General features: G+C 70.8%; 104 protein-coding genes, 1 tRNA gene and 1 riboswitch (2 of these 106 only partly in view). Of the genes, 43 read left to right on the forward strand and 62 right to left on the reverse strand.

Annotation, left to right across the window (positions count from 1 at the left end):
- From J3486_RS31185 to J3486_RS31205, 5 genes are all read left to right on the forward strand, one after another.
- On the forward strand, positions 1-2,137 hold the 3' portion of the coding sequence (locus tag J3486_RS31185; protein WP_207826370.1) for an FAD-binding and (Fe-S)-binding domain-containing protein. The gene continues 905 nt to the left of window position 1, outside the view; only the last 2,137 of its 3,042 coding nucleotides appear in the window; its start codon lies off the left edge, out of view; it ends in the stop codon at positions 2,135-2,137.
- 41 nt (positions 2,138-2,178) lie between these two features.
- Positions 2,179-3,984, forward strand: a complete 1,806-nt coding sequence (locus J3486_RS31190) for a thiamine pyrophosphate-requiring protein (RefSeq protein WP_207826371.1) — start codon at positions 2,179-2,181, stop codon at positions 3,982-3,984.
- Positions 3,981-4,484 (forward strand): hypothetical protein, encoded by a 504-nt coding sequence (locus J3486_RS31195; protein ID WP_207826372.1) that lies wholly within the window; start codon positions 3,981-3,983, stop codon positions 4,482-4,484. The genes J3486_RS31190 and J3486_RS31195 overlap by 4 nt, the downstream gene beginning before the upstream one ends.
- A 160-nt stretch (positions 4,485-4,644) precedes the next feature.
- A complete protein-coding gene (locus J3486_RS31200; RefSeq protein WP_207826373.1) occupies positions 4,645-6,111 on the forward strand; it encodes an aminotransferase class I/II-fold pyridoxal phosphate-dependent enzyme in 1,467 nt (488 codons plus the stop codon).
- A gap of 52 nt (positions 6,112-6,163) precedes the next feature.
- Positions 6,164-6,679 carry a DUF6328 family protein gene (locus tag J3486_RS31205; RefSeq protein ID WP_207826375.1) on the forward strand — a complete coding sequence of 172 codons (516 nt, stop codon included), beginning with the start codon at positions 6,164-6,166 and terminating at the stop codon, positions 6,677-6,679.
- Between the two features lie 26 nt (positions 6,680-6,705).
- Here J3486_RS31205 and J3486_RS31210 read toward each other — a convergent pair whose 3' ends face one another.
- From J3486_RS31210 to J3486_RS31240, 7 genes are read right to left on the reverse strand one after another with little or no spacing between them, the layout of a single operon-like run.
- Positions 6,706-7,422: a hypothetical protein gene (locus tag J3486_RS31210; protein WP_307805005.1), complete on the reverse strand. Its 717-nt coding sequence runs from the start codon at positions 7,420-7,422 to the stop codon at positions 6,706-6,708.
- Positions 7,423-7,466: 44 nt separating this feature from the next.
- On the reverse strand, positions 7,467-8,033 hold the full coding sequence (locus tag J3486_RS31215; RefSeq protein ID WP_207826377.1) for a type 1 glutamine amidotransferase domain-containing protein: 567 nt from the start codon (positions 8,031-8,033) through the stop codon (positions 7,467-7,469).
- A gap of 56 nt (positions 8,034-8,089) precedes the next feature.
- Positions 8,090-8,689: a flavodoxin family protein gene (locus J3486_RS31220; RefSeq protein ID WP_207826379.1), complete on the reverse strand. Its 600-nt coding sequence runs from the start codon at positions 8,687-8,689 to the stop codon at positions 8,090-8,092.
- A 50-nt stretch (positions 8,690-8,739) separates the two neighbouring features.
- The gene (locus J3486_RS31225; RefSeq protein WP_207826380.1) at positions 8,740-9,771 is read right to left on the reverse strand and encodes an iron-containing redox enzyme family protein; all 1,032 of its coding nucleotides are present in this window, start codon (positions 9,769-9,771) and stop codon (positions 8,740-8,742) included.
- Positions 9,768-9,989, reverse strand: coding sequence for a CDGSH iron-sulfur domain-containing protein (locus J3486_RS31230; protein WP_207826382.1), 222 nt, complete (start codon positions 9,987-9,989; stop codon positions 9,768-9,770). Before J3486_RS31230 ends, J3486_RS31225 begins: the two co-directional genes overlap by 4 nt.
- A gap of 13 nt (positions 9,990-10,002) precedes the next feature.
- A complete protein-coding gene (locus tag J3486_RS31235; RefSeq protein ID WP_207826383.1) occupies positions 10,003-10,710 on the reverse strand; it encodes a HemK2/MTQ2 family protein methyltransferase in 708 nt (235 codons plus the stop codon).
- Between the two features lie 55 nt (positions 10,711-10,765).
- Positions 10,766-11,725 carry a TIGR03557 family F420-dependent LLM class oxidoreductase gene (locus J3486_RS31240; RefSeq protein WP_207826384.1) on the reverse strand — a complete coding sequence of 320 codons (960 nt, stop codon included), beginning with the start codon at positions 11,723-11,725 and terminating at the stop codon, positions 10,766-10,768.
- Positions 11,726-12,113: 388 nt separating this feature from the next.
- On the opposite strand from J3486_RS31240, the gene J3486_RS44785 reads away from it, so the two are divergent.
- From J3486_RS44785 to J3486_RS31295, 12 genes are all read left to right on the forward strand, one after another.
- Entirely contained in the window at positions 12,114-12,242 is a 129-nt protein-coding gene (locus tag J3486_RS44785) for an LPFR motif small protein (RefSeq protein WP_267878252.1), read from the forward strand.
- Positions 12,243-12,379: 137 nt separating this feature from the next.
- Entirely contained in the window at positions 12,380-12,706 is a 327-nt protein-coding gene (locus J3486_RS31245) for a plasmid stabilization protein (protein ID WP_207826385.1), read from the forward strand.
- A 326-nt stretch (positions 12,707-13,032) separates the two neighbouring features.
- On the forward strand, positions 13,033-13,860 hold the full coding sequence (locus J3486_RS31250; RefSeq protein WP_207826386.1) for an alpha/beta fold hydrolase: 828 nt from the start codon (positions 13,033-13,035) through the stop codon (positions 13,858-13,860).
- Between the two features lie 183 nt (positions 13,861-14,043).
- Positions 14,044-14,532: a CrcB family protein gene (locus J3486_RS31255; RefSeq protein ID WP_207826387.1), complete on the forward strand. Its 489-nt coding sequence runs from the start codon at positions 14,044-14,046 to the stop codon at positions 14,530-14,532.
- On the forward strand, positions 14,529-14,900 hold the full coding sequence (locus J3486_RS31260) for a CrcB family protein (RefSeq protein ID WP_207826388.1): 372 nt from the start codon (positions 14,529-14,531) through the stop codon (positions 14,898-14,900). Before J3486_RS31255 ends, J3486_RS31260 begins: the two co-directional genes overlap by 4 nt.
- Before the next feature lie 150 nt (positions 14,901-15,050).
- A complete protein-coding gene (gene katG, locus J3486_RS31265) occupies positions 15,051-17,303 on the forward strand; it encodes a catalase/peroxidase HPI (protein ID WP_207826390.1) in 2,253 nt (750 codons plus the stop codon).
- A gap of 126 nt (positions 17,304-17,429) precedes the next feature.
- A complete protein-coding gene (locus J3486_RS31270) occupies positions 17,430-18,407 on the forward strand; it encodes an alpha/beta hydrolase (RefSeq protein ID WP_207826391.1) in 978 nt (325 codons plus the stop codon).
- Positions 18,408-18,492: 85 nt separating this feature from the next.
- Positions 18,493-18,654, forward strand: coding sequence for a hypothetical protein (locus J3486_RS31275; protein ID WP_207826393.1), 162 nt, complete (start codon positions 18,493-18,495; stop codon positions 18,652-18,654).
- A 5-nt stretch (positions 18,655-18,659) separates the two neighbouring features.
- Positions 18,660-19,265, forward strand: a complete 606-nt coding sequence (locus J3486_RS31280; RefSeq protein WP_207826394.1) for a sulfite oxidase-like oxidoreductase — start codon at positions 18,660-18,662, stop codon at positions 19,263-19,265.
- Positions 19,262-19,996 (forward strand): FAD-binding oxidoreductase, encoded by a 735-nt coding sequence (locus tag J3486_RS31285; protein ID WP_207826395.1) that lies wholly within the window; start codon positions 19,262-19,264, stop codon positions 19,994-19,996. The genes J3486_RS31280 and J3486_RS31285 overlap by 4 nt, the downstream gene beginning before the upstream one ends.
- Positions 19,997-20,051: 55 nt before the next feature.
- On the forward strand, positions 20,052-20,339 hold the full coding sequence (locus tag J3486_RS31290) for a DUF6510 family protein (protein ID WP_207826396.1): 288 nt from the start codon (positions 20,052-20,054) through the stop codon (positions 20,337-20,339).
- A 34-nt stretch (positions 20,340-20,373) separates the two neighbouring features.
- Positions 20,374-21,669 (forward strand): amidohydrolase family protein, encoded by a 1,296-nt coding sequence (locus J3486_RS31295; protein WP_207826398.1) that lies wholly within the window; start codon positions 20,374-20,376, stop codon positions 21,667-21,669.
- 120 nt (positions 21,670-21,789) lie between these two features.
- On the opposite strand, the gene J3486_RS31300 is transcribed toward J3486_RS31295, so the two are convergent.
- The 3 genes from J3486_RS31300 to tatA form a co-directional block, all read right to left on the reverse strand.
- Complete coding sequence (locus tag J3486_RS31300) at positions 21,790-23,118, reverse strand: class I SAM-dependent RNA methyltransferase (protein WP_207826399.1); 1,329 nt, start codon at positions 23,116-23,118, stop codon at positions 21,790-21,792.
- A gap of 111 nt (positions 23,119-23,229) precedes the next feature.
- Entirely contained in the window at positions 23,230-25,275 is a 2,046-nt protein-coding gene (locus tag J3486_RS31305; RefSeq protein WP_207826401.1) for an APC family permease, read from the reverse strand.
- Positions 25,276-25,332: 57 nt separating this feature from the next.
- On the reverse strand, positions 25,333-25,539 hold the full coding sequence (gene tatA, locus J3486_RS31310) for a Sec-independent protein translocase subunit TatA (RefSeq protein ID WP_207826402.1): 207 nt from the start codon (positions 25,537-25,539) through the stop codon (positions 25,333-25,335).
- 97 nt (positions 25,540-25,636) lie between these two features.
- On the opposite strand from tatA, the gene J3486_RS31315 reads away from it, so the two are divergent.
- On the forward strand, positions 25,637-27,112 hold the full coding sequence (locus J3486_RS31315) for an LCP family protein (protein WP_229378900.1): 1,476 nt from the start codon (positions 25,637-25,639) through the stop codon (positions 27,110-27,112).
- Here the strand turns inward: J3486_RS31315 and J3486_RS31320 are convergent.
- Positions 27,101-27,844 carry a lytic transglycosylase domain-containing protein gene (locus J3486_RS31320; RefSeq protein ID WP_207826406.1) on the reverse strand — a complete coding sequence of 248 codons (744 nt, stop codon included), beginning with the start codon at positions 27,842-27,844 and terminating at the stop codon, positions 27,101-27,103. The two genes, J3486_RS31315 and J3486_RS31320, sit on opposite strands and share 12 nt — an antisense overlap.
- A gap of 246 nt (positions 27,845-28,090) precedes the next feature.
- Here J3486_RS31320 and J3486_RS31325 point away from each other — a divergent pair, with 246 nt between their 5' ends.
- Positions 28,091-28,762, forward strand: coding sequence for a TrkA family potassium uptake protein (locus tag J3486_RS31325; protein ID WP_207826407.1), 672 nt, complete (start codon positions 28,091-28,093; stop codon positions 28,760-28,762).
- On the forward strand, positions 28,762-29,433 hold the full coding sequence (locus J3486_RS31330; RefSeq protein ID WP_207826409.1) for a TrkA family potassium uptake protein: 672 nt from the start codon (positions 28,762-28,764) through the stop codon (positions 29,431-29,433). Before J3486_RS31325 ends, J3486_RS31330 begins: the two co-directional genes overlap by 1 nt.
- A 76-nt stretch (positions 29,434-29,509) precedes the next feature.
- On the opposite strand, the gene J3486_RS31335 is transcribed toward J3486_RS31330, so the two are convergent.
- The 8 genes from J3486_RS31335 to J3486_RS31370 form a co-directional block, all read right to left on the reverse strand.
- On the reverse strand, positions 29,510-30,271 hold the full coding sequence (locus J3486_RS31335; protein WP_207826410.1) for a DUF3159 domain-containing protein: 762 nt from the start codon (positions 30,269-30,271) through the stop codon (positions 29,510-29,512).
- 3 nt (positions 30,272-30,274) lie between these two features.
- Positions 30,275-30,655 (reverse strand): OB-fold nucleic acid binding domain-containing protein, encoded by a 381-nt coding sequence (locus J3486_RS31340; RefSeq protein ID WP_307805007.1) that lies wholly within the window; start codon positions 30,653-30,655, stop codon positions 30,275-30,277.
- Between the two features lie 52 nt (positions 30,656-30,707).
- Positions 30,708-31,391 (reverse strand): response regulator, encoded by a 684-nt coding sequence (locus tag J3486_RS31345; RefSeq protein ID WP_207826411.1) that lies wholly within the window; start codon positions 31,389-31,391, stop codon positions 30,708-30,710.
- Positions 31,388-33,964, reverse strand: coding sequence for a sensor histidine kinase KdpD (locus tag J3486_RS31350; protein WP_207826412.1), 2,577 nt, complete (start codon positions 33,962-33,964; stop codon positions 31,388-31,390). The genes J3486_RS31345 and J3486_RS31350 overlap by 4 nt, the downstream gene beginning before the upstream one ends.
- A gap of 137 nt (positions 33,965-34,101) precedes the next feature.
- Positions 34,102-35,322: an alginate lyase family protein gene (locus J3486_RS31355; RefSeq protein WP_207826413.1), complete on the reverse strand. Its 1,221-nt coding sequence runs from the start codon at positions 35,320-35,322 to the stop codon at positions 34,102-34,104.
- Between the two features lie 265 nt (positions 35,323-35,587).
- Positions 35,588-36,355: a DUF3710 domain-containing protein gene (locus J3486_RS31360; RefSeq protein ID WP_207826414.1), complete on the reverse strand. Its 768-nt coding sequence runs from the start codon at positions 36,353-36,355 to the stop codon at positions 35,588-35,590.
- A 1-nt stretch (position 36,356) separates the two neighbouring features.
- Positions 36,357-36,881, reverse strand: coding sequence for a dUTP diphosphatase (gene dut, locus J3486_RS31365; protein WP_207826415.1), 525 nt, complete (start codon positions 36,879-36,881; stop codon positions 36,357-36,359).
- Positions 36,878-37,462, reverse strand: coding sequence for a PaaI family thioesterase (locus J3486_RS31370; RefSeq protein ID WP_207826416.1), 585 nt, complete (start codon positions 37,460-37,462; stop codon positions 36,878-36,880). Before J3486_RS31370 ends, dut begins: the two co-directional genes overlap by 4 nt.
- 58 nt (positions 37,463-37,520) lie before the next feature.
- On the opposite strand from J3486_RS31370, the gene J3486_RS31375 reads away from it, so the two are divergent.
- Positions 37,521-37,973 carry a DUF3093 domain-containing protein gene (locus J3486_RS31375; RefSeq protein WP_207826418.1) on the forward strand — a complete coding sequence of 151 codons (453 nt, stop codon included), beginning with the start codon at positions 37,521-37,523 and terminating at the stop codon, positions 37,971-37,973.
- Positions 37,974-38,013: 40 nt separating this feature from the next.
- On the opposite strand, the gene J3486_RS31380 is transcribed toward J3486_RS31375, so the two are convergent.
- The 4 genes from J3486_RS31380 to J3486_RS31395 all read right to left on the reverse strand — a co-directional run bounded on the left by J3486_RS31380 (position 38,014) and on the right by J3486_RS31395 (position 41,691).
- Positions 38,014-39,039, reverse strand: a complete 1,026-nt coding sequence (locus J3486_RS31380) for a hypothetical protein (protein ID WP_207826420.1) — start codon at positions 39,037-39,039, stop codon at positions 38,014-38,016.
- 13 nt (positions 39,040-39,052) lie between these two features.
- Positions 39,053-39,349, reverse strand: coding sequence for a DUF4193 domain-containing protein (locus J3486_RS31385; protein ID WP_018535993.1), 297 nt, complete (start codon positions 39,347-39,349; stop codon positions 39,053-39,055).
- 427 nt (positions 39,350-39,776) lie between these two features.
- The gene (locus tag J3486_RS31390; RefSeq protein WP_207826422.1) at positions 39,777-41,030 is read right to left on the reverse strand and encodes a HAMP domain-containing sensor histidine kinase; all 1,254 of its coding nucleotides are present in this window, start codon (positions 41,028-41,030) and stop codon (positions 39,777-39,779) included.
- A gap of 7 nt (positions 41,031-41,037) precedes the next feature.
- Entirely contained in the window at positions 41,038-41,691 is a 654-nt protein-coding gene (locus tag J3486_RS31395; RefSeq protein WP_207826424.1) for a response regulator transcription factor, read from the reverse strand.
- 366 nt (positions 41,692-42,057) lie between these two features.
- Between J3486_RS31395 and J3486_RS31400 the strand changes: the two genes are divergently transcribed.
- Entirely contained in the window at positions 42,058-42,231 is a 174-nt protein-coding gene (locus tag J3486_RS31400; RefSeq protein WP_181512503.1) for a hypothetical protein, read from the forward strand.
- An 81-nt stretch (positions 42,232-42,312) separates the two neighbouring features.
- Here J3486_RS31400 and J3486_RS31405 read toward each other — a convergent pair whose 3' ends face one another.
- Complete coding sequence (locus tag J3486_RS31405) at positions 42,313-43,110, reverse strand: inositol monophosphatase family protein (protein ID WP_207826426.1); 798 nt, start codon at positions 43,108-43,110, stop codon at positions 42,313-42,315.
- A 30-nt stretch (positions 43,111-43,140) separates the two neighbouring features.
- Positions 43,141-44,280, reverse strand: coding sequence for a ferrochelatase (locus J3486_RS31410; RefSeq protein WP_207826428.1), 1,140 nt, complete (start codon positions 44,278-44,280; stop codon positions 43,141-43,143).
- Between the two features lie 116 nt (positions 44,281-44,396).
- Between J3486_RS31410 and J3486_RS31415 the strand changes: the two genes are divergently transcribed.
- Complete coding sequence (locus J3486_RS31415; RefSeq protein WP_207826650.1) at positions 44,397-45,650, forward strand: MFS transporter; 1,254 nt, start codon at positions 44,397-44,399, stop codon at positions 45,648-45,650.
- Positions 45,601-46,938: a D-arabinono-1,4-lactone oxidase gene (locus tag J3486_RS31420; protein WP_207826430.1), complete on the forward strand. Its 1,338-nt coding sequence runs from the start codon at positions 45,601-45,603 to the stop codon at positions 46,936-46,938. Before J3486_RS31415 ends, J3486_RS31420 begins: the two co-directional genes overlap by 50 nt.
- A 14-nt stretch (positions 46,939-46,952) precedes the next feature.
- Here the strand turns inward: J3486_RS31420 and J3486_RS31425 are convergent, their stop codons facing one another.
- Complete coding sequence (locus J3486_RS31425) at positions 46,953-48,248, reverse strand: hypothetical protein (protein ID WP_207826432.1); 1,296 nt, start codon at positions 48,246-48,248, stop codon at positions 46,953-46,955.
- Positions 48,249-48,769: 521 nt separating this feature from the next.
- On the opposite strand from J3486_RS31425, the gene sepH reads away from it, so the two are divergent.
- The gene (sepH, locus tag J3486_RS31430; protein WP_207826433.1) at positions 48,770-49,840 is read left to right on the forward strand and encodes a septation protein SepH; all 1,071 of its coding nucleotides are present in this window, start codon (positions 48,770-48,772) and stop codon (positions 49,838-49,840) included.
- 85 nt (positions 49,841-49,925) lie between these two features.
- On the opposite strand, the gene J3486_RS31435 is transcribed toward sepH, so the two are convergent.
- Entirely contained in the window at positions 49,926-50,783 is an 858-nt protein-coding gene (locus tag J3486_RS31435; RefSeq protein ID WP_207826435.1) for a sulfurtransferase, read from the reverse strand.
- 282 nt (positions 50,784-51,065) lie between these two features.
- Between J3486_RS31435 and J3486_RS31440 the strand changes: the two genes are divergently transcribed.
- Complete coding sequence (locus tag J3486_RS31440) at positions 51,066-51,842, forward strand: VOC family protein (protein ID WP_207826437.1); 777 nt, start codon at positions 51,066-51,068, stop codon at positions 51,840-51,842.
- Between the two features lie 91 nt (positions 51,843-51,933).
- On the opposite strand, the gene J3486_RS31445 is transcribed toward J3486_RS31440, so the two are convergent.
- The 4 genes from J3486_RS31445 to J3486_RS31460 all read right to left on the reverse strand — a co-directional run bounded on the left by J3486_RS31445 (position 51,934) and on the right by J3486_RS31460 (position 57,326).
- Positions 51,934-52,584, reverse strand: a complete 651-nt coding sequence (locus J3486_RS31445) for a thymidine kinase (RefSeq protein ID WP_207826438.1) — start codon at positions 52,582-52,584, stop codon at positions 51,934-51,936.
- Positions 52,585-52,641: 57 nt separating this feature from the next.
- On the reverse strand, positions 52,642-53,829 hold the full coding sequence (locus tag J3486_RS31450; protein ID WP_207826439.1) for an alkaline phosphatase family protein: 1,188 nt from the start codon (positions 53,827-53,829) through the stop codon (positions 52,642-52,644).
- Positions 53,829-54,425 (reverse strand): DUF5998 family protein, encoded by a 597-nt coding sequence (locus J3486_RS31455; RefSeq protein ID WP_207826440.1) that lies wholly within the window; start codon positions 54,423-54,425, stop codon positions 53,829-53,831. Before J3486_RS31455 ends, J3486_RS31450 begins: the two co-directional genes overlap by 1 nt.
- Before the next feature lie 93 nt (positions 54,426-54,518).
- Positions 54,519-57,326 carry a bifunctional GNAT family N-acetyltransferase/acetate--CoA ligase family protein gene (locus J3486_RS31460; RefSeq protein ID WP_207826441.1) on the reverse strand — a complete coding sequence of 936 codons (2,808 nt, stop codon included), beginning with the start codon at positions 57,324-57,326 and terminating at the stop codon, positions 54,519-54,521.
- Positions 57,327-57,513: 187 nt separating this feature from the next.
- Here J3486_RS31460 and J3486_RS31465 point away from each other — a divergent pair, with 187 nt between their 5' ends.
- On the forward strand, positions 57,514-57,795 hold the full coding sequence (locus J3486_RS31465) for an HPr family phosphocarrier protein (RefSeq protein WP_207826442.1): 282 nt from the start codon (positions 57,514-57,516) through the stop codon (positions 57,793-57,795).
- Positions 57,796-58,022: 227 nt separating this feature from the next.
- Here J3486_RS31465 and J3486_RS31470 read toward each other — a convergent pair whose 3' ends face one another.
- From J3486_RS31470 to J3486_RS31485, 4 genes are all read right to left on the reverse strand, one after another.
- Positions 58,023-58,709 carry a GntR family transcriptional regulator gene (locus J3486_RS31470; RefSeq protein ID WP_207826444.1) on the reverse strand — a complete coding sequence of 229 codons (687 nt, stop codon included), beginning with the start codon at positions 58,707-58,709 and terminating at the stop codon, positions 58,023-58,025.
- A gap of 223 nt (positions 58,710-58,932) precedes the next feature.
- On the reverse strand, positions 58,933-59,721 hold the full coding sequence (locus J3486_RS31475) for a M23 family metallopeptidase (RefSeq protein WP_207826446.1): 789 nt from the start codon (positions 59,719-59,721) through the stop codon (positions 58,933-58,935).
- A 12-nt stretch (positions 59,722-59,733) separates the two neighbouring features.
- A riboswitch (cyclic di-AMP (ydaO/yuaA leader) is annotated at positions 59,734-59,893 on the reverse strand.
- A gap of 252 nt (positions 59,894-60,145) precedes the next feature.
- A complete protein-coding gene (locus J3486_RS31480) occupies positions 60,146-61,513 on the reverse strand; it encodes a pitrilysin family protein (RefSeq protein WP_207826652.1) in 1,368 nt (455 codons plus the stop codon).
- Between the two features lie 17 nt (positions 61,514-61,530).
- A complete protein-coding gene (locus tag J3486_RS31485) occupies positions 61,531-62,910 on the reverse strand; it encodes a pitrilysin family protein (protein WP_207826449.1) in 1,380 nt (459 codons plus the stop codon).
- Positions 62,911-63,167: 257 nt separating this feature from the next.
- On the opposite strand from J3486_RS31485, the gene J3486_RS31490 reads away from it, so the two are divergent.
- A complete protein-coding gene (locus J3486_RS31490; RefSeq protein WP_207826451.1) occupies positions 63,168-65,639 on the forward strand; it encodes a DNA topoisomerase (ATP-hydrolyzing) subunit A in 2,472 nt (823 codons plus the stop codon).
- 22 nt (positions 65,640-65,661) lie between these two features.
- Here the strand turns inward: J3486_RS31490 and J3486_RS31495 are convergent, their stop codons facing one another.
- Positions 65,662-66,852 carry a GTP-binding protein gene (locus tag J3486_RS31495; RefSeq protein WP_207826452.1) on the reverse strand — a complete coding sequence of 397 codons (1,191 nt, stop codon included), beginning with the start codon at positions 66,850-66,852 and terminating at the stop codon, positions 65,662-65,664.
- A gap of 309 nt (positions 66,853-67,161) precedes the next feature.
- Between J3486_RS31495 and J3486_RS31500 the strand changes: the two genes are divergently transcribed.
- The 3 genes from J3486_RS31500 to J3486_RS31510 all read left to right on the forward strand — a co-directional run bounded on the left by J3486_RS31500 (position 67,162) and on the right by J3486_RS31510 (position 68,299).
- Positions 67,162-67,659, forward strand: coding sequence for a DUF6082 family protein (locus J3486_RS31500; RefSeq protein ID WP_207826455.1), 498 nt, complete (start codon positions 67,162-67,164; stop codon positions 67,657-67,659).
- Between the two features lie 170 nt (positions 67,660-67,829).
- Positions 67,830-68,066: a hypothetical protein gene (locus J3486_RS31505; protein WP_207826456.1), complete on the forward strand. Its 237-nt coding sequence runs from the start codon at positions 67,830-67,832 to the stop codon at positions 68,064-68,066.
- The gene (locus tag J3486_RS31510) at positions 68,066-68,299 is read left to right on the forward strand and encodes a hypothetical protein (RefSeq protein ID WP_207826458.1); all 234 of its coding nucleotides are present in this window, start codon (positions 68,066-68,068) and stop codon (positions 68,297-68,299) included. The genes J3486_RS31505 and J3486_RS31510 overlap by 1 nt, the downstream gene beginning before the upstream one ends.
- Positions 68,300-68,366: 67 nt before the next feature.
- On the opposite strand, the gene J3486_RS31515 is transcribed toward J3486_RS31510, so the two are convergent.
- The gene (locus J3486_RS31515) at positions 68,367-69,584 is read right to left on the reverse strand and encodes a citrate synthase/methylcitrate synthase (RefSeq protein ID WP_207826461.1); all 1,218 of its coding nucleotides are present in this window, start codon (positions 69,582-69,584) and stop codon (positions 68,367-68,369) included.
- Between the two features lie 97 nt (positions 69,585-69,681).
- Between J3486_RS31515 and J3486_RS31520 the strand changes: the two genes are divergently transcribed.
- From J3486_RS31520 to J3486_RS31535, 4 genes are all read left to right on the forward strand, one after another.
- The gene (locus J3486_RS31520; protein ID WP_207826462.1) at positions 69,682-70,953 is read left to right on the forward strand and encodes a citrate synthase; all 1,272 of its coding nucleotides are present in this window, start codon (positions 69,682-69,684) and stop codon (positions 70,951-70,953) included.
- A 40-nt stretch (positions 70,954-70,993) separates the two neighbouring features.
- Positions 70,994-71,920 (forward strand): sucrase ferredoxin, encoded by a 927-nt coding sequence (locus J3486_RS31525; RefSeq protein ID WP_207826464.1) that lies wholly within the window; start codon positions 70,994-70,996, stop codon positions 71,918-71,920.
- A gap of 145 nt (positions 71,921-72,065) precedes the next feature.
- A complete protein-coding gene (locus tag J3486_RS31530) occupies positions 72,066-73,775 on the forward strand; it encodes a sensor histidine kinase (RefSeq protein WP_207826466.1) in 1,710 nt (569 codons plus the stop codon).
- Positions 73,772-74,476, forward strand: a complete 705-nt coding sequence (locus tag J3486_RS31535; protein ID WP_207826469.1) for a response regulator — start codon at positions 73,772-73,774, stop codon at positions 74,474-74,476. The genes J3486_RS31530 and J3486_RS31535 overlap by 4 nt, the downstream gene beginning before the upstream one ends.
- 88 nt (positions 74,477-74,564) lie before the next feature.
- On the opposite strand, the gene J3486_RS31540 is transcribed toward J3486_RS31535, so the two are convergent.
- The 3 genes from J3486_RS31540 to J3486_RS31550 form a co-directional block, all read right to left on the reverse strand.
- Positions 74,565-75,629, reverse strand: a complete 1,065-nt coding sequence (locus J3486_RS31540) for an ABC transporter substrate-binding protein (RefSeq protein WP_207826470.1) — start codon at positions 75,627-75,629, stop codon at positions 74,565-74,567.
- A gap of 96 nt (positions 75,630-75,725) precedes the next feature.
- Positions 75,726-76,595 carry an ABC transporter permease gene (locus J3486_RS31545; RefSeq protein WP_207826472.1) on the reverse strand — a complete coding sequence of 290 codons (870 nt, stop codon included), beginning with the start codon at positions 76,593-76,595 and terminating at the stop codon, positions 75,726-75,728.
- Positions 76,585-77,400, reverse strand: a complete 816-nt coding sequence (locus J3486_RS31550) for an ABC transporter ATP-binding protein (protein WP_207826474.1) — start codon at positions 77,398-77,400, stop codon at positions 76,585-76,587. The genes J3486_RS31545 and J3486_RS31550 overlap by 11 nt, the downstream gene beginning before the upstream one ends.
- A gap of 166 nt (positions 77,401-77,566) precedes the next feature.
- Here J3486_RS31550 and J3486_RS31555 point away from each other — a divergent pair, with 166 nt between their 5' ends.
- Entirely contained in the window at positions 77,567-78,259 is a 693-nt protein-coding gene (locus J3486_RS31555) for a response regulator (protein WP_207826475.1), read from the forward strand.
- A 93-nt stretch (positions 78,260-78,352) separates the two neighbouring features.
- Here the strand turns inward: J3486_RS31555 and J3486_RS31560 are convergent, their stop codons facing one another.
- From J3486_RS31560 to J3486_RS31585, 6 genes are all read right to left on the reverse strand, one after another.
- The gene (locus tag J3486_RS31560; protein WP_207826476.1) at positions 78,353-79,963 is read right to left on the reverse strand and encodes a cation acetate symporter; all 1,611 of its coding nucleotides are present in this window, start codon (positions 79,961-79,963) and stop codon (positions 78,353-78,355) included.
- Complete coding sequence (locus J3486_RS31565) at positions 79,960-80,493, reverse strand: DUF485 domain-containing protein (RefSeq protein ID WP_207826477.1); 534 nt, start codon at positions 80,491-80,493, stop codon at positions 79,960-79,962. The genes J3486_RS31560 and J3486_RS31565 overlap by 4 nt, the downstream gene beginning before the upstream one ends.
- A gap of 218 nt (positions 80,494-80,711) precedes the next feature.
- Positions 80,712-81,422, reverse strand: coding sequence for a response regulator transcription factor (locus J3486_RS31570; protein ID WP_207826489.1), 711 nt, complete (start codon positions 81,420-81,422; stop codon positions 80,712-80,714).
- Positions 81,419-82,576: a sensor histidine kinase gene (locus J3486_RS31575; RefSeq protein WP_207826490.1), complete on the reverse strand. Its 1,158-nt coding sequence runs from the start codon at positions 82,574-82,576 to the stop codon at positions 81,419-81,421. The genes J3486_RS31570 and J3486_RS31575 overlap by 4 nt, the downstream gene beginning before the upstream one ends.
- Complete coding sequence (locus J3486_RS31580; protein ID WP_207826491.1) at positions 82,573-83,079, reverse strand: DUF1453 domain-containing protein; 507 nt, start codon at positions 83,077-83,079, stop codon at positions 82,573-82,575. Before J3486_RS31580 ends, J3486_RS31575 begins: the two co-directional genes overlap by 4 nt.
- 170 nt (positions 83,080-83,249) lie before the next feature.
- Positions 83,250-85,373 carry a type IIA DNA topoisomerase subunit B gene (locus tag J3486_RS31585; RefSeq protein WP_207826493.1) on the reverse strand — a complete coding sequence of 708 codons (2,124 nt, stop codon included), beginning with the start codon at positions 85,371-85,373 and terminating at the stop codon, positions 83,250-83,252.
- Between the two features lie 440 nt (positions 85,374-85,813).
- On the opposite strand from J3486_RS31585, the gene J3486_RS31590 reads away from it, so the two are divergent.
- Entirely contained in the window at positions 85,814-86,044 is a 231-nt protein-coding gene (locus tag J3486_RS31590; protein ID WP_207826496.1) for a hypothetical protein, read from the forward strand.
- Positions 86,045-86,145: 101 nt separating this feature from the next.
- Here J3486_RS31590 and J3486_RS31595 read toward each other — a convergent pair whose 3' ends face one another.
- From J3486_RS31595 to J3486_RS31625, 7 genes are all read right to left on the reverse strand, one after another.
- Complete coding sequence (locus tag J3486_RS31595; RefSeq protein ID WP_207826497.1) at positions 86,146-86,976, reverse strand: trypsin-like serine protease; 831 nt, start codon at positions 86,974-86,976, stop codon at positions 86,146-86,148.
- 162 nt (positions 86,977-87,138) lie between these two features.
- Positions 87,139-88,674, reverse strand: a complete 1,536-nt coding sequence (locus tag J3486_RS44445; protein WP_307805014.1) for an RNA polymerase sigma factor — start codon at positions 88,672-88,674, stop codon at positions 87,139-87,141.
- A 431-nt stretch (positions 88,675-89,105) separates the two neighbouring features.
- Positions 89,106-89,990 (reverse strand): FadR/GntR family transcriptional regulator, encoded by an 885-nt coding sequence (locus J3486_RS31605; protein ID WP_207826499.1) that lies wholly within the window; start codon positions 89,988-89,990, stop codon positions 89,106-89,108.
- 163 nt (positions 89,991-90,153) lie between these two features.
- Positions 90,154-92,085, reverse strand: a complete 1,932-nt coding sequence (locus tag J3486_RS31610; RefSeq protein WP_207826506.1) for an ATP-binding cassette domain-containing protein — start codon at positions 92,083-92,085, stop codon at positions 90,154-90,156.
- A gap of 192 nt (positions 92,086-92,277) precedes the next feature.
- Positions 92,278-93,039, reverse strand: coding sequence for an NUDIX domain-containing protein (locus J3486_RS31615; RefSeq protein ID WP_207826508.1), 762 nt, complete (start codon positions 93,037-93,039; stop codon positions 92,278-92,280).
- A gap of 94 nt (positions 93,040-93,133) precedes the next feature.
- The gene (locus tag J3486_RS31620) at positions 93,134-95,275 is read right to left on the reverse strand and encodes a glycogen debranching N-terminal domain-containing protein (RefSeq protein ID WP_229378906.1); all 2,142 of its coding nucleotides are present in this window, start codon (positions 95,273-95,275) and stop codon (positions 93,134-93,136) included.
- A gap of 320 nt (positions 95,276-95,595) precedes the next feature.
- Positions 95,596-97,014 (reverse strand): DUF4192 domain-containing protein, encoded by a 1,419-nt coding sequence (locus tag J3486_RS31625; protein WP_207826510.1) that lies wholly within the window; start codon positions 97,012-97,014, stop codon positions 95,596-95,598.
- Between the two features lie 133 nt (positions 97,015-97,147).
- On the opposite strand from J3486_RS31625, the gene J3486_RS31630 reads away from it, so the two are divergent.
- Together J3486_RS31630 and J3486_RS31635 are read left to right on the forward strand one after the other, a co-directional pair.
- Entirely contained in the window at positions 97,148-99,310 is a 2,163-nt protein-coding gene (locus J3486_RS31630) for a RecQ family ATP-dependent DNA helicase (RefSeq protein ID WP_207826512.1), read from the forward strand.
- Positions 99,311-99,534: 224 nt separating this feature from the next.
- Entirely contained in the window at positions 99,535-100,173 is a 639-nt protein-coding gene (locus J3486_RS31635; protein WP_207826514.1) for a hypothetical protein, read from the forward strand.
- 84 nt (positions 100,174-100,257) lie between these two features.
- Here J3486_RS31635 and J3486_RS31640 read toward each other — a convergent pair whose 3' ends face one another.
- From J3486_RS31640 to J3486_RS31650, 3 genes are all read right to left on the reverse strand, one after another.
- On the reverse strand, positions 100,258-100,893 hold the full coding sequence (locus J3486_RS31640; RefSeq protein ID WP_207826516.1) for a hypothetical protein: 636 nt from the start codon (positions 100,891-100,893) through the stop codon (positions 100,258-100,260).
- A gap of 68 nt (positions 100,894-100,961) precedes the next feature.
- A complete protein-coding gene (locus J3486_RS31645; protein ID WP_207826517.1) occupies positions 100,962-101,663 on the reverse strand; it encodes a ribonuclease HII in 702 nt (233 codons plus the stop codon).
- A gap of 51 nt (positions 101,664-101,714) precedes the next feature.
- Positions 101,715-102,341, reverse strand: coding sequence for a TetR/AcrR family transcriptional regulator (locus tag J3486_RS31650; RefSeq protein WP_207826518.1), 627 nt, complete (start codon positions 102,339-102,341; stop codon positions 101,715-101,717).
- Between the two features lie 426 nt (positions 102,342-102,767).
- On the opposite strand from J3486_RS31650, the gene J3486_RS31655 reads away from it, so the two are divergent.
- Positions 102,768-104,312, forward strand: a complete 1,545-nt coding sequence (locus J3486_RS31655) for an MFS transporter (RefSeq protein WP_207826656.1) — start codon at positions 102,768-102,770, stop codon at positions 104,310-104,312.
- Between the two features lie 180 nt (positions 104,313-104,492).
- Here the strand turns inward: J3486_RS31655 and J3486_RS31660 are convergent, their stop codons facing one another.
- The 4 genes from J3486_RS31660 to J3486_RS31675 all read right to left on the reverse strand — a co-directional run bounded on the left by J3486_RS31660 (position 104,493) and on the right by J3486_RS31675 (position 107,648).
- The gene (locus J3486_RS31660; RefSeq protein WP_207826519.1) at positions 104,493-105,404 is read right to left on the reverse strand and encodes an ADP-ribosylglycohydrolase family protein; all 912 of its coding nucleotides are present in this window, start codon (positions 105,402-105,404) and stop codon (positions 104,493-104,495) included.
- Between the two features lie 12 nt (positions 105,405-105,416).
- On the reverse strand, positions 105,417-106,076 hold the full coding sequence (locus tag J3486_RS31665) for a histidine phosphatase family protein (RefSeq protein WP_207826520.1): 660 nt from the start codon (positions 106,074-106,076) through the stop codon (positions 105,417-105,419).
- A 107-nt stretch (positions 106,077-106,183) separates the two neighbouring features.
- Positions 106,184-106,789, reverse strand: coding sequence for a YdbC family protein (locus J3486_RS31670; protein WP_207826521.1), 606 nt, complete (start codon positions 106,787-106,789; stop codon positions 106,184-106,186).
- Positions 106,790-106,823: 34 nt separating this feature from the next.
- On the reverse strand, positions 106,824-107,648 hold the full coding sequence (locus J3486_RS31675) for an arylamine N-acetyltransferase (protein WP_207826522.1): 825 nt from the start codon (positions 107,646-107,648) through the stop codon (positions 106,824-106,826).
- 171 nt (positions 107,649-107,819) lie between these two features.
- On the opposite strand from J3486_RS31675, the gene J3486_RS31680 reads away from it, so the two are divergent.
- The 3 genes from J3486_RS31680 to J3486_RS31690 all read left to right on the forward strand — a co-directional run bounded on the left by J3486_RS31680 (position 107,820) and on the right by J3486_RS31690 (position 110,031).
- Positions 107,820-108,356, forward strand: a complete 537-nt coding sequence (locus J3486_RS31680; RefSeq protein WP_207826523.1) for a TerD family protein — start codon at positions 107,820-107,822, stop codon at positions 108,354-108,356.
- Between the two features lie 166 nt (positions 108,357-108,522).
- Positions 108,523-109,896, forward strand: coding sequence for a hypothetical protein (locus J3486_RS31685; protein ID WP_207826532.1), 1,374 nt, complete (start codon positions 108,523-108,525; stop codon positions 109,894-109,896).
- Between the two features lie 62 nt (positions 109,897-109,958).
- Positions 109,959-110,031, forward strand: a tRNA-Gln gene (locus tag J3486_RS31690).
- Between the two features lie 131 nt (positions 110,032-110,162).
- On the opposite strand, the gene J3486_RS31695 is transcribed toward J3486_RS31690, so the two are convergent.
- Positions 110,163-113,063 carry a vitamin B12-dependent ribonucleotide reductase gene (locus tag J3486_RS31695; RefSeq protein ID WP_207826533.1) on the reverse strand — a complete coding sequence of 967 codons (2,901 nt, stop codon included), beginning with the start codon at positions 113,061-113,063 and terminating at the stop codon, positions 110,163-110,165.
- A 136-nt stretch (positions 113,064-113,199) separates the two neighbouring features.
- Positions 113,200-113,365, reverse strand: the 3' end of a protein-coding gene (gene nrdR / locus J3486_RS31700) for a transcriptional regulator NrdR (protein WP_207826658.1). Its footprint extends 380 nt past the window's final position; only the last 166 of its 546 coding nucleotides appear in the window; its start codon lies beyond the right edge, outside the window; the stop codon is at positions 113,200-113,202.

Consider the following 113,365-nt stretch of genomic DNA (forward strand, 5'->3'; position numbering starts at 1 on the left):
GGCGCTGGACGGGCGGATGGCGCAGCTGATGCGGGAGGAGGGCGCCTACCTCGACTCGCTGGACCGCTTCCCCGCCGGGGAGAGCTGGCTGCTCCTGCAGTTCGACGGCGACAGCCAGGACGACGTCGACGAGCAGGCCAGGGCGCTGCTGGACGCGCTGGGGCGCAGTGAGAAGGACGATGCTGTCGCGTTCTCGGACGATCCCGCCCGGGAGCAGAACCTGCTCAAGGCCCGGGAGGCAGGTCTCGGGGTCACGGCGCGCCCGCCCGACGACCGCGAGACCTGGGAGGGCTGGGAGGACTCGGCGGTGCCACCCGACCGGTTGGGCGACTATCTGCGGGATCTCAAGGCGCTGTTCGAGGAGTTCGGCTACGACTGTCCCTCGCTGTACGGGCACTTCGGCCAGGGGTGCGTCCACACCAGGATCCCCTTCGACCTGACCTCGGTCGGCGGCGTCGCGGACTTCCGGGCGTTCCTGCTGCGTGCCGCCGATCTCGTGTCGTCCTACGGCGGTTCGCTGTCGGGGGAGCACGGCGACGGGCAGGCCCGCGGGGAGCTGTTGCCGCGGATGTTCGGCCCGCGCATCGTGGACGCGTTCGGCCGGTTGAAGGCGCTCTTCGACCCCGAGAACCGGATGAACCCCGGGAAAGTCGTCGCGCCCTACCGGGTGGACGAGAATCTCAGGCTCGGTACGCACTGGCGCCCGGCCGGCCTGGACACGCACTTCACGTATCCCGACGACGGCCGTTCCTTCACCCAGGCGGTCAAACGGTGCGTGGGGATCGGCAACTGCCGCTCCCACGAGGGCGGAGTCATGTGTCCGTCCTACCGGGCGACCGGTGAGGAGGAGCACTCCACGCGCGGCCGGGCGCGGCTGCTGTTCGAGATGCTGGGCGGCCACCGTGACTCGCCGGTCACCGACGGCTGGCGCTCGACCGAGGTCCGGGACGCACTGGATCTGTGCCTGTCCTGCAAGGGCTGCAGGTCGGACTGTCCGACGGGCGTCGACATGGCCACCTACAAGGCGGAGTTCCTCTCCCACCACTATGCGGGGCGGCTGCGCCCCCGAGCGCATTACTCGATGGGCTGGCTGCCGGTGTGGGCGCGCCTCGCGCGTCTGTCTCCGTCGCTGGTGAACGCAGGTCTCGCCGCTCCGGGTGTGGCCCGGATCGGCAAGTGGGCGGCCGGCGTGGCCGGTGAGCGGCCCGCGCCCCTCTTCGCGGAGCAGTCCTTCGTCGCGTGGTGGCGGGACCGTGGCGGCGACGAGCCGGACCCGGCCGACCCCACGACCGTCGTTCTGTGGCCGGACACGTTCACCACGTCCTTCCATCCGTCGATCGGCCGGGCGGCGGTGCGGGTCCTGGAGGATGCCGGGTTCCGGGTGGCGGTGCCCACGCGGGCCGTGTGCTGCGGGCTCACGTGGATCTCCACGGGCCAGTTGTCGGTCGCGAAGAAGGTGCTGCGTCGCACGCTCGACGTCCTGCGTCCCTACCTCGAGGCGGGGACCCCCGTGATCGGCCTGGAACCCTCGTGCACGGCCGTGTTCCGTTCCGACGCACCGGAGTTGCTGCCCGAGGACGAGGACGTGCGGCGCCTGGCGGGCCGGTTCCGTACCTTCGCCGAGCAGCTGGTGCACCATGCCCCGCACTGGCAGCCGCCCGCCCTGAACCGGCCGGCCACCGTGCAGACCCACTGCCACCAGCACGCGATCATGAAGGACGGCGCGGACCGTGAACTGATGCGCCGCGCCCACCTGGTGGCCGAGGTGCTCGACGAAGGATGCTGCGGCCTGGCCGGCAACTTCGGGTTCGAGCGCGGCCATCACGACGTCTCCATGACCGTAGCCGAGCAGGGCGTGCTGCCCGCGGTCCGCGCCGCCGCTCCGGGCGGTGTGCTGCTCGCGGACGGTTTCAGCTGCCGTACACAGATCGAGCAGGGCGACACCGGCCGTGGCGCACTGCATCTGGCGGAGGTGCTTGCCCTCGGCCTCGACGGGAACCTGCCCAGCGAGCATCCCGAGCGCCTGACGGACCGGCCACCCGGCCCCTCCCCCACGCTCCGCCGGACCGTGACGGCTACGGCGACAGCCGCCGCCCTCGGCGCCGCCCTCGCGGGAACGCGGCCCCTGCGCCGGTGACGGTGACGGCCCCGAGCACCCTTCCTGAAAGGACAGTTGCGATGGCACCGAAGGTCTCCGACCACATCCTCGAACGACTGCGGGCCTGGGAGGTCGAGCACGTCTTCGCCTATCCGGGCGACGGCATCAACGGCCTGCTCGCCGCCTGGGGGCGGGCCGACAACAAACCGGAGTTCATCCAGTCCCGGCACGAGGAGATGTCGGCCTTCGAGGCCGTCGGCTACGCGAAGTTCTCCGGCCGCGTCGGCGTGTGCGCCGCCACCTCCGGCCCCGGCGCCATCCACCTCCTCAACGGTCTGTACGACGCCAAGCTGGACCACGTTCCCGTCGTCGCGATCGTCGGGCAGACCAACCGGAGCGCGATGGGCGGCTCCTACCAGCAGGAGGTCGACCTGCTCAGCCTGTACAAGGACGTGGCCTCCGACTTCTGCGAGATGGTCACGGTCCCCGAGCAGTTGCCGAACGTCCTCGACCGGGCGATCCGCACCGCTTACGCGCGACGCTCGGTGACCGCCGTCATCGTCCCCGCCGACGTACAAGAACTCGACTACGCGGCGCCCGAACACGCTTTCAAGATGGTGCCGTCCAGCCTCGGCCTCTCCTCCTACGCCCCGGTGCCCGCCACCGCCGACATCGAACGGGCGGCGCGGTTGCTCAACGAGGGCGAGAAGGTGGCGATCCTCGTCGGCCAGGGCGCGCGCGGCGCCCGCCAGGAGGTCATGCAGGTCGCCGACCGGCTCGGCGCCGGCGTGGCGAAGGCGCTGCTCGGCAAAGACGCGCTCGACGACGACCTGCCCTATGTCACCGGCGCCATCGGCCTGTTGGGCACCCGGCCCTCGTACGAGCTGATGCAGGACTGCGACACCCTGCTGGTCATCGGATCGAGCTTCCCCTACACGCAGTTCCTGCCCGACTTCGGCCAGGCACGGGCCGTGCAGATCGACATCGACCCGCACATGGTCGGCCTGCGCTACCCCTTCGAGATCAACCTGGTCGGCGACGCGCGCGTGACGCTGCAGGCGCTGCTGCCCCTGCTCGAGCAGAACATGAACACGAGCTGGCGCAAGAAGATCGAGAAGAACACGGCCCGTTGGTGGCAGGTGATGGAACGGCGGGCCGCCGTGGGCGCGGACCCGATCAACCCCGAACACGTCGCGCACACCCTGAACGAACTGCTGCCCGACAACGTGGTCCTGGCCGCCGACTCCGGTTCCGCCGCCAACTGGTACGCCCGTCACCTGCGGCTGCGCGCCGGGATGCGCGGCTCCCTGTCCGGCACCCTCGCCACTATGGGGCCCGGTGTCCCGTACGTGATCGGGGCGAAGTTCGCCCACGGCGACCGCCCGGCGATCGCGCTCGTCGGCGACGGCGCGATGCAGATGAACGGCCTGGCCGAGCTGATCACCATCGCCAAGTACTGGCAGCAGTGGGCCGATCCGCGCCTGGTCGTCGCCGTCCTGAACAACCAGGACCTCAATCAGGTCACGTGGGAGATGAGGGCCATGTCCGGCGCCCCGCAGTTCCTGCCCTCGCAGGCGCTGCCCGACGTCGCCTACGGCGATTTCGCACGCTCGCTGGGCCTGGGTGGGCTGCGCGTGGAGAAGCCGCAGGACGTCGCGAGCGCGTGGGAGGCGGCGCTCGCCGCCGACCGGCCCTACGTGCTCGACTTCCGCACCGACCCGGCCGTGCCGCCGATCCCGCCGCACGCGACGCTCGACCAGATCGAGGCGGCCGCCGCCTCCGTCCTCAAGGGCGACAGCGATCGCACCGGCATGATCCGTCAGGGCTTCAAGGCCAAGGTCCAGGAGATGCTGCCCGGCCACCGGCACACCGAGGACGACGCGTGAGCGACGAACCGTCGGTGGGCGCGCTGCACACGTCCGTGTACCGCGTGCCCACCTGCGTCGCGGGCCTGCGCGCCGTCACCGGCGCGGCGCCACGCCCTCCGCTCGCGGCCCGCTGCGCCCGCCTGGCCGACACCCTGGTCACCGCCGCCTCCGCCGCCTCTCTGCACCCCGACGGCCATGGGCAGCGGGCGCCGGGCCTTCCGCCGGTGGACGCCGCGCTGCTGCTGCCCGCGGTACGCGGAGCCCTGCGCCCGGACGATGCCCGCACCCGCGCCGCCTGCCGTCACGACCTGGCCCGCGAGCTCTTCTTCTCCCGCTTCCGGCACGACGGGCGCCCGCTGGAAGCCGCCGAGGGCGCGTTCCTGCTGTGCGGCTTCATCATGGCGCCCGCCGAGGCGCAACAGGGCAACACGACCGCCGCGCTGTCCGCGGCCGGGGCGGCGGGCGTGGCCCTGGCACGCAGGCAGAAGAGTTCCGTGCCGCACGGCCCTCGTACCTGACCGAGACGGAACGAGCCGTCTCCAGAGCGCGATCCGGCGCTTGCTGCCGCACAGATCCAAACGGTTGAACCGGTGCACCAACCGGCGAGCCGCCTCGGGGTTTCACCGCTCGTACGAACTGTGGTGAGGGTGTCAGCTCTCGCCGGGAAAGGCAGGCAGCATGTCACTGGATCATTCGCGGGCCCCTGTGCTGGAAGCCGTGGATGCCTATCGGCGTCAAGAAATGGTGTCGTTCACACCGCCGGGCCACAAGCAGGGCGCAGGGGTGGATCCGCAGGTGCTACGCCTCTTGGGGCAGGAGGTGTTCCAGCACGACCTCCTGGCGTCCGGTGGCCTGGACGACAGGCGGATGCGGGGCGGTTTTCTCCGGGATGCGGAGCAACTGATGGCAGACGCGGTCCACGCGGACCACACGTTCTTCACCACGTGCGGCAGCTCCCTGTCGGTCAAGGCGGCGATGCTGTCCGTGGCCGGCCCCGGCCAGCGACTGCTGATCAGCCGGGACGCCCACAAGTCCGTGGCCGCCGCCCTGGTCCTGTCCGGGATCGAGCCCGTATGGGTCGAACCGCGCTGGGACGACGAACGGCATCTGGCGCACCCGCCGTCGGCCGACGACTACGCCGCCGCCTTCGAGCGCAATCCACAGGCAGAGGGAGCCCTGGTCACCAGCCCCACCCCCTACGGCAGCTGTGCGGACCTGCGCACGATCGCCGAGGTCTGCCACCGGTACGGCAGGCCGTTGATCGTGGACGAGGCGTGGGGCGCCCATCTGCCCTTTCATCCGGACCTGCCGACCTGGGCGATGGACGCGGGCGCGGACGTCTGCGTGACCAGCATCCACAAGATGGGCAGCGGCCTGGAGCAAGGCTCGGTCTTCCACCTTCAAGGGGATCTGGTCGAGCCTTCGGTGCTCAAGAACCGGGCGGACCTGCTGGGTACGACCAGCCCGTCGGTCCTCATCTATGCGGCCCTGGACGGCTGGCGCCGCCAGATGGCGCTGCACGGGCACGCGTTGATGAGCCACGCGCGCACGACCGCGGATGAGCTGCGCCACGCCATCGAAAAGATCGACGGCCTGCATGTGAACGACGCACAGGACTTCTGCGGCCCCGGACGGGCGCACGACCTCGACCCGCTCCCCGTGGTCGTCGACCTGACCGGCACCACCCTCTCCGGCTATCGGGCTGCCGACTGGCTGCGGGAACACCGCCGTATCAACGTCCACCTCGCCGACCATCGCCGCATCAACGTGCAGATCACGCACGCCGACAGCCGCCGCACCACCGAGCCCCTGCTGGACGCCCTGCGTGACCTCACGGACGCCGCGCAGGGCTGGGACGAGGCGCCTCGCGTGGAGGTGCCGGCCGCCGACGCTCTGCGGATGGAGCAGGCGTGTCCGCCCCGCGACGCCTACTTCGCGCCGACCCAGGACCTTCCCCTGGAGAAGGCGGCGGGCCGCGTGGCCGCGGAGATGGTGACGCCCTACCCGCCCGGGATCCCCGCGATCCTGCCCGGCGAGCGCCTGAGCGAACCCGTGCTGACCTATCTGCGCACCGGAGTGCAGGCCGGAATGAACCTCCCCGACGCGGCCGACCCGACCTTCACCACCGTGCGCGTCGTCAAGTGACCCCGACCCGCCGGACACCGTCCTGTACCCCCGAAAACGCGAGGAGGATGCCGTGCCTCACCACCACCCGGTCAGCGGGCGCGAGGAGACCGCCGACCAGCGGGCGGACCGACGATGGGCGGACCTGGTACAGGAGATGCGCGTCGCACTCACCGGCGTCCAGATCCTCTTCGGGTTCCTTCTCACCGTGGTGTTCACGCCCCGCTTTCCTCAGCTTTCCACCACTGACCGGAACATCTACGTCGTGACCGTGCTGCTCGGCTCGGCGTCGACGGGCGCCCTGATCGGGCCGGTCGCCTTCCACCGCCTGGTCAGCGGGCGCCGCATCAAACCCCAGGCGGTGCTCTGGGCATCCCGGCTCACCGTGGTCGGACTGATCCTGCTGCTGTGCACGCTGACCTCGGCGCTGCTGCTGATCCTGCGGGTCGCGATGCACGACGCGCTCGCACCGCTCCTCGTCGCGGCCGTCCTCGTGTGGTACCTGGTGTGCTGGTTCGCCCTGCCCTTGTGGGCACGGACCCGCTACACCGAGTCCGACCCGCCCTCAGCGGACAACGACACCGACTGACACCTCGCGTGCGGAGCCTGGCTGCGTCAATGCAGGACGCTCACCGCGCGGGCGATGACCAGGACCGACGTCACGAGCGCGGCCACGCTCTGCACGCTCATCAGGATTTTGGCGCGCGTCGACAGGGGCATGGTGTCGGTCGGGCTGAAGGCCGTGGAGTTGGTGACGGAGACGTACAGGTAATCCGTCAGGGTGGGCACCCAGTCGGATGTCACGCTGGCGCCGTCGGCGACCTCCTGGACCGCGTCGTCGTTCTCGTCCTGGGAGAAACGGAAGTCGGCCAACGGCAGCTCCTCGCGGGCCACTTGGGTTCTGCTGACGGGGCCGCCACGGTCGAGTTCCCAGTAGGCGAGCCCGAAGACGATGATGTTGGTCAGCCACACCTGGAGGGCAGCCGTCAGCAGCGCGGGGCCGTCCTTCACGCCGGCCTGGACCAGCTGCTGGATCAAGGTGCCGAGCGCGATCAGGTTGCTGACGGCGATGACGGCCACGAGGGCGAGCGACAGGACGCGGAACGTTTTGGTCTGCCGGGTGAGACGGCGTGGGTTGATGGCTACCAGCGGGACCAGCAGGGCGACTTCCAGGGCGGGCAGGACGTAGCGCGGAGCGATGAGGAGCTGCTCCGGCAGCAGGAGGTAGAGCCCGACCGCCGTCAGCGTCACGACGACGGCGGGCAGGCGGGCCTCGCCGCGTCGTTGGTGACGGGGGTGTCGATGCTGGGCATCGGCTCGGGTACGGGGCACGCGTGATCCTCCGGTCCGCCGGCGCTCGTCTCGTCCCCTCCCGGTCAGCTGCCGGTGAGATGTTCGCGGATGGCGGCGACGAAGTCGTCCAGATCCTTCGGGGTGCGCGAGGTGATCAGCGGATAGCCGCCCGCTCGGTCCACCACGACCGGTTCGTCCACCCACGCCGCGGCGCCCGCGTTGGTGATGTCGGTGCGCAGGGACGGGTAGGAGGTGAGGGTCTTGCCGCGCAGCACGTCGGCCTCGACCAGCGCCCAGGGGCCGTGGCAGATGGCGGCGACGGGCCGGCCGTCGGCCGCGAACGCCTTCACGGTGTCCACGGCGGCCGTCTGCAGGCGCAGGTGGTCAGCGTTGAGCGTGCCGCCGGGGATGAGCAGCAGATCGTGGGAGGCCGCGCCCAGAGCCTCGAAGGTGACGTCCGGATCCACGCTCTCGCCCGGGTCCTTGTCGCCCTGCAGCGTCTGCACGGGATCCGTGCTGACCGCGGCGACGGTGACGTCGGCGCCCTCGCCGCGCAACTGCCGTAGGGGCACGAGGAGTTCGTCCTGCTCGACGCCGTAGTTGGTGACCAGGGCCAGAACGGTGCGGCCCTCGAGTCGTCGGTCGGTCATGAGCTCGGCCTTTCTGTACGGGTGGTGCGGGGCTGTGCCTGAGGATTTCGGTCCGATCATTCGGCCGGGTAGGGGTGTTCTTTGAGGAGCTTGGCGAGGTGGACCGTGTTGGCGGCGAGCGTGTGCGTGGTGTCCGCCACGGCTTCAGGTGTCTCGCCGAGGTCTTGGTAGTCGGTGCCGTGCTGGGCCTCGCCCACCCAGTAGGTGACCGCTCCGGGGGCGAGGGAGAAGCCGACGTCGTTCAGGGCCTGGAAGACGTCCGCGCTGACCTTGTGCGCGCCGTCTTCGTTGCCGACCACGGCGACCGCGGCGGCCTTTCCGTACATCAGGGGGCGGCCCTGGTCGTCCGTCTGCGAGGAGTCGGCATTGAGCCGTTCCAGGACGCGCTGGCAGATGCTGGAGGGGTGACCCAACCAGATCGGCGTGGCGATCACGAGGATGTCGGAGTGCAGCACCTTGTCGCGCAGCAGCGGCCAGGCGTCCCCCTCCCCCATGTCCGTCTCGATGCCGGGCCGGACATCGTGGTCGACGACGCGGACCGTCTCGGTCGCCACGCCGAGCTTGTCCAGTTCGGCGCAGACCTGGTCCGACAGCAGCCGGCTGCTGGACGGGGCCGGGGAAGCGTTGAGGGTACAGACCAGGGACAGGGCGCGCATGGTCATTTCCTTCCTGTACGGGATGGGGCGTCCGGCGGGGGGCCGCCCGATCAGGTGGCTGCCGGATCAGGCAGCGGGCAGCGCAGGGCGCTGCGGTCCGCGCGCCACGCACTCAAGAGCGTGGCGGAGAGGCGGCCTTCGAGGAGGCCGGTGGCCCGCACGCCGAAGGCGACGTCGGCGTCGAGTCCGGGTTCGCACTTCAGGAGCCCTCCTACGACCTCGCGGCGCACGACCTGTTCGTGTACGGCGTCGGCCTCGACGTGTTCGTCGTAGAAGCGTTGGGCCGCCGGCCCTGCCTTCATGCGGCGCAGGGCCTCGGCCAGGCGCCGGGAGCCGGGTGAGGAGGTGGTCTCGACGGCGGCGAAATGGCCCACGAGAGCACCGCGCAGGGACCGGTGCAGCCCGAACAGCGACATCAGGTTGACCGTGGCGAGCGCCTCGGCGGGCGCGTTGTCGAGATAGGAGCCGTACGTGGTGTCCAGGGACAGGTCGTGCATCAGGTCGGCGAAGAGGCGGGCGTGGATGTCCTCGGCCCGGCCGGCACCGAACTCGTCGTACTCGACCGCGACCATCGCGGCCTTCGCCGTCCCGTGCAGGCGAGGGATGACCCAGGCGTGCGGGTCGGCTTCCTTGAGGTGGTACAGCGAGCGCAGGGCCGCGTACTCGCGGAACTGCCACAGTCGGCCGTCGCGGTGCAGATGGTGGCTGACACTCTCGGGATCGTGGCCGGCCGGTTCGATCAGGAGCGCGTCCAGAGCGCTCTCGGCATCGCTGTCCGGGGCCGTCGCATCGGCCCGCAGCGCGGTGAGGAAGTGCTCTTCGAGACTCCGGCGCAGGGCGAGAAGGTCTGGGTCCCATTCCCGGTCGTCGTCCACACCGTCGAAGCCCTGGTAGTGCAGTTCGTAGAGCACGTACAGCGCGAGGTGCAGATCGTCGCCGTACGGGTCCGGCGCCGGGTTCATGGCCGAGGCGGGAGCGGGGGCGGCCGCGTGCCGCAATGCTGCTGTCAGGCCCTGCGACACCGGGCCGCGAGCGTCGGGCAGCGGCGGCCTGTGGCAGCGGGACTCGGACGTGGCCGTCATGGTGATCCCTCCGGCGCGGCGGGGCGGTTCTTCGGCGACGATTCCGCGTCCTTGGAACGTGCGCGGTGGCTGGTGTCGCACCAGGGGAAGGTCCGGCTGCGGCGGCAGGTGCACAGCGCGACGCGGAACCGGTGCGACGTGTGCACGGTCCCCGCCTCATCGACAACGTCCACGGGCCCCTCGACCAGGAACGGGCCCATTTCGCGGCTCACCGTCATGCGGGGCGTACGGTCATGAGCGCTCGGCACGGACGACCACCAGTCCTTCCTTCTCAGCGTCGTCGTCCAGGTACCCCTGGGCACACAGCCAGTCCCGCCGGCCTCGCGTCACCGGGCCGAACGGCACCTGGGCCCGGTCCACGACCCGCGCCGCCATCCCCAGCGTGCCCAGCGTCTCGATCGTCTGGGTGACGCCACACAGTTGGGAGTGCACCAGCAAGAGGGTGCCGCCCGGCCGCAGGACACGAGCGGCGGTGGCACAGACCCGGTCCAGCACACCGCGGCCGCCCGCTCCGCCTTCCCAGGCCCGCGCCGCGCCGCGCGGTGCCCGTCGCCCGGGCGCACTCGGAACGTAGGGCGGATTGCTGACCACCAGATCGAACGAGGCGTCCTCGAGGCGCGTGCCGACCGCCGCCAGATCGCCCCGGCGCACTGTCAGCGAGACGCCGTTGAGCCAGGCGTTCAGGCGAGCCGTCCACACGGCCCGCCAGGCGACGTCGAGGGCGGTCACCCGGGCCCCGCGCAGTGCGGCGGCCACGGCCACCGCTCCCGAGCCCGTGCCCAGGTCCACAGCCGTGGTCCGTTCGCCGATGTCTTCGCCATCCAGGGCGCGCAGCAGGAGCCACGTGTCGGCCTGCGGCGCATATACGCCGTGCGGGGACAGGACACGGGGACCGGACCGGGCTGCCGCCCGGTCGCGAGGGCGCGCGGTCGTCGTCATCTCTGCCGCCTCACCTGGCACCTCGTACCCGCCGGGGCACGAGGGACCCAGGGGCTCATCGGCCGTCCAGCCGCGGGAGGATCTCGCTCCGGTAGAAGTCGAAGAAGCCCTGCTGGTCAGGGCCGATCTGTCCGACGTACACCTCGTCGAAGCCCGCGTCGACATATGCGGTCGCGGCCTGGACGTGTTCGGCCACGGAGTTGCCGCAGACCATGCCGTCGGCGACGGTCTGCTCGGTCACGAGCGTGGCGGCCTGCTCGAAGTGTGCGGGATCGGGCAGCACCTGACCGAGTTCACCGGGCAGGAACTGGGTCGGCCACAACCGGTGGGCTGTCTTGACCGCTTGGTCGCGGTCGGTGCCCCAACACACCTTCACCCCGCCGAGCACCGGTTTCTGCCCGCCACCGGCCCGACGGAACTGGCCCACCAGATCGGCGTCCGGGGTCATCGTGACGAACCCGTCCCCGATCCGCCCGGCCACCGCGGCGGCCTTGGGCCCGAACCCGGAAACGTAGATCGGCACCGGTTCGTCGGGCACCGTGTACAGGCGGGCGTTCTCGACGGTGTAGTGCCTGCCACGGTGCGTGATCTCCTCCCCGCTCTGCAGGCTCCTGATGACCTGCACGGCTTCCTCCAGCATCTCCAGGCGTACGTCCACGGCCGGCCAGTGGTCACCCAGGACGTGCTCGTTGAGGGCCTCCCCGCTGCCCACCCCGAACCGGAAACGGCCACCGGTCAGGACTCCCGAGGTGGCAACGGCCTGAGCGGAGACGGCCGGGTGCATACGCACGGTGGGGCAGGTGACGAACGTCGTCACGGGCAGTGACGTCACCTGGGCGAGCGCCCCGATCATCGACCAGACGAACGGACTCTGCCCCTGCTCCCCCGTCCATGGGTGGTAGTGGTCCGAGATGGCCAAAGCGGTGAACCCTGCCTGTTCCGCCGCTCGGGCCTGCTCCAGCAGCTGGGCCGGTGTGAACTCCTCACTCGCCAGGAAATATCCGAAACGCGTCATGACCTGCTCCTCACCCTCGCGCACGACACCGAAGTCCGCTCGTCACATGAGCCTCGTGGGAATGCGGCTCGGCCCGCGCACGGATTGCGCTGAGCTCCCGGCCGCCACTGTGGGGCGCCACCCTCGTCAGCTTGCGCGCCCCTGGCCGGGAACACCACAAGAGTCACTTCGAGGGCCCCGAGTACCCGAAGGAGGCACTCCGATGCCCGGCCGCTTTGATGCACGCAGCGTGACACGCACCGAGCCATCCCGCCGCCGGGGCGCGGCACCTGCATGCATCCGACAAGCAGTGTGCTCGGGTTCGTCGCGTCCCCGCGTTTCTTGTGGTGATCGACGGGCACCCGCCGATGCGAACGCCCCGTACGCAATGACGAGGAAGGTGACGTACATGTTCAAGGCCGTCGCGGACGTGATCCGGTCGATCGGCGGCGCCGTCGCCACGGTCGTGACCCTGCCGTTCCGTGCGGTGGCCCGTCTGTTCGGCGGAGCGTCCGACACCGCCCGCGGCCACCACTGACTCCTCCCGCTCGGCTCATGCCGCCGCCCCCGCCCCGGCCGGACCCTGGACTTGATGCGGGCCCACCCCGGCGTGGCGCGTCGGCGGACTGTACGAGCAACCTGACAGGGACCGCACGCCTACGGAAGGGGCACGCCATGCCCGCAGGATCGAACCAGAAGCGAGAACGCCAGTACGAGCATGTCAAGGAGAGCGCGAAGCAGCGCGGGGAGCCCACGAAGCGGGCCGAGGAGATCGCCGCTCGCACGGTGAACAAGCAGCGCGCCCGCTCCGGCGAGTCCCGCACCGCGAGCAGGAGTTCCGTGCGGGACCCCAAGTCGGCCTCGCAGCGCGGTGGTTCGCGCTCGCACGAAGGCGCCCAGGGCCCCACCAAGGACCAGCTGTACAACGAAGCCCGGCAGAAGAACATCAAGGGCCGCTCGACGATGACCAAGGCCCAGCTGGCCCGTGCCGTGGGCCGCTGACGGGCTCAAGGATCGCGACGCACTCGACATGATGGATGCGCCTGCCCGCATCCCGCTCCGAGCGTCAAACGAACGTCGACTCCACAGACCGTCACGAGGGGCACCTTCAAACCTCTCGAGCGACAAGTCACTCGGCCGGAGCAGGGTTCGCATGCCTTGACTGGCGAGCTGTCGCAGTTGGCGGTTGCCTCGTACGCGACGGCACATGTCCGCGCCTTCCCACTGCCGGTGGGCGCCGACCCGCCTCCCGGCCACGGGCCGCGCCCTGTTCCGCCCGGCGCGCGCTCTCGTGACCTGCCCCCCCCCCGCGACGAACGGAGACGTCGATGCCCATATGCGAGACCCGCGACGGAGTGGAGATCTTCTACAAGGACTGGGGAAGCGGCCGACCGGTCGTCTTCATCCATGGCTGGCCGCTGAACGGCGACGCGTGGCAGGACCAGCTCAAGGCGGTCGCGGATGCCGGGTTCCGGGGCATCGCGCACGACCGCCGCGGTCATGGACGCTCGACCCCGGTCTTCGACGGCTACGACTTCGACACCTTCGCCGACGACCTGAACGACCTGCTCACCGGTCTGGATCTGCGGGATGTCACCCTCGTCGCGCACTCCATGGGCGGGGGCGAGCTCGCCCGGTACATCGGCAGGCACGGCACCTCGCGCATCAAGTCCGCCGTGCTGCTCTCCGCGATCCCGCCCCTGATGATCCAGGGACCGGACAACCCCGAAGGCGTCCCCGGATCGGTGTTCGACTCGATCAAGGAGGGGATCCTCAAGGAGCGCTCGCAGTTCTGGAAGGACACCGCGGAAGGGTTCTTCTCCGCGAACCGGTCGGGCAACAAGGTCACCCAGGGCAACAAGGACGCCTTCTGGTACATGGCGATGGCGCAGACCATCGAGGGCGGTGTGGACTGCGTCGACGCGTTCGCCTACACCGACTTCCACGAGGACCTCAAGAAGTTCGACATCCCGCTGCTGGTCGTGCACGGCGACGACGACCAGGTCGTGCCGATCGACGCGACCGGCCGCAAGACCGCGAAGCTCGTCCCCGGCGCCGAACTCAAGGTGTACGAGGGCGGTTCGCACGGCATCGCGATGGTGCCCGGCGACAAGGAACGCTTCAATCAGGACCTGATCGAGTTCCTCAAGTCCTGACACATCCCTCTTTGGGGCCGCTCCCGCGCCGTAAGCGGGCGAGCGGCCCCGCGAGCGGACCCGCGGGGCGTACGCCGTGCCACAAGGATCGGCGCGCGGCGGCTCGGCAGAGGTCCCCTTCCGCGACCGGCGGTCCCGTACGGCTGGATCCTCCGGCACCCTCATCCCTCCTGTGGAGACGCCGTGTCCCCCGCCGCCCGTCGCCCGGACGTGATCGCGTCGCTGTTCCGGCACCTGTTCCCGCATCCGCCCCGGGACCCGTCCCATCGGGCCCGGCTGACGGTTCTGGTCGCTGTGGGCGGGGCGGCGGGGGCCGCGGCCCGGGCGGGCGCGGATCTGGCGTGGCACGCCTCGCCCGCTGGTTTCCCCTGGCCGACCTTCACCATCAACGTCGTGGGATGCGCGGCGATGGGGGTGCTGATGACACTCCTGCACGATCGCCCCTCGGCACCGACGTGGGCCGGTCCGGTGCTGGGCAGCGGTTTCCTCGGCGGGTTCACCACCTTCTCGGCCTTCGCCACCGACGTCAGACGCCTGCTGGCGGACGGTCACACGCTCACCGGGATGCTGTACGCGGTGGCAGGCGTCGCGTGCTGCCTGGCCGCTGCCGCGTGCGCGGCCTGGCTGACCGCAGGTTCCCTGCCCTCGCCCGATGTCCGGGAGACGGCGTGAGGGGCGCCGAGTGGGCGTGGCTCGCCCTGGGCGCGGCCATCGCCTCACCGGTGCGCTACTGGGTGGGCGTGTGGGGCAGGCCCACCGACCGGCGCCCCTTCCCCCTCGGGACGTTCACCGTCAACGCGGCGGCCTGCCTGCTGCTGGGCGTCGCCCTGGAGATGCGCACGCCGCAGCCCTGGATCCAGGCCCTGGTCTCCGTCGGGGTGTGCGGCGCCCTGTCCACGTGGTCCACGCTCGCCTGGGAGACCACGGGGCTGGTCCGCGCCCGCCGGATCCGCCTCGCGGCGGCCTATCTGGGGAGCACCGTCACGGCCGGGGTGCTGCTCGCCTGGGCCGGCAACGCGGTGGGGCGGCTCCTGTGGTGAACGACGGGCAGCCCCGCTCGGCCCAGCCGGAAGCCTCTCGCCCGTTCCGCACCGGCCCCCTGGCCGGCGAATCCGACCCCGCACCGCGCCCCCGGACCTGCCCGGACGCGGGTGCCCCGCATCTTTTCCCTGACACCGAAAGGCTCGGCCATGCCGGAAGACCACGCGAACCTCGACACCAACGCCCTGCCCGCGAACACGGACCCCGCCGCTGACGGCTGCCCCATGCGGGAAGCCGCGGCCGACCCGATGAAGGGCGACGGCATCCGCCAGTGGTGGCCGAACCGCCTCAACCTCGACGTGCTGCGGCGGCACGCCGCGAACGGCACCCCCGACGGCGACGGCTTCGACTACGCGGCCGCCTTCAGCGGGCTCGACCTGCCGGCCGTCAAGCGGGACATCACCGAGGTGCTGACCACGTCCCAGGACTGGTGGCCCGCCGACTACGGCCACTACGGCCCGTTCATCATCCGCATGGCCTGGCACCTGTCCGGCACCTACCGCGTGTGCGACGGCCGAGGGGGCAACGGCGCGGGCCTCCAGCGCTTCGCCCCGGTCAACAGCTGGCCGGACAACGTGAACCTCGACAAGGCCCGCCGGCTGCTGTGGCCGGTGAAGCAGAAGTACGGGCGGGCGCTGTCCTGGGCCGACCTGATGGTCCTCGCGGGAAACGTGGCCCTGGAGTCCATGGGCTTCAAGACCTTCGGATTCGGCGGCGGCCGTGAGGAGGTCTGGGGGCCCGACGAGGCGGTCTACTGGGGCCCGGAGACCGTCTGGCTGACCGACGAACGGCACAAGGACGACGGCGAACTCCAGGTCCCGCTCGCCGCCGACACCATGGGCCTCATCTACGTCAACCCCGAGGGCCCCAAGGGCAATCCGGACCCGATGGCGTCCGCCACCGACATCCGCGAGACCTTCGCCCGCATGGCGATGAACGACGAGGAGACCGTCGCGCTGTGCGCCGGCGGGCACACCTTCGGCAAGACCCACGGCGCCGCCGGTTCGGACCGTCTCGGCCCCGAGCCCGAGGCCGCGCCGCTCGAACAGCAGGGTCTGGGCTGGAAGAACTCGTTCGGGACGGGCAAGGGCAACGACACCGTCACCAGCGGCCTGGAGGTGATCTGGACCGACACCCCCACCACCTGGGACAGCCGGTACTTCGAGATCCTCCTCGGCTACGAGTGGGAGCTGACGCGCAGCCCCGGCGGGGCGCACCAATGGCGGCCCAAGGACGGCGCCGGTGAAGGCACCGCGCCCGATCCGCACGACCCGGACAGGCGCCGGACCCCGGCCATGCTGACCACCGACGTCGCTCTGCGGGTCGACCCCGACTACGCCCGGATCTGCCGTCGCTTCCTGAAGAACCCCGACGAGTTCGCCGACGCCTTCGCAAGGGCGTGGTACAAGCTCACGCACCGCGACATGGGTCCGATCGCCCGCTACCTCGGTCCGGAGGTGCCGGACGAGCAGCTGATCTGGCAGGACCCGCTGCCGGAGCCGGAGCACGCCCCGCTCGACCCGGGCTCCGTGGACCAGTTGAAGTCGCGTGTCCTCGACTCCGGTCTCACCGTCGCCGACCTGGTGTGGGTCGCCTGGGCGTCGGCCTCCACCTTCCGCGGGAGCGACAAGCGCGGCGGTGCCAACGGCGCCCGCATCCGTCTGGAGCCCCAGAACGGCTGGAGCGTCAACGAGCCCTTCCGGCTGAGCACCGTCCTCACCCGGCTGGAGGACGTACGTACGGCGTTCAACGCCGCGCGGCCCGAAGGGCAGGGCGTCTCGATGGCCGACCTCATCGTGCTGGCCGGCACCGCGGCCGTCGAGAAGGCCGCCACCGACGCCGGCCACCAGGTCGAGGTCGCCTTCACGCCGGGCCGTGTCGACGCGACGCAGGAACACACCGACGTGGACGGCTTCGCTCCGTTGGAGCCCGTCGCCGAGGGGTTCCGCAACTACGTCGGCAAGGACGACAGCCTTCCCGCCGAGTACCGTCTCGTCGACCAGGCCGACCTGCTGGGCCTGAGCCCGCAGGAGGTGACCGTCCTCCTCGGCGGGCTGCGCGTTCTCGGCGTCACGTACCAGAACACCGCGCTCGGCGTCCTCACCCGGACACCCGGCCGGCTGACCAACGACTACTTCGTCAACCTCCTTGATCAGAGGACGAGTTGGACGCCTACCGCCCACGACGAGGACGTCTTCGAAGGGCGCGACAGCGCCACCGGCGCACCGCGCTGGACCGCCGGCCGTACCGACCTCGTCTTCGGCTCCCAGGCCGAACTGCGCGCGCTCGCCGAGCTCTACGCCAGTGAGGACGGACAGGACAAGTTCGTCCAGGACTTCGCCGCCGCCTGGACGAAGGTGATGGATCTGGACCGCTTCGACCTGGACCGGGCGCGGAGCTGACGGCAACGCGAAGCCGACGGCCGAGGAGCCCGTTTGCGCGGTCGCCCGCAGCATGGAACATGGAGAGGGGCCCAGGGGGGCGTGCCTCGTCCGGAGGCACCTACGCACCTACACGCTGGAGTGCACATGACACAGCTTCCCCCGCCCGTCACGCCCTACCTCGAACCCGCCGCGAAGGAACTCGCCGAGGCGACCGACCCCCACCCGCGGATCTACGAGGTCCCGCCGGAGCAGGGACGGGACATCCTCGCCGGGCTGCAGAGCGGCGAAGGCGTGCCCCGGCCGGAGGTCGACGAGGAGTGGGTGGACGTCGACGCGGGCGAGTGGGGCACGGTCCGCACCCGCGTCATCCGTCCGAAGGGCTCCACCGGACCGCTGCCCGTGGTCGTCTACATCCATGGCGCGGGGTGGGTCTTCGGCGACGACAAGACCCACGACCGCCTCTTCCGCGAGCTCGTCGTCGGAGCCGGCGCGGTGGGCGTCTTCCCCGTCTACGACCGCGCGCCGGAGGCGAAGTACCCCACGCAGGTCGAGCAGAACTACGCGGTGGGCCAGTGGGTGCGCAAGAACGGCGCCGACCACGGCATGGATACCTCCCGCGTCGCGGTCACCGGCGAGTCCGTCGGCGGCTGCATGTCCGCCGTCTTCGCCCTGATGAACAAGGAACGCGAGGACGGACTCGACCTGAAGGCCCAGGTCCTGCTCTACCCGGTGACCGACGCGGACTTCGACACACCGTCGTACCTGCAGTTCGCCGAGGGGTACTACCTCACCCGCGACGGGATGAAGTGGTTCTGGGACGCCTACACCGCCGACCCCGACGAGCGGAAACAGCACTACGCCTCCCCGCTCCGGTCGACCCTCGACCAGCTCAAGGGACTGCCCACCACCCTGGTCATCACCGACGAGGCCGACGTGCTGCGCGACGAGGGCGAGAAGTACGCCAACAAGCTGCGCGAGGCCGGGGTCGACGTGACCTCCGTCCGGGTCGCCGGCATGGTCCACGACTTCCTGCTCCTGGACAGCCTCCGCGACACCCGCGCGGCCAACGTCGCCCGCAAGCTCGCCGTCGACGCCCTACGGACGGCCCTGCACGACAGCTGACCACGTCACACCCCAGCCGGCCGGGGCCGCGGACCGTACGGCCCCGGCCGGGAAGTCCGTACGGCCCGGCCGCCCAGGAGACGCCATGACCGACGACCCCTACGACGCGTGGACCCGACGGCTGCTGTCGCTCAGCCCCGATCTCTCCCGGGACAGCGCCCGCCAGTTCGTCCACGATCTCTATGCCCACGCCCAGTCCGACCTCGACGACCAGCGGGCAGAGGCCGACTTCGAACGGGAGGAGTAGTTCCCATGGCCAGTCTGTCGCCCGGCTTCCACGGACGCAGCAGCCGCAGCCTCGTGGACCGCCTGCCTCCGGGCCAGTACCCCACGGAGTCCTTTCCGGTGCTCTCCGCCGGTCCGACGCCGCACGTGCCCACGGAACGCTGGTCCTTCACCGTGACCAGTGAGACCGGCGCGAGCCGGAGCTGGACGTGGGAGGAGATGACGGCGCTGCCGCAGGAGCAGCCGGTGGTCGACATCCACTGCGTGACGCGCTGGTCCAAGTTCGACACCCGGTGGCAGGGTGTCTCCCTCGACGTCCTGACCGACGCGGTGCGGACCTCCGCCGACTTCGTCGTCGCGGAGTCCTTCGACGGCTACACCACCAATCTGCCCCGGGCGGACATCACCGGGGGCCGGGCCTGGCTCGTCCACTCCTTCGACGGCTATCCGCTGTCGCCTGACCACGGTGGCCCGGCCCGGCTGCTGATCCCGCACCTGTACTTCTGGAAGTCGGCCAAGTGGGTCAGGGGCCTGCGCTTCACGACCGACAACGAGCCGGGGTTCTGGGAGCGGGCCGGCTACCACGACTACGGCGACCCCTGGCGTGAGCAGCGCTACCGGGGTGACCTGTGACCACGCCCGCGGACCGACCGGACGCGGCCGGGGGCTGGCGCCGGGCCCGGCTGACCGCGCGGGAGGACCAGACGGCGACCGGCCGCACACTCCGCTTCGAGGTGCCCGGCTGGCCCGGTCACCGGCCGGGCCAGCACCTCGATGTGCGCCTCACCGCCGACGACGGCTACCAGGCCGTCCGCAGCTACTCTCTGGCGGCGCCCGCCGCCGGGGACAGCGTCGAACTCGGCGTGCAGACCGCGCCCGACGGAGAGGTGTCCCCGTACCTGAACGAGGTTCTGCCCGTCGGAGCCGAGGTCGAGGTCAAGGGGCCGCTGGGCGGATGGTTCGTCTGGACGCCGCAGGACCGCGGGCCGCTGCTCCTCATCGCCGGCGGTTGCGGCGTCGTCCCCCTCATGGCCATGCTCCGCGCCCGGCGCGCCGCCGGGACGCCGGACGCCCCGTGCGCACTGCTGTGTTCCGTACGCGCCGCGGACGAACTCTGGTACGCGAAGGAGCTCGCCGACCCGAACGGTGCCGAGGACATCCGCGTCCTCTACACCCGCCAGGCGCCCCCGGGCGAGAGCCGCCCGGCGCACCGGATCACGCCGGACGATCTCGTGGGGCTGCCCACGACGCCGGACACCCGCTGCTACGTCTGCGGGCCGACCGGTTTCGTCGAACACGCCGCTGACCTGCTCCAGCGCCTCGGACTCCGGCCGGACGCGATCCGGACCGAGCGGTTCGGCTGACCCGAGGCCGCCCCGCGCCCGTCTCCTCCCCATCCGCGACACGAGGGAACGCACCGTGAACCAGCCACCTCCGCTCCACCTCGACGGCAACTGTCTGGCGGGGCCGCTCTCCCAGGTCTTCGCGCTCGACCCGACCACGGCCCGGTGGATGTGCCCGACGTGCCGCACCCCGTCCTCGGTCGGCGAACTGCACGTCTACGGGCCCGAACCGGGCCTCACCGGCCGCTGTCCGGGCTGTGCCCAGCTGGCCCTCCGCGTCGTCACCCAGCCCGGCCGTCTCTGGCTCCAGCTCGGCACCGACCAGGGCGCCTTCCGGTTCGCGCTGCCCCCGTCCGCGTCGTAGCACGAGGACGGCACACCCCCGCCGAAGGAGAGCCGTGGCCCCGCCACTCGTCGTCCTCGAGCACATCCGGCTGATCGACGGCACCGGCGCCGCACCGGTCCCGGACGCCGCCCTCGTCATCGAGGGCACCCGGATCCGCTGGTGCGGTCCTGCCGCGCAGCTCCCCGACGCCCCGGACCTGCGGTCCGCTCCCCGGGTCGACCTGCGCGGTCGCACGGTGTGCCCTGGATTCATCGACGCGCATGTGCACTTCGCACTGCCCGGCCCCGCGGGTCACCCCGTCCTCGGTGCCGCCGAACCGGTGACGTACCGCGCTCTGAAGGTCATCGAACGCCTCCGGACCACCTTGCACAACGGGGTCACCACAGCACGCGACCTCATGGGACTCGACGCCGGTTTCCGTCGTGCCGTCGCCGAACGCCGTATCGCGGGACCGCGGCTCCTGGTGGCCATCGCGATGCTGAGCCAGACCGCCGGCCACGCGGATTTCCGCCTGCCCAGCGGCATCGACGGGCTGGCGACCGCCGTCGCCTTCCCGGGCAGCCCGTCCGGGATCGTCGACACCGTCGACGACATGCGCACCCGCGTCCGGGCCCTGGTGGCCGCGGGCGCCGACTGCATCAAGCTCGCGACCAGCGGAGGCGTCACGTCTCCGCACGACCGTCCCGAATGGCTGGGCCTGCGCCCCGAGATGGTGCGCGCCGCCGTCGAGGAGGCCCAGGCGTACGGGGGGCTGCGGGTGGCCGTGCACGCCATCGGAGAGCCCGGCATCGCCGCCGCGGTCCGGGCGGGCGTCCACAGCATCGAGCACGGCTACGCCCTGACCGACGACCTGCGCGCGGAGATGGCCGAACGCGGCCAGTTCCTCGTGCCCACCCTGCTGGAGACCCTGGCGGAGCCCGACCCGGCCCAGGTCGGACCGCACATCCACGCCAAGGCAGTGCGCTGGCACCGCGTCGCCCAGGAATCCTTCGCTCGCTCGGTGGACGCGGGCGTGTCCGTCGTCATGGGCACCGACGCCGGACTGACCGCGCCCCACGGCCAGAACCTCAAAGAGCTCGGCCTGATGGTCCGCTTCGGCGGCATGACACCGCTCGATGCCATCCGCGCGGCGACCGCGGACGCGGCCCGCCTGTGCGGGGTGGACGACTTCACCGGCACGCTGGCGGCGGGCAAGACGGCGGATCTCGTCGTCTGCGGTACCGACCCGCTCGCCGACATCGACGCACTCGGCGACCCGGCGCACGTCCACGCCGTCGTCAAGGACGGACACATCGCCATCGACCGTGCGGGGGCACTGTCCTCGTCAGGCCTTCCCGACCTCCCCTGAACGAGCGCGGAGGACCGGCCCACCCGGAATAGGAAGCGGCAGGCCAGGCCGCATTCTCAGGCACAGCGCCTGCCCGTGAACTCCGGTGAGCGTCAGACGAACACCGGACGATTCCGCAGGTCAGGCCCCCTTGCTCGCCGGCTCCAGAATCGCCACGCACTCCACGTGATGCGTCATCGGAAACAGATCGAACACCCGAAGCGTCCGCACCCGGTACCCGCCCTCACGGAAGTACCCGAGGTCCCGGGCGAGCGCGGCCGGGTCGCACGCCACGTACGCGATGCGGCGCGCGCCGAGAGTGGCCAGCTGGGCGACCGTCTTCTTGCCCGCGCCGGCCCGCGGCGGGTCGAGGACGATCAGGTCGACCTCGGTGATGCCGGTGCGCGGCAGGACCGCCTCGACCTTGCCCTGCTCGATGCGGACGCGGTCGAAGGAGGCCAGGTTGTGGCGGGCGTCCTCGACGGCGCGCTTGCCGGACTCGATGCCGAGCACGGCGCCCTTCTCGCCGACACGGTCCGCGAGCGCGCCCGCGAAGAGGCCGACGCCGCAGTACAGGTCCAGGGCCATGTCGCCCTTACGGGGCAGCAGGCCCTGCATGACGGTGCGCATGAGCGTGTTGGCCGCCTGCTGGTGGACCTGCCAGAAGCCGCCGTTGCCGACACGGTAGGTGCGGTCGTCGGCGCGCTCGCGCACGAAGGCGCGGCCGTGGACGCGGTGGACGCCGCCGTCGTGCTCATCGACGCGCAGCACGGAGACGGGCTTGTCCAGCTCCACCAGCGGAAGGCGGGCGCCGGGGCGGGGGGCGAGGATCACCTGGCGGTCGTTCGAGCCGGTGGCCGCGATCGCCTCGACCGACTCCATGCCGGACCAGTCGCGCTTCTCGATGCCCAGCTCGGAGACGCCCTCCGCGGCGATCATGCAGTGCTCGACCGGCTCGACCTCGTGGGAGCGGTGGCGGCGCAGGCCGGCGCGGCCGTCCTCGGTGACCGCGTACTGGACGCGCGTACGCCACTGCGGGACCTCGCCCGCGGGAAGCTTGTCGCCCTCGGCCGGCATGACGGTGCCGTCCCAGCCGGCCTCCTGCGGGGTCAGGCCCGCGAGCCGCTGGAGCTGCTCGGCGACGACCTCGCCCTTCAGGCGGCGCTGGGCGCCCGGCTTGGCGTGCTGCCAGTCGCAGCCGCCGCAGCGGCCGGGTCCTGCGTACGGGCAGGGCGCCTCGACGCGGTCCTTGGACGCGTCCAGGATCTGCACGGCGTCGGCGCGCAGGAAGCGTGCGCCCTCCTCGCCCTCGGTCACCCGGGCCACGACCCGCTCGCCGGGCAGCGTGTGCCGTACGAAGAGGACCTGGCCCTCGGCGGTGCGGGCGATGCAGTGGCCGCCGTGCGCGACGGGCCCGACCTCGACCTCGTACTCCTCGCCCACCAGCGACTTCTTCGGTTCTGCCTGCATGGCGGGAGCTCCAGTACTCAAGACGACGGGCCGTAAACGGAAGCGGCCGGACAACAGCCCACCAGTCTACGTGGCTGTCACCCGGCCGCTCGCCACAGGCGAACCGTGCCGCTACTTGCTGCTCGGCTCCTTTGCGCGCTTCTCCACCGGGCCGCGGCGCACCGCACCCGGCGCGCTCCACTCGGAGCGCCGGCGGGCCCGCTTCTTGGCGGCCTCGGAGGACTCCAGCTGGTAGGGCACGGAGGTGACCATGATGCCGGGGGTGAACAGGAGCCGCCCCTTCAGCCTGAGCGCACTCTGGTTGTGCAGCAGGTGCTCGTACCAGTGGCCGACCACGTACTCGGGGATGATCACGCTGACCGCGTCGCGCGGCGACTCCCGGCGCAGGCTCTTCACGTACTCGATGATCGGCCGGGTGATCTCGCGGTAGGGCGAGTCGAGGACCTTGAGCGGTACGTCGATGCCGCGCCGCTCCCACTCCTCGCGCAGCGCCTTCGTCTCGGCCGGGTCGACGTTGACGCTGAGCGCTTCGAGGGTGTCCGTGCGCATCAGCTTGGCGTAGGCGAGCGCGCGCAGCGTCGGGCGGTGGATCTTGGAGACGAGGACGATCGAGTGGACCCGGGACGGGCGCACGCTGTCGTCGCTCGGGGTCTCCGGCGCGGCGATCTCCTCGGCGACGCGGTCGTAGTGCTTACGGATCGCGGTCATCGTCGCGTAGAAGATGCACATGCCGAGCAGCGCGACCCAGGCGCCGTGCGTGAACTTCGTGCACAGCACGACCACCAGGACCAGGCCGGTGAAGAACGCGCCGAACGTGTTGATCGCGCGGGAGCGGATCATGTGGCGGCGCTTCTCGGCGTCCTTCTCGGTGCGCAGGTGGCGGTTCCAGTGCCGCACCATGCCGGTCTGGCTCAGCGTGAACGAGACGAACACGCCCACGATGTAGAGCTGGATCAGACGGGTCGAGTCGGCGCCGTAGATGAAGACGAGCAGCATCGCGGCGCCGGCCAGCAGCACGATGCCGTTGGAGAACGCGAGACGGTCGCCGCGGGTGTGCAGCTGGCGCGGCAGGTAGCGGTCCTGCGCGAGGATCGAGCCGAGCAGCGGGAAGCCGTTGTACGCGGTGTTGGCCGCGAGGAACAGGACGAGCGCCGTGGCCGCGGCGAGCACGATGAACAGGAAGCTGCCGCTGCCGAAGACGGCCTCGGCGACCTGCGAGATCACCGGGTTCTGGACATAGCCGGAGCCGACCGCCGCCCCGTTGTGGATCAGGTCCGTCGCCGGGTTCTCGGCCATCCGTACGTCGGTCACGAGGGCGAGGACGATGATGCCGCAGAACATCGTGACGGCGAGGCCGCCCATGAGCGCGAGCGTGGTCGCCGCGTTCTTCGACTTGGGCTTGCGGAACGCGGGGACGCCGTTGGAGATCGCCTCGACACCGGTGAGCGCCGCACAGCCGGAGGAGAAGGCACGCAGCAGCAGGAAGACGAGGGCGAAGCCCGCCAGGCCCTGGTGCTCGGCCTTGATGTGGAAGTCGGCCGTGGGGGCCTTCATGGTGTCGCCGAGGACGACCCCGCGGAAGGCGCCCCAGACGATCATGATGAAGACGCCCGCCACGAAGACGTACGTCGGAATGGCGAAGAGCTTGCCGGACTCCTTCACGCCGCGCAGGTTCATCAGCGTCAGCAGGATGATCACCGCGACCGCGCAGAGCACCTTGTGCTCGACGACGAACGGGATGGCGGAGCCGAGGTTCTCGATACCGGAGGAGATGGAGACGGCGACGGTCAGGACGTAGTCGACGAGCAGGGCGCTGGCGACGGTGAGCCCGGCCTTCGGGCCGAGGTTGACGTTGGCCACCTCGTAGTCGCCGCCACCGCTCGGGTAGGCGTGCACGTTCTGCCGGTACGAGGCGACGACCGTGAACATCAGCACGACGACCGCGACCGCGATCCAGGGGCTGAAGTGGTACGCCGACACGCCCGCGATGGACAGGACCAGCAACACCTCACCGGGCGCGTACGCGACGGAGGACAGCGGGTCGGAGGCGAAAACGGGGAGTGCGATGCGCTTCGGCAGGAGCGTTTCTCCGAGCCGATCACTGCGCAGTGCGCGCCCGATCAAGATCCGTTTGGGCACGTCGGTCAGTTTGGACACGCAGAGGATCGTAAGCGTTCGAACGGGGGGCCGCCCACCCGCCACCCCCATTCGTCCTCAGGCCTCCCCCGACCCCTCCTTCGGACCTCCCTGAACCCCGTCCGTTCCCCCGTCCTTCTTCATGGCCGTGGCCTCGCTCTTGAGGATCCGCAGCGACTTGCCGACGGAGCGCGCCGTGTCGGGCAGTCGCTTCGCCCCGAACAGCATGATGAAGATGACGGCCACCACGAGCAGGTGCCAGGGCTCAAGGCCATTGCGGAGCATTCCGCCTCCTAGCGGGACCCGGTCTTCTTACGGAAAACCGATCGATGGTTGCTACATTGCGCAACTGTACAACCAAGCCACTACCCGGGAGGCACCCATGCCCGGCCGACGGCGCAGGCATCGCCCGCTCCGGCTCGCACTCGCCCTGACCGCCTCCCTGGCGGTCCTCGTCGCGGCGGGGGCGGGCTGGCTCTACCTGCATCTCAGCGGCAGCATCCACACGTTCAGCGCCGACGGCATCTCCGGCGACCGCCCCGCCGCGGGCTCGTCCGGCGGACAGAACGTCCTGGTCATCGGCTCCGACGCGCGCACCGGCGGCAACAGCTCGCTCGGCGGCGGCAACAAGAACGACATCGGCCGCTCCGACACCACGCTCCTGCTGCACATATACGCCGACCAGAAGCACGCGGTCGCGGTCTCGATCCCGCGCGACAGCCTCGTCACCGTCCCGCCGTGCAAGCTCCCGGACGGCACCTGGACGACGACGCGGCAGAACACCATGTTCAACGCCGCGTACTCGGTGGGCTCCACCGCCAAGGGCAACCCGGCCTGCACCCAGAACACCGTCGAGACGCTGACCGGCCTGCGCGTCGACCACACCGTCGTCGTCGACTTCAAGGGCTTCTCGTCCCTGACGGACGTGGTGGGCGGGGTGCGGGTCTGCCTGCCGCAGGACGTCTACGAGGGCGACCTGAACCCGCACCGGACCACGCGCGGCAAAATTCTGTTCAAGAAAGGGGAGCAGACGGTCTCGGGGGAACGCGCGCTCGATTACGTCCGCATCCGGCACGGTATCGGCGACGGCTCCGACATCGGCCGGATCAAGCGCCAGCAGGCGTTCATGGCGAGCCTGCTGAAGAAGATCCGCGAGGACGGCCTGACCCCGACGAAGCTGCTGCCGCTGGCCGATGCGGCGACCAAGTCGATGACGGTCGACCCCGGTCTCGGCTCCGCCGACAAACTGATCTCGTTCGCGATGTCCCTCAAGGGCATCGACCTGCACAACCTCCAGTTCGTGACGGTGCCCTGGCGGTACGAGGGTGCGCGCGTCGCCCTCGTCCAGCCGGACGCCGACCAGCTCTGGGCGGCCCTCAAGGCCGACCGCACCCTGGACGGCAAGGACGCGAGCGGCGGCAGAACCTCCGCCGCCGCGTCCCCCTCCCCCGCCGCCTCGTCGTCGCCGTCGTCCGGGAGCGGCATCGCGGTCGCCGTCTACAACGGCACCACCACGACCGGCCTCGCCGACACCGCCGCCACCGCCCTGAAGGAGGACGGCTTCACGGTCACCGGCACGGCGAACGCCGCCTCCCAGGACCGCACCGCGACGGTCGTCGAGTACGGCCCCGGCGAACGCGCGCAGGCCGAGACCGTGGCCGCCCGCTTCCCCGGCGCCGCGCTCACGTCCACGACCACCGCGGGCATCGACGTGGTCCTCGGCACGGACTACGCGCCCTCGGCCGGCCAGGGCTCCACGGCGAGCCCCTCGCCGACGGCCCCCGCGGACCTCGCCAAGGACGCCCGCTCGGGCGCCGCGAGCCCCTGCGAGGACCTCTCGTACGGCTCAGGCGCCTAGGGCGCGCCCGGCCTTGTCCCAGTTGGCGTGCAGCCGGTCGAGGTACGAGCGGGCCTGGCTGCCGGGGCTCGCGCCGCGGGCGAAGGCGAGCATGTTGCCCGCCCCGGTGTTGTAGCCGAGGGCGAGCAGCTCGTCGCGGGTGTACGGGCCGCTCCAGTGCGCGGGCAACTGGGCGGCCAGGTCGTGCAGGTGCCAGGCCTCGGCCTCGATCGCCAGGTCCGGGTCGTCGGGCAGCTCGTCCCAGCTCCGGCCGGCGAAGTCGCGGCCGCGCCTGGTCTCGTCGTACGTGGCCCGGTGCATGTTCGCGACACCGAAGGCGGCGTCGGGCTTGTAGCGTTGCCAGGCCCGTTCGAGCGACGGGTCGTGCGGTTTGTACGCCTCGTTGTAGAGGATCGCCATCACCAGCCGGGCGCTGACACCGGCCTGCCCGGCCCGGGTGCGGACCCAGGGGGCGTAGTCGGCGGGGTCGTAGCTGCCCGACGGCGGGGACGGTTTCGACGTCGGGCGCTGTGACGTTGACGACGTCGCGGGCGCGGAAGAAGCGGAAGAAGGGGAGGCCGGGGCGGACGACGCCGGTGACGGCGCGCCCCCGGACGGCGAACCGGACGCCGAGCCCGGCGGCGTCGCCCCCGCTCCCGACGACGCGTGCCCGCCCCGCACCACCACACCCCACACCACAACGGCGGCCACGACGAGCGCGAGCCACCCCCACCGCGTACGACGCCCGGCCATGCCCGCCTCCTGCCTCCGGTGCCCGCCAGTCTAGGAACCGGCCCGGCGCACGCGGACGATCTAGCCCCCGACGCGAAGGTCGAGTTCGAGCACATTGCCGATACGGTGGTCTAGAGCGCGAGCCGCATTTCAAGCCCGCACCGTGCCCGAGATCGAGCCGCACCGGCTGGACCGAGCCGCGAGAGAGAGACATGAGCAGGACGTTTACGCAGGTCAGAAGGCCTATGAGGAGTGCGGGGTAGGTCCGTGCATATCGTGATCATGGGCTGTGGCCGAGTAGGGTCCCAACTTGCCCAGACCCTGGAACAGCAGGGCCACACGGTCGCCGTGGTGGACCAGGACCCCACGGCCTTCCGCCGCCTGGGTTCCGGCTTCGGCGGGCGCCGTGTCACCGGTGTCGGTTTCGACCAGGACACCCTGCGCGAGGCCGGCATCGAGGAGGCGGGCGCCTTCGCCGCCGTCTCCAGCGGCGACAACTCCAACATCATCGCGGCCCGGGTGGCCCGCGAGATGTTCGGGATCGAGAACGTCGCGGCGCGCATCTACGACCCGCGCCGCGCCGAGGTCTACCAGCGCCTGGGCATCCCGACGGTCGCCACGGTCCGCTGGACCGCCGACCAGATGCTGCGCCGCCTGCTGCCGTCCGGCGCGGAGCCGCTGTGGCGCGACCCCACCGGCGGCGTCCAGCTCGCCGAGGTGCACGCCTCGCCGGCCTGGGTCGGCCACAAGATCAGCCGTCTCCAGGAGGAGACGGGCGTGCGCGTCGCGTTCCTGACCCGGCTCGGCGAGGCGATCCTGCCCACGTCGCAGACGGTGCTGCAGGAGGGCGACCTCGTCCACGTGATGATGCGCACGGACGACGTCGAGAAGGTCGAGGCGTCGTTCGCCGAGGGCCCTGAAGAGGAGGGCGGTCACTGATGAGGGTCGCCATTGCCGGAGCCGGAGCCGTCGGCCGCTCGATCGCGGGCGAACTGCTGGAGAACGGCCACGAGGTCCTCCTCGTCGACAAGGCGCCGACCGCCATCTCGGTCGAGCGCGTCCCGCAGGCGGAGTGGCTGCTCGCCGACGCCTGCGAGATCACGTCCCTGGACGAGGCGGCGCTGCAGCGCTGCAACGTGGTCATCGCGGCCACGGGTGACGACAAGGTGAACCTGGTCGTCTCCCTGCTCGCGAAGACCGAGTACGGGGTCCCGCGGGTCGTCGCCCGCGTCAACAACCCGAAGAACGAGTGGCTGTTCAACGAGTCGTGGGGCGTCGACGTCGCCGTCTCCACCCCGCGCCTCATGTCGGCCCTCGTCGAGGAGGCGGTCAGCGTCGGCGACCTGGTCCGTCTGCTCCGCTTCAGCCACGGCGACGCCAACCTGGTCGAGCTGACGCTCCCGCCGGAGTCGGCCCTGGCCGGCACGCGCGTGGGCGACGTCCAGTGGCCGGAGGACACGTCCCTGGTGACGATCATCCGCGGCACGCGCGTCCTGGCCCCCAGCCAGGAGGACTCCCTGGAGGCGGGCGACGAGCTCCTGTTCGTCGCGGCGCAGGCACGGGAGGAACAGCTGGAGGACCTGCTGTCGGTGCGGCGCGAGGACGCGTAGGCAGGCAGAAGACGGAAAGGGTGGCGCCCCGAGCACAGGCTCGGGGCGCCACCCTTTCGTCCGTCCGGGCCGGAGGTCAGGCCTCGCGGCGGTGCCGCGCGCCCCCACCGCTCTCGGCTCGGGCCGCCTTGGCCTCCTGCTCGGCCTTCTCGGCGGCTTCCATCTCCGCGAACACATCGATGGGCGCGGGCGCCTTCGCCAGGAACACCCACGTCAGCCACACGGCGAGCAGGAACGGCGGAATCTTCAGCGCGACGAGCACCCAGCCGAACTTCGCCGTGTCCGCCCACCAGTACATCGGGAACAGCACCGCGCACTTGGCGAGCAGAATGAGCCCCCAGGCCCAACTCGCCTTCGCGTAGGCCTTCTTGCGGCCGGGGTTACGCGTGCGCCACGACAGGTTCTCCTTGAACACCGGCCCGAGGATCAGACCGATCAGGGGAACACCGCAGAGCGTCGTCACGATGTACGCGAGCGCCAGCCCCAGTGTGTAGAGCATGCCCGGCAGGTAGAAGTCCTTGGCGTTGCCGGTCATCATCGCGAAGACGACGCCGAAGGCGACGCCGAAGACACCGCTGAAGGCGTGCTTGACGGTGTCCTTCATGACCAGGCGTACGACGACCAGGACCAGGGACACCGCGAGGGCCGCGATGGCCGACATGTGCAGGTCCTTGTTGATCGTGAAGATGGTCACGAAGAGGAGACCGGGCACGACGGTCTCCACCATGCCCCGCACGCCACCGAAGGCCTCGAAGAGCGCGGCCTCGGTCACCGCCCTGTCCGCGGCGGTGTCCTGGTCTGCTGATTCGCGGTCGGTCGGCTTGTCGAGGGACGTCACCGGCTACTCCCGTCCGAGCGGTCTGAGTTCGTACTTCGGGTTGAAGAGCACCCTACGGCCCCTGCTCATCGAGATCCGCCCCGATGCGATGAGCTTGCGGCCCGGCTCGATGCCCACGATCGAGCGCCGGCCGAGCCAGACCACGTCGAGGGCGGCCGAGCCGTCGAACAACTCCGCTTCCAGGGCGGGGACTCCGGCGCGTGGCCGTAGGGTCACCGTGCGCAACGTACCAGTAACCGTGACGACCTGTCGGTCGTGGCAGTCACCGATGCGCGTACAGCCCGTGGTCTCCGCGTCCTCGCGCAGCTCCTCCGACTCCAGGTCCTCCTGCGAGGTGGACAGTCGGTCGAGCATGCGCCGGAAACGGCCCGCAACAGCACTCATGCAAGAAGCGTACCCGGGCCCACGGACACGGACTCAGGGGCTGTGACGGGGGCTACTTCTCGAACCTGTATCCCATCCCGGGCTCGGTGATGAAGTGCCGCGGGTGCGAGGGATCCGTCTCCAGCTTGCGGCGCAACTGCGCCATGTACACACGGAGATAGTTCGTCTCCGTACCGTAAGAAGGCCCCCACACCTCTTGCAGCAGCTGCTTTTGGCTCACCAGGCGTCCCGTGTTGCGCACCAGCACCTCCAGGAGGTGCCACTCGGTGGGTGTGAGCCGGACGTCGCGCCCGTTCCGGTTGACCTTCTTGGCGGCCATGTCGACGGTGAAGTCGGAGGTCTCGACGATGCCCTCGTCCTCGCCGCCGCCGGTCGGCTCGGCCCGCCGCACGGCCGCGCGCAGGCGCGCGAGCAGCTCGTCCATGCCGAAGGGCTTGGTGACGTAGTCGTCGGCGCCCGCGTCGAGCGCCTCGACCTTCTCGTCCGAGGAGTGCCGGGCGGAGAGCACCAGGATCGGTACCCGGGTCCAGCCGCGCAGCCCCCTGATCACCTCGACGCCGTCCATGTCGGGCAGGCCCAGGTCGAGAACGACCACGTCGGGGTGGCGGGCGGCGGCCAGCTGGAGCGCCTGCGCGCCGTCGGCGGCGGCGTCCACCTCGTACTTGCGCGCCTTCAGGTTGATGACGAGGGCGCGGACGATCTGCGGTTCGTCGTCGACCACGAGCACCCGGGTCATGCGGGCCTGCCTCTCTGAGATGTCGTACGGATCAATGGTTGATCAAGTGCTGCCGACGGCTCCGGGGCCATGCCGGCCACCCGAAGCGTCAGCACCATGGTGAGGCCGCCGCCGGGGGTGTCCTCTGCCGTGAGGGTGCCGCCCATCGCCTCGACGAAGCCCCGCGCGACCGCGAGCCCGAGACCGACGCCCGCGCCCCGGGGAGCGTCACCGTAGCGCTGGAAGGGCGCGAAGATACGGTGCTTCGCCTCGTCGGGGACGCCGGGGCCGCGGTCCACGACGCGTAGCTCGACGCGGTCGCCGAGCGCGCTGGCGGCCACCAGGACGGGCTCGTCGGAAGGGCTGTACTTCACGGCGTTCTCGACGATGTTGGCGACGGCCCGCTCCAGAAGCCCCTTGTCGACGCTGACCATCGGCAGTGTCTCGGGGATGTCGAGGTCGACGCTGAGGTCCGGGTCGGGGACGCCGACGAGCGCCATCGGCACCACCTCGTCGAGGTCGATCTCCCTGATGAGCGGTGTGACCGTACCGGTCTGGAGGCGCGACATGTCGAGCAGGTTGCCCACCAGGTGATCGAGACGGTCGGCGCCCTCCTCGATCCCGGCGAGCAGCTCCGCCTGGTCCTCCGCCGACCACTCGATGTCCTCGGAGCGCAGCGAGGACACGGACGCCTTGATGCCGGCGAGCGGGGTGCGCAGATCGTGCGAGACGGCGGCCAGCAGGGCCGTGCGGATGCGGTTGCCTTCGGCGAGGGTGCGGGCCTGGTCGGCTTCGGACTGCAGCCGCTGCCGGTCGAGCACGACGGCGGCCTGGGCGGCGAAGGCGGCGAGTACGCGCCGGTCCTCCGCGGGCAGCACGCGGCCGGACAGGGCGAGCGCCATGTGGTCCCCGACCGGCATGTCGACGTCGGCGTCCTCGGGCCGCCCCAGCGGCCGGGGCCCGACACTGCCCGCACACGTCCACGGCTCGGTGTCGCCCTCCCGCTCCAGGAGGGCGACGGACTCCATGGCGAACGTCTCCCGTACGCGCTCCAGGAGCGCCTCCAGACTGGTCTCGCCGCGCAGCACGCTGCCCGCGAGGAACGAGAGGATCTCCGACTCGGCGCGCAGCCGTGCGGCCTGGTGCGTGCGGCGTGCCGCCAGGTCCACCACGGAGGCGACCGACACCGCGACCCCCACGAAGATCACGATGGCCACGATGTTCTTGGGGTCGGCGATGGTCCACAGGTGCAGCGGCGGGGTGAAGAAGTAGTTCAGCAGGAGCGAGCCGAACGCGGCCGAGGCGAGCGCCGGCAGGAGGCCGCCGACCAGCGCCGCCGCGACGGTCACCGACAGGAACATCAGCATGTCGTTGGCGAGGCCGAGGTCGCTGTCGGCGTTGGTGAGGACCGTCGCGAGCAGCGCGGGCCCGCCGACGCCGACGAGCCAGCCCCACAGCACCCGGGACCGGCCGAGTCTGGCCCCGCGGGCGACGGGCAGGCCGCGCCCCTTGGCGACCTCCTCGTGCGTGACGATGTGCACGTCGAGGTCGGGCCCCGACTCGCGTGCGACGGTCGCGCCGACGCCGGGCCCGAACATGTACTGCCAGGTCTTGCGGCGTGAGGAGCCGAGCACGATCTGGGTGGCGTTGACCCCGCGCGCGAACTCCAGGAGGGCCGCCGGGATGTCGTCGCCGATGACGTGGTGGAACGTTCCGCCAAGATCCTCGACCAGGGTGCGCTGGACGGCCAGCTCCTTGGGCGAGGCGGCGGTGAGTCCGTCGCTGCGCGCGATGTAGACGGCGAGCACCTCGCCGCCGGCGCCCTTCTCGGCGAGCCGCGCGGCACGTCTGATCAACGTACGGCCTTCAGGACCGCCGGTGAGTCCGACGACGATGCGCTCACGGGCCTGCCAGGTGGAGCGGATGTTGTGCTGGCCCCGGTACTCCTGGAGGTACTCGTCGGCCCGGTCGGCGACCCAGAGGAGGGCCAGCTCGCGCAGGGCCGTGAGGTTTCCGGGGCGGAAGTAGTTGGAGAGCGCCGCGTCGACCTTGTCCGGCTTGTAGATGTTGCCGTGCGCCATGCGGCGGCGCAGCGCCTGGGGCGACATGTCGACCAGCTCGATCTGATCGGCACGCCGGACGATCTCGTCCGGGACCGTCTCCCGCTGCCGGACGCCGGTGATCGACTCGACGACGTCGCCCAGGGACTCCAGGTGCTGAATGTTGACAGTCGACACGACGTCGATGCCCGCGGCCAGCAGTTCCTCGACGTCCTGCCAGCGCTTGGCGTTGCGCGAGCCGGGGACGTTGGTGTGGGCGAGCTCGTCGACGAGGGCGACGGCGGGGTCGCGCCGCAGGACGGCGTCGACGTCCATCTCGTGGAAGACGGACCCGCGGTACTCGATCTCGACGCGTGCGACCTGCTCCAGGCCGTGCAGCATCACCTCGGTCCGCGTCCGCCCGTGGTGCTCGACGAACGCGACCACACAGTCGGTGCCGCGCTCGACGCGCCGGTGCGCCTCGGAGAGCATCGCGTACGTCTTGCCGACGCCCGGTGCCGATCCGAGGTAGATCCGTAGCTTGCCGCGTCCCATGGCCCCATTGTCTTTCAGTCACTGCTGCACGCAGTGTCGACCTTACGGTCAGCAATTTGGACAAATGGGACGGACGCCTGATGGGCGGGCGGCTTTGACGCAACCCTGATGCGTCGAAGCCGCCCGCCCGCGCCGGTCTAGCTGGGGTTCTCGGCGTGCGTGAGGGTCTCCCAGGCCACGAACAGGTTGTTGGACCCGGCGGGCCGCTGCTGCTCGGTGAGCTTCTGGGTGTTGGTCATGGCGACGCCCAGGCGGGTGTGCAGGGCGTTGTAGCCGACCTCGGTGACCGGCCCGAGCCCGCGGTTGACCGTGCCGCCGCACAGCCAGCTCGGCGGCGTCTCACCGAGCTCGTACTTGGACTGGAAGCCGAGCGCCTGCCGCAGCCGCTCGCCGACGTCGGTGCCGTACAGGTCCTGCCCCTGGATCCGGCTGGTCTCGGCGATGTGCGAGATGGCGGAGATGCCGTACCCGGTGTGCGTGAAGTCGCGGCAGCTCTCCTGGGTCAGCCCGGTCACGAAGGTCGACTGGCCCTGCCAGTAGCTGACGATCTTGGCCTTGGTGTCGAGGTTCTGACTCGGCACCGTCTTGGGCAGGTCCCCGTCCGAGGCCAGATAGACGTACGCGGCCGTACGCGTCCTGAACTTCGCCATCGCCTTGTCGTACGAGGTCTTGTCCTCCAGGAAGACGGAGATGCCGACGGCGGCCTCCATCATCGACAGCTCCCAATTGCCGTTGGAGTTCGAGCCGTTGATGACCTCGGGCAGATAGACGTCCCGCAGCATCGTCTTGAACCGGCCCTCGTTGGCCCAGCCGCCGCTGTACGTGTACGCGATGATCTCGGCGGCCTTGGGCCAGGAGGAGCCGGCCCAGCCGGTCTGCAGCGGCGCGTTGCTGTTGGTGTGCTCCTGGATGGTGCCGGACCAGGCATCCATGAGCGCGATGGACTTCTTCGCGTAGCGTTCGTCGCGGGTGAAGTACCAGGCGAGCGCGTCGGTGTACGCGGCTATCGCGTCCTCGCGCTCGTCCGTGCAGCCGTAGTTGGGGTTGGAGTACGAGCCGCACTCGACGGTCGCCCGGGGCTTGGGCGTGCGGTTCAGGTCGGCGTACTTGCTCGCCATCATCTGGTCGAAGGCACCCTTCCAGGGCTGCGCCCCGGCGTCGACCTTGGCCTTGGCGAAGTCCAACTGCCCCCGGGAGACGGTGACTCCGGGGTGGCTGAAGGTGACGGGCGCGGCCTCGGCGCGGTCGGCGCCGGGCCAGGCGACGACGCCGGCGGCCACGGCCGCGAGGGCGGTGGTGAGGGTGGCAAGCAGGGTGGTGCGCGATCTTCTGTGACGAGCCTGCATGGTGGGGGCCATCCGTTCTCGTATATGAACGCGAGGCGTCGATGTGAACACGACGCTGGGCGGTGACCCTAGGTACGGACCAGGCTTCCGTCAATACCTGAAGAAAGAAAGGCAGTTGAGCGGCCCGGGACACAGAAGGAGGGACACAGCAGGAGAGACACAGGAGGACCGGGACACGGAAAGACGGGTACACGGAAAGACGGGCACGCGGAAAGGCCGGGGGCCACGCATCCCGAAGGACGCGTGGCCCCCGGCCACGTACAACAGCTGTAGTGCGTCAGCGCACTTCGGTGATCTCCGGGCCACGGGCCAGCTGGCCCATGCCGCCGCCGAAGCGCGAGCCCTCCTGGGCGTCCTGACCGGCGCCCTCGGCGACCATCTGCGCGTCGTCCGGGAGCTTGAGGACGATCGGGTCGCGCGGGGCCATCGGGCCCTCGCCGCGCACCACGACCGTGTCACGGAAGATCTGCTCCAGCAGGCCCGCGGCCTGCGGCTGCACCGCGCCCTGGCCGGAGATCACGCCGCGCAGGAACCAGCGCGGGCCGTCCACACCGATGAACCGGACGACCTGGAAGCCGCCCGTCCCGTCGGGCAGCTGCACCGGCACCTGGGCGCGCAGCTCCCAGCCGAGCGAACCCTCGACCTCGTCGATGACACCACCCTGCTGAGTGATGCCCGTGGCGATCTCCTCGCGGACCTCGCCCCAGATGCCCTCCTTCTTGGGGGCGGCGAAGGCCTGCAGCTGGATCGCGCTGTCCTGGAGGACGACGGTCGCCGCGACGATCGCGTCACCCGCGACCTCGACGCGCAGCTCCATGCCCTCGACACCGGGGACGAAGAGTCCACCGAGGTCGACCCGGCCCTCGCCGGGCTCACGGACCTCGGAGTCGTCCCAGGGGCCGTCGGGACGCGGCTCGGGCTCGAGCCGGACACGCTCCGACTCGGCCTCGTCGGCACTGTCGACGCTGTCGACGACCTGCTCGGCCTCGCCCGCCGCGTCCACTGCGTCGTCAGCGGAGCTGTTCTTCTTGCGACGTCCGAACACGTCACTGTCCTTCCCGGTCGGATACGACCGAAGCGTATCGATTCCCACCCTTTTGACCGTCCGAGCCCTCGGCGGAGCCCACAGATGCATGCCCGCCGGTGGACCCGAAGCCCCCCTCGGCCCGCACCGATTCGGGAAGCTCCGCGACCTCCTGGAAGCGGACCCTCTCGACCTGCTGGACGACCAGTTGGGCAATCCGGTCGAAGCGCTCGAACCGCACGCTCTCGCGCGGGTCGAGATTCACCACGATCACCTTGATCTCCCCACGGTACCCGGCATCCACCGTCCCCGGGGCATTCACCAGGGCGACACCGCAGCGGGCGGCGAGACCGGATCGCGGGTGCACGAAGGCCGCGTACCCCTCGGGCAGCGCGACAGACACTCCGGTCGGCAGGACGACCCGCTCGCCGGGTGCGATCTCGCACGCCTCAGTGGTCCGCAGATCGGCGCCGGCGTCGCCCGGGTGCGCGTACGCGGGCAGGGGCACGTCGGGATCGACGCGCCGGATGAGTACGTCAAGCGTCACGGGTTCACCTCGAAGGCACGGGCACGCCGGAGCTGGTCCGGGTCGCTCATGGCCGCCTGGATCTCTTCCTGGCGGCCGTTGTCGATGAAGTGGTCGACCTTCACCTCGATGAAGAGGGCGTCGGCACGGACGGCGACCGGCCCGTCGGGGCCGCCGATCCTGCCGGTCGCGGTCGAGTAGATCTTGCGTCCGGCGACGGCGGTGATCTCGGCGGACAGATGCAGCACGGTGCCCACGGGCACGGGCAGCACATAGTCCGTCTCCAGGCGGCCGGTGACGGCGATGGTCTGCGTCAGCCAGTTCAGCGAGCCGAGCGTCTCGTCGAGCGCGGTGGCCAGCAGCCCGCCGTGGGCGAGACCGGGCGCGCCCTGGTGCGCCGGGCGCACGGTGAACTCGGCGGTCACGGTCACACCCTCGCCGGCCCGCGCCTCCAGGTGCAGCCCGTGCGGCTGTTCGTCACCGCAGCCGAAGCAGTGTCCGTAGTGGGCGCCGAGGAGCTCGCCGGGGGCGGGCGCGTCGGGGTGCCGCACCGGGGCTATGGCGTCGGCCGGGGGCGTCAGAGCTGCTGAAGTACCACTCACAGGCGCAGACCTTACCCGCGAGTCCTGAGGGTTCACGCATCGTGCCAAGCTTGTCCGCATGGAGCTCTCGACGACGCCTTACGAAGAACGACTCACCGCGCCCCGTTCGTGGTGGCTCGTCACATTCCTCGTGGGTCTCGCCTGCGGCATCGTCGCGCTGCCCTTCGGCACGCTGCCGCTGCTCGGCGGCTTCGTCGCGGGCCTGCTGGTGGCGGCCGTGATCACCAGCTCGTACGGCTCGATCCGGATCCGCGTCGTGGGCGACTCGCTGGTCGCGGGCGACGCCAAGATTCCGCTCTCCGCCCTCGGTGACGTGCACATTCTCGATGCGGAAGAGGCCCGCGCCTGGCGAACGCACAAGGCGGACCCGCGCGCGTTCATGCTGCTGCGCAGCTACGTCCCGACGGCGGTGCGCGCCGAGATCACGGACCCGCAGGACCCGACCCCGTACGTGTACCTCTCGACCCGTGAACCTGAAGCTTTGGCAAAGGCTCTCGGCGCGGGCGCCTGAGGGCCCTCTCCGAGCTCTTCCCCGGGCTGCGCCAGGGGGCTCAGGCCTCCAGCTCCAGGGGGTTCTCCGGGGCCTCCAGGGGCGGCAGGTCGGCGAGTGCGTCCCACGGCACCTGGACGGCCCGCAGGTCCTTGCGGATGCGCTCGGCGAGCTTCCTGGTGTCGCGCCGGTTCATGGCCGCTCCGACGGCGGCGCCGATCAGGAACGGAGTGAGCATCGGCAGATTGCGCACCATGCGTTTCATGATCTGCTGGCGCAGCTCGCGCTTCATCTGGCCGCCCAGCGCCACGTTGATCGTCGCGGGTTTGCGCACGTCGATGCCGCGCTCGTCGGACCACGAGCTCAGATAGGTCGTGGTGCGGTCCTTGAGGCCGCCCGGCGGGCGCACCCCGTAGACCTCGTACAGCTCGGCGATGAGCTTCAGCTCGATGGCGGCCACGCCGGTGATCTCCGTGGCCAGTTCGGTCGGCATCGCGGGCGGTACCGGCAGCATGGCCGCGGCGCCCACTCCGGCGCCCACGGTCGAGGTCGCGTTCGCCGCGCCGGTGACGAGTTTGTCCGCGAGCTGCTCGGGCGTGAGGCCCGGGAACTGCCTGCGGAGGGTCGCCAGGTCCCGTACGGGTACCCGTGGCGCGTTCTTGATGATCTGGTCGGCGAGATAGCCGATGCCGGCCTTGGCCGCGGCGGCGCTCCTGGTCACCCCCAGGCGCGCGACACTGCCGCTCCTGGCCATGCTCGCCCGGGCGACGTCGCCACTGCGGCGCACGCCGTCCTTGACGGCACTCGCCCGGCGCCGGGCGAGCTGTGCTCTGGTCTCGGTGCCCGAGGCCGCCTCGGCCTCGCTCACCTCGACGGCGTCGACGGCGTCCGCTGCCGCGGCCGCCGCCAGATCGCCCGTCGCCTCGTGTCCGTCCGCCGATTCGAGCGAGGCCGCTTCACCGGGGCCACCGGGGGCCTCGGGGAAAGAGCCTCGCTCGTCGTCACGCACGGCCTCTGACGGGCCTTGTACCGCGTCCCGGCGCTTGGTCCAGGTGCGGCGCTTCCAGGGCGGGGTCGAGCCGGTCATGCCCGACCCTGCCTCAGTCGCAGTCGCGGCAGATCGGCTGCCCGTTCTTCTCCCGCGCGAGCTGGCTCCGGTGGTGCACAAGGAAGCAGCTCATGCAGGTGAACTCGTCCTGCTGCTTGGGCAGGACGCGGACGGCCAACTCCTCGTTCGAGAGGTCGGCGCCCGGGAGCTCCAGGCCCTCGGCCGCCTCGAACTCGTCCACGTCGACGTTCGACGCGGACTTGTCGTTCCGCCGGGACTTCAGCTCTTCGATGCTGTCCTCGTTGAGGTCGTCATCGGTCTTGCGTGGGGTGTCGTAATCCGTTGCCATGTCGCTCTCCCCCTCTGGGTGTCTGCGGTGTCTCAGCGCACGTAACGCATGAGAGGCCGGACTTGTGCCCGACCTGAGGCGGAGATTTTGCCTCACATCAAGGTCTGTTACTCAATCGACACCCAACCGGATCCCTCGAGAGTGATCAGCTTGGGTGGCGAACGGGACCGTACACGGTCCACATGTCGCACTGCACGAGCGCCATCCCGTGTACTTCCCGTGATCAAGGCGCCCGAAAACCCGGATTTTCCAGGCTTTCCGACGCCTTGTGCGATCACGGAGAGTAGATGGCCGGAAATTCGCCCATGTGATCGATCACACACGGATTCTCCGGGCGCAGGTCCCGAAAATTCCGCTAAAAGCGAACTCCGTCAGCGCGTCGGCGGAAGCATGTCAGATCCGCACGCGCCGCGCACGTCGAACCCTCCTAGAGCGGCAGGGTGACGCGCATCACGAGGCCACCCCCTTCGCGGGGCTCGGCGGCGATACGCCCGCCGTGGGCGCGCGCCACGGACCGCGCGATGGACAGACCGAGGCCCACGCCCTTGTCGCTGCCGGTCCGCTCGGTGCGCAGCCGCCGGAACGGCTCGAAGAGGTTGTCGATCTCGTAGGCGGGGACCACGGGCCCGGTGTTGGCGACGACGAGCACCGCCTGGCCGTGCTGCGCCTCGGTGTCGACCTCGACCCAGCCGCCTTCGGGGACGTTGTAGCGGATCGCGTTCTGTACGAGGTTCAGCGCGATCCGCTCCAGCAGTACGCCGTTGCCCTGGACGACCGCTTCCTTGCGCTCGCCGCGGATCTCCACGCCCTTGTCGTCGGCCTCGGACCTGGCCTGGTCGATCGCCTGGGAGGCGACCTCCGCCAGGTTCACGGGCTTGCGCTCCACGATCTGGTTGTCGCTGCGGGCGAGCAGCAGCAGGCCCTCCACGAGCTGCTCACTGCGCTCGTTGGTGGCCAGCAGCGTCTTGCCGAGCTGCTGGAGTTCGACAGGGGCGCCCGGATCGGAGAGATGGACCTCCAGGAGGGTCCGGTTGATCGCGAGCGGTGTGCGCAGCTCGTGCGAGGCGTTGCCGACGAAGCGCTGCTGCGCCGTGAAGGCCCGCTCCAGGCGGTCGAGCATGTCGTCGAAGGTGTCCGACAGCTCCTTGAGCTCGTCGTCCGGCCCGTCCAGCTCGATGCGGCGCGTCAGGTCGGTGCCGGCCACGCGGCGCGCGGTGCGCGTGATGCGGCCGAGCGGGGACAGGACGCGGCCCGCCATCGCGTAGCCGAAGGCGAAGGCGATGATCGCGAGGCCGAGCAGCGCCATCAGGGAGCGGCTCAGCAGGACGTCGAGGGCGTGCTGGCGCTGCTGGTTGACGCAGGTGCTCAGCGCGTCGTTCAGCTGCGAGTCCGACGGGTTCGACGGGAACGTGCAGACACTGCTGATGATGCTGACGCCGTTGTCGTTCTTGACGATCTTGAACGGCAGCTCGCTGCCCACATTCAGTGCCTGTGCCGCGAGCAGATAGATGATCGACAGCAGCAGGATGCCCGCGATCAGGAACATGCCTCCGTAGAGGAGCGTGAGCCTTATGCGGATGGTGGGGCGCAGCCAGGGGAAGGGCGCGTCGTCCTTCGGTCCCGGCATCCAGGTCGGCTTGGGTGGCGCCGAGGGCTTCGGCGGCGCGGGTGAAGAGGCCATCGAGAGATCAGATCCGGTATCCGGAGCCCGGCACGGTGACGATGACGGCGGGCTCGCCGAGCTTGCGGCGCAGGGTCATCACGGTGACGCGGACGACGTTCGTGAACGGGTCCGTGTTCTCGTCCCAGGCCTTCTCCAGGAGCTGCTCCGCCGAGACGACGGCGCCCTCGCTGCGCAGCAGCACCTCCAGGACGGCGAACTCCTTGGGGGCGAGCTGGATCTCCTTGCCGTCGCGGAACACCTCGCGGCGGTTCGGGTCGAGCTTGATGCCCGCCCGCTCCAGGACGGGCGGCAGCGGCACGCTCGTACGGCGTCCGAGCGCCCGGACACGGGCGGTCAGCTCGCTGAACGCGAAGGGCTTGGGGAGATAGTCGTCCGCGCCGAGCTCCAGGCCCTCCACCCGGTCGCTGACGTCGCCGGAGGCGGTCAGCATCAGGATGCGGGTGGCCATGCCCAGCTCCACGATCTTGCGGGCGACGTCGTCGCCGTGCACGAGCGGGAGGTCACGATCGAGGACGACCACGTCGTAGTCGTTGACGCCGATGCGCTCCAGGGCGGCCGCACCGTCGTACACGACGTCGACGGCCATGGCCTCCCGGCGCAGTCCGGTGGCCACCGCATCGGCGAGCAGCTGCTCGTCCTCGACGACGAGTACGCGCACGTCGCTTGTCCTTTCCACTCAGGCAGCTAAGCCTTTGGACCGGCCACGGACAGCACTCGGGCGCACGTGGACAGGTCCGGTCACAGGGTTGTGGCCCCCATCCTGCCCCTTTCGGCCATAAACCGGCTGTAAGGCGGCCTGGCGTCCGGGGAGTACGGGATTTTCTCCGAGTTTCCGACCGGGCGAGGTTTCTCCGGAAGGGAGCGTGGGGAGGACGGCACTACACCCGCGATCACGCTTTGTATGTGGCATGCCACGAGCCGCTGTCGAGTCCGCTTCCGCAGAGCGGCTCGGGACGTGATCGCCCCTTCCACAGGGCACACCCCCGTGCCACCGACCCACGACCCAGGACGAGGGGGCGCAACCATGGACGCATTCACCGCAGGACTGCTGCAGCGCATCAAGGCGGCCGAAACCGACCTGACGCGGGCGCGCGAGACCGGCGACGACTTCCTTGCCGAGGTCGAGCAGGGCGAGCTGGACGACCTCCACCGCCTCGCCGCCGAGCACGGCGTGGAGATCCACGCCTCGAGCGTCTGACCCGTACGGCACACAGCGCACCAAGAGGCCCCGGCGCCCGGTTCGATCCAGGCGGGCGCCGGGGCCTTCTCCTGTGCGCGCTCAGTCGTGCCAGGCGCCGAGCTCCTCCAGGCGGCCCTGGAGCGCCTCGAAGAGGCCGGGCGGGGCCGCGACGGTCAGTTCGGGCGAGGCGACGACGCCGGGGCGGCCACCGGTCAGGGCGCCCGCCTCGCGCGCGATGAGGTCACCGGCCGCGAAGTCCCAGGGATTCAGGCCGCGTTCGTAGTACGCGTCCAGGCGGCCCGTCGCCACGTCGCACAGGTCGATGGCGGCCGATCCGCCGCGCCGGATGTCGCGCACGCGCGGGATCAACTCCCGTACGACATCCGCCTGATGGACCCGTCGGTTCTCCAGGTAGCCGAATCCGGTGCCGACCAGGGCCTGTTCGAAAGGGGGTGCCACGCGCACGCGGGCGGGCTTGTCGTTCACGAACGCGCCGCCGCCGAGGACGGCGCGGTAGGTCTCGCCGCGCATCGGCGCCGCGACCACCCCGACGATCGTCTCGCCGTCCTTGCGAGCCGCGATGGAGACGGACCAATCGGGGCGCCCGTAAAGGTAGTTGACCGTCCCGTCGATGGGGTCGATCACCCACTCGACGCCGCTGGTGCCCTCGGTGGCGGCGCCCTCCTCGCCGAGCACGCCGTCGTCGGGACGGCGCTCGGCGAGGAAGTCCGTGATCAGCTTCTCGGAGGCGATGTCCATCTCGGTGACGACGTCGACGGCGCTCGTCTTGGTGGCGGCGACGCCCAGGTCGTCCGGGCGGCCGTCACGCAGGAAGGCGCCCGCGCGGGCCGCCGCCTCCAGGGCGACGTCGAGAAGCTCTGCCTTCAGTTCGGTCACAGCGGTGTCCCTTGTCCTCTCGGTGCTTCGCTACGCGTACGGGCTGTCGGCGCCCGCGGCCGCGGGCCTGAGGGCGCGGGCCGGGCAGCAGCCCACCGGGCACAGGTCGTGACTCGCGCCGAGCGCGCCCAGTGCGCACGGCGTGACGGCCGCGCCGCTCTCGCTCGCGGCGCGCTCCACGATCAACTCCCGTACGGCGGCGGCGAAACGCGGGTCGGCGCCGACGGTCGCGGAACGGCGCACGGGCAGGCCGATCTCCTCGGCCTTCGCCTTGGCCTCGGTGTCGAGGTCGTAGAGGACCTCCATGTGGTCCGAGACGAACCCGATGGGGGCCATGACGACCGCGGGCACGCCGGCGCCCTTCCGCTCGTCCAGGTGGTCGCAGATGTCGGGCTCCAGCCACGGGATGTGCGGGGCGCCGGAGCGCGACTGGTAGACGAGCTGCCAGGGGTGGTCGACGCCGGTCTCCTCGCGGACGGCGTCGGCGATCAGCCGCGCGACGTCCAGGTGCTGCTTCACGTACGCGCCGCCGTCGCCGTGGGCTTCGACGGGGCCCGAGCCGTCGGCCGCGGCCGTGGGGATGGAGTGCGTGGTGAAGGCGATGTGGGCGCCGTCGCGCACGCCCTCGGGGAGCTCGGCGAGGGACTTCAGGACGCCGTCGATCATGGGGCGTACGAAGCCGGGGTGGTTGAAGTAGTGCCGCAGCTTGTCGATCTTCGGCAGCTCCAGGCCCTCGGCCTCAAGGGCGGCGAGCGAGTCCGCCAGGTTCTCGCGGTACTGGCGGCAGCCCGAGTACGAGGCGTACGCGCTGGTGGCGAGGACCAGGATGCGGCGGTGGCCGTCGGTGACCATCTCGCGCAGGGTGTCGGTCAGGTAGGGCGCCCAGTTGCGGTTGCCCCAGTACACGGGCAGGTCCAGGCCGTGGTCGGCGAAGTCCTTGCGCAGGGCGTCGAGCAGCGCCCTGTTCTGCTCGTTGATCGGGCTGACCCCGCCGAACAGGAAGTAGTGCTGCCCGACCTCCTTGAGCCGCTCCTTGGGGATGCCGCGACCCTTCGTCACGTTCTCCAGGAACGGGACGACGTCGTCGGGTCCCTCGGGCCCTCCGAAGGAGAGCAGGAGCAGGGCGTCGTAGGGGCGGGCGTCGAGGCCGGCAGCGTGCTCTTCTGGCATGTGTTCGATCCTGCCACCCGCCACTGACAGGCGGAAAACCGGCATGCCGCACGAACCATGACACGCGTAAGCTGTGTCAACCAGTTTTATGCCTTACCGGCCTCATCGGAGTCGTGTTGCCCAGCCCGTACCGCGCCATATTCGCCCTGCCCGGCACCAAGAGCTTCTCCCTCGCCGGGTTCCTGGGCCGGATGCCCCTGTCGATGATGGGCATCGGGATCGTCACGATGGTCTCGCAGCTGACCGGGCGCTACGGCCTCGCGGGGGCGCTGTCGGCGACGGTGGCGCTGTCCGCGGCCGCGATCGGCCCGCAGATCTCTCGGCTCGTCGACCAGTACGGACAGCGGCGCGTACTGCGCCCGGCCACGCTCGTCTCGCTGGTGGCGGTCACGGCGATGCTGCTGTGCGCCAAGTACGAGGCACCGGACTGGACACTCTTCCTGTCCGCCGCGTTCATCGGCTGCGTGCCGAGCGTCGGTTCGATGATCCGCGCGCGGTGGGCGGTGCTCTACGGGGACACCCCGCGCCAGCTGCACACCGCGTACTCGTTCGAATCGGTCGTCGACGAGGTGTGCTTCATCTTCGGGCCGATCATCTCGATCGGCCTGTCCACCGCGTGGTTCCCGGAGGCGGGGCCGCTGCTCGCGGGTTGTTTCCTCGCGGCCGGCGTCTTCTGGCTGACCGGCCAGCGCGCCACCGAACCGGCGCCGCACCCCCGCACCCAGCACAGCGGCGGATCGGCGCTCCGCGCGCGCGGGCTGCAGGTTCTGGTGGGCACCTTCGTGGCGACGGGCGCGATCTTCGGCTCCGTCGACGTGGTGACGGTCGCCTTCGCGGAGGACCAGGGGCACAAGTCGCTGGCGAGCGTCGTCCTCGCGGTGTACGCGGCCGGGTCCTGTGTGGCGGGTGCGGTGTTCGGACTGCTGCACTTCAAGGGGGCGCCCGCGCGCAGGTGGCTGGTGGGTGTCGTCGCGATGGCCGTGAGTATGATCCCCCTCCAACTGGTCGGGAACCTGTCGCTCCTGGCCGTGGCGCTCTTCGTAGCGGGCCTGTCCATCGCTCCGACGATGATCACGACGATGGCCCTCGTCGAGCAGCACGTACCACGCGCGAAACTGACCGAGGGCATGACCTGGGTGAGCACCGGACTCGCGGTCGGTGTCGCGCTCGGCTCCTCCGTGGCCGGCTGGGTGATCGACGCCGCCGGTGCGAAGGCCGGGTACGGGGTGCCGGGAGTCTCCGGCGCCGTCGCGGTCGTGATCGCGTTCCTGGGCTACCGCCGGCTGAAGCAGCCGGTTCCGCAGCGGGGAGGAACTACCGATGAGCACGGCGCAGACGGGCAGCAAGAAGAGCAGCGAAGCGTGGCGTAACTGGGCGGGGAACGTCGTCTCCCGTCCCGCGCGCGAGGTGACGCCCGCGTCGGTCGAGGAACTGACCGCCGCCGTGCGCGCGGCGGCGGCGGACGGCCTCAAGGTCAAGGCCGTCGGCACCGGCCACTCCTTCACCGCGGCGGCCGCGACCGACGGTGTGTTGATCCGTCCTCAACTGTTGACCGGTATACGCACCATCGACCGGGAGAACGGCACGGTCACGGTCGAGGCCGGTACCCCGCTCAAGCGTCTCAACATGGCTCTGGCCCGTGAGGGCCTGTCGCTCACGAACATGGGCGACATCATGGAGCAGACCGTCTCCGGCGCCACCAGCACCGGCACCCACGGCACGGGCCGCGATTCGGCCTCCATCGCCGCGCAGATCAAGGGACTTGAGCTGGTCACGGCGAGCGGTGAGCTGCTCACCTGCTCCGCTGACGGGACCGACGAAGAACGCGCGGTCTTCGCCGCCGCCCGGATCGGCCTGGGCGCCCTCGGCATCGTCACGGCGATCACGTTCGCCGTCGAGCCGCTCTTCCTGCTCACCGCGCGCGAGGAGCCGATGGGCTTCGACCAGGTGCTCGCGGACTTCGACGAGCTGCACGCGGAGAACGAGCACTTCGAGTTCTACTGGTTCCCGCACACCGGCAACTGCAACACCAAGCGCAACAACCGCAGCGCGGGCCCCGAGGCGCCCGTGTCGGCGATCAGCAGCCTGTGGGAGGACGAGATCCTCTCCAACGGTCTGTTCCAGGTGGTGAATTCGATCGGCAGGGCCGTGCCGGCCACGATTCCGGCCATCGCCAAGATCTCCAGCAAGGCGCTGTCGGCCCGGACGTACACCGACATCCCCTACAAGGTCTTCACATCTCCGCGCCGGGTGCGCTTCGTGGAGATGGAGTACGCGGTTCCGCGTGAGGCCCTCGTGGAGACGCTGCGCGAGCTGAAGTCCATGGTGGAACGCTCGAACCTGCGCGTCAGCTTCCCCGTGGAGGTCCGCACCGCCCCGGCCGACGACATCGCGCTCTCCACCGCGTCCGGCCGGGACAGCGCGTACATCGCCGTCCACATGTACAAGGGCACCCCGTACCAGCGGTACTTCACCGCCGCCGAGCGGATCTTCACCGCGCACGAGGGGCGCCCGCACTGGGGCAAGGTGCACACCCGCGACGCCGAGTACTTCGCGCAGGCGTACCCGCGCTTCGGCGAGTTCACGAAGCTGCGCGACCGCCTGGACCCGGACCGCCTGTTCGGCAACGCCTACCTGCGCCGGGTCCTCGGCGACTGACCGCGCCCCGGGGGCTACTCCCCCGACGTCTGCGCGCCGGTGTCACCGGTCGCGCCGGTCTCCGCGCCCGCGCTCTGCGACGGGGTCGGCGTGGGCGTCGGGGTCGACGACGAACCGTCGTCGCCTGAGCCGGCGCCGGTGTCGGACCCGGAGCCCGTGTCGGAGCCGGTGTCCGAGCCGCTCCCGGTACCGGAGTCGCTGCTGCCGCTCGGCGTCGGCGTGGGCGACGAGTTGCCGTCCGTGGCCGGGTCGTCGCCGTTCTGCGTGCCGTTGCCCGAGCCGGTGCCGCTGTCGTCGGAGGGCGTCGGGGAGGTGCCGGTCGACGGGTCGGTATCGCTGCCGGACGACGCGTTGTGCCCCTTGAAGGCGTCGCCGATCGTGGTGCTCCTGCCGTCGCCGCTGAAGCTCTGGCCGCTCACCAGCTCGTACGTGGTGATGCCGCCCATGGTGACGCCGAAGACGAGGGCCGCGGCGATCAACGGCCGCTTCCAGCTCTTGACGCGCGCGCGGTGAACGGTGCCGTCGGTGAACTCCTCGTCGGCGAACTCCGGGTCGGCGGGCGCCCGTCCGGAGCCTTCGCCCACGGGGCGCAGCAGGCGCGTGGCCTCGTCCACGGGCCCGGCGTCGAGGAGTCGGGTCCTGTCCGGGTCCGCCGGGCCCACCGTGCCGAGCATCCGGGTCGCGTCGTCACCGACGCCCATGGCGGTGCCGGCTCCGGTGTCGACGCCGGGTTCGGTGTCGGTTCCGGCCAGCAGATCGGCGACCGCGCCGGTGTCGAGCAGCTGTGTCCTGTCGGACTCGGCCGCCGAACCCGCGGCGGTCCCACCGGCGCCGGTGACCGCCTGCGGCAGCACGGTCGTCGCGTCGGCGTCCGCGGTCACCGGCCTGCCCCAGGTGGTGGTGGCGGGCACCGCGCCCGGCGCGGTGCGCGGCGCGGGCGGCCTGTCGCCCGTGACCATGGCCCGCGTGGCGTCCATGGAGGCGTCGGAGCGGAACGTGCGCGGGACGGGGCGTCCCTCTGCCGTCACCGGGACCTGCCGCCCCTTGGGCTTGGCGGTCACGGCGACGTCGCGTATCTGCTCTCCCGTACGGCGGAAGAAGTGCTGGAAGACCGTGCCGCCACAGGTGGCGAGGGCGCTGACCACGCCGGCGCCCAGGATCGTCCCGTAGACGCCGAGACCGGAGGCGAGCTTGGCGGCCACGACCGCCGCCACCGCACTGCCCGCCACCTGAGGCACGCTCAGATCCAGCCGCTTCTTCTCCTTGGGCTCTCCCTGATCGTCCTTGGAGTTTTCCGGCTTTTCGCCCATCTCCCGACCTGTCCTGCCTTTCTCAACATCCCACTTGTTTCATGTGGAAGCTCCCGAGGCTACGTGAACTTCCTGTGTCACATGAGATAGGGACGTATGACAGGAGTCACCAGTTCCAGTTCTGCAGATTTCGTGAAGCACGCCACGCACTTCCGCCATGAATCGGGCACGGCCGATCGACGCCCCATGCCCAACTCCCACCCCCTGTGAGAAGTTGAGCGGCGTGCCGATCCACGCAAGTGGCCCGAATGGAGTACTGTTGCGAGCCCTGGGTCCGGTCTCCCGCCAGGGTGTACCGGGGCCTTCCAGGACCGCCGGGAGGGGGCTCGTTGCACAGGGTGACGAACTCGGTCACTTAGCGTTGCGAATAGGTAACCGTGCCATAACGGCGATCTTGGGTCCATGCCCGACACGCCGGGCAACTCGGCAAGGTTGTGGCAGGCTGCACCCGGGCAGGCCACACTCGACTAGCGGAAGCAGCGACGCACGTGACGTCGGCAGGCACCACCCGGGAGGTCCCCATGCCCGAACTGCGTGTCGTGGCCGTCTCTAACGACGGCACACGGCTGGTGCTGAAGGCTGCGGACAGCACGGAGTACACGCTTCCGATCGACGAGCGCCTCCGGGCCGCCGTGCGCGGCGACCGTCCGCGTCTCGGCCAGATCGAGATCGAGGTGGAGTCCCACCTCCGCCCGCGTGACATCCAGGCCCGGATACGAGCAGGCGCGTCCGCGGAGGAAGTCGCCCAGCTCGCCGGTATTCCGGTCGACCGCGTACGCCGTTTCGAGGGCCCCGTGCTCGCGGAGCGTGCGTTCATGGCCGAGCGGGCCAGGAAGACTCCCGTGCGCCGTCCGGGCGAGACCACCGGCCCTCAGCTCGGCGAGGCGGTGCAGGAGCGACTCCTGCTGCGCGGCGCCGACAAGGAAACCGTCCAGTGGGACTCCTGGCGCCGTGACGACGGCACCTGGGAAGTCCTGCTCGTCTACCGGGTCGCGGGCGAACCGCACTCGGCGAGCTGGACGTACGACCCGCCCCGCAGGCTCGTCCAGGCCGTGGACGACGAGGCGCGCTCGCTGATCGGCGAGAGCGACGACATCGGCGCGCCCGAGCCCACGTTCCCGTTCGTGCCGCGCATCGCACGGCTGCCCAGGGACAGGCCGCTCGACCGCGCCCTGGACCGGCAGTTGGAGCGCCCGGCACCCCCGGAGCCGCCCGCGGAGGACAACCTCCCGGCGATCGCCTCCTCCTCGGAGCGCGACTCGCTGACCAGCCTCCTGGAGGCGGTGCCCAGTTACCGCGGCGACATCGTGGTGCCCGACCGCCCGACGGCGGCGCCCGAACCGCCGCAGGAGGAGCCGGAGCCGCCCGCGGCCGCCGAGGTCGAGGAGCCGCCGGCGCCCGCCGCGTCGGCCGGCGCGGGAGCCGCGTACGCGGACGTGCTGATGCCGCGTTCCGTGGCGGGCCACCGGGACCGCCTGACCGGCACCACCGACCGCCAGGCGGAGGCCGACGGCGTCCGACCCGGGCGCCGGGCCGCGGTGCCGAGCTGGGACGAGATCGTGTTCGGCACGCGCCGCAAGAAGCAGGACTAGGCAGGACCGGCCCGCACCCGTAGGTACGTGGAGAGGGCCCGGGGCGTTCAGCGCCGTGGGCCCTCAACCGCGTACCGGGGAACGGCTACTGAGGGTCCGGGCCCTTCGCCACCGGGCGGGACTCGTCCGCCGACCACTGCGACCACGAGCCGACGTACAGCTGCGCGTCGATCCCGGCGACCGCGAGCGCCAGGACCTCGTGGGCGCCCGAGACGCCGGAACCGCAGTAGACGCCGACCTGGCCGGGGTCCCCGGTCGCGCCGAGGGCCTTGAAGCGCTCGGTGAGGACGTCCGCGCCCAGGAAGCGGCCGTCGGGGGCGACGTTCTCGGTGGTCGGGGCCGACACCGCGCCCGGGATGTGGCCGCCGACGCGGTCGATGGGCTCCACGTCGCCCCGGTAGCGCTCGGCGGCTCGGGCGTCCAGGAGGAGGCCGGAGCGGGCCAGCGCGGCCGCCGCGTCCGCGTCGAGGAGGCCGGTGGCACCGGGTGCAGGGACGAAGTCGCCCGGTTCCGGCGCCGGAGTCGCCGTCTCCAGAGGTCCTTCCCAGGTGGGCAGGCCGCCGTCGAGGACCCGCACGGACGGGTGACCCGTCCAGCGCAGCAGCCACCAGGCGCGGGCCGCGGCCCAGCCCTGGCCGCCGTCGTAGACAACGACGTCGCGGTCCGCCGACACGCCCGCTGCGCGTACGGCGGCACCGAACACGGCGAGGTCGGGAAGGGGGTGGCGGCCGGTTCCGGGACCCGCCGCGCCGGCCAGCTCCCTGTCGAGGTCGATGAAGACCGCGCCAGGGACGTGACCTGCCGCGTACTCGGCCCTGCCGTCGAATTCCGGGGCGCCCGAGGCCTTCGCGAGGCTGAGCTGCCAACGGATGTCGAGCACGACGGGAGGCCGCTCCCCCGCCAACTCGCTGTCAAGTTCGGATGCGGTGATGATGGCATTCATGAGGGCCATCCTTGCTCATGGTCTGGCCGGAGCGGCCCGGTTCGGATAGCGTGCTCGATCGACTACGCAGCGTCGATCGGTCGGACACGGACGGGTCACGGCGCGGCAACGTCCGCGAAACACCGTTTCGGGCATCCTCTGCGGGAGTCCGGCGGTCTCGGCGCGGTCAGGAAGCGCCGCGCGGCACGGGGTGCCACCATCAGCACGGGCGCGATGCGACACATGGGAGCCCTGGTGAGGGCCCGAGGGTTCTGGCCCGAGAAGTCCGAGGAGAGAGTGACGATGACCGAGGCAGCAGCCCGGCGCGTACCCGGCACGCCCTGCTGGGTGAGCCTGATGGTGCACGACATGGCGGCGACGCAGGACTTCTACGGGGCACTGTTCGGCTGGGAGTTCAGGCCAGGACCACAGCAGCTCGGCCCCTACGTCCGGGCCCTCCTCGACGGCGCGGAGGTGGCCGGCATCGGCCAGCTGCCACCGGACCGTCATCTGCCGGTCGCCTGGACGCCGTATCTGGCGGCGGACGACGTGGACACGGCGGCCGAGTCGGTGCGGCACTGCGGCGGCACGGTGGGCGTCGGCCCGCTGGACGCCGGTGAGGCGGGCCGGCTGGCGATCGCCTCCGACCCGGTGGGCTCGGTGTTCGGCCTGTGGCAGGCGGCCGCGCACCTGGGCATGGCGGTGACCGGGGTGCCCGGCTCGGTGGCGTGGAACGAGCTGGTGACGTCGGAGACCGCGAGCGTCGCCAAGTTCTACCAGGCGGTCTTCGGATACGCCGAAGAGGCCGTCGTCTCCGCCGACTTCGACCATCTGACGCTGCGCCTGGAGGGGCACCCGGTGGCGTCCGTGCACGGGGTCGGACACGCTCTGCCCCGCGACCGCGGCTCGCACTGGATGACGTACTTCGAGGTCTCCGACGTCGACGAGGCCGTGGAGCGGGTCGCCGACCTGGGCGGCCATGTGGTCAGCCCGGCCCGGGACGGCTCGCACGGGCGGGTGGCGACGGTGGCGGATCCGGAGGGGGCGCGGTTCGCCCTGGTGGCGTCGCAGGGCGAGTGAACGGTCGGCCGGCCCGGCCCGCGGCCCCGCAGGTTCGGTGGTCCGGGGTGAATCCCCGGCCCGTGAACGCAGTTGGCAGGGCGGGCCCGGCTCAGGCCGGAGCGACGGGGAGCATCTCCGGTGACAGGGCGGCCGCGTGGGCCGCCGCGCTGGTCATGCGCTTGCGGTGGTGGCGTCGGCACAGCACTTCGTAGCCGACCTCGCGGTCGGACTCGGCGACGTCGCCCACCACGACCTGGGCGCCTTCCACCACCATCTCGCCGCCCACCGTACGGGCGTTGTGGGTGGCACGGGCGCCGCACCAGCACAGGTTCTCGACCTGGAGGGTCTCCACCCGGTCGGCCAGTTCCAGCAGGCGCTGCGAACCGGGGAAGAGCTTCGCGCGGAAGTCGGTGGTGATACCGAAGGCGAAGACGTCCAGGTCCAGGTCGTCGACGATCCGGGCGAGCTGGTCGATCTGGTCGGCGCCGAGGAACTGGGCCTCGTCCACGATCGCGTAGTCGATCCGCTCGCCGCCGGAGAGCTGGGTGACCGCGTAGGCATACAGGTCCAGGTCCGCCGCGGCCTCGACCGCGTCGGTGACCAGCCCGAGCCGCGACGACAGCTTGCCCTCTCCGGCCCGGTCGTCGCGGGTGAAGATGAGCCCCTGCAACCCGCGCGCGGCGCGGTTGTGCTCGATCTGCAGCGCCAGGGTCGACTTCCCGCAGTTCATCGTTCCGGAGAAGAACACCAGCTCGGACATGGGGAGTTGAGGACCTTTCGGATCAGCGCGGGGGGGTGGGGCGAGGCGGGCAGGCGGTCAGGAACGGACTTCGAGCAGCGGGACGAGCTGCTCCGCCGGGGTCATCGAGCCGTGGTTGCCGACCATCGCGGACTCCTTCGGCTCGTTCTCGGAGGCGATGATGACCACGTCGTCGCGGGCCGCGGCGATCACGTCGCCGAGCCTGTCGTACACCCGCCGGTCGACCTGCGGCCCGAACCAGCCGGCGGCGATCGCCTCGTCGCGCGACGCGATCCAGAACTGCTCGCCGAGCACCTCGCGCCACACGGCCAGCACATCGCCCTGGGCGCCGGGAACCGCGTACACATGGCGGGCCCGGCCCTCGCCGCCGAGCAGCGCGACGCCCGCGCGCAGCTCCCAGTCCTCGTCGAAGTCGATCCGGGACTGCTCGTCGAAGGGGATGTCGACCATGCCGTGGTCGGCGGTGATGTACAGGGCGGCGCGCGGCGGCAGCTGCTCGGCGAGGCGCTGGGCGAGCCGGTCGACGTACATGAGCTGGCCGCGCCACGGGTCGGAGTCGACGCCGAAGCGGTGCCCCTTGCCGTCGACCTCGCTGTAGTACGTGTAGACCAACGACCGGTCCCCCGCGGCCAGTTGCTCGGCGGCCAGGTCCATGCGGTCCTCGCCGGACAGGCGTCCGTAGAAGGTGCCGCCGCTGAGGGCGATCTTCGTGAGGGGCGTCGACTCGAAGGCGGGGGCGGAGACCTGCGCGGTGTGCACGCCCGCGGCGTGTGCGCGCTGGAAGATCGTGGGGTACGGCTGCCAGGTCTGCGGCTTCGTCCACGGGTTCCAGCGGAGCTGGTTCATCAGCTCGCCGGTGTCCGGATTGCGCACCGTGTAGCCGGGCAGGCCGTGGGCGCCGGGCGGCAGGCCCGTGCCGACCGAGGCGAGGGAGGTGGCGGTGGTCGCCGGATATCCCGCGGTGATGGGGCGGCCCGTGCCACCGCGTGAGGAGCCTATGAGCGAGTGCAGGAACGGGGCCTCGTCCGGGTGCGCCTTGATCTGCTCCCAGCCGAGCCCGTCGATGAGGAAGACACAGGCCCGGTCGACCGGGGAGAGCTCGCCGATCGCGGGGGTGCAGTCGGGGACGCCGAGGTGGGCGCCGAGGGTGGGCAGCAGGTCCGCGAGGGATCCGGTGCCGTACGCCGGGACGGGAGCGGAGTGGACGGGCAGCGGCTCTACGTCGTCCCAGGCGGCCTGCGTCATCAGCGTCCCGCGTCCGCGGTGGCCTCGGACAGGGACTGGGCGAAGGCGAGGGCCTGGCGCACGGTCTCAGGACCGTCGCCCGCCTCGCTGACGCGCAGGCTCAGGTCGTCGGCCGTCGAGCTGCCGGTGTAGCCGTGGTCCGCCTCGCAGTTGGGGTCGCCGCAGGCGGCGGGCTCCAGGTCGAGACGGGAGACGGCGCCCCAGCCGATGGTGAGGACGACCTCGCGGGGGAGCGTGCCGGGGACGTACTTCTCCGGGTTCGCCACCACGCGGCTGAGCACGACCGAGGAGATCCGGCCGAGCTTCACGGACTCCGTGGACGTCGTCGCGTACGGGGTCGGGGACGTGCTGTCGGCCGCCTGCTCGTCGGTGTGGCTGACGATGAAGCGGGTGTCGGTCAGGACCAGGACGGTGACATGACGGCGGACCTCGTTCGCGTCGAACGTGGTCTCCTGGTGCACGAGGTACGACGAGATGGGCTCGCCGCCGACCGCGGCCTCCACCGCCTCGGCCACGAGGGCCGGGTAGTAGCCGCTGCGCTCGATCGCTGCGCGCAGCCCTTGGGTCGTCGTACTGGTCTTGGCCATGGTGTCCATCCTAAGGCCCGGGAAGAGGCCGCCGGTGCGCCTGTGGATAACTCTGTGTAAGGGCATTTCCCGGCAGATCCACCGCTGAACCGGGGCCGGGGGTCAGTACGCGACGGGCAGGGTGCGCGGGCCCAGGTCGTCGCGGGCGGGCGGGGGCGCGAGCCGGACGGAGGCGCCGAGCACGGTCAGTCCCGTCTGCGCGACCACCACCGGTTCCAGGGCGACCGCGACGACCTCGGGGTGGTCGTCGACGAGCCGCGACACCCGCTGGAGCAGCTCCTCCAGGGCGGGCGTGTCCACCGGCGCCGCGCCGCGCCAGCCGAACAGGATCGGGGCCGTCTTGATGGAGCGGACGACCGCCTGGGCGTCGCGGTCGGTGACGGGGATCAGGCGGTGCGCGGTGTCGCCGAGCAGTTCGGAGGCGGCTCCGGCCAGGCCGAAGGAGAGCACGGCTCCTGCGGCCGGGTCGATGACGGCCCGTACGACGGTGTCGACGCCGCGCGGGGCCATGGCCTGGACGACGGGCCGCAGCTCGGCGGGCTTGCCGAGCCGCTCGGTGAGGTCGGCGTAGGCGCGCCGCAGATCTCCTTCGTCGGCGAGGTCGAGGCTGACGCCGCCCAGGTCGGGGCGGTGGCGCAGGTGCGGGGCCGTGGTCTTCAGGGCCACCGGGTAGCCGAGCGCGCGGGCCGCTTCGGCGGCCTGGTCAGGGTCGGGCGCGGGCCGCGTCCGCCGTACGTCGATGCCGTACTGGGCGAGGAGCGCGGCGGCGTCCTCGGGGTCCAGGTCGGCGCCGCGCGGGTCGTCGTCCTTGGCGAGCAGCTCGGTGATGAGGGCGGCGGCGCCGGCCTCGTCGATGCGGTCGTACTCGGGCACCTTGCCGGGCTCGGCGGCGTCGTGGCGCCACTGGGCGTACTTGGTGGCTTCGGACAGGGCGCGCACGGCGCGCTCGGCCGCGGGGTAGGCGGGGATGAGGCGCGGGGCTCCCTCGGGTGCACCGGCTGTCGCGGGGGTCGGCCGGGACGGCGCGTTCGGGCCGGTGCTGGCCGCGGCGGAGAGGGCTTCGGCGAGGCCGCCGAGCTCCACGTGGACGACGAGGACGGGCTTGGTGGGTGCGGTGGCGGCGGCCGCGCTCAGGGCGGCGGCCAGCTCCGCGTCCTCGGTGGAGTCCTCCCCCACCACCGGCATCGCGGTGACCACGACGGCGTCGGTCTTGTCGTCGGCCAGCGCCTCTTCGAGGGCGGCGCGGAAGTCCGCTGCGGACGCCTCCGTGGTGAGGTCGCGCGGGGTCTTGGGGCGCAGCCCCTCGGAGAGGCAGACGTCGTAGGTGAGCAGGCCGAGCGACTCCGAGTTGCCGAGGATGGCCACGCGCGGGCCCGCGGGCAGCGGCTGGCGCGCCAGCAGGAGGCCGGTGTCGACGAGTTCGGTGATCGTGTCGACCCGGATGACGCCCGCCTGGCGCAGCAGCGCGGAGACGGTGGCGTACGGGAGCCGGGTGGCCCGCACCGTGTGCCCGGTGGGTGCGACGCCGCTGTGCCGGGCGCCCTGCACGACGACCAGCGGCTTGGCGGCGGCGGTGCGGCGGGCGAGGCGCGTGAACTTGCGCGGGTTGCCGATCGATTCGAGGTACATGAGGGCGACGTCCGTGTCCGCGTCGTCGTACCAGTACTGCAGGACGTCGTTGCCCGACACGTCGGCGCGGTTGCCCGCCGAGACGAACGTGGAGACGCCGGTGACGCCCGTGACGCCGCCGCCTCTGCGGTGCAGGCGGGAGAGCAGGGCGATGCCGATGGCGCCGGACTGGGCGAACAGGCCGATGCGGCCGGCGCGCGGCATCTCGGGCGCGAGCGAGGCGTTGAGCCGCACCTGCGGTGAGGTGTTCACGACGCCGAAGGCGTTCGGGCCGATGATCCGCATCCCGTAGGTGCGCGCCTGGCGGACGAGTTCACGCTGGCGCTCACGGCCCTCGGCGCCGCTCTCGGCGTATCCGGCGGAGACCACGACCAGGCCCTGCACGCCGCGCTCGCCGCACTCGGCGACGACCTCGGGGACGTACGGCGCGGGCACGGCGACGACCGCCAGGTCCACGTGGTCGGCCGGGTCGATGTCGAGGACGCTGCGGTGCGCGGGCACGCCGTCGACCTCGGTCAGGTCCTCGGGGAACGCCTTGTTCACCGCGTACAGGCGGCCGGTGAAGCCCGCGTCCTTCAGGTTGTCGAGAACGCTGCGGCCCACTCCTCCGGGCGCACGCCCCACACCGATCACGGCGACGGAGCCGGGCGCGAGGAGCCGCTGCACGGAGCGGGCCTCGGCGCGCTGCTCGCGCGCGTGCTGCACCGCGAGGGAGGCCTCGGTGGGCTCGATGTCGAACTCCAGGCGGACCACGCCGTCCTCGAAGCTGCGCTTCTGGGTGTATCCGGCGTCCCGGAACACCTTGATCATCTTGGTGTTGGCGGGCAGCACCTCGGCGGCGAACCGCCGGATGCCGCGCTCGCGCGCGACAGCGGCGATGTGCTCCAGGAGGGCGGACGCGACGCCGCGTCCCTGGTGGGCGTCCTGCACCAGGAAGGCGACCTCCGCCTCGTCGGCCGGTGCCGAGGCGGGCATACCCTGGGGGTTGATCCGGTCGTAGCGCACCGTCGCGATGAACTCGCCGCCCACCGTGGCGGCGAGGCCCACCCGGTCCACGTAGTCGTGATGGGTGAAGCGGTGGACGTCCTTGGCGGACAGGCGCGGGTACGGCGCGAAGAAGCGGTAGTACTTCGACTCGTCCGAAACCTGCTCGTAGAAGCTGGTCAGGCGGTCGGCGTCCGCGGTCGTGATGGGCCTGATCCGGGCGGTGCCGCCGTCGCGCAGCACCACGTCGGCCTCCCAATGGGCGGGGTAGGCGTGCCGGTCCGACGGGGTCTCCATGCCGCAAGGGTAGGGCCGCCCGGCGACAATGGGACGGGGCCGCACGGGTCGCGGCCCGCGCGCGCGGGAGGCACGCTGAAAAGACCGGAGGGCGGCGCGGGGACGGGACCCGGGTCCGTGGCAAGCACCGTCCACGGTGTGTGAGAATGGTCTAGACAACTGTGAGACACCTGAAGGGCAGCATCACATGGCTGAGCGCCGCGTCAACGTCGGCTGGGCCGAGGGCCTCCACGCCCGTCCCGCCTCCATCTTCGTCCGCGCGGCCACGGCGGCCGGCGTCCCCGTGACGATCGCCAAGGCCGACGGCAACCCCGTCAACGCCGCCTCCATGCTGGCGGTCCTGGGCCTGGGCGCCCAGGGCGGCGAGGAGATCGTCCTGGCCTCCGAGGCCGAGGGTGCGGACGCCGCCCTCGACCGTCTGGCCAAGCTGGTCACCGAGGGTCTCGACGAGCTCCCCGAGACCGTCTGAGCCACGGCTGCACACACGACGGAGTCGCGCGCTTCCCCCCGGAACGCGCGGCTCCGTCGTTTTGTTTCATCGCGCAGACCCCGCAATCGTCACGCGCACCGAAATTGGCGCACGATAACGGGTGCGGCCAAAATCAATCGCACCCTTCGCATATGGAAAAGGGCAGCAGAAAATACCCCGCAGCCGCATTCCGCGAATAGTGCACTTCTTTGTATACGGCTCCCCTGTTAATGCTGGAGCCCCGCCGTGTTTACGGGATGTTGCGAAGCCCTCACACGGTCACCCGGACGGGGGACGCGCAGCCGGTGCGCCACCGACGCGCGCTCGGCGTGCTGGGCCGTCAGGGACCGGGCCCGCTCGGCGTCACCGCGGGCCACGGCGTCGACGATGGCGCCGTGCTCGGCCCAGGACTCGGCCGGCTGAACCGGGGTCTCGACGGTGTACATCCACGCGATCTTGTGCCGCAGCTGGGCGAGCAGGGCGATCAGCCCCGGGCTTCCGGAGGCCTGCGCGAGCGTCTCGTGGAACCAGCCGCCCAGGGAGCGCAGATCCTCGTTCTGCCCCCGCCTGGAGCGCTCCTGCCCCAGCCTGACCAGGCCGCGCAGCACCTTGAGGTGGGCCTCGGTGCGGCGCTGGGCCGCGCGGGCGGCGCCCAGCGGCTCCAGGAGCATGCGGATCTCCAGCAGGTCGGCGGCCTCCTGCTCGGTGGGCTCGGCGACGCAGGCCCCGGCGTGCCGGCGGGTGACGACGAACCCCTCCGCCTCCAAGGTGCGCAGCGCCTCCCGGACCGGCACGCGCGAGACGCCGTAACGGCGCGCGAGCAACTCCTCGGTGAGCCTGCTGCCGCGCTCGTAGACACCCGCGACGATGTCATCGCGGATCGCCGTGCATACCGAGTGCGCGGGAATGCGCATGATCTGACCTCCGCCTTAATCCCCGCGAAACGCGGTCGGTCGACGCCCGTACAAGCACGACGGACGCCCGGTCGGCCTGCTTGTGCAATGACTCTATTCCACCGCGCTTGAATTTCCGACGGCAGCCCGGAATCCATGGATATCTTTTGGACAGTGGCGGTTGCTGCACGCGAAAGCCCCGGCTCGGCGAGCCGGGGCTTTCGGATGGTGCCGCTGAGGTGCGTCAGACGTTCACGCCGTGCGAGCGCAGGTACGCGACGGGGTCGATGTCCGAGCCGTAGTCGGGCGAGGTGCGGGCCTCGAAGTGGAGGTGCGGGCCCGTGACGTTGCCCGTGGCGCCGGAGAGGCCTATCTGCTGGCCGGGGGTGACGCTCTGGCCGACGGAGACACCGATGGACGAGAGGTGACCGTACTGGGTGTACGTGCCGTCGTTCATCTTGATGACGATGTTGTTGCCGTACGCGCCGCCCCAGCCGGCCTCGACGACGGTGCCGGAGCCCACGGCGTGCACCGAGGTGCCGGTGGCGGCGTGGAAGTCGATGCCGGTGTGGCTGCCGGAGGACCACAGGCTGCTGCTCGCCTGGTAGCCGGTGGAGACGTAGGAGCCCGAGATGGGCGCCACGAAGGTGTTGAGGCGCTTGCGTTCGGCCTCGCGGGCGGCGCGCTCCTTGGCCTCGCGCTCCTTCTTGGCCTTCTCCTCGGCCTTGCGCTTCTCCTCGGCCGCCTTCTTCTTGGCGGCCTCTTCGGCCTTCTTCTTGGCGGCGGCCTCGTCGGCGGCCTTCTTCTGCGCGGCGGCCTGCGCGTCGATCTGGTCGGCCAGGGAGTCGCCGATCGAGATGGCCTGCGTCAGGTTGTTCTGTTCTGCGGCCGCGGTGTCGGCGGCGAGGGCCGGGGCGGCGAGGCCTCCGACCACACCGGTCGTGGTGAGCGCGGCGACACTTGCGACCTTCGCGGTGGTGCGCGTGACGCGGCTCGGACGACGGTGCTTCCCGGTGGCACGGGTGAACGCCATGAAGAGGCTGATCCTTTCCTTCCCTCTCGCCTACCGGGTTAGCTGACGGGTTCGGAGCAGGAAGGTCTCCTACGGGCCACCCCTTGCGGGAGCGGTCCGATTCACCCCAGGGACTGCGGTGGGTCCCCGGCTCCCCTGGCTCGCGCCATGGGGGACTCGGCGATGACTGTCCGGTGACGCGGGCGCGGCACATAGGTGGCGGACAGCCGGACCGACGCTAAGCGGGGCATCTTTCAATCAACAAACAGATCCCGGCTTTTGTAGTGCATCCCACAGGGCAGACAGGCAACCTCCGCATCATTTCGGACATATGCGATCCGCGGTGATCGCGTCCGTGCACGTGGGGGCCCGTGAGGGATGCCACCGAGCCCCGGCGGTCACGGTGACCGCCGGGGCTCGGCCCATGCTCGCGTACGGGCTTCGGTCAGCCGGTGACCACGGTCACCTCGCCGATACCGAGCGCCTTGACCGGCTCCTCGATCTGCGCGGCGTCACCCACGAGGATCGTCACCAGGCGGTCCGCCGGGAAGGCGCTGACGACCGCCGCGGTGGCCTCCACGGTGCCCGTGGCGGCGAGTTGGCGGTACAGCTCGGCCTGGTAGTCGTCGGGCAGGTTCTGCTCGACCTGGTCGGCGAGGGTGCTCGCGACGTTCGCCGCGGTCTCGAACTTCAGCGGGGCGACGCCCACCAGGTTCTGCACCGCCGTGTCCCGTTCGGCGTCCGTGAGGCCCTCGGCGGCCAGCGTGCGCAGCACCTTCCAGAGGTCGTCGAGCGCCGGGCCGGTGTTCGGGGTGTCCACGGAGCCGCTGATGGCGAGCATCGCCGCGCCCGTGCCGTCGGGCGCCGAGCGCAGCACCTGGGCGAAGGAGCGCACACCGTAGGTGTAGCCCTTCTCCTCGCGCAGGACGCGGTCCAGACGCGAGGTGAGGGTGCCGCCCAGGCAGTACGTGCCGAGGATCTGCGCGGCCCACACGCGGTCGTGCTTGTCGGGCCCGATGCGGCCGATCAGCAGCTGCGTCTGCACGGCGCCGGGGCGGTCCACGATGACGACGCGGCCCGTGTCGTCGGCGGTGACCGGCGGCACCGGGCGGGCCTCGGCGGTGTCACCGGTCCAGGCGCCGAGCGTGTCGGCGAGCAGCGCGTCGAGGTCGACGCCCGTGAGGTCGCCCACCACGACGGCCGTGCCGGTGGCAGGACGTACGTGCTTCTCGTAGAAGGCGCGCACGGCCGCCGCGTCGATGGCGGCGACGGTCTCCTCGGTGCCCTGACGCGGGCGCGACATGCGCGAGCCGGCCGGGAACAGCTGCCTGGAGAGCTCCTTGGCGGCACGGCGGGCCGGATTGGCGCTCTCGTGCGGGATCTCGTCCAGGCGGTTGGCCACCAGGCGCTCGATCTCGCTGTCGGCGAAGGCGGGCGCCCGCAGCGCGTCGGCCAGCAGCGCGAGCCCCTTGGCGAGCCGGGAGACGGGCACTTCGAGGGAGACCCGGACGCCAGGATGGTCGGCGTGCGCGTCCAACGTGGCGCCGCACCGCTCCAGTTCGGCCGCGAACTCCTCGGCGGAGTGCTTGTCGGTGCCCTCGTTGAAGGCGCGCGCCATGATCGTGGCGACGCCGTCGAGGCCCTTCGGCTCGGCCTCCAGGGGCGCGTCCAGATTGATCTCCACGGCCACGACCTGCTGGCCGGGGCGGTGGCAGCGCAGCACCGTCAGCCCGTTGTCGAGCGCGCCGCGCTGCGGGGCGGGGAACGCCCACGGCTTGGCCTCGCCCGGCTGCGGCTGCGGGTGGAACTCCATGGTCGCGAGCTGCTCGGTCACTGGCCCGCCTCCTCGTTCTCGGCGGTCTCGGCGGTCTCGGCGGTATCAGCCGTCTGGTCTTCGGACTCAGCGGGGGCCATGGGCTCGTACACGAGAACCGCACGGTTGTCGGGGCGCAGGCGCGCCTTGGCGACCTCCTGGACCTCCTCGGCGGTCACGTCGAGGACGCGCTGCACGGCGGTCAGAGCGAGCTGCGGGTCACCGAACAGGACGGCATACCGGCACAGTTCGTCGGCGCGGCCCGCGACGGTGCCGAGCCGGTCCAGCCATTCGCGCTCCAACTGGGCCTGGGCGCGCTCCATTTCCTCCGGGCTCGGGCCCTCCTCGGCGAACCGGGCGAGCTCCTCGTCGACGGCCGCCTCGATGACCGGCACCTCGACGTCGCCGGAGGTCTTCACGTCCAGCCAGCCCAGCGACGGTGCACCGGCGAGCCGCAGCAGGCCGAACCCGGCCGCGACGGCCGTGCGGTCCCGGCGCACCAGGCGGTTGTAGAGCCGCGACGACTCGCCGCCGCCGAGAACGGTCAGGGCGAGGTCGGCGGCGTCGCACGCGCGCGTGCCGTCCTGCGGGAGCCGGTACGCGGCCATCAGGGCGCGCGCCGGGACCTCCTCCTCGACGACCTCGCGCAGCTGCTCGCCGATGACGTCGGGCAGGGAGCCGTCGCGCGGAGGCTGCTTGCCGTCGTGACCGGCGATGGACCCGAAGTACTTCTCGATCCAGGCGAGCGTCTGCTCCGGGTCGATGTCGCCGACCACGGAGAGCACCGCGTTGTTGGGCGCGTAATACGTGCGGAAGAAGTTCCGCGCGTCCTCCAGGGTGGCCGCGTCCAGGTCGGCCATGGAGCCGATGGGCGTGTGGTGGTACGGGTGGCCCTCGGGGTACATGAGGGCGGTCAGCTTCTCGAACGCCGTGCCGTAGGGCACGTTGTCGTAGCGCTGACGGCGCTCGTTCTTCACGACGTCGCGCTGGTTCTCCATCGACTCGTCGTCCAGAGCCGTCAGGAGCGAGCCCATGCGGTCGGCCTCCAGCCAGAGCGCGAGCTCCAGCTGGTGGGCGGGCATGGTCTCGAAATAGTTCGTGCGCTCGAAGCTCGTCGTACCGTTGAGCGAGCCGCCCGCGCCCTGGACCAGTTCGAAGTGGCCGTTGCCCGACACCTGCTTCGAGCCCTGGAACATCAGGTGCTCGAAAAGGTGAGCAAGGCCGGTACGGCCCTTGACCTCGTGGCGCGAGCCAACGTCGTACCAGAGGCAGACCGCCGCGACCGGGGTCAGGTGATCCTCGGAGAGCACCACACGCAGGCCGTTGGCCAGCCGGTGCTCGGTCGCTGTCAGGCCGCCGGAGCCGGCCTCGGCGGTGGCCGTGTGACCCATGGGCATGTACGTCCCTTCGATCGCGGAAAGTGCAGAAGTGCTGCCAGTCCTGCCACTGTATGCAAGCGTGCTGACCGCTGGCCAAGTTCCCGTCGCGGCTACGCCCACAGCGATGCGGGGCACCCGCCCACGGACCGCGAACCGCCGGTACGGACGGGTCGCGAGCAGCGTTGTCAGTGGGTCGGTCCACAATGGTCGGCGACAGTTCCCGTCAGTTCCCTGTTCATGTACCCGTTCATGTTGGTGAAGGAGCCGCAGCAGCGATGGCCCGCCGCAGCACGAAGACCCCGCGACCCGATGACGACGCGGCCTTCGAGGAGAAGATCCTCGACATCGACGTCGTCGACGAAATGCAGGGCTCCTACCTGGAGTACGCGTACTCGGTCATCTACTCCCGCGCCCTGCCCGACGCCCGGGACGGGATGAAGCCCGTCCACCGCCGGATCGTCTACCAGATGAACGAGATGGGGCTGCGCCCCGACCGCGGGTACGTGAAGTGCGCCCGTGTCGTCGGCGAGGTCATGGGTAAGCTCCACCCCCATGGCGACGCGTCGATCTACGACGCCCTGGTGCGCCTGGCCCAGCCGTTCTCCATGCGCGTACCGCTCGTGGACGGCCACGGAAACTTCGGCTCGCTGGGCAACGACGACCGCCCGGCCGCCATGCGTTACACGGAGTGCCGCCCGGACGCCGCCGCGGCCCTGATGACGGACTCGATCGACGAGAACACGGTCGACTTCGCGCCCAACTACGACGGCCAGGAGCAGGAGCCCCTGGTCCTCCCGGCGGCCTACCCGAACCTGTTGGTGAACGGGACGTCGGGCATCGCGGTCGGCATGGCCACGAACATGCCCCCGCACAACCTGGGCGAAGTGATCGCCGCCGCGCGGCATTTGATCAAGCACCCGGGCGCCGACCTCGAGACGCTGATGAAGTTCGTCCCGGGCCCCGACCTGCCCACGGGCGGCCGGATCGTCGGCCTGTCCGGGATCAAGGACGCGTACGAGACGGGCCGCGGCACCTTCAAGATCCGTGCGACGGTCGCGGTGGAGAGCGTGACGGCGCGCCGCAAGGGCCTCGTCGTCACCGAGCTGCCCTTCGCGGTGGGCCCCGAGAAGGTCATCACCAAGATCAAGGAACTGGTCGGTTCCAAGAAGCTCCAGGGCATCGCCGACGTCAAGGACCTCACCGACCGTGAGCACGGCCTGCGCCTGGTCATCGAGATCAAGAACGGCTTCGTGCCGGAGGCCGTCCTGGAGCAGCTCTACAAGCTGACGCCGATGGAGGAGTCCTTCGGTATCAACAATGTGGCGCTGGTCGACGGTCAGCCGCTCACGCTCGGCCTCAAGGAGCTCCTTGAGGTCTACCTGGACCATCGCTTCACCGTGGTGCGCCGCCGCAGCGAGTTCCGCCGCAGCAAGAAGCAGGACCGGCTCCACCTGGTGGAGGGCCTCCTCGTCGCCCTGGTCGACATCGACGAGGTCATCCGGATCATCCGCTCCAGCGAGAACAGCGCGCAGGCCAAGGAGCGCCTGATGGAGCGCTTCTCGCTGAGCGAGGTCCAGACGCAGTACATCCTGGACACGCCGCTGCGCCGCCTCACCAAGTTCGACCGCATCGAGCTGGAGTCGGAGCGCGACCGCCTCAACGGCGAGATCGACGAGCTGACCGGCATCCTGGACTCGGACACGGAGCTGCGCAAGCTGGTCTCCACCGAACTGGCCGCGGTGGCGAAGAAGTTCGGTTCCGACCGGCGCACGGTGCTCCTGGAGTCGGCGGGTGCCCCGGTGACCGCGGTGCCGCTGCAGGTCGCCGACGACCCGTGCCGCGTGCTGCTCTCCTCGACGGGCCTGCTCGCGCGCACGGCCAACGGCGAGCCGTTCCCGGCGGACGAGGACGGTGCCGGCAAGCGCGTCAAGCACGACCTGATCGTCTCCGCGGTGCCCGCGACGGCCCGCGGCGAGATCGGCGCGGTCACCTCGGAGGGCCGCCTGCTGCGGCTGAACGTGATCGACCTGCCGCAGCTCCCGGACACGGCATCCGCGCCGAATCTGTCCGGTGGCGCGCCGATCTCGGAGTTCCTGTCCTCCTTGGAGGCGGACGAGCAGGTCATCTGCCTCACCACCCTGGACGAGTCGTCGCCCGGCCTGGCGATCGGCACCGAGCAGGGCGTGGTGAAGCGCGTGGTGCCCGACTACCCCTCCAACAAGGAGGAGCTGGAGGTCATCACCCTCAAGGACGGTGACCGGATCGTGGGAGCGGTCGAGCTGCGGACCGGCGAGGAGGACCTGGTCTTCATCACCGACGACGCCCAACTGCTGCGTTACCAGGCCTCCATGGTGCGTCCGCAGGGCCGCCCGGCGGGCGGCATGGCCGGTGTGAAGCTGGCGACGGGCGCGAAGGTGATCTCGTTCACCGCGGTCGACCCGGCGGTCGACGCGGTGGTCTTCACAGTGGCCGGTTCGCGCGGCACGCTCGACGACTCGGTGCAGACGACGGCCAAGCTGACGCCGTTCGACCAGTACCCGAGGAAGGGCCGCGCCACAGGCGGTGTGCGCTGCCAGCGGTTCCTGAAGGGCGAGGACTGCCTGAGCCTGGCCTGGGCCGGCCCGGCGCCCGCGCGCGCGGCGCAGAAGAACGGCACACCGGCCGAGCTCCCGGAAATGGACCCGCGCCGCGACGGTTCGGGTGTGTCGCTGCCCAAGACGGTGGCCGCGGTGACGGGCCCCGCCTAAACCGCTGGACCGGCGGGGAAGGCTAGACCACCGGGAAGTCGGCGGTCTCGGCGCCCTCTTCGCCCTTCTCCTGCACATAGCGGAGAACGCCCCACATGCTGTGCTCGTCCGCGGCGTGTGGGGGGTCGCTGTGGGGGTCGTCCTTACGGTCGCTCTTGCAGGCGGTGAGTTCCTCGCCGAGCGCCTCCGTGTCGACGCCCGCGCCGATGAGGACGAGCTGCGTCAGCGGCGCCTCGCCGGCCGGCCACGGCTCCGGGTAGAAGCGCAGGAACCGTCCGACGGCGTGCACGGCGTACCGGTTGCGCGGGTCGGCGGCGCCGAAATCGACGTACCCCTTGATGCGGTAGAGCCCCTCGGGCCGGCTGTCGAGGAACGTGAGGAGCCGACGCGGGTCCATGGGGGTGTCCGAAGTGAAGGCAACGCTCTCGTAGGCATCGTGCAGGTGCCCTGCGTGCCCTGCGTGTCCCGCGTGGGTGGTGCCGTCGTCGGCGGCCGAGGCGTCGGTGCCGGTGCCGGTGCCGGTGCCGGTGTCGGTGTCGGTGTCTTCATGTCGGTGCAGATCGTCGAACGACAGCTGCCCGATGCGCTCCTCGCCCGGACGGCAGTCGAAGAGCATCTCCGGGTCGACCCGCCCGTACGACGCGGTGACGACCGCGGCCCGCTCCGCCGCGGCCCGCACGGCGGCGACGACCCGCTCCCGCTCCCTCGCGTCCACCCGGTCGGCCTTGTTCACGACCACGAGGTCCGCGAGGCCGAGGTGCCGCGTCACCTCCGGATGCTTCTCGCGGGTGGCGTCGAACTCGGCGGCGTCGACGACCTCGACGAGTCCGCCGTACACGATCCGCGGATTCTCGCTGGCGAGCACCATGCGTACCAGCTCCTGCGGCTCCGCGATCCCGCTCGCCTCGATCACGATGACGTCAATGGCATGTACGTCATTGACGGGGCGAGTCAACTTGTCCAGATAGACGTCAAGTTCACTGGCGTCCACGGCACAGCACAGACATCCGTTGCCGAGCGAGACCGTCGAGTCACCGAGTTGTCCCGCGACGGCCATCGCGTCGATCTCGATCGCCCCGAAGTCGTTGACGATCGCGCCGATCCGGGTACCACCACTGCGGTGCAGCAGATGGTTCAGCAATGTGGTCTTCCCCGATCCGAGGAAGCCCGCCAGGACGACGACCGGGATCTGCGGCGGGTTCGCCTTGCTCAACGCGCGACCTCTCGTACGAAGGATGAATGTCGCCCCAGGATACGAGCGCGCAGAAAGGCCGCGGAGTGAACGATTGCTAACGGCGATCCCTGGGCAGATGTCTGGACATGGCGCCGGGGTGTGCGACCCGAGCTTCCCTCCGTGCGCCTCCTCTCCGCCTCCCAGCCGACCAGAGCCGCTCGGCATCCTGGGAGGGGCAAGCGCACCGCCTACTGCTCGCCGGTTCCCTGCTCCGTCGACCCGCACCCGACGACGACCGGCGGACGGTCGCCTGAATCGGGGGTTGACATGGCCACAAAGAGTAATGGGGTGTGGCAAGGAGTAGTCACCGCGGTCGCGGGCGGGCTCGTGGGAGCCGTCGCGACCCATTGGTGGGGGCAGCACGGGCCGGGCCAGGAGCCGGCTGCGACCGAGCGGCACAGACTGGCCCGCGCCCACCAGCAGCGCATGCACTGGGAACTGCTGAGCATGGCCATCGACGACCCCGATCTGGCGGCGGTGATCGACACCTTCGAGGTCGACATGCCACCGGAGAAGCGGCGCCAGATGATCTACGCCAACCTCTGGTACATCAACGCCTACCATCTGTACGAATCCGGGCTGCTGAACCGCCACGAACTCCTGGGCCATCTGCGGGAACTCTTCCAGAGCCCCTATATCCGCGAGTACTGGGAGATCACCCGGCACCATCGCGCCGCGCTGGACCCGTCCTCCTCGGAGGCGGAGATCGGCCGCATCGCGGAAGCGCTGTTCCAGGAACTGGACGACGCCGACACCGACGAGTGGTGGGTGGTGGGAGGCGGATGAACAGGGGTCGGACCGAAGGGCCCCGAGGCGCCCGCGTTCGTGGCGGTCGCCCATCCCGGTGACTTCTTAGTCAACTCCCCCTGGAATAGCGGATTTCGGTATCCAGTGAAGCTCTCCGTCGGACTACTGTGACGCCGAAACTCAACCCACTCCAGAAGGAACCGGAACCCTTGAAGATCGTACGCCGCATCGGGGTGCCCCCGAGCGCCCGCGGCAGTGCCTCCGGCACCACCTGCCCCGATGTCTTCGAACTCAGTGACGGCAACTTCGCCGTGATTGGCACCGAAGCCACCGCTGAACTCATGAGCGAACTTCCGGCGGACGCGGGGGTCGCCGACTACGAGCGCATCGTCGTCGTCTCCCGTGCCACGCTCGTCCACGCGAAGGCCGACATCCCGGACGCGTGATGGTTACCGCCCTGAACGCGACAGGCATGGCGCTCTCCGACGTCAACGAGACGCTGACGGCCGTGGGCGGCCTCGCGGCCGGAGTCGGCGCCTTGATCGTCGCCCTGAGCGCGCTGCGCGACAGGCGGCGCAGGGGCGGCGGCACCACGCCGCCCCCGCCCGAGGACAACGCACCTTCAGGCCGGCCGGACAGCGGCTCAGGTTTCGGCCCCTCAGGACCCACCCCGTCCTGATCAGGGCCCCGCGGCTCCACCGCGGTCGAGGTTCAGCAGCACCCCGTGCGGGCCTCGACCGCCCCGGTCACACGATGACCGGCACCGCCACCGGCGGCTCCACCCCCACATACCGCGCCGCAGGCCGGATGATCTTCGAGTCCTGGGCCTGTTCGAGGATGTTGGCGCTCCAGCCGACGACGCGGGCCGCGGCGAACGTGGGGGTGAACATCGTGCGGGGCAGGCCGCAGAGTTCCATGACCACGCCCGCGTAGAACTCCACGTTCGTGTGCAGTTCGCGGCCGGGCTTCAACTCGGCCAGGATCGCCTCGACATGGCGTTCGACCTCGACCGCGAACTCCACCAGCGGTCCGCCGAACCCCTCCGCTATGCCGCGCAGCATGCGCGAACGCGGGTCCTCCGTGCGGTAGACGGGGTGCCCGAAGCCCATGATGCGGTCGCCGGCCAGGACGCGTTCGCGGATCCAGGGGTCGGTGCGCTCCGGAGTGCCGATCGCGTCCAAGGTGTCCAGGGCCCGGCTGGGTGCCCCGCCGTGCAGTGGCCCGGACAGCGCTCCGACCGCACCGACCAGACAGGCCGCCACATCCGCGCCGGTCGACGTGATGACACGCGACGTGAACGTTGACGCGTTGAATCCGTGATCAATGGTTGAGATGAGGTACTGCTCGATGGCGCGCGCGTGCGCGGGGTCGGGCTCCGAACCGGTCAGCATGTACAGGTAGTTGGCCGCGTACGAGAGGTCCTCGCGCGGCTCCACCGGTTCGAGCCCCTCGCCGAGGCGGTGCAGCGCGGTGAGCATCGTGGGGACCACCGCGGCCGCGGCGAGCGTGTCCTCGCGACGCCGGTCCGCGTCGATGTCGTAGACCGGTCGGAAGCCGCGGGAAGCACCGAAGAGCGACAGGGCCGTACGGAGTCCGGCGAGCGGCCCGGACAGCGAGCCCGCTCGGGCGATGGCGGGCAGCGCCGCCCGCACCTCCTCGGGCAGCGTGCGCAGTGCGGCGGTCTCGCGGGCGAAGGAGGCGGACCGGGCGGCGTCGGGCAGTTCGCCGTGGATCATCAGGTGCCAGACGTCCTCGAAGCTGCGCTTCTGCGCGAGCTCGACGGCGGAGTACTGGCGGTAGTGGTAGAAGCCCTCCCGCCCTCGGACGTCCCCGAGGACGGTCTCGGTGACGACGACACCGGCGAGCCCGCGCGGTACGTCGACGACAGGGGCGCCCTTGGCCGGAGCCGGAGCCGTAGCCGTAGCCGTAGCCGTAGCCGTAGCCGTAGTCCCGTTGATCTGCATGATTCCTCCCTTAGCTTGATTCGACTGTCCACTCTTGACTCAATCTCTGTCAATATTGATTGAATCAATACATCGTCGTCCGGATACGGTGACGCACATGAGGGATCAAGAACCGGCACCCGCCGCCCGGCAGGACCGCCGACTGACCACCAGGGAGACCGCCGAACTGCTCGGCGTGAAGCCCGAGACCGTCTACGCGTACGTGAGCCGGGGGCAGCTGACCAGCAGGCGGGGCGAGAGCCGGCGCGGCAGCACCTTCGACGCGGCCGAGGTCGAGGCCCTCGCCCGCCGCAACAGGCGCGAGAGCAAGCCGAGTTCGGCACCCGACGAGCTGGCGGTGCACACCCGTCTGACCCTCATCGACGGGGACAGGTACTTCTTCCGGGGGGTCGACGCGGTGGAGCTGGCGACGCGTCACTCCTACGAGGAGGTGGCGGAGTGGCTGTGGACCGGGACGCTGCGCCCCGGCGCCCGGTTCGTCGCACCGAAGGAGTCGCGCGAGGCGGCCCGCCGCGCCGTGGCCGCCCTGCCCGAACTCGCCGGTCCCGTGGACCGGTTGAGGGTGGCGGCCGTCGCCGCCGCCACCTCGGACCCGCTGCGCTACGACCTCTCCGAGGATTCCGTCCTCGGTGCCGCGCGGGCCCTGATCCCGACGCTGGCCACCGCGCTGCCCCTGGTGAGGGGGACGTACGCGGACGGGGAACCGATCGCACAGCGACTGTGGGGGCGGCTGTCCCACAAAGCCCCCGACGAGGCCTCACTGCGCGTCCTGGACCTGGCGCTCGCGCTGCTCACCGACCACGACCTGGCCGCGTCGACGCTCGCGGTCCGGGTGGCGGCGTCGGCCCGCGCGCACGCGTACGCGGCCGTCTCCGCGGGCCTGGGCGTCCTGGAAGGGCCCCTTCACGGCGCGGCGAGCGGCCTGGCCCACCGGATGCTCCTGGAGGTCCTGGAGCGGGGCAGCGCGGGCTCCGTCGTCTCCGACGAACTGCGCGCGGGACGCCGCGTCCCCGGCCTCGGTCACCGCCTCTACAAGGGCGAGGACCCACGCGCGCGGGCGCTGTTCGCCGCGCTGGAGGAGCTGCCCGAGGCGCAGCCCGCGCTCGCCGCGGCCCGCGACGTCGTGGCGACGACGGCCCGCCACACGGATCTGCACGCCAACGTGGACCTCGCGCTCGCCGTCTTCACCACGACCTTCGGGATGCCGGCCGAGGCGGGCGAGACGGTCTTCGCCGTCGCACGCACGGCGGGCTGGATCGCCCACGCCCTGGAGGAGTACGGCGAACGGCCGCTGCGCATGAGGCCGACGGGTCACTACGTAGGCGTGCGTCCACCGCAGCCCTTGCCCGCGCCCTCCCCGAAGGGGTGAACCGAAGAGCGGATACGGAGGGCAGGTTAGGCTCACCTGCGTGAGTACGTGCACGACCGCCTCGCGGGATCTCGACGAACCCCTCACGGGAACCGCGGCCACCGCCCGGACCTGGCTGCTGATCGAGCAGTCGGGCCCCTGGGGTGCGAAGGCGCTGACCTCCAGCCATCTGGACCCCGAGGTGGGCCGGGCCCTGGAGGCGGCGGCCGACGGCACCGGAGTGCGGGTCGCCCTGATCCGGCGTCCCGGCCGGCACGCCGACCGACACACGCCGGCCCGCCGGCAGGTGTACGTCGCCCACACGGCTCCAGGGAACGCCTGGCTGCGCTCCGCCACGACCGAGGCTCCCGAGGAGCTGCTCGCCCTCGACTTCGCCGCCCTGGGAGCGGGCGATCACGGCGGCTTCGGCGCGCCGCACGCAGGCGCCCCGCTCGCGCTCGTCTGCACCAACGGGAAGCGTGACCGCTGCTGCGCCCTGCTGGGACGCCCGCTCGCCTCCGAACTCGCACTCGGCGGCGAGGAGGGCGTCTGGGAAGTCACCCATCTCGGCGGCCACCGCTTCTCCCCCACCCTCCTCGTGCTCCCGTACGGCTACGCCTACGGGAGGGCCACGGCGGCGGACGTGAAGGAGATCCTGGAGGCGACCCGTGCCGGCCGCGTCGTCCTGGACGGTTGCCGCGGCAGCTCCGCCTGGGAGCGTCCGGGCCAGGCCGCGGAGCTGGCGGTGCGCAGGGCCGCCCAGGAGTACCGCGCGGACTCCCTCACCGTCGTCCGCACGGAAGCCTTCGAGGGCGACACCCCGCACTGGAAGGTGACCGTCGCCCACGCCGACGGCAGGCGCTGGCAGGTGACCGTGGACCGGGGGACGTCCGCGCCGCCGCGCCCCGAGAGCTGCGGGGCCGCCCTCGGCTCACCGGCCCGCATGGATGTCGCCGCGGTGCGCGAGGTTCCCGTTCCGGTCGGCTGACGCGGACCACGTCCTCGTACGGGACCGGCCGCACGCTCGTACGGGACCGGCCCCGCGCTCGCGCAGGACCGGATCGACCGCGTCGCAGGAGATCCGCGCCACAAGGGGTTCGACCGGGGCGCGCGGGCCCGTACCGTTCGTCTTCATGAGCACGTCTCCCCCCACCCGCCGTCTGCGGTTCGGGCTGCCCCGGCGCATGTTCGCGCAGGTTCTGCTGATGCAGCTGGCGATCGCCGCCGGTGTGGTCGTGCTCGCCACCGGACTGTTCCTGGCACCTTTGAGCAACCAGTTGGACGACCAGGCGATGCGGCGGGCGCTCGCCATCGCACAGACCACCGCGGCGCAGCCGACGATCGCCGAGGAGCTGGAGTCCTCCCGGCCGACGGTCGGCGGGCCGGTGCAGGCCGAGGCGGAGCGGATCCGGCGAGCCAGCGGCGCCGAGTACGTCGTGATCATGAACAAGAAGGGCGTGCGCTGGTCGCACACCGACCTCGACGAGATCGGCAAGGTCGTCTCGACGGACCCCAGCGAGGCGCTGGCGGGCCACGAGGTGATGCAGATCGACAGCGGTACCCTCGGCCGCTCCGCGCGCGGCAAGGTGCCCCTCAGGGACGCCCACGGCCGGATCGTGGGCGCGGTGTCGGTCGGCATCGAGTACGACAGCGTCCGAGCCCGCCTCATCCACGCGATCCCCGGCCTGTTCGCCTACGCGGGCGGGGCCCTGGCCGTCGGGGCGCTCGCCGCCTATCTGATCTCGCGGCGGGTGCAGCGGCAGACCCGCGACCTGGCGTTCTCCGACATCGCGGCGCTGCTGGCCGAGCGCGAGGCGATGCTGCACGGCATCCGTGAGGGCGTCGTCGCGCTGGACCGCGGCGGCCGCATACGGCTGCTCAACGACGAGGCGCAGCGGCTGCTCGGCCTCGACGCGACGGCGCTCGGGCAGCCGCTGGACGTGGCGCTCGGCCCCGGGCGGACGACCGACGTGCTCGCCGGCCGCGTCACCGGCACCGATCTGCTGACCGTGCGCGGGCAGCGCGTCCTGGTCGCCAACCGGATGCCCACGCACGACGAGGGCGCCGTCGCGACGCTGCGCGACCGCACCGAGCTGGAGCAGCTCGGCCGCGAACTCGACTCCACGCGCGGGCTGATCGACGCCCTGCGCGCCCAGGACCACGAGCACGCCAACCGGATGCACACCCTTCTGGGGCTCCTGGAGCTGGAGATGTACGAGGACGCCGTGGAGTTCGTCGGGGAGGTGGTCGGCGATCACCGGGCGACGTCGGAGCAGGTCACCGAGAAGATCCACGATCCGCTGCTGGCCGCGCTGCTCGTCGGCAAGGCGACCGTGGCTGCCGAGCGCGGCGTCGCCCTGTGGATGTCGGATCGCACCCTGCTGCCCGACCGGCTGATCGACCCGCGCGGGCTGGTCACCGCGGTCGGCAATCTGGTCGACAACGCGCTGGACGCCGTCGCGGGAACCCCGCACGCGCGCGTGGAGGTCGAATTGCGCGCGGAGGGCACTACGGCTGTCGTGCGCGTCCGTGACACCGGGCCCGGCATCCCCGAGGACCGGCGGGACCTCGTCTTCGCCGACGGATGGTCCACCAAGAAGCCGCCCACGCACGGCAAGCGCGGCATCGGCCTCGCCCTGGTGCGGCGCCTCGCCGAGCGGCAGGGCGGCCGCGCCACGGTCGCGGAGGCGGAGGGTGGGGGCGCCGAGTTCACCGTCGTCCTGCCCGATGCCCTGACCGAGCCGTCCCCCGAGGCCGGGGACGGCCGCGGGGACGCCCTGTTCCCCCTCTCTGTACCGTCCACCGTGTCTTCCGTGGATACGCGCACGGAGGAGTCGCGATGATCGACGTACTGGTCGTGGACGACGACACCCGGGTCGCGCGGGTCAACGCGGCTTACGTCGCGAAGGTCGCCGGGTTCCGGGTCGCCGGTGAGGCGCACAACGCGGCGGACGCGCTGCGCATGATGGAGGAGCGGCCCGGGCTCGACCTGGTGCTCCTGGACCACTATCTGCCCGACGAGACGGGGCTCGACGTGGTGCGCGAGATGCGCAGGCGCGGCCACCAGACCGACGTGATCATGGTGACCGCGGCCCGTGACGTCGCCACCGTGCAGGCCGCGATGCGTCATGGTGCGCTGCAGTACCTGGTCAAGCCGTTCGCGTTCGCGGGCCTGCGCGCCAAGCTGGAGGCGTACGCGGCGCTGCGGCACACGTTCGCGGGCGGCGGCGAGGCCGAACAGGCCCAGGTGGACCGGATGTTCGGGGCGCTGTCGGCGACCGGGGCGCAGCCCGAGCTGCCCAAGGGGCACTCGCCGGGCACGGCGGAGCTGGTGCGCAGGACGCTGGTCGGCGCCGAACGGCCGCTGTCCGCCCAGGAGATCGCCGAGGAGACTGGGCTGAGCCGGCAGACGGCACAGCGCTATCTGAAGCTCCTGGAGCGCACCGGCGGGGCGGAACTGACCCTGAGATACGGAGACGCGGGCCGCCCAGAGCATCTCTACGTCTGGGCGGGCCCGCGTCCTGGTGGTGGGGGCAGGGTGTGAACCCGGGGGGAGGTGACCCCGCCCCCGTCGTACGTGGGGCCGTCGGGGGATGACGGCCCCACGCAGGTCGAGGGTTGTGCGGTCGCGGCTACTTGGCGGCCTTCTCGACGAACTCGGTGGTGTACGTCTTCTCCAGGTCCACGTTGGCGTTCTTGATGTTGGGGTTGAACGCCTTGAGCACGCTCTCAACTGTTGACGGGCCGTCCTTGGGCATGACGCCGTCCTTGGTGAACATCGGCAGGGTGTCCTTGATCGACTCGGCGTAGAGGGCCTTGTCACCCTGCGAATAGTCGGCCGGCATCTTGGCGGCGATCTCCGTGGCACTGTGCGTGGACATCCACTGGAGCGTCTTGACGAAGGCGTTGGCGAGCTTCTGCACGGTGGCCTTGTGGCTGTTGACCCAGTCCGTCTGCATGTACAGGCTCGACGACGGGTACGGGCCGCCGAGCGCCTTCTGCGAGCCCTCCGGCGTCCGCATGTCGACGAGGACCTTGCCGAGGTCCTTCTTCAGGATGGTGGCGACGGTGGGGTCCGTCGTCATACCGCCGTCGATGGAGCCCTTCTGCAGCGCGGAGATGAAGGTCGGACCGGCGCCGACGGCGACCGGCGTGAACTCGCTGACCTTCACCCCGTTCTTCACGGCCAGGTACTTGGTGAGGAAGTCCGTGGACGAGCCGAGTCCGGTGATGCCGAGCTTCTTGCCCTTGAAGTCCTTGGGCGAGGTGATGTCGCCGTCGGCCTTCTTGGAGACGACCTCGACCTCGCCGGGCGCGTGCGAGAACTGCACGACGGACTCGACGTGCTTGCCCTTGGTCTGGAGGTCGAGCGTGTGGTCGTAGAAGCCGACCGCGCCCTGGACCTGCCCGGAGACGAGTGCCGTCTCGGCCTGCACACCGGCGGGCTCGGTGAGGAGCTCGACGTTCAGGCCCTCGTCGGAGAAGTAGCCGAGCCGCTGGGTGAGCATCGCGGGCATGTAGATGACCTTGTCCAGGCCACCGACCATGATCTTGACCTTCTCGCCCTTGCCGCCCCCTCCCGAGCCGCTGCCGGAGTTCGACGAGGTGCTGGAGGCATCGTCGGCGCAGGCGGTGAGGGAGGTCAGGGCCAGCAGGCCGGCGGCGGCCAGCGATGCGTAACGGGCGGTCTTGCGCATGGGTGTTCACGTCCTTGTGAAGTGGCGGTGCGGGAGCGGGGAGCGAACGGGCCCCGCGGGAGCGGAAGTTGAGAGGTGGGCCCGGGGAGCGGAGGGTCAGCGGTCGGAGTCCGACGGCTTCCAGCGGAAGATGCGCCGCTCGGCGAAGGTGAGCAGTCCCTCGGCCGCCAGTGCGACCACGGCGAGGATCACCATGGCGGCGTAGACACCGGCCGCGTTGAAGGTGCCCTGGGACTGGGCGACGAGCAGGCCGATGCCCTTGGTGGCGCCGATGTACTCGCCGACGATGGCGCCGATGAGGGCGAAGCCGAAGCTGACGTGGAGGCTGGTGAAGATCCACGAGGTGGCCGACGGGATGACGACCTGAAGGGTCACGCGCCGGTCGCTCGCGCCGAGGATGCGGGCGTTGGCGACCAGGTTGCGATCGACCTCGCGGGCGCCCTGGAAGGCGTTGAAGAAGACGGGGAAAAAGACGAGGACGACGGCCGAGGCGACCTTGGAGGCCGGGCCGAGACCGAACCAGATGACGAAGATCGGCGCGAGCACGATGCGCGGGATCGAGTTGAGCACCTTGATGTACGGGCCGAGGACATCGGCGAGGAACACGATCCGGCCGAGTGCGATGCCCAGGATCACACCGGCGATCACGCCGATGATCCAGCCGAGCAGCGCCTCGTGCAGGGTGAACCAGACCTGTTCGCCGAGCGACCCGAGCGCGGTGCCGTGCAGCACCCACTGCTGGATCTGGTCCCAGATCTTCGACGGCATGGAGAAGTTGAACGGGTCGATGACCGCGGCCCGCGCGAGCACCTCCCACAGCCCGAGGACGGCGACCAGGAGCACCGCGCGTACGAGCATGATCACCGCCTTGCGACGGCGGGCGGCGCGGGCGCGGGACTGCGCGCGGTCGAGGGTCTTGACCGGCTGCTGCGCGTCGGCCGGGGTGGTGGCGACGTCAGGCGACATCAGCGGCACCTCGCTCCCGGGTGATGCGGACCTCTTCGCCGAGCGACTCCCAGATCTCGCGGTAGATCTCGATGAACCGCGGTTCCAGGCGGATCGATTCGACCTTGCGGGGGCGCGGCAGGTCGATGTCGAAGACCTGCTTGACGGTGGCGGGTCCTGCCGTCATCACGACGACCTTGTCGGCGAGGGCGATGGACTCCTCCAGGTCGTGGGTGACGAACACGACGGAGGCGCCCGTGCCCTCCCACAGTTCGAGGAGCTCGTCCGACATCAGCGCCCTGGTCTGCACGTCGAGCGCCGAGAAGGGCTCGTCCATCAGCAGGATCTCGGGGTCGTTGACGAAGGTGGCGGCGAGGGCTACGCGCTTGCGCTGGCCGCCCGAGAGCTGGTGCGGGTAGCGGTCCTCGAAGGCCGAGAGGCCGACGCGGGCGAGCCAGGCTCGGGCCTTCTCCTTGGCCTCCGCCTTGGGGACGCCGCGGAAGCGCGGGCCGGCCATGACGTTCGACAGCACGGTGCGCCAGGGGAAGGTGGCGTCCTGCTGGAAGACGAAGCCGACCTTGTCGCCGACGCCGCGGACCGGCTCACCGACGACCAGCACCTCGCCGTCGGAGGGCTCCTCGAGTCCGCTGACCAGCGTCAGCGTCGTCGACTTGCCGCAGCCGGTGGGGCCGACGACGGCCACGAACTCGCCGCGCTGCACGGTCAGATCGAGGTCCCTGACCGCGGTGTGCAGCCCGCCGGACGGGGTTTTGAACGTTTTGCCCGCGCCCCTCAACTCGATGGCGGGATGTGTGTCTGTGCTCATGGCCCCGGACCGTAGGCGGGAGGGGCATGCGGGCATCAGTCTTGTGTGCGCAAGCGGGACTTCTGCTTGCAAGAGGGTGTTGTGCTCGTTTTGCTCGGGCTAAAACTGCTGAGCCACCGCACGGGCTCGACAGCTCGCTCGCCTGGCCTTGAGGGAGAGAGGCCCGATGATTGCCGTCCTGGTAGTCGATGATGACTTCCGTGTCGCAGAGATCAACGCACGGTACGTGGGAAAGGTTCCCGGGTTCCGCGTCACCGCCCGTGCGCACAACGCGGCGCAGGCGCTGGCGATCGTGGAACGCGAGGAGATCGATCTGATCCTGCTCGACCACTATCTGCCGGACATGACGGGTCTCGAACTCGTCCCTCTCATGCGGGAACGCGGGCACGGCACCGACGTCATCATGATCACGGCGGCCGGTGACGTGGACACCGTGCAGTCCGCGATGCGCCTCGGCGCCCTGCACTATCTGGTCAAGCCGTTCACGTTCGCGGCGCTGCGGGCCCGGCTCGAGTCGTACGCGGCACTGCGTCGCACCGTCGCCCGGATCGGCGGCCGGGGTGTGGCGGGCCAGGAGCAGGTCGACCGGATCTTCGGCGCGCTGCGCACGGTGCCCGCGCCGTCCTCGCCGGGGCTGCCCAGCGGGCACTCGGAGCCGACCAGCGATCTCATCTGCGGGGTGCTGCACCACGCCGACGAGCCGCTGTCGGCCCACGAGGTGGCCGCCCGCACGGGCCTGAGCCGGTCCACGGCGCAGCGCTATCTGCGCACGCTGGAGCAGTCCGGGCGGCTGCGGCTCTCCCTCAAGTACGGCGACACGGGGCGCCCCGAGCACCGGTACGCCTGGGTGACGCCCTGAACCAAGGTGGCGCCCCGAGCGCGGTGCGGCCACCGGGGGGGGTACGGCCCCGACGGCCCGCCTGCGGCTGGTGCGGACCGTCGGGGCCGTGGATCACACGGCCCCGGCACCCGTGAGGGCGCGCACCTCGGTCTCCGCGTGCTTGGCCTCGTCCGGCGGTTCGGCCGACGTCACCGTGCCCAGCCAGCCCGCCAGGAAGCCGAGCGGGATGGAGACGAGCCCGGGGTTCTCCAGCGGGAAGTACTGGAAGTCCACGCCGGGGAACAGGGAGGTCGGGCTCCCGGAGACCACCGGCGACAGCAGGACGAGCACGACCGAGGGAACGAGCCCGCCGTACACCGACCACACCGCCCCGCGCGTCGTGAAGTTCCGCCAGAACAGCGAGTAGAGCAGCACCGGCAGATTGGCCGACGCGGCGACGGCGAAGGCCAGGCCGACCAGGAACGCGACGTTGAGATCGCGCGCGAGCAGCCCGAGCCCGATCGCGAGCACGCCGATCCCGGCCGCGGCGATCCGCGCCACCGACACCTCGCTGCGCTCCTTGCCCACGGGCCTGCCCGAGCTGTCGCGGCGGCGGAGCGACGCGTACAGATCGTGCGCCACGGACGCCGAGGAGGCCAGCGTGATCCCGGCGACGACGGCGAGGATGGTGGCGAAGGCGACCGCGGCGACACACGCGAACAGCACGGTGCCTCCCGTGGAGTCCGCACCGCCGCCCAGGTCGAGGGCGAGCAGCGGAACCGCCGTGTTCCCCGCGGCATTTGAGCCCCGTACGGCGTCGGAGCCGACGATGGCGGCCGCGCCGAAGCCCAGCACGATCGTCATCAGGTAGAAGCTGCCGATGAGGCCGATGGACCAGATGACCGAGCGGCGTGCGGCCCGCGCGGTCGGCACCGTGTAGAAGCGCGACAGGATGTGCGGGAGTCCCGCCGTGCCGAGCACGAGCGCCAGGCCCAGGCTGATGAAGTCGAAGCGCGCGGTCCAGCTTCCGCCGTACTTCAACCCGGGCACCAGGAAGTCGGAGCCGTGCCCGCTGCGCGCCGCGGCCGAACGCAGCAGCTGGTCGAAGTCGCCGTGGAAGCGTGCCAGGACGAGCACCGTCAGGGTGATCGCCCCGCCCATGAGCAGGACGGCCTTCACGATCTGGATCCAGGTGGTGGCCCGCATCCCTCCCATCGACACATAGATCACCATGAGCGCGCCCACGCCGACGACGGTCCATGACTGCGCGGCTCCGCTCTTCCCACCGAGCAGCAGCGCGACCAGGCTTCCCGCGCCCACCATCTGCGCCACCAGATAGAGAACGGACACGGTGACCGAGGAAGTTCCCGCGGCGATGCGCACGGGACGCTCCCGCATCCGTGCCGCCACGACGTCGGCGAGCGTGAACCGGCCGCAGTTGCGCACCAGTTCGGCGACCAGGAAGAGGACGACGAGCCAGGCCACGAGGAAGCCCACGGAGTAGAGCAGCCCGTCGTACCCGAAGAGCGCGATGACGCCCGAGATGCCGAGGAAGGAGGCGGCGGACATGTAGTCGCCCGCGATGGCAAAACCGTTCTCCATGGGCGAGAACAGCCGGCCGCCCGCGTAGAACTCCTCCGCCGATCCGTGCCGGTTGCGGCTCACCCACGTCGTGATCGCGAGCGTCACCGCCACGAACGCGCTGAACAGCACCAGCGCCAGGGTCTGATGCATGCCGGTCACCACTGGCCGCCCTCGCTCCGAGCCGAACCGTTCATGCGCGCGGGCGTGGTGATGCCGCGTGTCATCTCCTGGGTGTCCCACCGAAGTTCGAGCGCGGCACGGTCGCGGCGCAGCCGCGCATGACGCGCGTACAGCCACGTCAGCAAGAAGGTGCTGGCGAACTGGCCGAGCCCGGCCACCATCGCCACGTTCACCGCGCCCGAGACCGGGCGGGCCATCAGTTCCGGCGCGGTCGTGGCAGCCACCACGTACGCGACGTACCAGGTGAAGAAGACCGCGACCGCGGGAACGACGAACCTCCGGTAGCGTCCGCGCACTTCCTGGAAGGCGTCGCTGCGCTGCACCTCCAAATAGATGCCCGCCGCGCTCCGCTGCCTCGGTACGGGCCGGGCGGGCGCGGCGGGCGCCGGTGCGCCCGTGCCGTCCAACTCGCCCCATCCCGAGGCCAGCGCGTCGTGCCAGGGATCGCTGATGCCACCACGATCTCCGGCCCGGGGCTGCGCCGTCTCGCGCCCGTCTTGCTTCTCCACCGAACTCTCCTTGTCCGCGGCCCACGTCGGCCGCGTGCCAAGGATGGACAGAACGGGAAGATCCCGGACTCAGCTCACAAGTCCTTCACCCCATTAGGTGATGGCGCGGGGGTGAGGTCCTGCGCTCAGGCCCCCGGTCGTCCACTCGAAGGGTGACCTCCGGGGGCTCCGGGGCCTTCTGGGGCGGGCGGAGCGGAACGACGGGCCCGGGTCGTGGCTCAGGACAGCGTCGACCCCGGCGGCTTCGCGAGCCCGTGCCGGTAGGCGTAACGCACCGCCTGCGCGCGGTCCTTGAGCCCGGTCTTCGCGAACAGGTTGTTGATGTGGGTCTTCACCGTCGCCGTAGAGACGTGGAGCTCCCGGGCGATCTCCTGGTTCGTCAGACCGTCGGCGATCAGCCCGAGGACCTCGGCCTCCCGCGCCGTCAGTCCGTCCGGCGGCTCCTTCGGCTCGGGCGTCACGGCGGGAGCGGGCTGCGAGAGTCTCTCCAGCAGTCTCCGCTGGATCTTCGGGGAGAGCCCGGCGTCGCCGGACAGCACGTCCTCGACGGCCCGCACGATCTCTTCCCCACCGGCGTCCTTCGTGAGATAGCCCCGCGCGCCCGCCGTGAGGGCCGGGAACAACGACTCGTCGTCCGCGTAGGTGGTCAGCACGACCACCTGGGTGCCCGGGTACTCGGCCCTGATCCGCCTGGTCGCCTCGACCCCGTCGCAGCGCGGCATGCGCAGGTCCATCAGGACGACGTCCGGCGCCAGTTCGGCCACGAGCGCCACCGCTTCCTCGCCATCTCCCCCGGAGCCGACCACCTCGATCCCGGGCAGCAGCCCGAGCAGCATCACGATGCCTTCCCGCACCACCGTCTGGTCGTCCACCACCACGACCCGGGCCGCCGGCCTGCTCCCGCTCCCCGCCCCTTCCGTCCCGCTCATACGGGAACCTTCAACGTGACCACAAACCCCTCCTCGTACGGCCCGGCATCGAGCGTGCCACCCAACAACTCGGCGCGCTCCCTCATCCCCAACAGACCGTAACCGGAACCACTGACAGTGAGCTCCTCGTGAGGCCGGGACGCCCCCGAATCCCGTATTTCCAGGGTCACTTCGGTCGGCCGGTACTCCAGCCGCATCGCCGTCTTCGCGCCGGGCGCGTGCTTGCGTACGTTCGTCAGGGCTTCCTGCGCGACTCTGCGCACCGCCTGGGACGCCTCCACCGTGAGCGGTCTGCGCTCGCCCTCTACCGTGAGCGTGGCCCCGTCCGCGGACCCGGTCAGCTCCTTCAGGAAGTCCTCCAGCGGCGTCATCTCGCCACGCAGCGCCGACAGGGCCTGCCGGGTCTCCGAGAGCCCGTCACGGGCCATGCCGCGGGCCGCGACGACCCGGTCCAGGATCTGCTCCCGGTCGGCGCCGCGCTCGATCAGCAGCCGGGCCGCCTCGAGGTGCACGAGCTGCGCGGAGAGGCTGTGGGCGAGCACGTCGTGGATCTCGCGGGCGATCCTGGAGCGCTCGGCGAGCGCCGCCGACTCGGCCTCCGCGACCCGTGCGGCACGCTCCTGGACGAGCAGTCGCTGGGCGTTGCCCCGGGCTTCCGCGTCGAGGCGCAGGACGTACCCGGACAGGCACAGTCCGATGGCGATGGCCGCGGTGGTCAGCCACGGGTCGTCGTTGTCGATCGCGAACCCGGTCAGGGCGACCGCGAGCAGGGGCACTCCCGCCACGAGCGGCATGCGCTCGATGGCCGTGACGGCACAGCCGCACCACAGCACGGAGGCCGGCCCGAAGAATCCCGCGTGCTGGGCCAGCACCGCCACACAGAGCAGGAAGCCGAGCAGCCCCACCGAGGGCCACAGCCGGTGACGGAGGGTGGTGTGGAAGAACGCCCAGGCGGCGGCTCCACAGGCGAGCAGGACAACCGGGGCGACCACCAGCGTCCAGTCCTGGACGTCCCGCTGGGTGACCACGGTCCACACCAGGATCCCGAGCAGGGTCACCCGTACGGCCCTGGTGAGCAGGCGCCGGGCGCGGGTCAGGCCCTCACGGGAGAGGGCCTCCCGTGAAGGCCATTCCGTCCAGTTCCTGCGGATCACCTGTGGTCCTCCCACACGGGCTGCGCGACAGGACCAACGTACGCCGAACGCTCACGGTCGGCCCTGAGCATCAGCAGTCCCGAGCGGACCAGGAGGGAGACGGCGAAGCCCAGCATCAGGCTGGAGCTTCCGAGGTGGATGCCCACGGCCAGGCCGATCCCGAGGATGCCCGCACGGGTCGCGATCCCGGCCAGCCAGGTGCCGACCGTCGCGGCCGTGCCCTTGGTCCAGGCATCGCCCTGCTCGTCGACCCACAACCGTGTGGTGTACGCCCAGCCGACTCCGATGCCGGCGCTGACGAGCAGGCCGACGGCGAGCAGGACGACGGATCCGGTCGTGTGGTGCGGGTCGGTCAGGGAGCCGTTCCGGACCGCGACGACGCCGAGGATCACGGGCAGCACCCACCATTTGCGGTCGGCCGCGAGCCGCTCGGTCCTGAACTGGCGGACGAGGACGAGGGCCACGACAACGACGATCGTCAGCGCGGTGGCGGCTGCGGACATGACGGCCTCCGTAAAGCATGGTGAGCGGATGGGTTCAACGCTCTGGACGCTACGGAAATCGGCAGGTCAGGAGATCGGAGCGGGGGTGGATCGAGGGTGGAAAAGGGCTCTCCACCCGGGGGTGGAGAGCCCTTCTGGGAGCGCTTGTCGCACGGCCCGGCGGCCCTGCGCTACGCGTCGATGCGCGACCGGTCGAGGGTCGCCGCGGAGCTGGAGATGAACTCCTTGCGCGGTGCCACGTCGTTGCCCATCAGCAGATCGAAGACCTGCTCCGCGGCCTCCAGCTCGCCGATGTTGATGCGGCGCAGGGTGCGGAACCGCGGGTCCATCGTGGTCTCGGCCAGCTGGTCGGCATCCATCTCGCCCAGACCCTTGTAGCGCTGGATGGAGTCCTTGTAGCGGACGCCCTTGCGCTGGAACTCGAGCAGCGTCTCGCGCAGCTCACGGTCCGAGTAGGTGTAGACGTACTTGTCCTGGCCCTTCTTCGGCTGGACCAGCTCGATGCGGTGCAGCGGCGGCACGGCGGCGAAGACGCGGCCGGCCTCGATCATCGGCCGCATGTAGCGCTGGAACAGCGTCAGCAGCAGGGTACGGATGTGTGCGCCGTCGACGTCGGCGTCGACGAGCAGGATGATCTTGCCGTAGCGCGCCGCGTCGATGTCGAAGGTCCGGCCGGACCCGGCTCCTATGACCTGGATGATCGCGCCGCACTCGACGTTCTTCAGCATGTCCGACACGGACGACTTCTGAACGTTGAGGATCTTGCCGCGGATCGGCAGGAGCGCCTGGAACTCGGAGTTCCGGGCGAGCTTTGCGGTGCCGAGCGCCGAGTCGCCCTCGACGATGAACAGCTCGCTGCGCTCGACGTCGTCGCTGCGGCAGTCCGCGAGCTTCGCGGGCAGCGACGACGATTCCAGGGCCGTCTTGCGGCGCTGCGCGTCCTTGTGCTGGCGGGCGGCGATGCGCGTACGGGCCGCGGCGACGGCCTTCTCCATGACGGCACGGGCCTGCGCCTTGGCGTCGCGCTTGGTGGACGTCAGGAACGCCTTGAGTTCTTTGGCGATCACGTTGGCGACGATGCGGTTGGCCGCGGAGGTACCGAGGACCTCCTTGGTCTGGCCCTCGAACTGCGGCTCCGCGAGGCGGACCGTGACGACGGCCGTGAGGCCCTCAAGGGCGTCGTCCTTGACGATGTCGTCCTCGGCGACGCGCAGCAGCTTCTGGGAGCGCAGCACCTCGTTCATCGTCTTCGTGAGCGAGCGTTCGAAGCCGGTGACGTGGGTGCCACCCTTGGGGGTGGCGATGATGTTCACGAACGACCTGACGGTCGTGTCGTAGCCGGTGCCCCAGCGCAGCGCGACGTCGACGCCGAGCTCGCGCTGGACCTCGGTCGGCGTCATCTGGCCGTGCTCGTCGAGCACCGGGACGGTCTCCTTGAAGGTGCCCGACCCGGTCAAGCGGAGGACGTCGCAGACCGCCTTGTCCTGCGCCAGGTACTCGCAGAACTCGCTGATGCCGCCGTCGAAGCGGAAGGATTCCTCGCCCTTGCTGCCGCCCTCGCCCAGGCCGAACTCGTCCCGTACGACGATGGTCAGGCCCGGCACCAGGAACGCGGTCTGGCGGGCGCGCTGGTGCAACGTCTCCAGGGAGAGCTTGGCGTCCTTGAGGAAGATCTGGCGGTCCGCCCAGTAGCGCACGCGCGTGCCCTGGCGGGCCTTCGGGACCTTCTTGGTCTTGCTCAGTCGTGCCGCGGGGTCGAACGGCGCGTCGGGACCGGGCTTGGAGAAGGCGCCCGGGACGCCGCGCCGGAAGCTGATCGCGTGCGTGTGCCCGCCGCGGTCCACCTCGACGTCGAGACGCGCCGACAGCGCGTTCACCACGGAGGCGCCCACGCCGTGCAGACCGCCGGAGGCCGCGTACGAGCCGCCGCCGAACTTGCCGCCCGCGTGGAGCTTGGTCATGACGACCTCGACTCCGGACAGGCCGGTCTTGGGCTCCACGTCCACGGGGATGCCGCGGCCGTTGTCCCGCACCTCGACGGAGGCGTCGTCGTGCAGGATCACCTCGATGTTGTCGCAGTAACCACCGAGGGCCTCGTCGACGGAGTTGTCGATGATCTCCCAGAGGCAGTGCATGAGACCGCGGCTGTCGGTCGAGCCGATGTACATGCCCGGACGCTTGCGTACGGCCTCGAGCCCCTCGAGAACGAGAAGGTGCCGCGCGGTGTAGTTGGAACCGTCCCGGTCTGCTCCGGTCAGCAGCGCTGTGGACGGCACGGACGTTTCGGCGGTCACGCGGTTCGCTCCTCGCTGAATTTCAAATGAGGCCCTTGTGGGTAAAGGGCCGGCGTCGGTCGCCGCTCAGAGGGTACCGAGGCCTGGTAGAGCCGTTGTCACGCCACCCTCACCTCAGCCCAGACTAGTCCAAGGTCGCATGCGTGTTCGATCCCTCGATGGAGTGAAGCACACATCACGTTCCCTTCCAGGCATGAACCATTTAGGCTCCGGGCACGTCCTCATGAACAACCGGCAGCCCGCCGGGGAGGACCGACCTGACAGAACGCGCGAACCCGTAAGACACGTAAGAGACGCAATACGGCACATTCGCCGCCACCCGGCAGCACCTGGCCGGCCTCGAAGAAAATTTTCGAGGAAAAGCCGCGAGCGGGAACGTTTTCGGCCTGGTTGGATGTTGACCCTGGTACGACAGCTCGTCGAGCTAGAGAAGAGGCGACGTGACTACTGTTCTGACCCCCGCGAGCCCGCTGACGGCCGCTGACCGCTGTGACCGTTGCGGCGCCCAGGCATATCTGCGCGTCGTTCTCATCAGCGGTGGTGAACTGCTCTTCTGCGCCCACCACGGTCGCAAGTTCGAGCCGGAACTCAAGAAGATCGCCGCTGAGATACAGGACGAGACGGAGCGGCTCACCGCCGTTCCGGCAAGCGCCGAGACCGAGGAACGCTGACGCCTCGCACCCACGACGAGCCAGCTCCGGCATCAGGCCGGTGATCGGGCGGTCACTCCCCACCCAGGAGTGACCGCCCGTCCTCGTATCCGCACGCGGTGTCAGCCGTGCCGCGTCAGCACACGCAGCACGTCAGAGACCCGCGTGTAGACACCCGGACTCCCCGCGCGCCCACAACCGCTCCCCCAGGACACCAGGCCGATCAGCTTGCCCCGGGCCACCAGCGGGCCGCCGCTGTCCCCCTGGCAGGCGTCCTTACCGCCGCCCAGCTCTCCCGCGCAGAGCATCGAGGACGACAGGTACATCCCGTCCGAGCTGCCCGGGTAGGCCTCCTGGCACACGGCGTCGGGAAGCACCCGGACGCGCGCCGCGCGCAGCACGCGCGCGTAGTCACCGGCGCCCGTCGTGTCGCCCCACCCGTAGACGGCGGCCCCCGTGCCGGGCGCATAGGCGACGTCGCCCCCGTCCGCCATCGGGAGCACGTATCCCCCTGGCAGCGGTGTCGCCAGTGTGAGGACCGCCACATCGCCGGAGTTCGTGTAGCTGTCGTACTCGGGGTTGACCCACGTCCTCCTGACCGGAATCTCCGCGCCGTCGTCCGCCTGCAGGTCGCTGCGCCCGGCGATCACCTTGAGGTCGCCCACCTCGCCGCCCGCCACCCCGAGCACGTCCTCGCTCAGACAGTGCGCCGCCGTGAGGACCGTGGACCGTCCGACGACCACTCCCCCGCAGAACTGTCCGGCGCGGGTACCCCCGAACCGGTCACGGCTGGAGAGGGCCACCGCCCACGGGCTGTCGGCGGCCCGGACCTGGTGGCCGCCGATGACCCCGCTGTCGGCGGCCACCGATCCCGCCGCGGACAGGGGCAGCACCGCCGCGGCGGTCAGTACGGCCAGCGGAGCGGTCAGCGCTCTCGCGAAAGGACGACGCATGCGGTCTCCTCACTCTGGGTTGCTGTGGCACACCCAGAGTGATCCAGTCGGGCGCCGCACGCACCGCGAGGATCTGCTCACAGCCGCGCACACGGAAGGCCCGGCACTTCCCCTTAGGCGGGGTGGTGCCGGGCCTTCTGCGGGCCGTACAGGAGCCTGTGACTAGTCGAGGTAGTCGCGCAGGACCTGGGAGCGCGACGGGTGGCGCAGCTTCGACATCGTCTTGGACTCGATCTGGCGGATGCGCTCACGCGTGACGCCGTAGACCTTGCCGATCTCGTCGAGGGTCTTCGGCTGACCGTCGGTGAGACCGAACCGCATGGAGACGACGCCAGCCTCGCGCTCGGACAGGGTGTCGAGCACGGAGTGCAGCTGCTCCTGGAGAAGCGTGAAGCTGACGGCGTCGGCCGGGACGACAGCCTCGGAGTCCTCGATGAGGTCACCGAACTCGCTGTCACCGTCCTCGCCCAGCGGGGTGTGCAGGGAGATGGGCTCGCGACCGTACTTCTGGACCTCGATGACCTTCTCGGGGGTCATGTCGAGTTCCTTGGCCAGCTCCTCCGGGGTGGGCTCGCGGCCCAGGTCCTGAAGCATCTGGCGCTGCACGCGCGCGAGCTTGTTGATGACCTCGACCATGTGCACCGGGATACGGATGGTGCGGGCCTGGTCGGCCATGGCGCGGGTGATCGCCTGACGGATCCACCAGGTGGCGTACGTGGAGAACTTGTAGCCCTTGGTGTAGTCGAACTTCTCGACCGCGCGGATCAGACCGAGGTTGCCCTCCTGGATGAGGTCCAGGAAGAGCATGCCGCGGCCGGTGTAGCGCTTGGCCAGGGAGACCACCAGGCGGAGGTTGGCCTCCAGGAGGTGGTTCTTGGCGCGGCGGCCGTCCTCGGCGATGATCTCCAGCTCACGCTTGAGCTTGGGGGCGAGCTTGTCGGCGTTGGCCAGCTTGTCCTCGGCGAACAGACCAGCCTCGATGCGCTTGGCGAGCTCGACCTCCTGCTCGGCGTTGAGCAGCGGGACCTTACCGATCTGCTTCAGGTAGTCCTTGACCGGGTCGGCGGTGGCGCCGGCGGCGGCGACCTGCTGCGCAGGCGCGTCGTCCTCGTCCTCGTCGGACAGCACGAAGCCCTGGCCCTCGGGGGTCTCCTCGTCGCCACCCTTGGCCGTGGCGGGAGTCTCCTCGGTCGCCTCGTCGTCAAGAAGGTCGTCGTCCTTCTTGCCGGCCGTCTTCTTCGCGGCGGTCTTCTTGGCGACCGTCTTCTTGGCGGTGGCCTTCTTGGCGGTGGTCTTCTTGGCCGCGGCCTTCTTGGCGGGCGCGGCTTCGTCTGCGGCGGCCTCGGTGGTCGTCGACTCGGGCGCGGTGGTCGCGGCGACCCGCTTGGCGGTGACCGTCTTGGCCGCGACCGTCTTGGTTGCGGTGCGCTTGACCGGACTCTTGGCTGCGACGCTCTTTCGGGGACGCTTGGGCTCAGCGGCACTGACCATCAGCGTCACACCCTCTTCCTCGAGGATCTGGTTGAGGCTGCGCAGAACGTTCTTCCACTGAGTGGCCGGAATCTGGTCGGCTTCGAACGCACGGCGTACGTCATCGCCGGCGATCTGGCCATCAGCCTTTCCCCGCTCAATGAGCGCCATGACAGAGACGGACTCGGCGATCTCCGGCGGGAGCGTACGGGATGTGCTGGCCGACACGAACAACCTCTCGGAACGTTGGAAAACGGCTTCCGGCCCCGTCCTGTGTGGACCGGAGCCGACGACCGCCGACTTGGGGATGGGCCGACGGCGCGGGCGGGGGCCGGGGAGATGCACAGCACCGCGAGCGGTCGCTGTATTCCCTCCTCGGCCGTCACCTCTTAGGTCATCGCGTTGCCCCGGGGAGCGTTACGCCCAATCTGCGTGGCCCGAGTCACACCCCGTAAGTGGTCAAAAACTAACCGATACGGACAGACGCGGTCACCTCGCGAGCTCCTGCAGACACTCGACGAACCCGGGCAACGGTCTCCGACGGACCCCTGACGACCGAGTCGCCGGATGGTTCCCACCTACACATGCGCGTGCACGCGTGGTGGGACCTTCCGGCGACGTCCGGTTCGCACTCCCTCGCCCTGCGGTGTCCCCGGCGGTCAGTGCTCGCGCGGGGCCGGCACCACGCGCTCCACCTCGGGGTGGACCGTGAGCAGGTGGCGCATCGCGGTCTCGGCCCCGGAGGCGTCGCCCGCGGCGAGCGCGTCGACGATGCGGCCGTGATGGCCGATCGCCGTCTCGTTCGGCCGGTCACAGCCGGTGACGGGCCCGCCGGAAACCTGGAGAGCGGCGGAGACGATGCCGGAGAGGTGCTCCAGCATCCGGTTACCCGCGAGCTGGATGAGCAGCGCGTGAAACTCGGCATCGGCTCGGGAGAACGTGATCGAGTCCCCCTGCCCCAGGGCGTGCCCCATGATCTCCACCATGTCGGCAAGGCGCTGCTGCAGGTCCTCACGGCCGTGCCCCGCGGCGAGGCGGGCGGCGAGCGGCTCGATCGTCCAGCGCAGCTCGCTCAGCTCGCGCCGCTGGTCGTCGCGCTGCGGCCCGAAGGCGCGCCACTCGATGATGTCCGGGTCCAAGAGGTTCCAGTCGCTGACCGGGCGTACGCGCGTGCCGACGTTCGGCCGGGCGCTGACCAGGCCCTTCGCCTCCAGGACACGGAGGGACTCGCGGACGACGGTGCGGGACACCTCGAAACGCTGCCCGATCTCCTCGGGCACCAGCGGGCGGTCGGCGCCCAGGTCACCGGAGACGATCATCTGCCCCAGCTGCTGGACGAGTTGACCGTGCAGACCGCGACCGCGGTTGCCCGCGGTGCGCCGGCCGACGCGGCCCAGTTCCTGGTCCGTGCTGTCCCAGGCAGAGGGGCCGACGCGGTCGGCGGCCGGCTCCGCGTAGGAGTAGCGGTCGAGTTCGCCCGAAGCTGCGAGGCCGGAGTCGGCGGAGCGGGCGGCGGTCATCATGGTGTGCGCAAGGGTACTCACGGAATCTGTTGTCGGCGCCCCTCCCAACTCCCTTGAGGTCTTTGGTGAAAAGCACACGAAAGGGTGATCGCCGCCCTCGCTGCAATTGACGCCTTATCGGAAAGAAATGGGCGTTCCAAGGGGAGTTGTGAGCACCTGGGTACCGGAAGGCTCCGAGTGACCGTCATCGCGCCCTGGGGCGCAGCACCGTGAGCACATATGCGCAGAGCAGCGCGGTGAGCGACAACATCAGGGCGCCTCCCACGGGTTGGGCGACCATGCGCACTCCGGCGGCGACGATGCGCTCCGCACCGAAGGGCCAGTGCAGTAGAGCGAGTTCCCGCAGCCGCGCCGGAAGTCCCGCGGCCGTTCGCACAGACGGTCCCTCCAAGGCCTTTTGTACGAGCGGCACGATGACAATCGGAACGGCCAGTACGGCGGCGAGCCCTGCCGCGGTGGAACGGAAAACTCCGGACGCGAGCACCCCCGCCCAAGCGCATGCGACGACAAGGACGAACCAACTCGCGCTCAGGGAGAGCGAGTCGGCGGGAACTTGAGTGAGCTCCGGTCCGTATACGAGGTGGAGCAGCGCGGCGTCGCAGCCGATGACGAGGGCGGCCATGATCACGGCGGTGGCCGCGCCGACGATCAGTTTGGCCGCGAGCAGCCCCAGGCGGCGGGGGACGGTTCCGCGATCGGCGGCGAGTGCGGGGTGGCGGAACTCGTCACCGAAGGCGAAGGCCCCGAGCAGCCCTGCCCCCAGCGCGGCGGGCGGCAGGGGCAGCTCCCGCGGCCATGCGGCGAGCAGCCGCGGCTGGGGGGTGTGTCCCGCGCGGGCGAGCACCACGGAGAGGAGCGCGGAGACGGCGAGGACGAGCGCCATGGTGATGTACCCGGTGGCGATACCGGTCGCCCGGCGCAGCTCGTAGCGCAGGGGCCGCAGCGGGCTGTGCGCGGGCCGGACGGTGATGGGAGGCGGCAGTCCGGGCAGCGCCGAGGCGGTCCGGGGGCTGTCGGCGGTGCCGCCCGCGCGTTCGTCGACGGAGGCGGTCTCCGCGCCGCGGCTCGGCGGCGCCGTGTCGACAAGCGGCACGAAGGTGCTGGTGGGGCGAACGGGGTCGAGCATGGGCCGCGCCTCGGTGTCCGCGCCCTCCAGAGGCGGGGCCGGTGGAGCCTGGACCGTCGGATCGGGCTCGCCCGGCGGCGGCCCGGCGTCGGCGAGGGGGGTCAGCGCCACCACGAGTCCGGCGTCCCCGGTCTCGTCGGCGAGCTGGTGGACGAGGATCCCATGCCGGTACGCCGTCTCGCCGACGTCCGCGCAACTGCTGCCATAGACCGACAGACGGCTGCCGTCCTCCGTGACCACCTCGACGGAGCGCTTCGCCGTCCGGGCCTCCTTGCTCAGCAGGACCCCGAGCCGCGCGGCGTGCGGGCTGCGGACGGCGACCCGGGGCCGCAGTCTGGTGCGCGCGAAGTCGGCGACCTCCTGGTCCGCGACCACGCGCCCTTCGTCGAGCGTGACGACGCGGTCGGCGGTACGGGCCGCCTCCTTCGGGTCGCCGGTGGTGAACAGCACGGTGCCGCCGACGGCGGCGTGCGCCCGCAGGATCCCGTGCATCCACTTGCTCTCCCGACCCGACAGACCGTCCGCCGGTCCGTCGAGCACGAGCGTGTGCGGGTCCGCGAGCAGCGCGCAGGCCAGGCCGAGCCGGCGGTCCATGCCGCGCGACAGGGTGCCCAGGCGCAGATCGCGCAGGCTCACGAGACCGACGACCTCCAGCACCTCGTCCGCGCGCCGGACGGGGACACCGGCCGCGGAGCAGAGCATGCGCAGCTGGCCGCGGACCGTACGGGCCGGGTGTCCTGGCACATCCCCGAGCAGCACGCCGACTTCGCGCGCCGGATGAGTGATGCGGTGCAGGGGGCGCCCTCTGAAGTACGTGATACCGCGGCCCTGTTGGAGTTCGAGCATCAGCCGCACCACGGTCGTCTTGCCCGCGCCGCGGGCACCGAGCAGGGCTGTCACCCGGCCCGCGGCGGCCTCGAAGGACACGTCGTCGACCGTGGGCGGACGCTCCTTGCGGGCGTTGCTGGTCAGTCCGATGGCCTGGATCATCGCTTCTCTCGCAGGATGGGCGACCGCTCGGCGGCCGGGGCCCGTCCGCCGGTTCCCTGGCCGACGAACCTCGTGGGTACACCAGCAAGATAACGCGACATTTCGCCCATTCCGGGCAAGATGGCGGCCCGGGTGTCCCGAGCCCCGAGCCCGGAACTCAAGCCGCCACAAGGCTCCGCGTCCGCGCGGCGGTCAGACCTCGGGGCGCAGCATCGGCGGGTTGAGCAGCGTGGCGCCGCCGGCGCGGAAAAGCTGGGCGGGACGGCCACCCTGCCGTGTGGTGGTACCACCGGTGGGCACCAGGAAGCCGGGCGTCCCGGTCACCTTGCGATGGAAATTGCGCGGGTCGAGGGCGACACCCCACACCGCCTCGTACACACGACGCAGCTCGCCGACAGTGAACTCCGGCGGGCAGAAGGCCGTGGCCAGCGAGGAGTACTCGATCTTCGAGCGGGCCCGCTCCACCCCGTCCGCCAGGATCTGAGCATGGTCGAAGGCGAGGGGCGCGGCCTGCTCGCCCTCCCGCCCGTACCCGCTCTGGTGCAGCAGCGCTTCCACGGGGGCCCAGCGGGCGCTGTGCGCGTCTCCCCCGGCCCGCGGCGCCGGCAGGTCGGGCGCGAGCGCCAGGTGCGCAACGCTGACCACGCGCATCCGCGGATCCCGCTTCGGGTCGCCGTACGTGGCCAACTGCTCCAGGTGCGCACCATTGTCCTGCGCGGGCACCCCCGGGGCGTGGGCGCACAGGCCCGTCTCCTCGGACAGTTCACGCGCCGCCGCCGCGGTCAGATCCTCGTCGTCCCGCACGAAGCCACCGGGCAAGGCCCAACGCCCTTGAAACGGCGGTTCCCCGCGCCGCACCGCCAGCGCGCACAGGGCGTGCCGCCGCACGGTCAGCACGACCAGGTCGACGGTGACAGCGAAAGGCGGGAAGGCCGACGGGTCGTAGGGCGACATGGAACGATCATAGTCGTCTGGATGACGATAAACACTCCCTTCGTTCACGCTTCCGCGCCGGGTCAGCGGCCCGAAGCGGCCGTGCCCGGGGCCGTCACACGCCCAACTGCAGGGTCTCCGCAGCCTCCTCGACCATCGCGAGCCCCAGTCGGCTGACCCGTACGGAGAAGGCCTGCCCGCCGACGCTCAGCCCCGTCAGCCCCAGTTCCCCGAGCGGGGCACCGCGGACGGGTGACAGCGCCACCGTCCCCGCCGGTACGTCCGGGCGGATACCGGCAAGCGTGGCCAGCAGATGCACCCCGGCGGCCGAGGCGACGGCGGACGGTCTGCAGGCGGCGGGGTGCGGCAGTGGGGCGCCGCCCTCGACGCGCTGCTCCCCCGCGTACATCTCGGGCAGCCGGAAACCGAAGGCTTCCGCCGCCGCCAGGATGCCGCGCAACAAGGACGCCGCCTCCTTCTCGTACCCGGCTGCCGACAGACCCGCGACGGCCACCGCCGTCTCGTGCACCCGCACCGCTCCGGCACGGTGTCCGAACGGGTTGTACAGCGGGCCCTTGGCCTCCAGGGTGCGCAGCCCCCACCCGGAGTCGAGCCCGGGACCGCCGAACAGCCGCGCGAGCTGCTCCGTCTGCACCTTGTCCAGGATCCCCGGTGCGGAGCCCCCGGCGCCGAGCAGCCCGCTGTCGAGCAGGTGCGCGGCGCCGCTGCCGAGGTACGGGACGGGGTGACCGGACGGGGTGCGGGCTGCCGCAGGCCTGCCGCCCCCGCGGTCGTCGACCCAGAAGTCCTCCCGGAAACGGTGTCTCAGTTCCTGCGCCCACTGCCGCAGCTCCATGGCGCCGGGTCTGCCGTACGCGTCGAGGAGGTCCGCGCCGAGCAGCGCCGCACGGTGCGCGTGCGCCTGGGTCTCACAGCGCAGCGGGCCGCCCGGCCCCGGGTCCGGCAAGTAGGGGCCGTCTCCCGCGGCGGTGCGCAGCCACTGCAGACAGCGCTCCGCAGCGGGCAGCAGCTCCGCGATCTCCGGCTCGGCGAGGCCCCAGCGTCTGGCCTCCGCGAGGAGAACCGGGAACAGCAAGGTGGCCTCGATGCCCGTGCAGCTCGGGGGGACCTGGATGCCCGCGTGCCGCAGTGGCCCGGGCAGGCGGCCGAACTCCGGCCCTGGTCCTGTCAGTTGAGTACGGGCGAGCGTGCGCAGCGTGCCGGCGGCCAGTCGAGTGCCGAGGGGAAGGGCCATCCTGGCGGCGGCCAGCGCCTCGGCCGGCGCGAGGCCGCAGCGCCAGGGCGCTCCCGCCGCCAGATGGATGTCCGACGGGTGCTCGGGGTCGCGCACCAGCAGCGCCTGAAGGTCGTCGACGCACGTCCGCAGCAACGGCCCCACCCGCGGGTCGTCGCCGTGCGCCTGGGCCGGGGCGAACGGCCTGACCGCGCTGTGCCCGGCGCCTCTGCCGCCGCTCGCACCGTCCGCACGGATCCTCAGCTCCACGGTGCACACGCCGCCCGGGGCCAGCTCGAACTCCCAGCGCAGGAGTCCGGCGGAGGCGAGCGCGTCCGTGGGCGGCGGGGTCGCCGTGACCACGGCATGGCCGGTGGGCGAAGACCAGCGCAACCCGGCGTCGTGGACCGTCGCGGGAAGTTCCCGCCCGGGGTGCCCGGCGGCCACCGCCCCGAGCTCGGCCAGGTCCGTGCCGAGCGCCACCTCGAGGGGGATGCGCAGCGGTCGCGGCGCGGAGCTGTACAGCGTGATGCGCTCGGTGCCGTCGGCGGTCCGGATCCGCTGGACGACGAGGTCCGGATCGGGGCCTGCGTCGGAGGCCGCCCGTACGGTGGCCACGAAGCGGGCACGGTCGGCGGAGAGCATCCGCGCCTGCACGGCCACCGGCTCCCGGCCGGACACCCGGATCTGGCAGCGGGACAGCACACGGCGCCCCGCGCGGTAGAACCCCTCCAGTCCCTGCGCCGACAGTTGCCCATGGTCCGAGGAGATCGCGAGGCCGGGCAGCGCGACACAGATCAACGACTCGTGTGCGGGCGGAAGTTCACCACTGCGCCGCGGCGGGAGTCCGGACGCCGACACCGGTGCCGGGGTCTGTGCTCCGGCAGTTCTGCCCGAAGTCGCGTCCGGGCGGGCGTGCGGCGCCGGCGGAACAGGCGTCGGACGCACCTCGGTCAGGTCGCGCGCCCTGTCGCCGTGCCGTGTCGGCGGTGGCGCCAACGGCCGTGTCACCTCGGACGTCATGGCCAGACTCCTCCTGCTCCCAATTCCCCTCGGCCGCACCGCCGGTGTCCCGAAGGGCGTACGGCATCCCCCACCGCGCGGACGGCGCCCCGGAGCGTGGAGCCGCCAACCGTGACGATGCTCCGCAGCATCGGCTCCCGCATGGGGCGCCTCCTTTCGCGCGCGGCCGCGCCAGGCACCGGCAAGCCGCCGGACCACTGAAACGGGAGGCGGCGCGGCCCGGCCTGCGCCACCGCTACTCAGGTGAACGGAGCGCCCCCTGCCCAAGTAACGCCACAGCGTCACGAAGGATCGGCATCGGGCCCCGACGGCGGAGCCGGTCACCCCTCGCCCCTGGCGCGCCGCCGCCCGATCCGACGCCGCCCCACGGGCCGACGCACCTCCCGGCCGCCCGTCCTGCCGGGCCTGGTGCCCGCTCCGGAGGACCGCCGCTCGCGCTCGCCCCTGCGACGCAGGGCCGCCTCCAGGCCGCGGGCCGCGCGGGAGACACCGGGGTCGGCCGCGCCACCGGGCACCGCGAGGGCCTGGCCGCGGCGGGCGTCTCCCGAACCCGCGCGGGAAGTGCCCTCGCCGGTCGTCGCGCTCTCGGCGGGCTCACCGGGATCGGTCTCTCGGCTCTCCCGCATCTCGCGCAGTGAACGCCGCACCGGCTCGGGGTCGACACCCTCGGCACGGGCCTGGTTGAGCAATCGGGCGAACTTGTAGTGCGGATCGACGCCGAGCGCCATCTCCAGTGCCTGGTCCGCCTCGACCGTGTCGCCGAGGGACCAGGCCACCCACCCCGCCAGGGTCAACGGGGCCGCGGCGTGCTCGCCGTACCCTCCGACGCAGCGCCTCGCCAGCGCCCGCCACAGGCGCAGGGCCACGACTGCCTCCTCGCCCTCCATCCACTCGGCGGCGCGGTCCCTGGTCATCCTGTCCTGGAGGCCGAGGATCAGTGCGGCGGCCTCGTCGTGCGCCAGGAGTTCGTCGTCCCGCAGGTCCGCGTCCAGCGCGTCGTCGGCGCCCGGGGCGTCCGCGAGACGACGCAGCACGAGGCGCGCAAGATCAAGGGTCTCGGCCTCCACCTCCTCACGCGGCACCCCGGAGAAGATCCGGGGCACGAGCTCCATCGCCGCCGCGTCCAGTGCACGGGTCTGGTCGGCGACGAGAGCCGTCTGCAGCGGGGCCAGTCGCGCCTTCAACTCGGCGACGGACGCCCGCACGTGAATGCCCGCGAACGCGGCCGTCGCCGCCATCACCGAGGTGCCGTCGGCGGCGATGACGCTGCCCTCGGGTGGGCAGCAGTCGGGCCGGGGACAGCAGTAGGACCAGTACCGCCCGCCCGAAAGACACAGCGCCTCGGTCACCGGTACGTCCAGTGCTCCGCATTCCGTCCGCAGCAGTTGGGCAAGCGGCCGCAGGTGCTCGACGACCGTCTGTCCGGGGGCCCAGGCCTGGGCCGGGGCGTCCTGGCAGAGGAAGGCGACCACGCTGTCGGGCCGTCCGTCCCTGCGCTCGCACCCGCCGATCAGACAGTGGGCCAGCTCCTGCGCGACGGCCGGCCAGTCCTCGGGGCGCTCGGGGATGCCGAGCCGCACTCGACCGCCGAACCGTCCCTTGTACAGGGCGACGAGGACGATGCTGTCGTCGGGCCTGAACCCGAGCAAGTACGGGAGCGCCTCCGCGAGTTCACCGGCCGTGCGCAGGGTGATCTTGGCCGCGCCGGTTGCTCCGACGGGCTCGATGTGATTCGTCATGCGACGACCATGCACCGGATGACCAGATTCCGTTTTGGCCTGTGGATAACCTCGATCAGGGACACGACACGAGTTGTCCACAGGTCGGCGGCCTCGTTCGCGCGATGTCAGTGCCATCGGGTTGCATGGGGGCATGAGCAACGAAGATCTGCGGACGGCGGCCGACACCGTGCTCGCCCGCCTCGTCGGAGACCCGAGCGGCACGGCACGGCTGCGCGAGGACCAGTGGCGGGCGATCGAGGCGCTGGTCGCCGAGCACAGACGCGCCCTCGTCGTGCAGCGCACGGGGTGGGGCAAGTCCGCGGTGTACTTCGTCGCGACGGCTCTGCTGCGCGAGCGCGGCAGCGGCCCCACGGTGATCGTCTCCCCTCTGCTCGCGCTGATGCGCAACCAGGTGGAGGCGGCGGAGCGGGCCGGCATCCGGGCCCGGACGATCAACTCGTCGAACACGGAGGAGTGGGACTCCGTCCGCTCCGAGGTGGCCGCAGGCGAGGTGGACGTGCTCCTGGTCAGTCCCGAGCGGCTGAACAACCCCGACTTCCGGGACAACGTACTGCCTCAACTGGCCGCTGCCACCGGGCTGCTGGTGGTCGACGAGGCACACTGCATCTCGGACTGGGGGCACGATTTCCGCCCCGACTACCGACGGCTGCGCACAATGCTGGCCGAGCTGCCGCAGGGCGTCCCCGTCCTGGCCACGACCGCGACGGCCAACGCGCGCGTGACCGCCGACGTCGCCGACCAGCTCGGCACCGGCGGCGGCTCGGACGCGCTCGTGCTGCGCGGCCCGCTCGACCGCGAGAGCCTCAGCCTCGGCGTGCTCCAGCTGCCGGACGCCGCGCACCGGCTGGCCTGGCTGGCCGACCATCTGAACGAGCTGCCGGGGTCCGGGATCATCTACACCCTCACAGTCGCCGCGGCCGAGGAGGTCACAGCGTATCTGCGCCAGTGCGGCCACGTCGTGACCTCGTACACCGGCAAGACAGAGAACGCGGACCGGCAGCAGGCGGAGGAGGACCTACTGGCGAACCGGGTGAAGGCCCTGGTCGCGACCTCCGCGCTCGGCATGGGGTTCGACAAGCCCGACCTCGGCTTCGTCGTCCACCTCGGTTCCCCTTCGTCACCGATCGCGTACTACCAGCAGGTGGGACGTGCGGGCCGCGGTGTCGAGCACGCGGAGGTGTTGTTGCTGCCCGGCAAGGAGGACGAGGCGATCTGGCGCTACTTCGCCTCGCTCGCCTTCCCGCCGGAGGACCAGGTGCGCCGCACCCTGGACGTGCTGGCGCAGTCCGACCGGCCGCTGTCGCTTCCCGCGCTCGAGCCTCTGGTGGAGCTGCGCCGCTCGCGCCTCGAGACGATGCTCAAGGTCCTGGACGTGGACGGCGCCGTGCACCGTGTGAAGGGCGGCTGGATCGCCACCGGTCAGCCCTGGGTGTACGACACCGAGCGCTATGCCTGGGTCGCCAAGCAGCGGGAGGCCGAGCAGCAGGCGATGCGCGAGTACGCGACGGCGACCGGCTGCCGGATGGAGTTCCTGCGCCGCCAGCTGGACGACGAGGAGGCCGCGCCGTGCGGGCGGTGCGACAACTGCACGGAGCCGCGATTCGACATCTCCGTCTCGCCGCAGGCGCTGAACTCCGCGCGCGGAGAGCTAGGGCGTCCCGGTGTGGAGGTCGAGCCCCGCAAGATGTGGCCCACGGGGCTCGGCGCGGTGGGCATCGACCTCAAGGGACGTATCCCCGCCGGCGAACAGGCGGGGACGGGGCGGGCGCTGGGCCGTCTTTCGGACATCGGCTGGGGCAACCGGCTGCGTCCCATGCTTGCTCCGCAGGCCCCGGACGGACCGGTGCCCGACGATGTGGCGCGGGCCGTCGTGGAGGTCCTGGCGGACTGGGCCAAGGGCCCCGGCGGCTGGGCGTCAGGAGGCGCCGACGCGCAGCCACGCCCGGCGGGTGTCGTCACGATGGCCTCGCACACCCGCCCGCAGCTCATCGAGTCGCTGGGCGCCGGCATCGCCCAGGTCGGCCGGATGCCGCTGCTGGGGCGCGTCGAATACGCCCCGGGGAGCGACACCGCGCACATCTCGCGGAGCAACAGCGCACAGCGGCTGCGCGCGCTCGACGGCACGCTGACGCTGCCGCCCGAGCTGGCCGAGGCGCTGTCCCGCGCGGGTGGCCCGGTCCTGCTCGTGGACGATTTCACGGAGACGGGCTGGACCCTGGCAATGGCCACCCGGCTGCTGCGCCGTGCGGGAGCCGAGGGGGTGTTGCCGCTGGTCCTCGCGGTACAGGGCTGACCGGGGCATCGATCGTCCGACCATTGGGCAGGGATATTGGTGACGCATCGCCAGATACCGGTCCCCGGCCTCAATTGCTCGTTGCCGTGCGCCAGTACGACGGGAAGAATTGGAGCCGCTCCCCGCGCGGCTCCCCCGTGGTCCGGATAGAGCTGTGCCGCGGTGCGCTCCCCCAGTCCGACCCCGCCTGCCCTGCGTGGTGGCGTGTAGCCGAAGGGAGGATCGTGACCTTCGGATTCGCTCCGTCCTCGGCGGCATCGACGTCCATGTCCTCGATGCGCTCCGAGAGGTCCGCAGACTCCGTCAACCGACCGACCAGGCTGCTGGAACCCGCGGAGTGGGCGGCAGCCGGAATCCCGCTGCTGCGCAATCCTCGCGAGGTGGTCAGCGGCCTGCACACCCGTCACCGACCGATTCCGCGCACCGCCGTCGTGGCGGTGCTCGATCCGGAGGAACGGCTGCGGGCGAGCGCCTCGTTCACGCGCCGCGAGAGCGCCATGGACGGCTGGACGTTCCGTAACGCCCTGCTCTCCCAGCTGCGCCGGGTCATCCCGCACGACCTGCGTCGGCGTACCCCGGTCCGCACGGCTGTCCTGCTCTACTGCCGCGAGGGGGACACCCGGTGGACCGAGGAGGACGGTGCGTGGATGTGGGGGCTGCGCGACGCCTGCACCTTGCACGGGCTGCGCTGCGGGGCGTACATCACGATGACGCGCGACGGCTGGCAGGTGCTCGGCGAGGACCGTGGCGGTCGCCGCCCCAGCGTCGGGTCCGTGGCCGAGGTGCTCGGCGGCGGCGAGCAGTCCGCGCCCCGTACCGGCGGCGCCGCGACGGAGATGCTCCGCCGCGCGGCGGCTCGCTGAACCGCGCGACCACGGCCGCGCACCGGCCTGCCGGGCTCCCCGGCCACCGTCGGACGACGGTGCGGGCAGCCGGCAAGCTGTGCGTCAGACCCCGGCGCCCAGCAGTGAGTTGATGCGCTGCGGGTCGCCGCAGACGATCAGCAGGGCACCGGCCCGGCCGAGCGCGATCGGCAGCGCCGTGGCGGCCGTCTCATCGGCGCCGCCGTTCAGGGCGACGACGACCACAGGACGTGCCGCGGCACGGTCCAGGGCGGAGGCATCGGCGTAGAAGACGTCGTCGCCCGCGTCGTGCTGCGCCCAGTAGGCGGTGTCACCGAAGGACAGCTCGTGCGCAGCCCACGGGTGGGGGTCGCCCGTGGTGATCACCAGCACCTCGCCCGGCGCGCGGCCGGTGTCGAGCAGCAGGTCGACGGCTTCCTCCGCGGCGTCCAGCGCACCGTCGGCCGAGGCCGGGATGAGCTGGATCTGCGGCTGGGCGGCCGAAGTCGAAGGCGTGGCGGGGCCGTTCGGCCCCGGCGTGGGGGCCCCTACCGACTCGCGCGGGGTGCGCTGCGCGGGCGGCGTGGGCCTTGCGGGACCCGGACGACCGGGTCGCGACGGCGCCGCGGGACGCGGGCCGGGAACAGGACGGGGGGTCGGCGCGGTGCGGCTGCTGGCCGGCGTGACGCGGGGACCCTGGGCGCTCTCGTGAATCTGAGGCTCCTCGGGAATGAGAGGCATGGGTTGATATCTATCAAACGCAGGTGTGGTTCGCGCCAGCGGGTGGCACATCAGTACGAACGCAAGTGTCAGAAGTCGAAGCCGAGCTGGCCTTCGATCTGCGGAACGCTTGCCTCCGCCCAGCTGCGGGCCTTCTTGAGGTGCCGCCACTGGGGCAGCGCATCAAGATACGCCCACGAAAGCCGGTGGTACGGGGTGGGGCCCCGCTCCTCCAGCGCGGCGCGATGCACCGGCGACGGGTATCCGGCGTTGGCCGCAAACCCGAAGTCTGCATGGTCGATGCCCAATTCGGCCATCATTTTGTCGCGGCGGACCTTGGCGATCACCGACGCGGCCGCGACGGCGATGCAGGAACGGTCACCCTTGATCACCGTCCGGACGTGCCAGGGGTCGCCCAGGTAGTCGTGCTTGCCGTCGAGGATCACCGCGTCCGGACGGACCGGAAGCCCTTCGAGGGCGCGCACGGCGGCGAGCCGGAGCGCCGCCGTCATGCCCAGCTCGTCGATCTCCTCGTGGGAGGCGTGGCCGAGCGCGTGCGCGGTCACCCAGCCCTCCAACTCGTCCGCGAGCGCCTCGCGGCGCTTCGGCGTGATCAGCTTGGAATCGGTGAGGCCCTCGGGCGGACGGCGCAGCCCCGTGACTGCGGCGCAGACGGTGACCGGTCCGGCCCAGGCGCCGCGGCCGACTTCGTCGACACCGGCGACGATCTTGGCACCGGTGGTGGCGCGCAACGAGCGCTCGACGGTGTGGGTGGGTGCTTCGTACGGCATGGCGCCTGACAGCGTACGCCGACGGAGGGGCGCGGCGACACCCGGCTCGCCTCAGTCGGTGTGCCGCAGCAGCAGGGGGACCATGACCCGGTCGATCAGCTCCACCAGGTCCACCTCCTCCCATTCGCTGCCGCACACCTTCGAGCGGTACATCATCATCGCCGGGATCACGTCGCAGACGGAAGGCTCGGTCGCGTCGGGGCGCACTTCTCCGCGCGCGATTCCACGTCGCACGACTTCCTTGATCAGCTCCACGCTGGGTTCGATGACACCTTCGATGATCACACTGTGGAAGCGCTCCGCGGTGAGGGTGTCGCATTCGTGAATCACCGAGCGCAGCGCGTAGCCAGGTCTCGAGAACATCGCGTCACGCATCTGCCGGCACAGCTCCAGCAGGTCCTCGCGCACGCTTCCCCGGTCCGGCACGGAGTCGATCTGCGGGAGGCCCGCCTGGAGGGCGTCCACGACGAGGTCCTCCTTGCAGGGCCAGCGTCGGTAGACCGCGGCCTTCCCGGTCTGGGCGCTCGCGGCGACGCCCTCCATCGTGAGGCCGTTCCAGCCGACCGTGCTGAGCTGATCGAGCGCGGCTTCGAGGATGGCCCGCTCCAGTACAGGGCCACGCCGGCGCAGCGAGGCGGCCGACCGAGCGGGGGCGGCCGTCCAGCGCGAAGTAACCATCGTCTTCTCTCCATCGGGCGGTTCGAGAGCGGTCCGGGCGCACGGCGGCGAATTCGGCGAACGATCACGTCCGCCGAAGGGGATGCACCACCGTCACCACGAAGTGGAGGGGAGTGTTCAGCGGCGCCCTCACGGGGGATCCATGGTGACAACCTCTCGGTCGACGCACGACACAACGGGCCCGGCAGGGCCCCGCCCCCGACCAGAATGTCAGGCGAGGCGGCTTCTATCGACGGCGTGGACGCGCAAATCACACCGGCCGTCGCCCCCGGGAGCCCGCTCGCGCCTCAACCCCACACCACTCCAAGGAGTCAACTCCCTTAGGGAACGCTTGTGTTCACGAAGCCCGACTCGCTATGGTCTCGATTAGTGAACGCTTACGTTCACTACTTGGCTTCTGGGGGACATCCTGTGACGCACGATCAAATCCAGACGCAATCACCCGCGCCCGCTCCACCGGGCTCGGCCAAGCCTTCGGCCCACCCCGGCATCGCCCTTGCGGTGATCGCCGCATGCCAACTGATGGTGGTGCTGGACGCCACCATCGTGAACATCGCGTTGCCTCACATCCAGACGGCGCTGAACTTCTCGACCACGAACCTGACTTGGGTGGTCAGCGCCTACACCCTCACCTTCGGCGGGCTGCTGCTGCTCGGCGGCCGGGCCGGGGACATCCTCGGCCGACGCCGGGTCTTCATCACCGGCATCCTGCTCTTCACCCTCGCGTCGCTGCTCGGCGGACTCGCCCAGGAACCCTGGCAGTTGCTGGCCGCGCGCGTCCTTCAGGGTGTGGGCGGGGCCATCGCCTCTCCCACCTCCCTAGCGCTCATCACCACGACGTTCCCCGAAGGGCCCGAGCGCAACAGGGCGTTCGGCATCTTCGCCGCGGTGTCCGCGGGCGGCGGCGCCGTGGGCCTGCTGGCCGGCGGTCTGCTCACCGACTGGCTCGACTGGCGCTGGGTGCTGTTCGTGAACGTACCGATCGGCCTCCTCATCGCCGCGCTCGCCCCGCGTTACATCAAGGAGTCCGAGCGCCACCCGGGCCGCTTCGACCTCACCGGCGCGCTCACCTCGACGCTCGGCATGGTCGCCCTCGTGTACGGCTTCATCAGGGCCGCGTCCGACGGCTGGCGGGACGGGCTCACCATGGGCGCGTTCGCCGCGGCGGTGGTACTGCTCGCCGCGTTCATCCTGGTGGAGTCGCGAGCCAAGGAGCCGATCACCCCGCTGCGGATGTTCGCCGACCGCAATCGTTCAGGCACGTACGTGATCATGATCAGCCTCGCCGCGGCGATGTTCGGCATGTTCTTCTACATCGTGCTCTTCGTGCAGAACGTGCTGGGGTACTCCCCCATCAAGGCCGGTCTGGCCTTCCTGCCGGTCACGGTGGTGATCGCTCTGGGTGCGGGGATATCCCAGCGGCTGCTGCCGACCCTCGGCCCGAAGCCGTTCCTGATCACCGGCGCGACCCTGGTCGCCATCGGGCTGACCTGGCAGTCCCTGATCGACTCGGGCAGCTCGTACGTGGGCGGTGTGCTTGGCCCGATGCTGATCTTCGGTTTCGGCATGGGGCTGAACTTCGTCACGGTCACGGTCACGGCCGTCTCCGGCGTCGCACCGCACGAAGCGGGCGCGGCCTCGGCCCTGCTGAACACCACGCAGCAGGTCGGCGGGTCCATCGGCCTGGCCATCCTGACCACGGTCTTCGGCAGTGCCAGCCGTGACGAGGCGGCCAAGCAGGTCACGTCGTTCATGAGCCAGGCCAGCCCCGAGCAGAAGGCCGCCTTCGCCAAGACGCACCAACTGCCGGCCCCGTGGGGGCACGAAGTGCTCTCCCATGGGATATCGACGGCCTTCATACCGGCCGCCGCCATGGCGGTGCTCGCCCTGGCCGTCGCCTCTCTTGTGATCCGAGTGCGCAAGAGCGACATGGAGGCACTCGCCGGCGCGAGTGCCACACCGGTCGCGTAGCCGCGGCGCTCGCACGTCCCCCGAGCATGGCGCCCGTGCCCGTCCCGCCCTCGCCCCAGGGCAGGGCGGGCACGTGGTCACTTCCACCCGTATCCGGTGGGCACGGCTGAAGGAGCCCACCCCCGGCCTGCCTCTACATCGCCGAAAGACCCGGCTCCGTACCCGAAGAATCCGGCGCGGTCAGAGCGCCGGCTCGGCCGGGGCCCACTCCGGGAGCGGCTCCGTACGCCGCAACCACTCGGCCGAGGGCGCCCCGCCCTTGCCGGACGCGACGACGCCGCCCACGATGGCGCAGGTGGTGTCCAGGTCACCGCCCACCTGGGCGGTGCTCCAGAAAGCGTCCTCGAAGTCTCCGAGCCCGCGCGCCGCGGACCACAGGGCGAACGGCACGGTGTCGTGCGCGGTCGTACGCCGCCCGCTGCCGAGCACCGCGGCCACGGTGGCCGCGTCGCCGTAGTCGAGCATGTCCTTGGCCCGGCGCAGTCCGGCCTGCACCGCACTGCGCGGCACCAGCGCGATCACGCCGTCCAGCAGCGCGTGCGGGGTCGGCGGCCCCTGCGGGTCGGCCACGAGCGCCGCGGCGGCGGCCACGGCCATCGCGCCGACGACGGCCTCACGGTGCTGATGTGTCGGGTAGGCCGAGATCTCGGCCTGGTGCGTAGCCTGCTCCGGGTCGTCGGCGTAGTAGGCGCCGAGGGGGGCGATCCGCATCGAGGCGCCGTTCCCCCACGAGCCCTGTCCCTTGAACAGGGCGGACGACAGGGCGCGCCAGTCGCCGCCCTCGCGGATCTGGCGCAGCAGCCGGTTCACGGCCGGGCCGTACCCGCGGTCGAAGTCGTGGTGTTCGGCGAACGAGCGGGCCAGGTCGTCCTGGTCGATCCGGCCGTGCCCGGCCAGGACGGCGACCACGGAGCACGCCATCTCGGTGTCGTCGGTCCACTGCCACATGCCGTCGGGCAGCGCACGACGCTTGAGCAGTGGGTAGTTCGCGGGAACGAAGAACTGCGACCCCAGCGCGTCTCCCACGGAAAGTCCCCGCAGGCTGGCCAGGGCGCGGTCCATGCGCCGTTCGGGAGAGGAGTCAGCGGTCATCGCTCTGCCACTCTATCCGGTGGCGCCCCACGGCCGCGGTTCGCACCATCGTTCGAATTCTCGATCCAGTACGTATTTTCCGTTCGACCCGAGAACGAGCGACCGGGTCTCGGCGTTCCCGGGATTCGACAGTGACTCGAAGTCCTGGACGGTCCAGTGGAACCAGCGCATGCAGAACAGCCGCATGGTGAGTCCGTGGGTCACGAGGAGCACGTTCGGCGGGTGGTCGGGGTCCTCGAAGCTGCGGTAGAGGCTCTCCAGGAAGGCGCCGACCCGGTCGTACACGTCCGCCCCGGACTCCCCCTGGGCGAAGCGGTAGAAGAAGTGCCCGTACGCGTCCCGGTACGCCTTCTGGAGCCGCACGTCGTCGCGGTCCTGCCAGTTTCCCCAGTCCTGCTCCCGCAGGCGTGGCTCCTCACGCACCCGGACCAGCTCGGGATCGAGACGGAACGCCTGGAAGGTCTCGTGCGTGCGCCGGTACGGCGAGACGTAGACGCTCACCCGCTCCCGTCCGAACAGCTCGCGCAGTTCCTTTCCGGTCTCGTCGGCCTGCCGCCAGCCGGTCTCGGTGAGCGCCAGAGCGTGGTCCGGCTCGCGCTCGTAGACGGTGTCGTCGGCGTTGCCTTCGGATTCGCCGTGCCGGACAAGAACGATGCGCCGCGGTCGTGCCATGACTCGACCCTAGATCGCTTCTGCCGGGCGCGAGCACTCGTACGGCCCATCCGGCGTAGGTCACACGAGCGACCCGGAGCTCCGGGCACGCGCGCGTGGCCGTGCGATCACACAGTCCAGGTCGGTTCCAGCTGCACGATGTCGCCGGAGATGGCGGCAATGTCGGCCTCCGTCTGTGCGCGCAGAGACAGCCGCTCCACCCGGTCCACCTGGTACTTGCCGTGCTCGGCCGCCGACCGCCACATGGACAGGACGAGGAACTCCTCTCCCTGGGCCTCGCCGAAGAGGCCGCGGACCATGCCGGGGGAGCCGGCCATCGCCGGATTCCACACCTTCTGCTGCATCAAGGTGAAGTGCTCGGCCCGTTCGCTGTGCACCTTGCAGTGCGCGACCCGCACCACGTCCGCGTCCGTGAACCTCGGCTCGAACCCGGTCTTCACGTCGAAGCGGTGGTCGAAGAGCTTCACCTGGATGTCCTTGTACGTGCCGACCTGCGCGGCGGCGAGCCGGTCGTGGGAGCGCGCCATGAAGGAGTCGTAGAAGGCACGGCTCTCCCAGAAGCCGAACACATGGGCCACGCCGGGCCGCTGCTTGCTCCAGCCCCCGCCCTGCCCCCGGAAACCCGGCTCCCCCAGGAGCCCCGCCCATTTCCGCTGTCCCCGCTCGAACCCCCGAGGGTCCACCACCGTGCAGCGAATCCACTTGACCAGCACCGCGCCATCGTACGGCGCGGTGCGTGACGCGGGGTCACTCTCCGGCGTAGTGCCTTCGCACCAGCTCGGCGTGGTCGTCGTCGCTCAGCTCGATCTCGAACTCGTGGGCGAGAAGGTCCCTCAACTCGCCCGTCCGAACGGTCCGTTCGGACCGACTGCCGTCGGGTCGCTCGATCACCAGGTCACGGCCGGTCAACAGGCGCCGCTCGGCGGCGGTCGCGTACTGCACCACAGGCCTGCGGATGAACGACGACCGCGGGTGCGTGGTGGTGTAGTGGTTCATCACCATGTAGTCGACGGGATGACGCCCTTCGAGCGTGAAGGCGTACAGGTCGCGCCATCCGTCGGTGTGCAGGCCGCGCAGCACCCACTCCGCCTCGCTCTCCTTCGAGAGCGCGAACTGCCAGTCGGCGTGCCTCGCCTGCTCGCCGTCACGCAGTGGCATCGGCGCGCGCAGCCCGTACGCCCCGAAGCCGACGTCGCACACCCACGCTCCGCCGTCGCTCGCGACGACGCGGGTCAGCATGTGCGTGACGGGCCGCATCGAGGACGCCCCCACACGCACGCGTGCCCCGAGTCCCGTGACGGAGAAGCCGACGAACTCCAGGACGGAGGCGAACAACAGGTTGTGCTCGTAGCAGTAGCCGCCCCGCCGCCGACGGACCAGCTTGTCCTCGAGCGCCGACAGTTCGAGAGGGACGGGCCTGCCCAGCATCATCTCCAGGTTCTCGAACGGGATCGCCGCCACATGAGCGCGGTGCAGTGCCCGCAGCGTCTCCCCGTCCGGCTTCAACTCCCCCTCGAAGCCGATCCTCGCCACGTAGGCCTCGATGTCCACGTCTTCCCCGTTCCACGCCATTCCCCCATGATCAGCTGGACGGCGACATTCACCAACCCCGTTTCGCCCGCCGCGACACCGACACGGCGATCCCTTCACGGCCTGGGCCCACCGTGGTCGGTGGGACGGTTGTCAGTGGGACCACGTAGCGTGTCGGTAGCACTCAACATCGCGCCGAGAAGGGGGAGTTCGGTGAGCAGTCTCCGCAAGGGACTCGAGAAGGTCGAGGTCGGGCTGAAGTGGGACCCGAGCCCGATCGGTTCGCCTCCCCACGACCTGGACCTGGTCGCGGCGACGTACACCCGCGAGGACCCGCAGGGCGCCCCGGCGTACGTCGTCCATTTCGACAGCCGTTCCCCGGACGGGACGATCGTCCTCAACCGGGACAGCAGGAACGGGCAGGGGTTCGGCTTCGACGAGGTCATGACGCTCGAACTGGAGCGGCTCGGACCGCAGTACGCGCGCGTGGTCGTCGGCGTCGTCCTCCAGCAGAACGAGCAGGGGGCGGAGCGCCCGAAGGCGTTCTGGAACGTCGAGAGCACGGCGGTGCGGATACGCGCCGGGTACACCGATCTGTCGCAGCACGACCTGTCGGCCGTGGCGGCCCATTCGGCCACCACCGTCGCCGAGTTCACCCGGGACGTCGACGGGGAGTGGTCCTTCCACGAGGTCGTCCGCGGCTTCGACGGCGACCTCACCGCCTTCACCGCGGCGATGGGCTCCCTGTAGCGCTTCCCCGCGCCTTGCGCCGAAGGGCCGCGGGACCGGCGGAGTCCCGCAGCCCTTGCCTCAGGCTTCCGGTCCGCCGCTGGGGCGGCGCACTCCTCCCGAAGCTGTCGTGGGGCGTGCGGATAAGCAGTGGAGCTCCGGACGTGGCGATGACAGGGTGAGATCCATGCCGTCGCCCACAGTCGAACAGCTCCTCCGTGAACTGCACGCCTCGCTCGCACTGCGCAAGCGTCCGGAAGACGTGGCCCGACTCATCCAGGATCTGTACGCGGCCCAGGGCACCGACCTCGACGCGGCGACCGAGACGGCGCTCGCCAAGGCCGCCGAACACTCGCTGCGCAACCTCTGGCACGGCTACACATCCATGCGGGAGGAGTTCGCCCGGCCGGTCGGCGCACAGCGCCAACTCGCCCGAGCGGCAGCACTGTTCAACAGCGTGCCGGACCTGCCGGACGGCGCCGGGGACGATCCGGCCCGGATCGAGGCGGTGATCCGGCGAGCGGGCGAGGAGATCGGCCGCGCCTACGGGCAGAACGACTTCGGCACGGATCGCCTCGACCGGTCCGAGCGCGCGGCGGCGGGCCTCGGGGAGATCTCCAAGCGTCAGTACAACAAGCGTTTCCGGCTGCTGCGGCGGATGGAGGCCAAGCTGGCCCGGCTCGTCCACGAGCAGCGCCGCCGCGAAGTGACCGTCACCGGAAAAGGCGCCTTCGCCCACGCCCTGCCGTACGAGCTGTTCGCCACGGATCCGGACACGGCGGCCTTCATCGCCTACATCACGGCGCGCGGATACATGCGCAGCGTCTTCACCAACGGTCGGCAGCGTCAGGTCTACGACGAGGTCGGCGAGGCCCTGTTCCGGCGCCTGACGGCGCTCCCCGACCAGACCTGCTGGTACGCGGTCGCGCATGTGCACCCCACGGCTGAGGTGCTGGCCCAGGTGTCCGACCAGGACCTCGTCCGACTGCTGGTCCGGTGGAACGGGTTTCTGCGCCAGGTCGCCGGCCTGCTGGAGGACGCCTGGAACCGGCATCCCCTGGAGCGCGACACGATGATCGTGCGCCGTGGCGACGACTCGTCGACGTGGAACCAGGCGGCACAGGCGTGGAACACGGCCAGGACGCACTGGTTCGCGCTCCTGGCCGAGCTGGGGCAGGAGGAGATCCTGGATCGGTTCTGCCCCGGCAAGGTGCCCCGGCTGATGGCGGCCGACGTGGCGTACTGGCACCGGATGAGCGGCGGCGGGCTGCACCCGGACACCTACGTCTGGGCGGAGCTTCCTCTGCCCTGGGAAGTGCTCCGGGGTGAGAAGGAATGCCCGCGCTCGCTCGTCGAGGCGGTCTGCGCCCGTCATCGGGTGGACCCGGCCACCGGTGCCTGGACGGCTCCGCGTCCGGCGGCTGAGGCCGTCGCCTTCCGGCGGACGCCCGAACTGGTGCACGGAGTCGCCGTCGCCGACCCGCTCATGGCCAGCGCGCTCCGTTCGGCGGGGGTCTTCTCCGGCAAGGGGAAGCGTGCTGCCGCCCAGGAGTGGACATGACCGGCGGCAGCCCGGGCAATTCAGTTGTCCCGCCCGGCGGCCCGGGCCATCATGGCGGCGGCGACGAGGAAGCTCTGCGGAGGAGCGCCCGGCTCTGATCCCGGGTGGACGCAGGTTCGAATCCTGCCCTCGTCGCCTTTCGCATGCTTCCCGACCCCAGGTACAGCAGAAGGGGACCGGCCGTGGCCGGACCCCTTCTTGAGCTGTCGGTCAGCTACCTGTGCGGGCTACGCCGGGCGTCGCGTCCGGCGTAGCTCCACGTCTGGTCAGCTGCAGCCGCTGGTCGAGCCGCAGCCCTCGCAGATGTAGCAGGAGCCGGCGCGCTGCATCTTCGTACCGCAGGAGAAGCAGAGCGGGGCGTCGGCCTGGATGCCCAGCTGCATCTCGACGAGCTCGGCGCTGGTGTGGGCCTGCTTCGGGGCGGGCACCACCGCGGCGGCCTCGGCCTTCGGGGTCTCGACGACCTTCACCTGGGCGAGCGGCGCCGACTGGGCCAGGCCCTCGACGTCCACGTCGACGTCCTCGACGGACTGCTCGTAGGAGCCGGTCTCCAGGTGACGCTGGCGCTCCTCGGCGGAGTGGATGCCGAGCGCGGAGCGCGTCTCGAAGGGCAGGAAGTCGAGCGCCAGGCGGCGGAAGATGTAGTCGACGATCGACTGCGCCATCCGCACGTCCGGGTCGTCCGTCATGCCGGCCGGCTCGAAGCGCATGTTGGTGAACTTCGAGACGTAGGTCTCCAGCGGCACGCCGTACTGGAGGCCGACCGAGACGGCGATGGAGAAAGCGTCCATCATGCCCGCCAGGGTGGAGCCCTGCTTGGACATCTTCAGGAAGACCTCGCCGAGACCGTCGTCCGGGTAGGAGTTGGCGGTCATGTAGCCCTCGGCGCCACCCACCGTGAAGGAGGTGGTGATGCCGGGACGGCCCTTGGGGAGGCGCTTGCGGACCGGGCGGTACTCGACGACCTTCTCGACGGCCTCACGGATCGTCGCCTCGGTCTTCGCGGTCACCTCGGCCTTCTCGCTCTCCTTCTTCTTGGCGGAGAGCGGCTGGCCGACCTTGCAGTTGTCGCGGTAGATGGCGAGCGCCTTGACGCCCATCTTCCACGCCTCGAAGTAGACCTCCTCGACGTCCTCGACGGTCGCCGTCTCCGGCAGGTTGACCGTCTTGGAGAGGGCGCCCGAGATCCACGGCTGGATCGCGGCCATCATGCGGACGTGGCCCATCGCGGAGATGGAACGCTCGCCCATGGCGCAGTCGAAGACCTCGTAGTGCTCGGTCTTGAGGCCGGGGGCGTCGATAACGTTCCCGTTCTCGGCGATGTGCGCGACGATCGCCTCGATCTGCTCCTCCTGGTAACCCAGGCGGCGCAGGGCCTGCGGCACGGTGCCGTTCACGATCTGCATCGAGCCGCCGCCGACCAGCTTCTTGAACTTGACCAGGGCGAGGTCGGGCTCGAGACCGGTGGTGTCGCAGGACATCGCGAGACCGATGGTGCCGGTCGGGGCGATGACGGACGCCTGGGCGTTGCGGAAACCGTTCTTCTCGCCGAGGCGGACCACGTCCTGCCAGGCCTCCGTGGCGGCGGCCCAGATCGGCGTGTCCAGGTCGTCCATGCGGACGGCCGTGGTGTTGGCGTCGGCGTGCTGCTTCATGACGCGCTGGTGCGGCGTGGCGTTCTTCGCGTAGCCGTCGTAGGCGCCGACGACCGCGGCCAGCTCGGCGGAGCGCTTGTACGACGTACCCGTCATCAGCGAGGTGATCGCGCCGGCGAGGGCGCGGCCGCCGTCCGAGTCGTAGGCGTGGCCGGTCGCCATGAGCAGGGCGCCCAGGTTCGCGTAACCGATGCCGAGCTGACGGAAGGCGCGGGTGTTCTCACCGATCTTCTCGGTGGGGAAGTCCGCGAAGCAGATGGAGATGTCCATCGCGGTGATGACGAGCTCGACGACCTTGGCGAAGCGCTCGACGTCGAAGGACTGGTGGCCCTTGCCGTCGTCCTTCAGGAACTTCATCAGGTTCAGCGAGGCGAGGTTGCAGGACGTGTTGTCCAGGTGCATGTACTCGCTGCACGGGTTCGAGCCGTTGATGCGGCCGGACTCCGGGCACGTGTGCCAGTGGTTGATGGTGTCGTCGTACTGGATGCCGGGGTCGGCACAGGCCCAGGCGGCCTCGGCCATCTTGCGGAAGAGCGACTTGGCGTCGACCTCCTCGATGACCTCGCCGTCCATGCGGCCGCGCAGGCCGAACTTGCCACCGGTCTCGACGGCCTTCATGAACTCGTCGTTCACACGGACCGAGTTGTTGGCGTTCTGGTACTGGACGGACGTGATGTCGTCGCCGCCCAGGTCCATGTCGAAGCCCGCGTCACGCAGGGCGCGGATCTTCTCCTCTTCCTTCACCTTGGTCTCGATGAAGTCCTCGATGTCGGGGTGGTCGACGTCGAGGATGACCATCTTGGCGGCGCGGCGCGTGGCGCCACCCGACTTGATCGTTCCTGCAGAGGCGTCGGCACCGCGCATGAAGGAGACCGGACCCGAGGCGTTGCCGCCCGAGGACAGGAGCTCCTTGGAGGAGCGGATACGGGAGAGGTTCAGGCCGGCGCCGGAGCCGCCCTTGAAGATCATGCCCTCTTCCTTGTACCAGTCGAGGATCGACTCCATGGAGTCGTCGACGGACAGGATGAAGCAGGCGGAGACCTGCTGGGGCTGGGGCGTGCCGACGTTGAACCACACCGGCGAGTTGAAGCTGAAGATCTGGTGCAGGAGGGCGTACGCCAGCTCGTGCTCGAAGATCTCGGCGTCGGCGGGCGAGGAGAAGTACTTGTAGTCCTCACCGGCCTTCCGGTACGTCTTCACGATGCGGTCGATGAGCTGCTTGAGGCTCACCTCTCGCTGCGGGGTACCCACAGCGCCGCGGAAGTACTTGCTGGTGACGATGTTGACCGCGTTCACCGACCAGAAGTCGGGGAACTCGACGCCACGCTGCTCGAAATTGACCGAGCCGTCGCGCCAGTTGGTCATGACGACGTCACGATGCGCCCACTCCACCTCGTCGTACGGGTGCACGCCGGGGGTGGTGTGGATGCGCTCGATACGCAGACCCTTGCTGCCCTTGGGACCCTTGGTGCGGGAACCTCGTGCTGCCGGGCCGCTCGCCGTCTCTGTCATGCCGCCTCCCATATATCGGGCTAAAACGCCCTAAAGTGCCCGGAACTTCCCGTGCACGGTGTGTGTCTTGTGTTGCGGCCGCCGCTCTTGCCGCCCGCAACAGGTCTGTGGATCGCCGCCGTCCGGCCCCTGCCGGTCAGTCGGCGGCGTGGGCGGGCACGGGGACTTCGACCGTCCCGCCGGGCCCGCTGTCGCTCTCTGCGCGTCCTCCGCCCGGACCGTCCGCTCCCGCGCCGGGCGTCTGTTCCCTCAGTTCCGCGATCGCCGACTCGAAGTCCTCCAGCGAGTCGAACGCCCGGTAG

It is taken from the genome of Streptomyces sp. VRA16 Mangrove soil, assembly GCF_017377775.1.
Classification (GTDB): Bacteria; Actinomycetota; Actinomycetes; order Streptomycetales; family Streptomycetaceae; genus Streptomyces.

What these genes read in the sequence shown, in the direction of transcription:
- J3486_RS31190 (WP_207826371.1), top strand. Translation starts at nt 2,179, where the DNA reads ATGGCACCGAAGGTCTCCGACCACATCCTCGAACGACTGCGGGCCTGG.
- J3486_RS31200 (WP_207826373.1), top strand. Translation starts at nt 4,645, where the DNA reads ATGTCACTGGATCATTCGCGGGCCCCTGTGCTGGAAGCCGTGGATGCC.
- J3486_RS31215 (WP_207826377.1), bottom strand. Translation starts at nt 8,033, where the DNA reads ATGACCGACCGACGACTCGAGGGCCGCACCGTTCTGGCCCTGGTCACC.
- J3486_RS31220 (WP_207826379.1), bottom strand. Translation starts at nt 8,689, where the DNA reads ATGCGCGCCCTGTCCCTGGTCTGTACCCTCAACGCTTCCCCGGCCCCG.
- J3486_RS31225 (WP_207826380.1), bottom strand. Translation starts at nt 9,771, where the DNA reads ATGACGGCCACGTCCGAGTCCCGCTGCCACAGGCCGCCGCTGCCCGAC.
- J3486_RS31230 (WP_207826382.1), bottom strand. Translation starts at nt 9,989, where the DNA reads ATGACGGTGAGCCGCGAAATGGGCCCGTTCCTGGTCGAGGGGCCCGTG.
- J3486_RS31235 (WP_207826383.1), bottom strand. Translation starts at nt 10,710, where the DNA reads ATGACGACGACCGCGCGCCCTCGCGACCGGGCGGCAGCCCGGTCCGGT.
- J3486_RS31240 (WP_207826384.1), bottom strand. Translation starts at nt 11,725, where the DNA reads ATGACGCGTTTCGGATATTTCCTGGCGAGTGAGGAGTTCACACCGGCC.
- J3486_RS44785 (WP_267878252.1), top strand. Translation starts at nt 12,114, where the DNA reads ATGTTCAAGGCCGTCGCGGACGTGATCCGGTCGATCGGCGGCGCCGTC.
- J3486_RS31245 (WP_207826385.1), top strand. Translation starts at nt 12,380, where the DNA reads ATGCCCGCAGGATCGAACCAGAAGCGAGAACGCCAGTACGAGCATGTC.
- J3486_RS31250 (WP_207826386.1), top strand. Translation starts at nt 13,033, where the DNA reads ATGCCCATATGCGAGACCCGCGACGGAGTGGAGATCTTCTACAAGGAC.
- katG (WP_207826390.1), top strand. Translation starts at nt 15,051, where the DNA reads ATGCCGGAAGACCACGCGAACCTCGACACCAACGCCCTGCCCGCGAAC.
- J3486_RS31270 (WP_207826391.1), top strand. Translation starts at nt 17,430, where the DNA reads ATGACACAGCTTCCCCCGCCCGTCACGCCCTACCTCGAACCCGCCGCG.
- J3486_RS31275 (WP_207826393.1), top strand. Translation starts at nt 18,493, where the DNA reads ATGACCGACGACCCCTACGACGCGTGGACCCGACGGCTGCTGTCGCTC.
- J3486_RS31280 (WP_207826394.1), top strand. Translation starts at nt 18,660, where the DNA reads ATGGCCAGTCTGTCGCCCGGCTTCCACGGACGCAGCAGCCGCAGCCTC.
- J3486_RS31300 (WP_207826399.1), bottom strand. Translation starts at nt 23,118, where the DNA reads ATGCAGGCAGAACCGAAGAAGTCGCTGGTGGGCGAGGAGTACGAGGTC.
- tatA (WP_207826402.1), bottom strand. Translation starts at nt 25,539, where the DNA reads ATGCTCCGCAATGGCCTTGAGCCCTGGCACCTGCTCGTGGTGGCCGTC.
- J3486_RS31315 (WP_229378900.1), top strand. Translation starts at nt 25,637, where the DNA reads ATGCCCGGCCGACGGCGCAGGCATCGCCCGCTCCGGCTCGCACTCGCC.
- J3486_RS31320 (WP_207826406.1), bottom strand. Translation starts at nt 27,844, where the DNA reads ATGGCCGGGCGTCGTACGCGGTGGGGGTGGCTCGCGCTCGTCGTGGCC.
- J3486_RS31330 (WP_207826409.1), top strand. Translation starts at nt 28,762, where the DNA reads ATGAGGGTCGCCATTGCCGGAGCCGGAGCCGTCGGCCGCTCGATCGCG.
- J3486_RS31340 (WP_307805007.1), bottom strand. Translation starts at nt 30,655, where the DNA reads ATGAGTGCTGTTGCGGGCCGTTTCCGGCGCATGCTCGACCGACTGTCC.
- J3486_RS31345 (WP_207826411.1), bottom strand. Translation starts at nt 31,391, where the DNA reads ATGACCCGGGTGCTCGTGGTCGACGACGAACCGCAGATCGTCCGCGCC.
- J3486_RS31350 (WP_207826412.1), bottom strand. Translation starts at nt 33,964, where the DNA reads ATGGGACGCGGCAAGCTACGGATCTACCTCGGATCGGCACCGGGCGTC.
- J3486_RS31355 (WP_207826413.1), bottom strand. Translation starts at nt 35,322, where the DNA reads ATGGCCCCCACCATGCAGGCTCGTCACAGAAGATCGCGCACCACCCTG.
- J3486_RS31375 (WP_207826418.1), top strand. Translation starts at nt 37,521, where the DNA reads ATGGAGCTCTCGACGACGCCTTACGAAGAACGACTCACCGCGCCCCGT.
- J3486_RS31380 (WP_207826420.1), bottom strand. Translation starts at nt 39,039, where the DNA reads ATGACCGGCTCGACCCCGCCCTGGAAGCGCCGCACCTGGACCAAGCGC.
- J3486_RS31385 (WP_018535993.1), bottom strand. Translation starts at nt 39,349, where the DNA reads ATGGCAACGGATTACGACACCCCACGCAAGACCGATGACGACCTCAAC.
- J3486_RS31390 (WP_207826422.1), bottom strand. Translation starts at nt 41,030, where the DNA reads ATGGCCTCTTCACCCGCGCCGCCGAAGCCCTCGGCGCCACCCAAGCCG.
- J3486_RS31400 (WP_181512503.1), top strand. Translation starts at nt 42,058, where the DNA reads ATGGACGCATTCACCGCAGGACTGCTGCAGCGCATCAAGGCGGCCGAA.
- J3486_RS31410 (WP_207826428.1), bottom strand. Translation starts at nt 44,280, where the DNA reads ATGCCAGAAGAGCACGCTGCCGGCCTCGACGCCCGCCCCTACGACGCC.
- J3486_RS31420 (WP_207826430.1), top strand. Translation starts at nt 45,601, where the DNA reads ATGAGCACGGCGCAGACGGGCAGCAAGAAGAGCAGCGAAGCGTGGCGT.
- J3486_RS31425 (WP_207826432.1), bottom strand. Translation starts at nt 48,248, where the DNA reads ATGGGCGAAAAGCCGGAAAACTCCAAGGACGATCAGGGAGAGCCCAAG.
- sepH (WP_207826433.1), top strand. Translation starts at nt 48,770, where the DNA reads ATGCCCGAACTGCGTGTCGTGGCCGTCTCTAACGACGGCACACGGCTG.
- J3486_RS31435 (WP_207826435.1), bottom strand. Translation starts at nt 50,783, where the DNA reads ATGAATGCCATCATCACCGCATCCGAACTTGACAGCGAGTTGGCGGGG.
- J3486_RS31440 (WP_207826437.1), top strand. Translation starts at nt 51,066, where the DNA reads ATGACCGAGGCAGCAGCCCGGCGCGTACCCGGCACGCCCTGCTGGGTG.
- J3486_RS31445 (WP_207826438.1), bottom strand. Translation starts at nt 52,584, where the DNA reads ATGTCCGAGCTGGTGTTCTTCTCCGGAACGATGAACTGCGGGAAGTCG.
- J3486_RS31450 (WP_207826439.1), bottom strand. Translation starts at nt 53,829, where the DNA reads ATGACGCAGGCCGCCTGGGACGACGTAGAGCCGCTGCCCGTCCACTCC.
- J3486_RS31455 (WP_207826440.1), bottom strand. Translation starts at nt 54,425, where the DNA reads ATGGACACCATGGCCAAGACCAGTACGACGACCCAAGGGCTGCGCGCA.
- J3486_RS31460 (WP_207826441.1), bottom strand. Translation starts at nt 57,326, where the DNA reads ATGGAGACCCCGTCGGACCGGCACGCCTACCCCGCCCATTGGGAGGCC.
- J3486_RS31465 (WP_207826442.1), top strand. Translation starts at nt 57,514, where the DNA reads ATGGCTGAGCGCCGCGTCAACGTCGGCTGGGCCGAGGGCCTCCACGCC.
- J3486_RS31470 (WP_207826444.1), bottom strand. Translation starts at nt 58,709, where the DNA reads ATGCGCATTCCCGCGCACTCGGTATGCACGGCGATCCGCGATGACATC.
- J3486_RS31475 (WP_207826446.1), bottom strand. Translation starts at nt 59,721, where the DNA reads ATGGCGTTCACCCGTGCCACCGGGAAGCACCGTCGTCCGAGCCGCGTC.
- J3486_RS31480 (WP_207826652.1), bottom strand. Translation starts at nt 61,513, where the DNA reads ATGGAGTTCCACCCGCAGCCGCAGCCGGGCGAGGCCAAGCCGTGGGCG.
- J3486_RS31485 (WP_207826449.1), bottom strand. Translation starts at nt 62,910, where the DNA reads ATGCCCATGGGTCACACGGCCACCGCCGAGGCCGGCTCCGGCGGCCTG.
- J3486_RS31490 (WP_207826451.1), top strand. Translation starts at nt 63,168, where the DNA reads ATGGCCCGCCGCAGCACGAAGACCCCGCGACCCGATGACGACGCGGCC.
- J3486_RS31510 (WP_207826458.1), top strand. Translation starts at nt 68,066, where the DNA reads ATGGTTACCGCCCTGAACGCGACAGGCATGGCGCTCTCCGACGTCAAC.
- J3486_RS31515 (WP_207826461.1), bottom strand. Translation starts at nt 69,584, where the DNA reads ATGCAGATCAACGGGACTACGGCTACGGCTACGGCTACGGCTACGGCT.
- J3486_RS31520 (WP_207826462.1), top strand. Translation starts at nt 69,682, where the DNA reads ATGAGGGATCAAGAACCGGCACCCGCCGCCCGGCAGGACCGCCGACTG.
- J3486_RS31530 (WP_207826466.1), top strand. Translation starts at nt 72,066, where the DNA reads ATGAGCACGTCTCCCCCCACCCGCCGTCTGCGGTTCGGGCTGCCCCGG.
- J3486_RS31535 (WP_207826469.1), top strand. Translation starts at nt 73,772, where the DNA reads ATGATCGACGTACTGGTCGTGGACGACGACACCCGGGTCGCGCGGGTC.
- J3486_RS31540 (WP_207826470.1), bottom strand. Translation starts at nt 75,629, where the DNA reads ATGCGCAAGACCGCCCGTTACGCATCGCTGGCCGCCGCCGGCCTGCTG.
- J3486_RS31545 (WP_207826472.1), bottom strand. Translation starts at nt 76,595, where the DNA reads ATGTCGCCTGACGTCGCCACCACCCCGGCCGACGCGCAGCAGCCGGTC.
- J3486_RS31550 (WP_207826474.1), bottom strand. Translation starts at nt 77,400, where the DNA reads ATGAGCACAGACACACATCCCGCCATCGAGTTGAGGGGCGCGGGCAAA.
- J3486_RS31555 (WP_207826475.1), top strand. Translation starts at nt 77,567, where the DNA reads ATGATTGCCGTCCTGGTAGTCGATGATGACTTCCGTGTCGCAGAGATC.
- J3486_RS31570 (WP_207826489.1), bottom strand. Translation starts at nt 81,422, where the DNA reads ATGAGCGGGACGGAAGGGGCGGGGAGCGGGAGCAGGCCGGCGGCCCGG.
- J3486_RS31580 (WP_207826491.1), bottom strand. Translation starts at nt 83,079, where the DNA reads ATGTCCGCAGCCGCCACCGCGCTGACGATCGTCGTTGTCGTGGCCCTC.
- J3486_RS31595 (WP_207826497.1), bottom strand. Translation starts at nt 86,976, where the DNA reads ATGCGTCGTCCTTTCGCGAGAGCGCTGACCGCTCCGCTGGCCGTACTG.
- J3486_RS31610 (WP_207826506.1), bottom strand. Translation starts at nt 92,085, where the DNA reads ATGATCCAGGCCATCGGACTGACCAGCAACGCCCGCAAGGAGCGTCCG.
- J3486_RS31615 (WP_207826508.1), bottom strand. Translation starts at nt 93,039, where the DNA reads ATGTCGCCCTACGACCCGTCGGCCTTCCCGCCTTTCGCTGTCACCGTC.
- J3486_RS31620 (WP_229378906.1), bottom strand. Translation starts at nt 95,275, where the DNA reads ATGACGTCCGAGGTGACACGGCCGTTGGCGCCACCGCCGACACGGCAC.
- J3486_RS31625 (WP_207826510.1), bottom strand. Translation starts at nt 97,014, where the DNA reads ATGACGAATCACATCGAGCCCGTCGGAGCAACCGGCGCGGCCAAGATC.
- J3486_RS31630 (WP_207826512.1), top strand. Translation starts at nt 97,148, where the DNA reads ATGAGCAACGAAGATCTGCGGACGGCGGCCGACACCGTGCTCGCCCGC.
- J3486_RS31640 (WP_207826516.1), bottom strand. Translation starts at nt 100,893, where the DNA reads ATGCCTCTCATTCCCGAGGAGCCTCAGATTCACGAGAGCGCCCAGGGT.
- J3486_RS31645 (WP_207826517.1), bottom strand. Translation starts at nt 101,663, where the DNA reads ATGCCGTACGAAGCACCCACCCACACCGTCGAGCGCTCGTTGCGCGCC.
- J3486_RS31650 (WP_207826518.1), bottom strand. Translation starts at nt 102,341, where the DNA reads ATGGTTACTTCGCGCTGGACGGCCGCCCCCGCTCGGTCGGCCGCCTCG.
- J3486_RS31660 (WP_207826519.1), bottom strand. Translation starts at nt 105,404, where the DNA reads ATGACCGCTGACTCCTCTCCCGAACGGCGCATGGACCGCGCCCTGGCC.
- J3486_RS31665 (WP_207826520.1), bottom strand. Translation starts at nt 106,076, where the DNA reads ATGGCACGACCGCGGCGCATCGTTCTTGTCCGGCACGGCGAATCCGAA.
- J3486_RS31675 (WP_207826522.1), bottom strand. Translation starts at nt 107,648, where the DNA reads ATGGCGTGGAACGGGGAAGACGTGGACATCGAGGCCTACGTGGCGAGG.
- J3486_RS31685 (WP_207826532.1), top strand. Translation starts at nt 108,523, where the DNA reads ATGCCGTCGCCCACAGTCGAACAGCTCCTCCGTGAACTGCACGCCTCG.
- J3486_RS31695 (WP_207826533.1), bottom strand. Translation starts at nt 113,063, where the DNA reads ATGACAGAGACGGCGAGCGGCCCGGCAGCACGAGGTTCCCGCACCAAG.